This is a genomic window from Ruegeria sediminis, from assembly GCF_005938215.1.
Taxonomy (GTDB): domain Bacteria; phylum Pseudomonadota; class Alphaproteobacteria; order Rhodobacterales; family Rhodobacteraceae; genus Ruegeria; species Ruegeria sediminis.
In genome coordinates this window covers 1-110757 of the sequence record NZ_VCPD01000004.1, presented here as the reverse complement: position 1 = coordinate 110757, position 110757 = coordinate 1, and the positions used below count along the sequence as shown (strand labels likewise).

Genomic DNA, 110757 nt, shown 5'->3' with positions numbered 1-110757 from the left:
CAGATGGTCACAGGGGCCACGCTTTCGGTGATCTCGACCTGGCTGCCGTAGACGCCCGACGGGTAGGCTGTGGCGGACAGGCCGTCGGCATGGGGTCGCGCGCCGGTGCCGCCATTGTGCACCGGCTCGATGGCGAAGGCGCGCCCGCCCCGCGCCGCCACCTCGGGCGCGTGGCGCATCGGCAGGTCGAACATGCAGGACGCGCCCTCGGCTGGAACCTTGTCGGGCAGCGCCTGATGCAGGCAGCCCAGCACCAGGTCCGGCGTCACCTGTCCCAGCGTATGCCGCATCGCCACCGGCACCGGGCGCTGCGCGTTCAGGATGCAGCCCGGCGGGCCGTCCACGGTGAACGGCTCCAGCGACCCGGCATTGTTGGGAATGTCGGGCCCGACGATGCAGCGCAGGGCAAAGACGGTGTAGGCGGTGGCATAGTTGAGCGGCACGTTGATGCCCTTGCGCGAACAGCCCGAAGTGCCGGTGAAATCGACATGCATGCCGGTGCCGGTCACGGTCAGCGCCGCATGAAGCTCAAGCTCGGCCTCGTAGCCGTCCATCCTCAGCATGTTCCGGTAGGTGCCGGGCGGCACCTCGGCGATGGCCGCCAGCGTACCCCGGCGCGACGTGTCGATGATGTAGCGGCCCAGCTCGTCCAGATCGTCGAGACCGAACTCCTCCATCATGCCGGTCAGGCGTTTCACCCCGGCCTCGCAGCAGGCGATCAGGGCGTAGATGTCGCCCTCGTTGGCGATCGGCTCGCGCGAATTGGCGCGGACGATGTCCATCAGCAGCCCGTTCAGCTCGCCCCGATCGACCAGCTTGCAGGGCGGAATCAGCAGCCCTTCGTCATAGATGTCCGATCCCTCGGGGCCCATTCCCAGACCGCCCAGATCGACCAGATGCGAGGTGCAGGCGGTGAAGCCCACCACCTTGCCGCGGTGAAAGGCCGGCATCATCAGCAGGAAATCGTTCAGATGCCCCGAGGCCAGCCAGGGATCGTTGGTCATGTAGATGTCGCCCGGCTTCATGTCCTGTACAGGAAAGCGTTCCCGCAGGTGCATGACCGCCGCGGCCATCGTGTTGATATGGCCCGGCGTGCCGGTCACCGCCTGCGCCAGCATCCGGCCTTCGGCGTCGAAGATGCCGGCCGAGATGTCGCCGCATTCCCGCACGATCGGCGAGAAGGCGGCGCGGATCAGGGTCTGGCCCTGCTCCTCGACAACGGCCAAAAGGCGGTTCCACATCACTTGCAGGCGGGCAGGGGAAAGACTGGTCATTGCACCGCTCCCATCGCTGTGCGGGTCAGGATCAGGTTGCCGATGCCGTCGACCTCGGCGCTGAAATCCGCCGAAATCAGCGTCGTCGTCTGCGGTTCGGTGATCAGGGCCGGCCCGTCGATCCGGTCTCCGGGCGACAGGTTCTCGCGCAGGTAGAGACCGGCCTGCACCGTGCGCCCGTCCAGATCGCAGATGATCGGCCGGTGTTCCGCCGGAGTTGCGGGCCTGCCCTGCGCGGTGTCCGGCAGCCTTGGCGCCGGCAGGTCAGGCGTCGCGACGCGCACCGCCCAGTTCAGGATCTCGATCTGCATCCCCGGCACGGGGCGCGAGAACTGGCGGCGGTATTCCTCCTCGAACGCCGTTCGCAGCGGTTCGATGTCGTCCACGGTCAGCGGCCTGTCGGGCAGGCCGATTTCGATCTCGTGCCCCTGCCCGTGATAGCGCATGAAGGCGCTGCGCCGGGTCAGGGTTGCCGCGCCGCCCGACCCCTGGGCCACGACCGCCGCCGCCTCTTCGATCATGGCGGCGAACACCGCGTTCACCGCGTCCAGGTCGAGCCGGTCGAGCAGGCTGTAGCGGCTGCGGATGACCTCGAAACTCACCGGCGCGAACAGGAAGCCGACGGCCGAGCCGACGCCCGGGTTCGGCGGGATAACGATCCGGTTCACCCCGGCGGCCCGCGCCACCCGGGTCGCGTGCAAGGGGCCGTTGCCGCCAAAGGCGATCATCGTCCGCGCGCCCAGATCCTTGCCCGATTCCACCGCGTGCATCCGGCCCGCGCTGGCCATGTTCTCGTCCACGATCCGGCTGACGCCATCGGCGGCCTCGGTCCCGCATATCGCAAGCCCGCCGCCGATTGCCTTTGTTAGAGCCTTTTCCGCCGCATCGCGGGCGATGCGGATAAAACCTTCGGCGAACCGGTCGGGCTGAATGTAGCCCAGCGCGATGTCGCTGTCGGTGACCGTCGGCTCGCTCCCGCCGCGGCCAAAGGCGACCGGCCCGGGTTCCGAGCCCGCGCTTCTGGGCCCCACCGTCAGGCGCCCCAGCCGGTCCACCGCGGCGATCGATCCTCCGCCCGCGCCGATCTCGATCATCTCGATCACCGGGATCCGCACCGGCATCCCCGACCCCTTGATGAAGCGCGCCGCCCGCGCGATCTCGAACTGCCGGGCGGTCTGCGGGCGCGCCCTGTCGATCAGGCAGAGCTTGGCGGTGGTGCCGCCCATGTCGAAGGATACGACCTGTTCCAGCCCGGCCTGCGCGGCGATCCGGGCCGCCAGGATGGCGCCGCCTGCGGGACCGGATTCCACCAGCCGGACGGGGAACCGCTTGGCGCTGTCGATGGAACACATGCCGCCGCCCGCGGTCATCATCAGGATCGGGCAGGCGACGCCCGCGTCGCGAAAGCTCTGGGCGAAGCGAGTCAGGTACCCTTGCATCAGCGGCTGGATATAGGCGTTGGCAACCGTCGTGCAAAGCCGGTCGAACTCGCGCGCTTCGGGGCTGACCTCGCTGGAAATCGACAGTTTCAGCCCCGGACACCGGTCCGACAGGGCGTCGCGCAGCCGCCTTTCATGCGCCGGGTTCGCATAGGCGTGTAGCAGGCAGATCGCGACGGCCTCGGCGCGGCTGGTCTCGATCTCCGCCGCCAGCCGGTCGATGGCCGCGTCATCGAGGGGGATCAGAACCTCGCCCTCGGACGACATCCTTTCGCGGATGGTCAGGGCCCTTTCGCGCGGCACCAGCAGGTCGGGCTTTTCCAGGTTGATGTCGTATTGCGCGTATCGCCGTTCATAGGCGATTTCCAGGATGTCGCGGAAACCTTCGGTCGTGACCGTGACGACGTGCGCGCCGCGCCGCTCGATCAGGGCATTCGTCGCCAGGGTGGTGCCGTGGATGAAGCCCGCCACCTGCTCCGCCCGGCGACCCGATTGCGCCAGAACCCGCTGGACGCCCTCCATCGCGCCCTCGGCCGGATTGCCGTGGGTCGTGAGCGTCTTGGTCGAGGCCAGAATGTTCGCGGTTCCCTCCACCAGAACCGTATCGGTGAATGTGCCGCCGATATCGACGGCCAGGCGCAGCGCAGGTGTTGGTGTCATGTGAGGTTCCGAAGGTTGCGTTTTGGGAAGGCAGCGGGTCAGTCACCCGCTTGCAACGCAACCAGATCGGCGCCGGTCGCCCGGCGGAGCAGCGATTTCGGAACGATCCCTCTCATGGCGCAAGCGTCGCACCGCGCCGGGCCGCCATCTGTCCCGGGGGCGACATTTCGGCACGAAACCGACGCGTTGATCCCGCCGCAGACGCGGTTTTCCGCATCCGGCGGCGTCATGACCCGTCAGCCGGCGGCGTTTCCTGCGCCAAGGCCCCCAGCAGTTCGGCGATGGTTTCGCGTACCCGGCCGCTGTCGGCCAGCAGGTTCCCGGCATCCGCCAGGGGCGTCGCCGGGCTGCGCTCGGGCTCCGCCGCCAGGTCGCGGCTGAGGCGTGAAACCGTGCCGTATCGGCCACTCGCGATTTCGGCTGCCTCCTCCCACGCCTCCGCCAGCCACAGATGCCGCGCGGCCGCCTCCGGCTCGCCCGCCTCGAGCAGCAATTCCGCCGCCGCCCGATGCTCGCCGGTCGCGGATGTGGCCTCGGCGCGCAGGCGAAGCGCCTCGGCGCCGTCCTCGGCTTCGAGTTCGAGCAGCGCCAGATGCGGCCGCCCCGCCGCCAGCGCCGCCCGGGCGCGGGCCAGCATTGCCGCCTGCCGCGGGTATCGGCCGCTGGAGCGATCGACAAGGGACAACGCGGATGACGGAAACCCGAGCGCGATCATCCGTTCGGAGATTGTGACCGCGGTTTTCGGGGACAGCGCCGCCACCTGTTCCGCATCGAACCCCGTGGCATGGCTCAGGAAGGTGACGTCGTCGGCCCGTTCCGCCAGCAGCATCGCCACGCGGTCCTGGGTTTTCGCCCATTCTCCATCGGGCTCGCCCGCTTTGTGGCGCGCCAGCAAGTCCCGCGCCCGGTCGAACTCCAGGTTCAGCGCCAGCGCCAGCGCATGAGCCAGCGCCAGCATCGGGCCGATTTCCGAGCGGCGGTATTCCAGGGCGAAACCAGCAGCCAGTTCCATCTCGGCCTCGGTCATCGTGCCGCGTTCGGACCAGCGCCGGCCGATCAGCCGGGCCAGGGCAAGGGGCGCCTTGGCCGAGGCGTCCTGCGACGTCACCACCTCCGTCAGCCGGTTTTCGTCCGCTTCGGCGTCGTCTGCCGCCGCGGCCAGGCCCGCCTCGGCCAGGGCAACGTCGGCGCGCGTTTCGAACCCGCTGCGCGCGACCGAGCGCAGGATCCGACGCGCCGCTTCAAGGTGGCCGGCCTCGGTCATCCGTTCCGACAAGGTCGGACCGAAATGCCCCCTCAGATGATCGGGCAGCCGGGCGAAGGCTTGTTCGATGGGACCGGTTTCGGCAACGCCGTCCAGCCTGGCTTCCGCCAGCACGGCCCAGAGCGCGGCATCGCCGTCGCAGGTCTGCATGCCGGCAAAGGCCGTTCCGTCCTGTCGGCCCTCGCCTTCCATCGCCGCCGCGATCGCCTTGACCACAGGCGCTTCGCCGGGCGGCGGATCGATGAAGGCCAGAACCTGCATCGCTTCGGCGCCAAAACCGAAATAGGCATAGGTTTTGGCCAGTTTCAGAGCCTGATTCCGGTCGAGGCGGTCGAATTCCAGGAACATGCCCCGCCGCGCGGTTGCAACCTGTTCGGCAAAAGGGGCGCCGTCGGACCAGGCCGCGAAACCCAGCGCCGCGTCCGTGATGCAGGGCGGCGGCCCCTGCAGGGGCGTGTTCGCGGCACCCGCATCGAGGGCCCGGTCAAGAACGGTTCCCACGGCGATGTCCACCACGATCATGGTGCGGTCATGCAGGAACCCGGTCGCGGCGCAGTCGCAGGAAAACGCCATCTCCAGCGCGGCGCCGGGGCTTTCCTGCCGCAGAGACCCCAGGCGGCCGCGCGACAGACGGTCATGCACGCCATCGGTGACGAAAACCGTGTTCTCCAGCCCGACGGCCAGCCGTGCGCCACGCGGGCGGGGCGTCAATTGCCATTCCGTCCCGGCCGGAACCCGGAACACCAGCCGGGTGAAACCGGCATGTTCGCCCGACCGCACCCGGATCTCCTGCGCGGTTGCCGGACCGGCCAGCAGAAGCAGAACGGATGCCGCCAGCCTGCCGATCATGCCGCCGCCTGCCTGAGTTCCTTGAGGGCGCTTTCCAGTTCCGTGAATCCGGGGCGGTTGTGCGCAGGCGTGTTCTGCCGGCCGACCTCGATGCACATGGCGGCGTTGTGGTTGTGCAGGTTGGCGACCAGAACCTCCTTGATGAGCTGGTAGAAATGGTCGTCCTCCTCGACCACGGCCTTCAGCTTGCCGGCGAAGGGTCCGACCAGGCCATAGGCGAGAAACACGCCGAGAAACGTTCCGACCAGCGCCCCGCCGATGAGTTTTCCTAGGATTTCAGGCGGCTGATCGATCGACCCCATGGTCTTGATCACGCCCAGCACGGCGGCGACGATCCCCAGCGCCGGCAGCCCGTCGGCTGCCGTCTGGAGCGCGTGACTCGAATGCATCGCCCGCCGGAAATGCGCTTCCATCCGTTTTTCCAGCACCACCTCGACCTGGTGCGGATCGTCGTAATTCATCGCGGCGGCGCGCATGGTGTCGCAGATCAGTTCGACCGCCTCGCGGTCGGCCTGGATCCGCGGGTAGCGCGAGAAAAGCGGCGAATTCGCCGGATCCTCGATATGTGGTTCGACCTCGACCGGGTTGGCGCGGGCGATGCGGATCAGCGAGAACAGCAGGCACAACAGGTCCCGGTAGTCCTCGGGTTTCCATTTCGGCCCCTTGAAGACCTTGCCGATATCCTTGAGCGTATGCTTGACGCTGCCCATGTCGTTGCTGATCAGAAACGCGCCCAGCGCCGCGCCGCCGATCATCATCAACTCGAAAGGCAGCGAATTCAGGATGATCGCCATCTTGCCGCCTGCCGCCAGATAGCCGCCGAAGACCATTGCGAAAATGACGACGATTCCGATGATCCCGATCATGTCCGTTCTCCGGCAAAGCTGACTGCTGGCATCGCCAAGACCCTACTCTTTTGGCGCCGAAGCGTTGCGGCCGGCCAGCACAACGCTGATCGTATAGGCCGCCTGCGGGCTCAGCCCGGCCATGACGCCCGCCGCCGCTTCGGGCGGCATGCGGGCCAGGAACCCGGCGGCGAAACTGGGATCCATTTCCTCGAACAGGGCCGCGGCCTCTTTCGGCTTCATGGTCTCGTAGACATCCGTCAGGCGCGCGAGGTCGTTCTCGGCCGCGACATCGGCCAGGGCCAACGTGGACCTCAGCGCCTCTTCCGCCGCCACCAGCGCCGACAGCCGGCCTTCGATGGCCCGGTCGGCGATCTGAAGCGCCTTCATACGTTCCTCCAGGTCCGTCTCCTGGCGTTTGACGGCGACTTCGCGCCGCAAAAGGTCCTGCAGCAAACGGTTCAGATCCGCGTTCTGCGACGCGGGGGGCGCGCTTGCGCCGGCGCCCTCATCCGTGCCGGGTTCCGACGCGTCGCGGGCAAAGGCGGGTCCGGCCTGCACCCCGACACGGATGAGGGCCGAACCGATCATGAGCGCGGCGATCACAAGCAGCGCCCCGCCGCGCGTCCGCGGCGACGGGTCGGATTTGCCGGAAACTTCCATCACCCTGCCTCGCCCTGTCCGTGGTCGTGCCGGAAGAACAGCGGGCCGCCGGCGGTTGCCGTTTCCTGATCCTCCGGGGGTTGCCCGGGCGCTTCCTGCGGGCCGTTCGGCAGCACGTCGTGCATCGAGGCCATGATCAGCTCCAGCCGGTGGGCGACGGTTTCGGCGCGTCCGGTCAGGCTTTCCAGGGCCGAGGTCGACTGGTCGGAAACCTGCCGCGCCGTGGCCAGCGACTTGTCGAGCTCGTCCACCTGCGACGACAGCACCGCCACCGCCCCGCCAACCCCCTTTTCCAGATCGGTGAACCGCCTCAGCCGCCGCGCCAGCACGAAACAGTAAAGCCCCGCCCCCGAAGCGCCCGCGACCAGAAGAATATCCGCGATGAGTTCCAAGCCCGTCTCCTAGTTCAGCACGAATTCCATCACCAGAACGTCGCGGACCCTGCCTTCGCCCAGAACGATGCCGATCCGGCGCAGCATGTGCCCGCGCAGCCGGGTCAGGGCGAGCGGGTCCCGCAGATCGGCCGGTTCGATCGCTCTGAGATAGCCGTTCAGCACGTCCATGATCCGGGGGCGCATCCTTTCCACCTCCGCCGCATGGTGTTCGTCGACTTCGAGCTGGGCATGAAATCTCAGGTGCCGGTCCTCGCCGCCCGAGTTCACGGTGACGATGATGGGCGCCAGGTCCACGAAAGCCACGGCGGGAAGGGTCGCGCCCGGCGGCGCATCGGGCGACGCGGCCCGGTCGCCGAAGGGAATCATGCCCGAGGTCGCCAGGACATAGCCGCCCGCCGCCCCGGCCAGCGCCAGCACCAGCCCCACGATCAGTCCCGCCTTGCCGGATTTGCTTCCGGGTTCGTCCGCCTGGGCGGTCGCGTCGGTCATGTCACCCTCCTTGTCTGTTCGGCCGATTCATAACCCCGCAGGAGCTAACCGATTGTTAAGCGCCATCGTTCAAACAGGGGGCAGGCCGCGCAGAATGCCGGCGGGACGGAGGTGCAGGTGCAGCAGATCAGGACTGTCTGGGCGGGTTTGGACAGGCGCAAGCGGATCACGGCGGCAGGCACTGCGCTGGCGGTGTTCCTGGGCATCCTGGCGATGTCGCGCCTGGCGACGGCGCCTTCGATGACGCTGCTCTATGCCGGGCTGGAAAACGGCGCGGCCGGCGACATCGTGAGCGCGCTGGACCAGCGCGGCGTGCCCTACGAGGTGCGCGGCGGCTCGATCTACGTGCCGGGGGCCAAACGGGACGAGTTGCGCATGACCCTGGCGAGCGAGGGCCTGCCGGCGAACGGCACGAAAGGGTACGAACTTCTCGATTCGCTCAGCGGATTCGGCACCACGTCGCAGATGTTCGACGCCGCCTATTGGCGCGCCAAGGAAGGGGAACTTGCGCGCACGATCGTCGGCAGCCCGCATGTCAGCCAGGCGCGGGTGCATATCGCGAACGGCACCGCCCATGCGTTCCAGCGCGCCGGGACCCCGACCGCCTCGGTCTATGTCGTGCCGGCGGGCGGGCAGATCACGCCGGCGCAGGCCAACGCGATCCGCTACCTGGTCGCCTCGGCGGTCAGCGGCCTGAAACCGGACAACGTCACGGTGATCGATTCGAACGGCGCCGTCATCGGCGCCCAGGATCCGGCGGCGGGCGGCACCGACGACCAGGCGCAGCGGATCCGGGAGCGGGTTCTGCGCCTGGTGGAGGCGCGGGTAGGGCCCGGCAACGCGGTGGTCGAGGTCAGCGTCGATACGGTCACCGAAACCGAATCGATCCGCGAGCGGCGCATCGACCCCGACACCCGCGTCGCCATCAGCACGGATGTCGAGGAGCGGTCGGACAGTTCCCGCAACCAATCCTCCGAAGTCACCGTGGCGTCAAACCTTCCGGACGGCGACGCGGCAGGCGGCGACCAGTCCAATTCCACCGCCAGCCAGACCCGTGAACGCGTGAACTACGAGGTCTCGGAAACCGAGCTTGAGGTGCACCGGGCGCCGGGGGCGATCCGGCGCCTGACCGTCGCGGTGCTGGTAAATGGCATCCGGAAACCAAATGAGGCCGGGGCGGATGTGTTCGAGCCCCTGCCGCAGGCGGAACTCGACGCGCTGGGCGAACTGGTGGCCTCGGCGGTCGGTTTCGACGCCGAGCGCGGGGATGTCATCACCCTGAAGTCGCTCAAACTGCCGGCACACCAGCCGCAGGGCACCCTGGCGGCGGCGTCGATCTGGCACAAGCTGCCCCTCGACATGATGTCGCTCATCCAGATGGCGACGCTGGCAATTGTGACTCTGTTTCTGGGGATTTTCGTGATTCGGCCGATCCTGACCAATCCGGGGGCCGCGCGCGCCCTGCCGCCGCCCGCGGGACGCAAAGGCGCCGAGGCGCGGGCCGGATCCCCGGTCCTGATCGGGGAGATCGCGCCGGAAGACGCGCAGGGTCAAGTGGCGGCGTCCGACGGGCCGGGGCGGACCGCCGGGCAACGCGCGCTGCCGGCCCTTGCGGCGACCGGGTCCGGCAATGCCGTGGACAGGCTGCGGGCGATGATCGGCGACAGGCAGGAAGAGACCGTCGAGATCCTGCGCAGCTGGCTGGAAGAGAGCGAGGAGAAGGCCCGATGACAATCGCGCATCTCCTTGAGCGGTTCGACGCCGACCCGCCCGCAGGCGGCACGATGCACCTGATGCGCGAGGACGCCCTTGAGGAGGAGCGGCTGGCCGCGTTCGAAAAGGGATATGCCGCCGGGTGGGAGGACGCCCTGAGCGCGCAGGAAGAAAACCGGGGCCAGTTCGTGGCGGCCCTTTCCAGGAACCTCGCGGATCTCTCCTTCACCTATCACGAGGCTCTGGCCCGGATGACGCTGTCGCTTGAGCCGATGTTCCAAAGCCTCGTCCGGACGGTGCTGCCGCAAACGATGGCGCAGGGCTTCGGCCGGCATGTCGTCGAACAGCTGCAGGCCATGGCCGAGGACCAGATGGCCCAGCCCATCGAACTGGCCGTGCCGCCGGGGGCGAGCGCGGAACTCGGGCCGCTGCTGGAGCGGGAGTTTCCGGCGCCGCTGCGGCTGGCGGAGGACCGGGCGCTGCTGCCAGGCCAGGCCCGCCTGCGGGTGGGCGCCGCCGAGCGCGAGCTGGACTGCAGGGCTTTGCTGGCCTCGATCGAACAGGCGATGGAGGCGTTCATCTATCAGGCAAGACAGGGATCGTCGCATGAGTGAAACCGGGAAACCCAATGGCGAAAGGCCGAACCCCTTCGACGCGGTTCCGATCGAGGTCACGGTCTGCGTGGGCCGCGCCCGCCCGCTGATCCGCGACCTTTTGAGCCTGGGCGAAAATGCGGTGCTGACGCTCGACAGGCGGATCGAGGATCCGGTCGATCTCTATGTCGGGGACCAGCTGGTGGCGCGCGGGCAGCTGGAGGAGCTTGGCGGCGACCAACCCGGGCAGCTGGCCGTGCGCCTGACCGAAATCACCGATCTCAAGGGCGGCATCGGCTGATGCGCGCCTTCGCCTGGGCCCTCGCCGCGGCGCTTGCCGCCGGCCTGTTGCCGTCGGGCGCCGGCGCGCAGGAGCTTTCGCTGTCGCTGGGCGAGGGCGGATCGCTGTCGGCGCGGTCGATCCAGCTGATCCTGCTGATCACGGTCCTGAGCCTTGCGCCCGGGATCGCCATCATGATCACCTGTTTCCCGTTCCTGGTCACCGTGCTGGCGATCCTGCGGCAGGGCATCGGCCTGCAGCAGTCGCCGCCGAACATGCTGATCGTGAGCCTTGCCCTGTTCCTCACCTATTTCATCATGGAGCCGGTCTTTGCCGAGGCCTGGGCAACCGGCATCCGCCCGATGCTGGATGAAACGCTGGCGGTGGAGCCGGCGATGGACCTTGCGATGCGCCCGTTCCGCGCCTTCATGGCGGCCCGGGTCGATCCCGACACCTTTCTTGCGATGGCCGATCTGCGCCCGGATGCGGGCATCGCCGGCCTGTCGCCCGACGCCCCGCTGTCGGTGCTGGTGCCCTCGTTCATGCTGTCGGAAATCGCGCGCGCCTTCCAGATCGGCTTTCTGATCTTCCTGCCGTTCCTGATCATCGACCTCGTGGTGGCGGCGATCCTGATGTCGATGGGCATGATGATGGTGCCGCCCGCAACGGTGGCCTTGCCGTTCAAGCTGGCCTTCTTCGTCCTCGCCGACGGGTGGTCGCTGATCGCGGGCGCGCTGGTGCGCAGCTATGCCGGCTGAATTTCCGGCGGCCCGCCGGTCGCGGCGCCGAAAACCCGCCGCCGATCGCCGCCCGCACCTCGCCGCCGCCCGGCGCCCGCGCCTTGCCTTCCCCGAGGGCAGGGTGTCCTATGCCCGGGCGGGCAAGCGAGGGGATGAATCAGGATGCGGCTGGTCGCGGATCTCGGCGGCACGAACCTGCGGTTCGGCGTGGTTCCCGGGGGGCAGGTACTCCCCGACAGGGTTGCGACGTTCCGGAATGACGACTTCACCGGCTTCATGCCCGCGCTGGAACATTATTGGACCGGAATCGGTCACCCCGATGTATCCGAGGCCGTCATCGCCGTTGCGGGCCCGGTGTCCGGCAGCCGCGCCCGCCTGACCAACCGCGACTGGCAGGTTGACGCCGCCGGGATCGCAAAAACGCTGGGCGGCGCGACCGTCATGCTGATGAACGACCTCGGCGCGCTGGGCCATGCCGTGCCGCATCTGGGGGCAGGCGACGTCGCGACGATCGCTGCCCACGCGGTCGCGCCCGCCGGGTCGCGTCAGGCGCTGGTGATCGGCATCGGAACCGGGTTCAACGTGAGCCCCGTGCTGATGGCCGGCGACACCGTCCTCACGCCGGCGGCCGAATACGGCCACACCCCGCTTCCGGCCCTGATCGCCGACCGCCTGCGCGCCGACTTTCCCAAACTCGCCGCGATGGCGACGGTCGAGGACTGTTTCTCGGGCCGAGGTTTCGCGCGGATGCAGGACGCCTGGCACCGCCGCCGCGCAAGCGACGGCGACCCCTCCGGCTTTCGCGGCCACATTGCCGAATTGCTGGGACACCTTGCCCGCGACCTGTTCCTGACCTTCCTGCCGAACTCCGGCATCTACTTCGCCGGCAGCGTCGCGCGCGCGATCCTGCAGCCCCCAGCGCAGCCGCGTTTCGCGAAGGTCTTCACCCAGCCCTTTCCCCTGTCGGACGACCTCGGCGCGCCGGTTCACCTGATCCTGAACGACGACGCGGCCCTGCGCGGTTGCGCGGCCGTGCCGCCGGCAGGCTGACCGGTCAGCCGGTCCTGTTCAGATCCTGGATCAGCTGGTTCAGGTTGCCCTTGCGCGCGTCCAGCATGGCGCCGATCTCGGTGCGCTCGGTCAGCAGCATGTTCACGCCCTCGATGAACATGTTGTAGAACTTGTCCTTGCCGGACTTGTCCGACACCAGGAACGTCACTTCGAACGGCGCCTCGCCGCGCAGCTTGACGGTGCTGCGCACCTCGTAGCCGGCCTTGATCTTGCGGGCGCTCTTGACCGTGACCTGACCGCCGATGAACTCGCGGAACCGGCGGCCGTACTTGCGCGAGATATAGTGCTGGAAGGCGTTGGTGAACTGGCGCATCTGCGCCGGGCTGGCGCTGCGGGCATCCGCGCCCAGCGCATAGCGCGCCATGATCGGCACGTCGCCGTAGCGCACGAAGATCTGCTCGAAATCCTTCAGCATGGCGTTCTCGGACTTGCCCGAGTCGATCACCCGGTTGATGTCCGCCACCACGCTGTTGACCAGCTGCATCGCGGCCGCCTCGGTCAGCGCCAGGGCCGGCAGCGGTGCGGCGGCCAGGCTCATCCCCGCCAGGGCAGAGGTGACAAAGACGCGGCGGTTCATCGCATTACTCGGCATAGGGGTCCTCATACGGGTCTATATACGGGTCCGTCGTCGGGTCGGACCCGGTTTCGGCATAGGGATCGGTGTAGAGTTCTAGATAGGCCGCCTCGTCGTCTCCTGCCAGTTCAAAGCGGCGATTCTGCAGATAGATCAGACGCGCCTGCGCGTAACTGTCGGCGCTTTCGTAGAGAATCGAGTCGACCGTATCCGAATACCGGCCCCGGTCGCTCATCCTGCGGACGATCTCGGTGTAAAGCCCAAGGTTGTCGACGGGCCGGGTCGGCGCAAAATCGATCGGGTTGGTGAACAGGTTCACCACGACCCCGATCGCGTCGCGCGTGGTCGACGGCCCGTAGAGCGGCAGTTCGACATAGGCGCCCTCGCCGAAGCCCCAGACATGCAGGGTTTCGCCGAAATCGGTATCGACCGGCGGCACCCGGAAATCGCTGGCCGGGTCGGCAAGTCCGGCGAATCCGACCGTGGAATTGATGACGAAGCGGGCAAGCGCGTAACCCATTTCGCGCGGCTTGCCTTGCAGCAGATAGTCCACCGCCTGCCCGGGCAGCGAGATGTTCTCGGCGAAATGGTTGAAACTGGTCACCATCGGTTCCGGAATGACGCTGACATAACCCTTGGCCGCCGGGCGGAACAGCACCCTGTCCACACCCAGGTTGAACCGGTGAATCGACCGGTTGGTGCGCTCGTAGGGGTCGAAGATCTCGCCGCGAGCCGCGGTTTCCGGCGGTTGCGTCGCGCAGGCGGAAAGGGCCGCGAACGCGGCCAGTGCCAGGGATCTGACGAAGGACGAACTGGTCAACACTGGTCTCGATACTCCGTGGCAGCCGGGATTGGCGGCGCGGGCAGGTCAAACTGGAAAACCGTCGCGTACTCAATGCGAAGGGCGGATGGTTGCGGACACATACCCATTCCGTGGCGGAAATGAAACAGCCATGCGTGTAAACCGCGTTTCCGCCACAGGTAAAGGCACCGGCCCCGCGGACCGGCGGATGAGAGGGGAACCGCGCATTTCCCGGCCCGCCAACGGAAATGCGCCGGGAAATGCCGGTTTCCGTCTTTCCGGCACTCGCTTTCCCCGCTAGCGTCCGCGCGAACCCGAATTCTGGAGGACCAAGATCATGAGCATCACCGCAAAACTCGAAAGCCTCGGCGTGGCCCTGCCGGACGCACCGGCCCCGGCGGCCAATTACGTGCCCTTCGTGCGCGTGGGCGACATCGTCTACGTCTCGGGGCAGATCTCCAAGGACGACGGCGGCCTGATCACCGGCAAGCTGGGCGCCGACATGCAGGTCGAGGCCGGCGCGGCTGCGGCAAAGGTCTGCGCGATCAACCTGCTGGCGCAGGTCAAGGCGGCCTGCGACGGCGATATCGAACGGCTGGTGCGCGTCATCAAGCTGACCGGTTTCGTCAATTCGACCGCCGACTTCACCCAGCAGCCGCAGGTGATCAACGGCGCCTCCGATTTCCTGGTCGAGGCGCTGGGCGAGGCCGGCCGCCACGCGCGCTCGGCGGTCAGCGCCGCCGCCTTGCCGCTGGGCGTGGCGGTCGAGATCGAAGGCATCTTCGAGATCCGATGACCTCGCGCCTGCCGCCCGTCTTTTGCGAGCGCCCGATCGCGCATCGGGCGCTGCACGATGCCGCGCAGGGGCGGCCCGAGAACAGCCGCGCGGCGATCCGCGCCGCCATCGCGGGCGGCTACGGCATCGAGATCGACCTGCAACTGACCAGCGACGGGCAGGCCGTCGTCTTTCACGACTACGATCTTGGCCGCCTGACCGGCCGGTCCGGGCCGATCCGCCGGATCACCGCCGCCGAGGCGGCCGGGATCACCCTGCTGCACTCCGAAGCCGAGGGCATCCCGACCCTGTCCGAGGTGCTGGACCTGGTGGCCGGGCGGGCGCCGCTGCTGATCGAGGTCAAGGACCAGGACGGGGCGATGGGCCCCGATGTCGGCCCGCTGGAACAGGCCGCGACCCGCGCGCTCGACGGCTATGCGGGTCCGGTCGCGCTGATGTCCTTCAATCCCCACAGCGTCGCGGCGATCGCGCGCCTCGCCCCGGATCTGCCCCGCGGCCTGGTGACAAGCGCGTACAACCCCTTCGACTGGGCCTTGCCCGCCGCCGTCTGCGACCGGCTGCGCGAGATCCCCGATTTCGACCGGCTCGGCGCCGATTTCATCAGCCACGAGGCCGCCGACCTCGGCCGCCCGCGCGTGGCCGAGCTGAAGGCGCGCGGCGTGCCCATCCTGTGCTGGACGGTCCGCTCCGCCGCGCAGGAGGCCGAGGTCCGCAAGGTCGCCGACAACGTGACCTTCGAAAAGTATCTGGCCGCCCTTCCGGCTTGATCCCGGCGGGCGCGACCACAGATAGTGGTGAGGCGCGGAGGGCATATGGATCAGGCACAGATCGAAGTACGGGTTCTGGGATCGCTGTCCCAGATCGACGCGGACGACTGGGACGAATGCGCCTGCCCGGAAGCCGCCGATGGTGGCCGCCCGCTCGACCCGTTCACCACGCATCGCTTCCTGTCGGCGCTCGAGGACAGCGGCTCGGTCGGTCCCGGCACCGGCTGGCAGCCGCAATACCTGACCGCCTATCTGGACGGCATGCTGATCGCAGCCGCGCCGATGTACGCCAAGTCGCACAGCCAGGGCGAATACATCTTCGACCACAACTGGGCCCATGCCTATGAGCGCGCGGGCGGGCGTTACTATCCCAAGCTGCAGATTGCCGTGCCCTTCACCCCGGCCACCGGCCGCCGGTTCCTGGTCCGGCCCGGCTACGACGGCATCGGCATGTCGGCGCTGGTCCAGGGCGCGGTGCAGCTGGCGGCGGACAACCGCGTCTCGTCGCTGCACGCGACCTTCTGCACCGGGGCCGAGGCGGAGGCGGGCGAAAAGATGGGGCTGTTGTCCCGGACCTCGCAGCAGTTCCACTGGCTGAACGACCGATATGCGGATTTCGACGCCTTCCTCGCCGCCCTGTCGTCGCGCAAGCGCAAGAACATCCGCCGCGAGCGCGCCCAGGCCAACGCCTTCGGCGGCCAGATCCGCACGCTGACCGGCGCCGAGCTGCGCCCGGAACACTGGGACGCGTTCTGGACCTTCTACCAGGACACCGGCGCGCGCAAATGGGGCTCGCCCTACCTGACGCGCGGCTTTTTCGACATCGTGCACCAGACGATGGCCGATGACGTGGCGCTGGTGCTGGCCGGGCGCAACGGATACCCGGTGGCCGGCGCCCTGAACTTCATCGGCCGCGAGACGCTTTTCGGGCGCTATTGGGGCTGCGTCGAACATCACCCCTGCCTGCATTTCGAACTGTGCTATTATAGGGCGATCGACCTTGCCATCGCCCTGGGTCTGAAACGTGTCGAGGCCGGCGCGCAGGGCGAACACAAGCTGGCGCGCGGCTATCTGCCGACACGGACCCACAGCCTGCATTGGATCGGCGATCCGGGATTTTCGGATGCGGTAGCAAGATATCTTGAAGCGGAACGCGAAGCCGTGGGAGAAGAGATCGAGATACTGACCGAATATGGCCCGTTCAGAAAGTCGAATCCGGAGGAACAGCAATGACCGAACTTTTGTCCACCGAGGCCCGGGGACCGCTGCTGGACCCGTTGTTCAAGAACGGCTGGACCATGGTCGAGGACCGCGACGCGATCACCAAGACCTTCATCTTCGACAATTTCGTCGAGGCGTTCGGCTGGATGACCCGCGTCGCGATCTGGGCCGAGAAATGGGACCACCACCCGGAATGGTCCAACGTCTACCGCACCGTCGAGGTGGTGCTCTCCACCCATGACGTCGGCGGGCTGTCGGCGCTGGACGCCAAGCTGGCGCGCAAGATGGACGCCATGCTCTGACCCGGCCGCGCGCACCGGCTTCCGGTCAGTCGAGCTGGCCGTCGCCGTCCTGGTCCGCCGTCGCGAAATCCGCCGACATCTGGGCGCCGAACTCGTCGGGGGACAGCAGGCTGTCGCCGTTCCGGTCCATCGCCGAGAAATGCTTGATCTCGAAATAGGGCCGGGTTTCCGCCGCGGTCAGGGTGCCGTTCTTGTCCTCGTCCATGGCCTGGAACGCATAGTCCGAGAAGGCGTTGAACTCTTCCTTCGACAGGAACCCGTCGTTGTTCCTGTCGATGGCGTTCAGTTCGGCCTCGGTCATGCTGGCTTCGTCGGCCAGCGCCGCGGCGCCGGTCAGGCCCAGGATAACGCCAAGTGCTAGATTGGTTTTCATGACGACGACTCCCTAACAGGAATACCGGTTTCCGCCCGCGGCGCCCAATCCGGCGCCCACGGCGGTCAAGGCGGCGCGGCCCGAGCCGCCGCCGAACTGGTTACCGATGACCCCGCCGATGAGCGCGCCGCCGACGGTGCCGCTGAGGCAGGCGATCTCGTGCTGCCGCGCCGCCTGCGCCTGCGGCGTCGGTGCGGGCTCGCAGGCGGCAAGCAGCCCGGCTGCGGCGATGGTTGTCAAAATGAGCTTGGAATTCATGTCACCAACTCCTCACTGATCCCGTCAGTGTACCCGGGGATGGCGAACATGTCACAGCAGCTTGTGAAAAACCGCGAAATTGGCGGCGATTGGCCCCGGACCGGCCGGGGCCAGCAGGAGTCACATCGCTTCCAGCAGGGCTTCACCCGCGGATGTTTCGCAGGTTCCCGGGCTGTCTTCGACGTTCAGCGCGACGACCTTGCCGTCATCGACCAGCATCGCATAGCGTTTCGACCGCGCGATCAGCCCCGCAGGCGGCGCATCGAACTGCATCCCGATCGCGCCGGAAAAGGCGGACTGGGCGTCCGACAGCATGGTCAGGCCCGCCGATGCCGCGCCGGTGGCCTCGCCCCAGGCTTTCATCACGAAGGGGTCGTTGACCGACACACAGATGATTTCATCCACGCCCTTGGCGGCGAACTGGTCCTTGGTGCGAATGAAACTGGGCACATGCGCCGAATGGCAGGTCGGCGTGAACGCGCCGGGCACCGCAAAGATCACCACCTTGCGGCCGGACAGCTTCTTGGACAGTTCCACCTCTTCCGGGCCGTTCTCGGTCATCCGCAGCAGTTTTGCGTCCGGCAGCCTGTCTCCAACTGAAATCATCTTGTAGTTTCCTCTCTGTTCCATTTACGGATTGTCCCACACAAGGCATATAGCTGTGCCGGTGAAGGAAACCACGGTTTTTCGACGAGGCGGGAGGAACATGAGCCATATTGTCGTGATCGGTGCCGGGCAGGCGGGGTCGTCCCTGGTCGCCAGGCTTCGCAAGGACGGGTTCGAGGGCGACATCACCCTGATCGGGGCCGAGCCGGTACCGCCCTATCAGCGTCCGCCCTTGTCCAAGGCCTACCTGCTGGGCGAGATGGAGGTCGAGCGTCTGTACCTGCGGCCCGAAAGCTTCTACGCCGACCAGAACATCACCCTGCGCCTCGGAGAGCGGGTGACCGCCATCGACCCTGCCGCCAGGACCGTGGCGCTGGGCGACGAGGTGATTTCCTACGACCAGCTGGCTCTGACCACCGGATCGGACCCGCGCCGCCTGCCCGCCGCCATCGGCGGCGACCTGGCCGGCGTCCACGTGGTGCGCGATCTGGCGGACGTGGACGCGATGGCGCCCGGCGTGGCGCAGGGCGCGCGGGCGCTGATCGTCGGCGGCGGCTATATCGGGCTCGAGGCGGCGGCCGTCTGCGCCAAGCGCGGGGTCAAGGTGACGCTGGTGGAAATGGCCGACCGCATCCTGCAGCGCGTCGCCGCGCCCGAGACCAGCGACTATTTCCGCGCGCTGCACGCCAGCCACGGCGTCGACATCCGCGAGGGCGTGGGCCTCGACCGGCTCACCGGCGCGGGCGGCAAGGTCACCGGCGCGGTCCTCGGCGACGGCACCGGGCTTGACGTCGATTTCGTCGTGGTCGGCGTCGGCATCACCCCCTCCACGCGGCTGGCCGAAATGGCCGGGCTCGAGATCGAGAACGGCATCAGGACCGACGCGCAGGGCCGCACCTCGGACCCGGCGATCTGGGCCGCGGGCGATTGCGCCTCGTTCCCCTATCGCGGGCGGCGCATCCGGCTGGAAAGCGTGCCCAACGCCATCGACCAGGCGGAACTGGTGGCGCAGAACATGCTGGGAGCGGGCAAGGACTATGTCGCGCAACCGTGGTTCTGGTCGGATCAGTACGACGTCAAGCTGCAGATCGCCGGGCTGAACGCGGGCTATGACCGCGTGGTGACGCGCCGGGGCGAGGGGCAGACCATCTCGTTCTGGTACTACCGCGGCGACGAGTTGCTGGCCGTCGACGCGATGAACGATCCGCGCGCCTACATGGTCGGCAAACGCCTGATCGAAGCGGGCAAAACCGCCGACCCGGTGCTGGTGGCCGACCCGGACGCGGATCTGAAACCGCTGCTCAAGGCGTGAGGATCATCGCCGGAGAGTTCCGCGGCCGCGCCCTGGCCTCGGTCGGCAAGGGCGATGCGGGCGCGCATCTGCGCCCCACCACCGACCGGGTGCGCGAAAGCCTGTTCAACGTGCTGACCCACCAGATCGACTTCGACGGGCTGCGCGTGCTGGATCTCTTCGCCGGCACCGGCGCGCTGGGGCTCGAGGCGCTGTCGCGCGGCGCGGCGCATGTCACCTTCGTCGATGACGGCCGCGTGGCGCAGGGCCTGATCCGCAAGAACATCGACCTGACCCGCAGCGCCGGCCGCACCAGCCTGATCCGCCGCGACGCGACCCGGCTGGGCGAAAACCCCGGTGCGCCCTGCGACCTGATCTTCCTCGATCCGCCCTACGGCAAGGGGCTGGGCCAAAAGGCGCTGGCCGCCGCCCTTGCCGGGGGCTGGTTGGCCGACCACGCGCTGCTGGTCTGGGAGGAAAACGCGCCGATGGCCGCGCCCGAGGAGTTCGCGTTGCACGACTCGCGGAAATACGGCGACACCCATGTCTCGCTGATGCGGCGCAGCTGACCCGGCGGCCATCGAAAAGCCGTTTTGGACCGGCCGCGCCGGCGTGCTATCTTGCCGCCCATGGACCGAGCATGGACCGCCCCGCCCTGGGGCCTTGCGCAGGACGCCGAAACCGCGACCGGGCCGCCGCCCGAGCCGCTGCGCGCGCCGGTATTCATCCAGGACGCGGTCACGCCCTGGGGGCCGGACACCCTGCTGCTGGCGCTGTGGCGGGCGCAGCAGGACCGCGGCAAAGGCGGGGATCAGGACTCGTAGGTCGGGTGGAACTTGCCGCCGGGCGACAGGGTGAAGATCTCGACCCCGTTCGCCGTCACGCCCACTGAATGCTCGAACTGCGCCGACAGCGACTTGTCGCGGGTCACGGCGGTCCAGTCGTCGGCCAGCGTCTTGGTCTCGGGGCGGCCCAGGTTCACCATAGGTTCGATGGTGAAGAACATGCCCTCTTCCAGCTTCGCGCCGGTGCCCGGACGCCCGTAATGCAGCACGTTCGGCGGCGCGTGGAACACGCGGCCCAGCCCGTGGCCGCAGAAATCGCGCACGACGCTCATCCGGTGCGACTCGACGTAGGACTGGATGGCGTGGCCGATGTCGCCAAAGGTGTTACCCGGCCTGACCATCTCGATGCCCTTGAACAGCGCGTCATGGGTCACCTGGATCAGCCGCTCGGCCTTGCGCGGCAGCTTGCCCGCCACGTACATGCGGGACGAATCTCCGAACCAGCCATCGACGATCACGGTCACGTCGATGTTCAGGATGTCGCCGTCCTTCAGCCGCTTGTCGCCGGGAATGCCGTGGCAGACCACGTGATTGACCGAGATGCAGCTGGCGTGCTCGTAGCCCTTGTAGCCGATGGTGGCCGACTGGGCGCCCGCCTCCTCGACCATCCGGGTGATGATCTGGTCGATTTCGCCCGTGGTCTGACCGGGAAAGACATGCGCCGCGATGTCGTCGAGTATCCGCGCCGCGACGGCCCCTGCCGCGTGCATACCGGCAAAGTCGGCCTTTTCGTGGATGCGGATGCCGTCCTTGGTCAGGCGGCCACGATGTTCTTTCATCAACAATGGGCTCCAATTGTTGCGCGCGGCACCCTTCTTACGCTGCTTGTGCAGAAAGTGCCAGAGGGCGCGAGGATCAGAGGGTAGGTCCGATCCCAATCTCTTCAAGCGTGATTTGGGCCGAAAAGACCAAAGGTTCAACCCCTTTTGCTGCCGCCGCGTCAAATGCCGCCGCATAGGCCGGGTCGATATCGGCGGCCAGCGCGAAGCGGTCGCAATCGGTGCGCTGCACCAGGTACAGCAGGATCGCCCGGTGTCCCTGTTCCGCCATCGCCGCCAGTTCGCCCAGGTGCTTGGCGCCGCGCGCCGTCACGCTGTCGGGAAATTCGGCCAGGCCGGGCCGGCGCGACAGCGTCACGCTTTTCACCTCGACATAGGCATCCGGCAGGCCCGGCTGCGTCAGCAGGAAATCGATGCGGCTGTTCGCCCCGTATTTCACTTCCGCGCGCACCGTCCGGTACGCGGCCAGTTCCGCGATCTCGCCCCTCTCCAGCGCCGCCTTCAGCGCCTTGTTGGGAACCGAGGTGTCGACGCCGGTGAAGTGCCCGTTCTCGTGATCGACCAGCCGCCAGCCGAACTTCAGCTTCTTCTTCGGGTCGTCGTTCGGCTCCAGCCAGATTTTCATGTCCGGCTCGGCCAGCCCCATCATGCTGCCGGGATTGGCGCAATGGGCCGTCACCTCACGCCCGTCCTCCAGCCTGCAATCGGCGAGAAAGCGTTTGTAGCGGCGGATCAGGCGGGCCGGGACAAGAGGGGTTTGAAAGCGCATGGGTCCGGGCCTATACCTGCACCGTGGGTGGTTCAAGAGAAGAGGGCGCCATGGCCAATCCAACTGCGGCGATGCTGGTGATCGGGGACGAGATCCTGTCCGGCCGAACCCGCGACGCCAACATGCATTTCCTGGCCGGGGAACTGACCAAGCACGGCATCGACCTCAACGAGGCGCGCTTCGTCCGCGACGACGCCGCGGCGATCGAGGCGGCGGTCAAGGCGCTGTCACAGGCGTACGACCACGTCTTCACCAGCGGCGGCATCGGTCCCACCCATGACGACATCACCGCCGACGCCATCGCCCATGCCTTCGGCGTCGGCATCGGCGTCCGCGACGACGCCCGCGCCCTGCTCGAAGCGCATTACGAAAAGACCGGGCACGACCTCAACGCCGCCCGGCTGCGCATGGCGCGGATCCCGGACGTGGCGACGCTGATCGAAAACCCGGTCTCGGCGGCGCCCGGTTTCACGCTGGGCAACGTCCACGTGATGGCCGGCGTTCCCGCGATCTTCCAGGCGATGGTGGCCAGCGTGCTGCCGACGCTGACCGGCGGCGCGCCGCTGCTGTCGCAGACCCTGCGGGTCGAGCGCGGCGAGGGCGACATCGCCGAGACGCTGTCGCTGCTGGCCGAGGCCTTCGACGACCTGTCCATCGGCTGCTATCCGTTCCAGGTGAACGGCGTCTTCGGCGCCAATGTCGTGGTCCGCGGCGCGGACGGCGCCCGCGTGGACGCCGCGATCACCCGCCTCGCGAAGGAACTGGAGCTTTGAGCATCGACTGGGCGAAGGTGGTCGACGGCACCTGGCCCGCCGCGAGCTACCGGCGGCTGGGGCCGTTCCTGCTGCGCGAGGGGCGGGGCGGCGGCTCGCGCGTGTCCGCGGCCAGCCGGATGGGCGAGGTTTCGGGGGCCGACATCGACGCCGCCGAGACGGCGATGCTGGCGATGGGGCAAAAGCGGATCTTCTGCCTGCGCCCCGGCGACGAGGCGCTGGACGCGCAACTGGCCGAACGCGGCTACGACATCCTCGATCCCGTCAACATCTATGCCTGCCCGGCGGCGCAGCTGACCGACATCCCGATCCCGCGCGTCACCGTCTTCACCCTGTGGGAGCCGCTGGCGATCATGCGCGAGATCTGGGCGCAGGCCGGCATCGGGCCCGAGCGTCTGGCGGTGATGGACCGCGCCGCGGGGCCCAAGACCGGCCTCTTGCTGCGGCACCGGGACAAGCCCGGCGGCACCGGCTTCGCCGCCATCCACGACGGCGTCGCGATGGTGCACGCGCTGGAAATCCTGCCGCATCAGCAGCGCCAGGGCCTGGGCAAGTGGGCCATGCGCGGCGCGGCCTTTTGGGCGCTGGACAACGGGGCCCAGACCCTTAGCGTGATCTGCACCAAGGCGAATGACGGGGCCAACGCGCTCTACCGCTCGCTCGGCATGGAGATCGCCGGAGAGTATCACTATCGCCAGCTTGTCTGAGGAAGAGAGACGCACGTGACCGAACAGAACCGCCCCACCGCACTGGACCTGCCGATGGTGGACCCGCTGCCGCCCGAGACGCAGAAATATTTCGACATCTGCGTGGAAAAGCTCGGCATGGTGCCGAACGTGCTCAAGGCCAACGCCTTCGACATCGACAAGCTGAACGCCTTCACCGCCATGTACAACGACCTGATGCTGGCCCCCAGCGGCCTCAGCAAGCTGGAACGCGAGATGATCGCGGTGGTGGTGTCGTCGATCAACCGTTGCTTCTACTGCCTGGTGGCGCATGGCGCGGCGGTGCGGCAGCTGTCGGGCGATCCCAGGCTGGGCGAGATGCTGGTGATGAACTACCGCGTCGCGCCGCTGGACGCGCGCCAGCGCGCCATGCTGGACTTCGCCGCCAAGATGACCACCGCCAGCGCCGAGATCGAGGAACCCGATCGCCAGCGCCTGCGCGACGTGGGCTTCTCGGACCGCGACATCTGGGACATCGCCAACGTGGCCGGGTTCTTCAACATGTCGAACCGCGTGGCCAGCGCCACCGCCATGGTGCCCAACGACGAATACCACGCGCAGCACAGATGATCCGCGCACTTGCCTTCTGCGCCACGCTGGCGGCGGCCCCCCTCGCGGCGCAGGAGCTGGTGCTGCCCGAGGGCGCGCGGCAGCTGACCGAACGGATCAGCCCGCTGGACAGCTACGACCTGCCGACCGGCGTGTTCGCGGATGGCGCGGTGCCCTCGCGCACCCTCGAAGGCAAGGTCGAACGGTTCACCTGGCGGTTCCACGCCGGGGCGCGCACCACCCTGCAGATCCTGTCGCCGCTGCGCAAGCAGATCAAGGCGCAGGGCTACGACATCCTCCTCGATTGCGAGGCGCGCACATGCGGCGGCTTCGATTTCCGCTTTGGAACCGAGGTGGTGCCCAATCCGGACATGTATGTCGCGATCCACGACTACCGGTTCCTGTCTGCCGTGCGCGGCGACGAGGCGCTGAGCCTGCTGGTCAGCCGCAATCCCCCGGACGGCTACGTGCAGCTGATCCGGGTCTCTCCGCCCGGCAAGGAGCCCGAGCCGCCGCTGGTGGTGGCCAAGCCCGAGGTCAAGGTCGAAACCGAAGGGCTGCTCGAGGTGCTGCAGCGCGACGGCCGCGTCATTCTCGACGATCTCACCTTTGAAACCGGCGCCGACGCGCTGGGCGCGGGCCCCTTCGCGTCGCTGGCCAACCTGGCCCGGTTCCTCAAGGCCAACGCGCGGGTGCGGCTGGCGCTAGTCGGCCATACCGACGATGTCGGAACGCTCGAGGGCAACATCGCCCTCAGCCAGCGCCGCGCCGAGTCGGTGCGCGACCGGCTGATCGAGGTCCACGGCATCGACGGCGAACGGCTCGAAGCCGAGGGCGTGGGCTACCTCGCGCCGCTGACCTCGAACCTCAACCCCGAGGGGCGCGAACTGAACCGCAGGGTCGAGGCGGTGATGCTGGGCGGCTGACGCCCCGGCGCGGCGGGGCCTTGCGCCCGAACCCAATCCGTCTATGAGTGTGACGCAAGTCGTCCAACGGAGAAGCTCGCGATGCGAATGCGCGATACGTTCATCAAGCCGATGCATCGTGAAGGCATCAAGTTCGTCGCGGCCTTCGCCGCGATCACCCTCCTGCTGTTCCTGCTGTGGGAGCCGTTGGGCTGGATCGGCCTCGGCCTGACGGTCTGGTGCTACTATTTCTTCCGCGACCCGGAACGCGTCACGCCCGCGCGCAAGGGCGTGATCGTCAGCCCGGCGGACGGGATCGTGTCGCTGATCGAACCGGCGGTTCCCCCGAAAGAGCTGGGGATGCCGGACGAGCCGCTGACCCGCGTCAGCGTCTTCATGAGCGTGTTCAACTGCCACGTGAACCGCGCGCCGATCGCGGGCGAGATCACGGCCGTCGCCTACCGGCCCGGCAAGTTCTTCAACGCCTCGCTCGACAAGGCCAGCGCCGACAACGAGCGCAACAGCCTGCGCATCCAGATGGCGGACGGGCGCGACCTCGCCGTGGTGCAGATCGCGGGGCTGGTGGCCAGGCGCATCGTCTGTTTCGTGAAACCCGGCGCCATGATGCGCACCGGCGAGCGGTTCGGCCTGATCCGGTTCGGCTCGCGCCTCGACGTCTACCTGCCCGACGGCGTGAATCCGCTGGTCAGCGTCGGGCAGACGATGGTCGCCGGTGAAACCGTGATCGCCCAGCTCGACGCGACCGCCGGAGGCCAGGAGCCCGACTGATGGCGGACCCCGCAGACAAGCCCCAGGCCGAGTTCTCGCTGATCCAGCTGCTGCCGAACATGCTGACCATCACCGCCATCTGCGCGGGCATGTCGGCCATCCGGTTCGGGGTGCAGGGCAACTACACGCTGGCGGTGCAGCTCATCGTGGCGGCCTGCGTGCTGGACGGGCTGGACGGGCGCATCGCGCGGCTGCTCAAGAGCTCCAGCAAGATGGGGGCCGAGCTGGATTCGCTGGCCGATTTCCTGAATTTCGGGGTGGCGCCGCCGCTCATCGTCTATTTCTGGGCGCTGCAGGACATCCGCAGCCTGGCCTGGCTGTCGGTCCTGATCTACGCGGTCTGCTGCGTCATGCGGCTGGCCCGGTTCAACGTGACCAGCAAATCCGAGGAGCCGGGCAAGGACAGCGCCTATTTCGCCGGTGTGCCGTCGCCGGCGGGGGCGCTGCTGGTGATGCTGCCGATGTACCTGTCCTTCGCCTTCTCGGACTGGCCGCAGGTGCCCGGCATCGCCATCTGCGTCTACATGGTGCTGATCGGCCTGCTGATGATCAGCACGATTCCGACCTGGTCCTTCAAGACCACCAGGATCTCGCGCGCGAACGTCAAATATTTCCTGATCGGGGTCGCCTTCGCCGGTGCCGCGGTGCTGACATTTGCATGGACCACCCTGATCGCGCTATGCCTCGGCTACGCCGTCATGGTGATCTGGGCCTGGTTTCACAAAAAGTTTTCTTCGACGCATTAAGGGAAAGACATGGACATCAACGCCGTTCAATCCTCTTACGCCCGCTGGGCGCCCGTCTACGACAAGACCTTCGGGGTGATCACCGACGCCGGCAGGCGGCGGGCGGTCGACTACATCAACACCCGTACGGGATCGGTTCTCGAGGTCGGCGTCGGCACCGGCCTGTCGCTCGAGCATTACCATCCCGAACTGAGCGTGACCGGGATCGATTTCAGCGAGGACATGCTGGGCAAGGCCCGCAAACGGGTGCGGGAACGGAACCTGCGCCACGTCACCGAGTTGCGGCAGATGGATGCCCGCAGCCTCGATTTCCCCGACAACCACTTCGACACGATCGCGGCGATGCACGTCCTCTCGGTGGTGCCCGAGCCGGAAACGGTGATGGCCGAGATCGCGCGGGTCTGCAAACCCGGCGGCAAGGTGGTGATCACCAACCATTTCGTCCGCTCGCAGGGCCTGCTGGCGGCGCTGGGCAAGGGCTTCGCCCCGCTGGCCAACTTCATCGGCTGGCACTCGGATTTCGAGATCGAAACCGTCCTGCGGGAAAAGCAGCTGGTCGTGGAAGAACGCGAGCTGCTGCCGCCGATCCGGATGATGACCTTCCTGGTGCTGGCCAAGAAACCGGCGCAGTAACGCCCCGGCCGGCGGCAAAAAAAACCCGCGCCGGGCGCGGGTTTCAAGAGTTGCCGGAGGGAAAAATCACCAGTCCATCGGGCCTTTCTCGTTGAAGGCCTCGACAAGGAAATCGATGAACGCCCGCACTTTCGGCTGCGTGAACCGGCCCGGCGGGTAGACCGCGTAGATGCCCTGCACCTCGTCGGGCAGCGACGGCATCGCATCCTCGACCAGCCCGCGTTTCATCGCATCCGCATAGAGGTAGCTGGGCAGATACGCGATCCCCAGCCCCGAAATCGCCGCGTTCAGCAGCGACTGGCCGTCATTGACGCTCAGCCAGCCCGCCGTGCGCACCTGCCGCTTTTCGCCCGACGGCGCGGTCAGTTTCCACACGTTGCCCGAGGACTGGCTGGAATAATGCAGCAGCTTGTGTTCGTTCAGCTCGTCGATCTTCTGCGGCCGCCCGAACTTCTCGATGTATTTCGGGGACGCCACCATCCGCTTGACGGTCTCGGTCAGCTTGCGCGCGCGCAGGGTGCTGTCCTCAAGCTCGCCGATCCGCACCGCCACGTCGAAGCCTTCCGAGATCAGTTCGACATAGCGGTTGTTCAGCACCATGTTCACGGTGATGTCCGGGTAGTTGGACAGGAAATTCGACAGGACCGGCGACAGGTGGTTGACGCCGAAATCGGTGGCGACGCTGATCCGCAGCAGCCCCGAGGGGGCGGATTGCATCGACGTGACCAGCGCGTCCGCCTCGCCGGCGTCGTTCAGCACCCGGCGGGCGCGGTCGTAATAGGCCAGCCCGATCTCGGTCGGCGACACCCGGCGCGTCGTCCGGTTCAGCAGCCGCGCGCCCAGCCGCGCCTCCAGGCTGGAGACGTGCTTCGAGACCGCCGACTTGGAAATGCCCATCTTCTTGGCAGCATCCGTGAAGCCGCCCTGATCCACCACGTTGGCGAAGGCTTCCATTTCGGTGAGTCGGTCCATAGTGCGGTCCTCGGTATTCGCTGCGTTGCTTATACATGTCGCTTTGAATCTGGGCGAGATCGGGGCGCGGATGGGATAATATCAGGGATTCAGCGGGGATCGTTTGCGCATGGGAAACGTGGAAACAATGGTCCCGGCAGGCGCACATAGCTGATTTTGCCGGGATTGATCGGCTTTGTCGTGGCTTTGAGTTATGCTGAGAATGGCAATTCTGTGTCAAGGGAGGACATGATGAGACTGCTTGCTGCTTTTTTCGCCTTCTGCCTGGTGGCCGCGCCGGTCCTGGCGGGCGGCGAGACTCCGGCCAGCGCCGACGCCAAGGTCTATTTCGTCAACCTCGCGGACGGCGACACCGTGTCATCGCCGGTGACCGTCGTCTTCGGGCTGTCCGGCATGGGCGTCGCCCCGGCCGGCACCGAAAAAGAGAAAACCGGCCACCACCATCTGCTGATCGACCGCCCGCCTTTCGGCGAGGGCAATCCCGAGGAACTGTCCACCGGGTTGCCGTCGGACGAGAACCACATGCATTTCGGCGGCGGTCAGACCGAGGTGACGCTGGAACTCGCGCCGGGGCCGCACACGCTGCAACTGGTGCTGGGCGACATGGGCCATGTTCCCCATGCCACGCCCGTCGTCTCCGAGGTGATCACGATCAACGTCGAATAGGCATCCCCGGCGGCTGCGCCCGGGATGCCGCATGGCGCGGTCACAGCGCCGCCGCCAGCCGCGTTCCCTGGTTGATCGCGCGTTTCGCGTCCAGTTCGGCGGCCACGTCCGCGCCGCCGATCACGTGCGGCGCGCGGCCCATTTCGATCAGCGCATCGGCCAGCGAGCGTTCCGGTTCCTGCCCGGCGCAGAGCACGATCGTCTCGGCGGCGATCACGCCGGGGTTGGCGCGCTCGTCCCCATACGAGATGTGCAGGCCCTCGTCGTCGATGCGCTCATAGTTCACGCCGCCGACGAAATTCACCCCCTTCATCTTCAGCGTCGCCCGGTGGATCCAGCCTGTGGTCTTGCCCAGCCCCTTGCCATGCGCCTGTTTCTTGCGCTGCAGCAGCGTGACCTCGCGCGCCGGCGCCTCGGGCTGCGGGCCTTCGGGCGCGAGGCCCGAACGGTGCTCCGCCGGATCCGCGACGCCCCATTCCTTCATCCACAGCGGCAGGTCCTCGGTCGGGCTCTCGCCCGCGTGCAGCAGGTATTCTGACACGTCAAAGCCGATGCCGCCGGCGCCGACCACCGCCACCGACTTGCCCACCGGCGCCTTGCCGCGCAGCACGTCGATGTAGTTCAGGACGTTGCCGCGCTGCTGCCCCGGGATACCCGGATCACGGGCGCTGACGCCGGTCGCGATCACCACCTCGTCGAACCCGGACAGGTCCCCGGCGCCGACCTCGCGGCCCAGTTCCACCTTGACCCCCAGATCGGCGATCATGGCGCGGTACCAGTCCACCAGCCCCCAGAACTCCTCCTTGCCGGGGATCTGCTTGGCCATGTTGAGCTGCCCGCCGATCTCGTCGGCCTTGTCGAACAGCGTCACCGAATGGCCGCGCTGGGCCGCGGTCATCGCGGTCGCCAGCCCCGCCGGACCCGCGCCGACGACGGCGACGGTCTTGGGCGCTTCGGTCCTTTCGATCACCAGTTCCGTCTCGTGGCAGGCGCGCGGGTTGACCAGGCACGAGGTCAGCTTGCCGCCGAAGGTGTGATCCAGGCAGGCCTGGTTGCAGGCGATGCAGGGCGCGATCTGCGCCGCCTTGCCCGCGATGGCCTTGGCGACGAAATCCGCATCGGCCAGCATCGGCCGGGCCAGCGACACCATGTCGGCGCAACCCTCGGCCAGCACCTGCTCGGCCACCTCGGGCGTGTTGATCCGGTTCGAGGTGATCACCGGGATGCCGACCTTGCCCATCAGCTTCTTCGTCACCCAGGCGAAGGCCGCCCGCGGCACGGAGGTGGCGATCGTCGGGATCCGCGCCTCGTGCCAGCCGATGCCGGTGTTCAGGATCGTGGCCCCCGCCTTTTCGATCTCACGCGCCAGCTGCACCACCTCGTCATGGGTCGAGCCATTGGGCACCAGGTCGATCATGCTGAGCCTGTAGATGATGATGAACTCGCGCCCCACCGCCTCGCGGGTGCGGCGCACCACCTCGATCGGCAGCCGCATCCGGTTCTCATAGGATCCGCCCCAGCGGTCGGTGCGCTTGTTGGTGTGGGTCACCAGGAACTGGTTCAGGAAATACCCCTCGCTCCCCATGATCTCGACGCCGTCATACCCGGCCTCCTGCGCCAGCACCGCGGCGCGCACGATGTCGCTGATCTGCTTTTCGATCCCGTCCTCGTCCAGCTCGGTCGGCGGAAACGGCGAGATCGGCGACTTGACCGGGCTCGGTGCCACGCATTTCGGCCCGTAGGCATAGCGCCCCGCATGCAGGATCTGCATCGCGATCTTGCCGCCCGCCTCGTGCACCCTTTGCGTCACCACCGCATGGTTGGCCACGTCCCTTTCGTTGGTCATCATCGCCGCGCCCGGCAGCACCGATCCCTCCAAGTTCGGCCCGATGCCGCCCGTCACCATCAGCGCCACGCCGCCGCGCGCGCGGGCTGCGTAGAACTCGGCCACCCGGTTCCAGTCGCCGGTTTCCTCCAGCCCCGTGTGCATCGAGCCCATCAGGACGCGGTTCTTGAGTGTGGTGAAGCCCAGGTCGAGCGGGGCCAGCATATGCGGGTAGGCGGTCATGCAATTCTCCCTCCGGATTTGCGCCGCAAGATTGCCGCCGCACCCCGCCCTGTCACGCGAAACCCCGCGTCATGCCTTTTCTGCCGTTACGTCGCTTGCTACCAAGGGCCGAACCAGACAGGAGCCCGCGATGACGCCGGACGAGATCGCCAAACTGCCCTACCGCCCCTGCGTCGGGCTGATGCTGATGAACGACCGGGGCCAGATCTTCGTCGGCCAGCGCAACGACCGGTTCGAGGACGCCTGGCAGATGCCCCAGGGCGGGGTGGACAAGGGCGAAGACCCCCGCACCGCCGCCCTGCGCGAGCTGCAGGAAGAGATCGGGGTGACCCCCGACCTGGTCCGGATCGTGGCCGAGACCGAGGGCTGGCTGCCCTACGACCTGCCGCACGACATCGTCCCCCACATCTGGAAGGGCCGGTTCCGCGGCCAGCAGCAGAAATGGTATCTGATGCGCTTCCTGGGCCGCGACGACCAGATCGACATTGAGACCGCCCACCCCGAATTCACCCGCTGGAAATGGCAGGACCCCGACCGCCTGATATCCGAGATCGTGCCGTTCAAGCGGGAGGTCTACGAGCAGGTGATGCAGGCCTTCGAGGGGTATTTGGGGGGCTAACTAACATCCAGCAAATCGCTGCAGGCGAACCCTTCTGGCTTGAAGCGAACCATTGCTTCGGGCCCTTTCGGATCGAGATCAAAAAGCGCAGGGCGCGCGAGTAAATATGCACGCCAAGTGCCTTCGGGGAGCGTACTGATACGAATGCCGAACTGCTGATGCATTTTGGGGGCAAGAGAGGCAATTTTCATGCCCGCGCCATTTTTGCTGTGAATGGCGATTACGGATCGGATCTGACGGTCCAGCTTCGAACAATTGGGCCGAGGAACTGCCTTCGGCTTGACCGGCTCGTTTTCACCAAGCTCGACAAACTCCGCGCAATTCGCCCGGATCGAGTGGGGGGCCTTGGCCTCGCCGATTCCGATCGTCATCCGTCCCAATTCGCGCAAACGCTGAACGAGGTGGGAAAAGTCACCATCCGAACTGGCGACCACGAATACGTCGAACGCGCGCGTGAACGCGATCTCCATCGCGTCAATGGCCAGCAGCAGATCGGCAGCATTTTTTCCGGTGCCGGCGTGAACGGTTCGGTAACCAACTACCTTGTGCCACCCGTTGCCTTTTTGAGCGTCAAAATAGATTCGCGCCGTGTCTATTCGCCCGTATCGCTCAGATATCTCTAGGATTCTGTTTCCGTGATCCGCGCTAACGTTGTCACCATCAACCAGCACCGCCACCCTAGATGTCATGCGTACTCCAATCACCAATCTGCAATTCAAACTGGGTATTGTTGCAATCGGGCGAAAATTTGACGCTACATAGAGAAGCGCTTGGTGCGGTTCCTCAAACCAACCCTTCCTCCCTCAACACCTCCAACATATTGACCTCCGGCCGCGGCCCAAGGTGCCCGATCACCTCCCGCGCGCAGGCGTTGCCGATGCGGGCGCAGGTTTCCAGGTCGCGGCCCGTGGCCATGCCGAACAGGAAGCCGGCGGCGAACTGGTCGCCGGCGCCGGTGGCGTCCACCGGCACCACCTTTTCCACCGGCACGTCGACGCGGCCTTCGCCGTTCAGCACCGTCACCCCGTCGCCCGAGCGGGTGCAGACCACCAGCGGGCAGATCGCCGCCGTGCGCCGCAGCGCCTCCTCCAGGTCTTCTGTCTGGAACAGCGAGCGGATCTCGGCCTCGTTGCCGATCACGAAATCCAGCTCGTTCTCGATCAGCGACAGGAAATCGGCCCGGTGCCGTTCCACGCAGAACGGGTCGGAAATGGCGATGCCGGTCTTGCCGCCGCCCTCGCGGCAGTCGCGCGCCGCCTCCAGGAAGGCCGATTTGCCCTTGTCCTTGTCGAACAGGTAGCCTTCCAGGAACATGATCTGGCTGTTGCCCGCCACCTCTTTCGGCACGTCCACCGAACTCAGTTCCGACGAGATGCCCAGGTAGGTGTTCATCGACCGCTCGCCGTCCGGCGACACGAAGATCATCGAGCGCGAGGTCGGCAGCTCGCCCCCCGCCACCGGCGGGTTGACGAAATCCACCCCGTCCTCGTTCATCGCGTCGGCGTAGAAATGCCCCAGCCGGTCGTCATGCACCCGCCCGATGAAGGCCGCGTCCAGCCCCAGCGCGCCCGCGCCTGCGATGGTGTTGGCCACCGACCCGCCCGGCGTCTGCACCCGGTTGCGCATCGAGCCGTAAAGCAGTTCGGCGCGCTCGCGCTCGATCAGCTGCATGATGCCCTTCTCGATGTCCATCATCTCGAGGAAATCGTCGTCGCAGGTGCTGATGACATCGACGACGGCATTGCCGATGCCGACAAGCTGGTAGGTCTTCATAGGTTCTTGTCCTCGTATTGGCACAGGTCGCGGATGATGCAGGTGCCGCACATGGGCTTGCGCGCCTTGCAGTGATAGCGGCCGTGCAGGATCAGCCAGTGATGGGCGTGCAGGTGGAACTCGACGGGCACGTTGTCCTCGATGGCGCGCTCGACCGCGTCCACGTCCTTGCCGGGGCAGATGCCGGTGCGGTTGCCGACGCGGAAGATGTGGGTATCCACCGCCTGCGCCGGATGCCGCCACCACATGTTCAGCACCACGTTGGCGGTCTTGCGCCCGACCCCCGGCAGCGATTGCAGCGCCGCGCGGGAATTGGGCACCTCGCCGCCGTAATCCTCGACCAGGATGCGGCTCAGCTTGATCACGTTCTTGGCCTTCTGGCGGAACAGGCCGATGGTCTTGATGTGCTCGGTCAACGCCTCTTCGCCGAGATCCAGCATCTTCTGCGGCGTGTCCGCGATCCGGAACAGCGCGCGGGTGGCCTTGTTGACGCCGGCATCGGTCGCCTGCGCCGACAGCGCCACGGCGACGACCAGCGTATAGGCGTTCACATGCTCCAGCTCGCCCTTGGGTTCGGGGTCATGGGCCTGGAAGCGGGTGAAGATCTCGCGGATCGTGTGATAGTCGAGTTGCTTTGCCATCCGCGCCTTAATGCCGACCGGCACGGCCCCGCACAAGCCCAAAGAACGGGTTCCGGCAGGCTGTACAAAACGGAAGACGGGGGTCCGGCGACACGTACAATTCAGCAGGTTCCGGGTCGCGAGGGGCTCGAAACGGGTTTAGTGTGGATGTCGGAAAAGAGGTGAGCCATGAACGTCCAGACCACGGATAACAGCTATCACTACGGCGTCATGCGCCGCGCCATCGACCTGATCGACCAGGGCGGCGAGGCCCTGCCGCTCGAGGAACTGGCCCGCCGCATGGACATGAGCCCCGCGCATTTCCAGCGCCTGTTCTCGCGCTGGACCGGCGTTTCCCCCAAGAAATACCAGCAATATCTGACGCTTGGTCACGCCAAGGCGCTGCTGCACGAGCGTTTCACCACGCTCGAGACGGCGCATGGCGTCGGCCTGTCCGGCAGCGGCCGCCTGCACGATCTGTTTCTTCGCTGGGAGGCGATGAGCCCCGGCGAATACGCCCGCAGGGGCGACGGCCTGCGGATCTACTGGGGCTGGTTCGAAAGCCCCTTCGGCCCGGCCCTCGTGATGGGAACCGACAAGGGAATCTGCGGCATCGGCTTCGCCTCGGAAACCGGCGAAGCGGCCGCGATGGAGGACTTGGTGTCGCGCTGGCCCAAGGCGGATTACATCGAAGACCCGATGCGCCTGCGCCCCTGGGTTCTCAGTGCCTTTGGCGCCTCGAGCGATCGGTTGGAGCCGACGCCGCTCTACCTCATCGGCGCGCCCCTGCAGATCAAGGTCTGGGAGGCATTGCTGCGCATCCCCACGGGCCATGTCACGACCTATTCCGAGATCGCCCAGACGGTCGGCGCGCCGCAGGCGGTGCGGGCCGTCGGCACGGCGGTCGGGCGCAACCCGATAAGCTGGCTGATCCCCTGCCACCGCGCGCTGCGCAAGTCGGGCGGCTTGGGCGGATATCACTGGGGCCTGCCGGTCAAGCGCGCCATGCTTGCCTTCGAGGCCGCGCAGTCGGATGCTCTTTCAGGCAAGTGACACGCTGAAAAACCGTTTGGCTTGGCGGGGAATCGCCGATCTCACCGCTTTGTTGCTTGAGCCCGATCTTGCCTGCCGTGTTATACTGTGGTGAACGACACAAAACCCGAGAACGGGTAACTGAGCAGAAGGTGATTCAATGAAGATGACGAAATTCGCCCTGGCGGCGGGACTGTGCTCGGCCGTGGCCCTGAGTGCCTGTACCGATCCGGGAACGTTGGGTGTGCAGACCGACCCGAACCAGAAAACCAAGCAGGGCGCGCTGATCGGCGGGCTTGTCGGCGCCGGTGTCGGCGCGCTTGCCAACAATTCGGATCCGGGTCTCGGCGCGCTGGCTGGGGCTGCGATCGGCGCGGCCGCGGGCGGCGCGATCGGAAACCAGCTGGACAAGCAGGCGGCCGAACTGCGCCAGCAACTGGCCAATGACGGCATCACCATCACCAACACCGGTGACCGGCTGATCGTTTCGGTGCCAAACGACATCACGTTCGACACCGACAGCTATTCCGTCCGTCCGGCGCTGCGGTCCGATCTGCAGAAGGTCGCGCAGAACCTGGTGCGCTATCCCAATTCGAACGTGCAGATCATCGGCCATACCGACAGCGACGGCGACGCCGCCTACAACCAGGGCCTGTCCGAGCGCCGCGCCAATGCGGTGGCCGACATCCTGCAGGCGGGCGGCGTGAGCTATGCCCGGATCACCACGATTGGCCAGGGCGAGAACAACCCGGTCGCCTCGAACCTGACGCCCGCCGGCAAGCAGCAGAACCGCCGGGTCGAGATCGTCGTGGTCCCCAGCGGCAACGCCTGATCGCAGGCCAATCCATTATGACCTCGGGGCCGCCTCTGGCGGCCTCATTTCGTTTCGCACAGTAACTGCGCGCTGACGGCGTTTGGGTTGCAGCCCGTCGGGGGCTATGTCAAGCAGGGACCAAATCTCGGAGGTTTCACGTCATGTCCGACCCGATCCTTGTGGGCTTGTCCGGTTCGCTGCGCCGCGATGCGACCAACCGCAAACTCCTGCGCGAGGCGGCGCGGCTGTTCGGGCCCTGCGAGTACGTCGAGGCCGATCTGAACCTGCCGCTCTACGACCGCGACGACGAGGACGCGGACGGCATTCCCGCCTCGGTCCAGAAACTGGCCGACCAGATCGACGGGGCCGATGCGGTGATCATCTCGACTCCGGAATACAACAAGGGACCGCCGGGCGTTCTGAAGAACGCGCTGGACTGGGTCAGCCGCACCGAAGGCAAGCCCTGGACGGACAAGCCGGTGGCCGTGATGTCCGCCGCCGCGGGCCGCGCCGGCGGGGAAAGGGCGCAGATGATCCTGCGCGCCTTCATGGTGCCGTTCCGGACGCGCATCCTGCAGGGGCCGGAAGTCCACCTGGCCGACAGTTCGAACGAATTCGACGAACAGGGCAGGCTGACCAGCGAACAGTACGAGAAAACCGTCCGGATCCTGATGCAGAAGCTTCGCGCCGAGGCGGGATTCTGATCTGAAGCTGCGGCTTGTTCCGGCGCGAGGGGATGCGTACAGTCGCCGCCATGAACGACGAAACGACCCGCGAGATCCAGAGCGACGTGATGGACCCGGCCCGCGCCGCGGCCTTCCAGGTGGCCATGGGGCAGGAGGCGACGATCGCCGACGGTTCGGTTCTGCCGCCCTTCTTCCATCAGCTCTACTTCTGGTGGCCGCGCCCGCCGCAGGGGCTGGGACGGGACGGTCATCCCAAGGTGGGTGGCGGCCTGATCCCCGATCTCGGACTGCCGCGCCGGATGTGGGCCGGCGGGCGACTGCGCTTTGCCGATGCCCTGCGGGCCGGCGCGCCGGCCGAGAAACGCTCGGAACTGGAAAGCGCCGCCTCCAAGGCCGGGCGCACCGGCCCGCTGGGGTTCGTCACCCTCAGGCATGAGATCTGGCAGGATGGCCGGCTGTGCCTGACCGAGTGGCAGGACCTCGTCTATCGCGAGGATCCGTCTGCCGACGCACCACGCCCGCAGCCGCCGAAAGCGCGCACGGACGAGACCGAGCGGCGCGAGGTCGCGTTCGATTCGACGTTTCTGTTCCGCTATTCGGCGCTGACCTTCAACGGCCACCGGATCCATTACGATCTGGACTATGCCCGCGACGTCGAAGGCTATGCGGGGCTGGTCGTGCACGGCCCGCTCCTGGCCCAGCACCTGATGCTGCTGGCGGAAGAGTTGATGGGCCCCTTGTCCGAGTTTTCCTTTCGCGCCTCGTCGCCGCTGATGCATTTCGAAACCGCGACCCTGTGCCGGAAGGACGGCGATCTGTGGGTGCGCGGGCCGGACGGGCGCGAGTGCATGCGCGCCGCCGCCCTGCCGCGATCAGAGTGACGCTTCGGGGCGGAAATCCGCGGGGATGTTGTCGCGGCCGTCCAGCACCAGATCGGCCATCACCTCGGCCACTTTCGGCGCCATGCCGAAGCCGATCTTGAAGCCGCCATTGGCGATGAACTGCCCGGGGTGCAGCGGGTGCTCGCCAAGCATCGGCGCGCGGCTTTTCGCCCGCGGGCGCAGCCCGGCCCAGCGTTCGATCACCTCGGCTCCGTGCAGCACCGGCAGCGCGCGCATCGCCGTATCGATCACGTCGTCCAGGGCGGCATCGGTGCTCTTGGGGTCGTCATAGTCCCGTTCCGAGGTCGAACCGATGGCCAGCGTGCCGTCCGCGTGCGGGACGATGTGGACCGCATCCGCAAAGATCTGCGGCGCCGTCCCGGCATCGAAGCGCAGCAGGGCGGCCTGTCCTTTTACGCCGCCGCCCACGTTCCGGTCCAGGACGCGGCTCAGCTCCAACAGCCCCGCGACGCCGGTGGCGTGGATCACATGGCCGGCGTCGTCGGCCTCGGGCACCACCTCGACGCCCATCACCGCCAGGGCGGCCACCAGCGCCGCACAGGCCCGGCGCGGGTGCATCCGGGCGCTCAGGGTGTCACGAACGACGAACCCCGTCTGGCTGGGGGGGCACCAGGCGCCGATCTCGGCCAGAGGCACGACGCGCCATTCTGCCCGGCCCTGCCACAGGTCGCGCGCCGCAACCTCTCGCTGGCGCGCCAGATCCAGCATGCGCGCGTCCGCGATCGGCTGCAGACGGCCAAGGCGGCCGTAGCCCGAAGAAACGCCGCCTGTCGCCTCGACTTGGGTCCAGAAAGGTTCGGCCATGATCAGGCTCTCGAACTGGAAGGCCTTCTTGGCGTTCCAGTTTTCGGGCACATGCGGCGCCAGCGCGCCGACCAGCCCGCCGCTGGATCCCGCGCCGGGACCGAAGGGGTCGATCACGCGCACCTTTGCGCCGCGCCGGGCGCAGATCCAGGCGATCGACAGGCCGAAAATGCCTGCGCCGCGCACCGTCACATCGGCCATTGCCATTCCCCTGTTCCTTGTTCAGTGTCGCGCCGCCTAGCTACAGGAATTCCCGATGCCAGACCAGCGCGCCAAACTCTCTTGGACCGAAGGCGCGGTTCCCGTGTCCGCGCAGTTCGACGATCCTTATTTCTCGCTCCAGAGCGGGCTGGAAGAGACCCGGCACGTGTTTCTGGCGGGCAATGATCTGCCGGCGCGCTTTGCCCCGGGCTTTCGTATCGCCGAGCTGGGATTCGGCACCGGTCTGAACATGCTGACCGCCTGGTCCGAATGGGAGAAATCCGGGCAGGACGGGCCGCTTGGCTTCACCAGTTTCGAAGCATTCTCGATGTCGCCGGACGAGATGGCGCGCGCGCTTGCGGCCTTTCCGGAACTGATGCCTTGGACCGAAAGGTTCCTTGCGGTCTGGCGGGGCGGGCAATGCGACCTTGGCTCCTTGCGGCTGCAGGTGATCGGGGGCGACGCACGCGACACGCTGCCGGACTGGCCGGGGCAGGCCGATGCCTGGTTTCTCGACGGGTTTTCACCGGCCAAGAACCCCGAGCTTTGGGAGCCGGGCCTGATGCGCGAGGTCGCAAACCACACCAGCTCGGGCGGAACCGCGGCCACCTATACTGCGGCGGGGTTCGTCCGCAGGGGGTTGGAAGAGGCGGGCTTTACCGTCACCCGCACTCCCGGCTATGGCCGCAAAAGACACATGACACGGGCCATCAAAGCGTGACGCAAAAGAACAACATCCCGGCCGGCATCGCCCTGATGATCGGCGCGACCATCGTCTTCGCCCTGCAGGACGGCATCTCGCGCCATCTGGCGGGCACCTACAACACCTACATGGTGGTGATGATCCGCTATTGGTTCTTCGCCGCATTCGTCATCGTGCTGGCGGCGCGGTCCACTGGCGGGTTGGCGGTCGCCGCGCGCACGAGCCAGCCGGGGCTGCAGATCTTCCGCGGTCTGCTGCTGGCGGCCGAGATCTGCGTCGCCGTCTTCGGCTTCACCGTGCTGGGCCTGATCGAAAGCCAGGCGGTCTTCATCTGCTATCCGCTGATGGTGGCGGCGCTGAGCGGCCCGGTCCTGGGCGAAAGCGTCGGCTGGCGGCGTTGGTCCGCGATCGGGGTCGGCTGTATCGGCGTTCTCATCATCCTCCAGCCGGGCATGGGCGTGTTCAACCCTTGGGCCATCATCCCGCTGATTTCGGCCTTCATGTTCGCGCTCTACGCACTGCTTACGCGCTATGCGGCGCGGCGCGACAGCACGACGACCAGCTTTTTCTGGACCGGAGTGGCCGGAGCGGTCGGCATGACCGCGGTCGGCATCTGGTTCTGGGAGCCGATGGCCAGCCGCGACTGGGGCTGGATGGCGCTGCTTTGCGTGACCGGCGCCGGCGGGCATTGGCTGCTGATCAAATGTTATGAAATGGCCGATGCCAGCGCGGTACAGCCCTTCGCCTATTTCCACCTGATGTGGGCCGCGATCCTGGCCATCACGGTCTTTGACGAGGAACTGCGGACCGCGGTGGTGGTAGGCACCGCGCTGATCGTCTCGGCCGGCCTGTTCACCCTATGGCGCGAACGAAAGCAGCGTTGAGCCGATCAGTTCCTGCGAAAACGGAATCGGCAGTGCCGGCCTGCCCAGCCGTGCGCGGTAGACCGGCAGGCTTTCGGCAACCCGCATGACGTAATTCTGGGTCTCGTTGAACGGGATGTGCTCGATCCAGTCGATCACGTCCACCTCTCCGGTCCGGGGATCGCCGAAACGTTTCATCCACGAGATCGGCCGCCCCGGCCCGGCGTTGTACCCGGCGGCCATCATGACGACGTTGCCGTCGAGATCGGCGGCGAGCCCGGCAAGGTAGTGCGCGCCCAGCGTGGCGTTGTACTTCCAGTCCGAAGTCAGCCGCGTGGTCTTGTGCTTGCTGAGGATGCCCATGTCCTTGGCCACGTATTTGGCCGTCGCCGGCATGACCTGCATCAAACCCAGCGCCCCGGCGCCGCTGACCACGATCGGGTCGAACTCGCTTTCGCGGCGGGCGATGGCCAGCGTCATCTCCTGGGCCATCGGCAGTCCCAGATCGGCCACAGGGTGCAGCGGGTAATAGGCGGCCGGCAACACGACACCCGCCTCCGCCGCCCGCTTGGCGATCATCACCGCCAGATGCGGTTCGTCCATGTCCAGCGCCATGTCTCCCAGTTGCAGCGCCTGTTTCTGGTCAAGCCCCTCGACCAGGTGAGTCAGAAAACGCTCGGCCAGATCCCGTTCCCCGGCCTTCAGCAGCAGCAGCCCGGCTTCGAGAACGCTTGAATCGGCGAACGGGGCCTCGCGCCAGCCCGGTGCGGGAGTGGGGCTGGCAAGCTCGGGATCGAACGGGCGGCCGATCCGTTCGGCGGCCAGAAGACCGTAGAACGAGGTCTGATGCTCGGCCCCCATCGCATAGGCTTCGTGCGCCTTTTCCGCATCGCCAAGCTCGGCATAGGCGCGGCCCAGCCAGTAACCGGCGCGTCCCTTCGATATCGGCGACTGCACCGCCTCCGAGAACCGTTCGAAATGACGGGCGGCCGTCGCCGGATCATTCAGTTTCCGCAGCGCGAGGAACCCAGCGAGCCATTCCAGATCGGCATAGGAATAGCCTGCGTCGGACGTCATGAAGTGCTGGGCCGCGATCTTGTAAGCAGTGGCCGGTTCGCCTTCGCGCATTTTCAGTCGCGCCAGCCTGCGGCGGCCTTCGGCCCATTTCGAGGGTTCGCCCAAGGCTTCCGGCCCGGTGGAACGCTGCAGCATCAGTTCGATGGCGCTGTCGTCCAGTTCCTTGCGGTCGCGCCACATGAACCTTTCGAACGCAAGGCCCGGAGAATCGATCAGGGATTTCGGCACCGCCGCGATGCGCGCATCCACGCCCGGGGCCATGTCACGCAGATCGATCCGCGCCTGCGCCAGCTTGCGCTGATCCTCGCCCACCAGCGGCAGCATCTGTTTCGCGCTGACCAGGTGCCCGTCCCACAACATGCGGTCCAGCCGCGCCTCGTGATGGGGCTTCAGCAATTTCGAGAAATTCTCAAGATAGTTCTTCTGCAACCCTTTGCCCATCGGCATGGTGCGCCAGGCCATGACCAGGTTGGCCTCGGCATCGCCGCGCATCCCCTTGGCCATCAGCGCAACGGCGTGGTTCAGGGCGCCTTCGGCGGTCTGGGGCGGGTTTTCCCGGTAGAATTGCAGCACGCGGTCGGGATCGGCATTGGTGAAGGCGGGCTCGCCTTTCCTGCGCAAATACTCCAGCCCGGGCCAGTCCGGGCGCCGGGCCAGGAACACGAGCACGTCGCCGGAACTTCCGAATCCCTGCCGCAGCCAGTGCCAGACGATGATGTCGCGCGCCACCGAGCCGCGCTGGCCGGCCGCGTCCAGCGCCTCGTTCCAGTTGCCGTCCCGCATTTCCGCCATGGCGAGGCGCAGATCGTCGACCGTATCGGCGCGCGCAGGCACGGACAGGGCCAGGCAACACAGAATCAGGGCCAGAAGAGGGTTCAGAACGCGCGTCATCCCTTGCAATTCCCAACAAACCGAGGATACAGCCATTCACGATATACGGTGCGCCGCCGGGATCAACTCACAATCCAGGCCGCGTGCGAAATCGGCGGGTATTTCCCGTCACGTCGACATCAAGGGAGCGTTTTCCATGTTCAAAGGCTCTATGCCAGCCCTCGTCACCCCGTTCCGCAACGGCGAGCTGGACCTGGAAACCCTGAAACAACTGGTGGAATGGCAGATCGGCGAAGGCTCCACCGGGCTGGTCCCGGTCGGGACCACCGGCGAAAGCCCGACGCTCACCCATGAAGAGCACGAAACCGTCGTGGCCGAGGTGGTCAAGGCCGCCGCGGGCCGCGTACCGGTCATCGCCGGGGCCGGGTCGAACAACACGATCGAGGCGATTCGCTTCGTGCAATTCGCGGAGAAGGTCGGCGCCGACGCGGCGCTGGTCGTGACGCCCTATTACAACAAGCCGACCCAGCGCGGCATGGTGGCGCATTTCACGGCGCTGCACGACTGCGCCGACATTCCGATCATCATCTACAACATCCCGGGCCGTTCCGTGGTGGACATGACCCCCGAAACCATGGGCGAACTTGCGAGACTGCCCCGCATCGTCGGCGTCAAGGACGCCACCGGCGACGTCACCCGCGTCAGCGAGCAGCGCGCCACCTGCGGACCCGAGTTCTGCCAGCTGTCGGGCGAAGACGCCTCGGCGCTGGGCTTCAACGCGCATGGCGGCGTCGGCTGCATCTCGGTCACCGCCAACGTCGCGCCGAAACTCTGCGCCGAGTTCCAGCAGGCGACGCTCGACGGAAACTACGCCAAGGCGCTCGAATACCAGGACCGCCTGATGCCGCTGCACGAGGCGATCTTCATCGAGCCGGGCCTGGTCGGCGCGAAATATGCGCTCAGCAAGCTGGGCCTCTGCACCGAAGAGGTGCGCTCGCCGCTGACCGGCCTCGAGAACGGCACCAAGGCCGCCATCGACGCCGCTATGAAGCACGCGGGCATCCTGTGATCCGAAGCCGCTGAGCAAAGCCCGAACACTTCATCTTTTCACAAGTACTCTGGGGGTCCGGGGGCAACGCCCCCGGCGATCTCCGCCTGCTTCAGCGCTTGCCGTAATACAGCCCCACGACATGTTCGGCCTGCGCAAAGAACAGCCAGCGCGACGTGGCCACGCCCGCCAGGTGCGACAGGACCGCGAGCAGGCCAAAGACGTGGTTGAAGGGCAGCAGCAGCAAGACGATCGGCAGGACAAAGGCCAGCGCAAAGGCGATCACACGCAGTTTTTGCGCGTGCTTGCGTCCCACCACATGCACGAATTCGCGCAACAGGTAGTTGGTTCCCGTGTGCGGCGGCTCGAAGGCGCGGACTGCGCCGCGTGATCCCAGGCCGGTGGCGGTTCCCAGATCGGTTCCCGAAGCGGCCAATGCTCCGTCCCCCTGTTTCCAATAGGCCAGCTGCACCAGCGCCGCGACAAGCAGCAGTACCAGCGCGATCCTGACCTGACCGCCCAAAAGCGCGCCGCCTGCCAGGCTGAAGGACAGGAACAGGGCGGGGGTCAGCTTCATGTTCCAGCGCGGGACGGTCCTGAGCTGGGTATAGATCATCGACGTGGTGAAGACGGTGGCAAGCGAGAACAGCGCCCCGAACACGCCCACGACCCGCCAATGCTGGCCGAGAAACACAGCCCCGACGGCGTAAAGCCCCATGACGATCAGCGCGATGACCGCGCACCAGCCTTCGCGCGACAGCCAGCTGGATCGCCACTGCGTGAAGGCTTTCCATGCCCGCTCGGGATGGCCAAGGTGAAAGGTCGAGGCCACAAGCCCCGCGACCGACAGGCCGAACGCGATTGCGAAGAACACAAAGGCGACCAGGCCAGATACCGCCGGAAAACCGAGGCCCAGGAAGAACAGCAGGCCAAATCCCAGACCCGACAGGGTCGTGAAGATGATGACGGAAGGTGCGGGATGCATCAGATCTTCTCCAACATCTTGTCGAGCCAGCCCATGAAGCCCTTTGCATCTTCAGCCACCGGCGCCAGCAGCGGCGCAAGAACGTCCACCTGCTCCTCCATCTTGTCCCTGGGGCGAGGCGGCAGGTACTTGTTGACGGGCCTGGTGCCCATTTCGGGCATCAGGTCCACGCCGCCGCGTTCCGAGACCAGTTTCGAAACGTCGCTGTCCGGGTCGCCCAGATCGCCGAAATGCCGCGCCCCGGCCGGGCAGGTGCGCACGCAGGACGGTATGCGGTCCACCTCGGGCAGGTTCTCGTTGTAGATGCGGTCGATGCAGAGGGTGCACTTTTTCATCACGCGCTCGGCCATGTCCATCTCGCGCGCGCCGTAGGGGCAGGCCCAGGCGCAGAGGCCGCAGCCGATGCAGTCGCTTTCATTGACCAGCACGATCCCGTCCTCGACCCGCTTGTAGCTGGCCCCGGTCGGACAAACCGTGACGCAGGGCGCGTCTTCGCAATGCAGGCAGGATTTGGGAAAGTGGACCAGCTGGGCGTGACCCTGTTCGGGCTGTACCTCGTAGGAATGCACCCGGTTCAGGAAGGTGCCCGCCGGGTCGGCGCCATAGGCGTCCTGATCGGAAAGCGGCGCGCCGTAATTCTCGGTGTTCCAGCCCTTGCACGAGATCACGCAGGCATGACAGCCGACGCAGGTGTCCAGGTCGATCACCAGCCCCAGCTTGCGTTCGGTGGATTGGGGGAGCTGGGTCATTTGCCTACCTTCCAGACCAGGTTTTTGGGGCCGGTTCCGACCGGCGACTTGATCGGGCCGAAGGCAGGCTGGCTTTCGGTCACTTCCTCGGGGTTCGCGGCCTTTTCGATCTTCACCTTCAGATCGAACCAGGCCGCCTGGCCGGTGATCGGGTCGGAATTGGCCCATCGCAACCCGTCGCCCCTGGGCGGCAGCAGCTCGTGGATCAGGTGGTTCAGCAGAAATCCCTTGGTCGCCTCGGGTGCATCGTCGGTCAGGGCCCAGGCTCCCTTGCGCTTGCCGATGGCGTTCCAGGTCCAGACGGTATTGTCGTTCAGCGCCGCCATCTCCATCACCGGCACGGTGATTGACCCGTGCGGCGAGCTGACCTTGGCCCAGTCGCCTTCCTCGAGCCCATGCTCGCGCATCAGCCTGGTAGGCACGTAAAGCGGGTTGCGCCCGTGCAGCTGGCGCAGCCAGGCGTTCTGGGTGCCCCAGGAATGATACATCGCCATCGGGCGCTGGGTCAGCGCATTGACGGTAAAGCCTTCGTTGCCGGTCTGATCGGTCTCGTACCAGATCGGCAGCGGATTCATCTTGTCGCGGATGCGGGCGCGCAGGTGGTCGGGCGGCTGCCGGTCGCCATGCCCCTCGGCGGCCAGTTGGAACCTGCGCATCGGTTCGACGTAAAGCTGGAACAGGTAGGGTTGCGGGCTGTCATAGAGCCCCATGCCCACGGCCCAGTCCTGATAGGCGCTGTTCCAGGGTTTGTAATAGTCGGCGCCTTCGGGGATATGCGCGACGTAGAAGCCGCCATTCTCGATATAGCGGTCCAGCTGGTCGGGATTCACCGGACCGCGCCCCTCGAGATCGCCATTCTCGCCGCGGAATCCCGCCAGCGGCCCGATGCCCGGCCTGCGCTCGTGGTTGACGATGTAGTCGGCATAGTCCTTCCACTTCGGGCTGCCGTCCGAGCGGGTGAAGCCCGGAAGTTGCATCCGGTTGGCCAGTTCGATCAGCACCGACTGGAAGCCGCGCACGTCCCGATCGGGCTCGATCACCGGCCAGCGGATCGCATCCGCCGCCGCATCCGCCTCGCAGATCGGGCGGTCGAGCAGGCTGATGCAGTCGTGCCGCTCCAGATAGGTGGTGTCGGGCAGGATCAGGTCGGCATAGGCCACCATCTCGGACGAATAGGCGTCGGAATAGATGATGCGCGGAATGACGTACCGGCCGTCGTCGTTGCGCGCGGTCAGCATCTCCATCACGCCGCTGGTGTTCATCGTGGAGTTCCACGACATGTTGGCCATGTACATGAACAGCGTGTCGATCCGGTAGGGATCGCCGGCATGGGCGTTCGAGATGACCATGTGCATCAGCCCATGCACCGACATCGGGTTTTCCCAGGTAAAGGCCTTGTCGATGCGCTTGGCGCGGCCTTCGTCATCGATCTGCAGGTCCTGCGGCCCGCGCGGAAAGCCCAGATGCGGCCCTTCGAGCGGCCGGCCCGGACGGCCGTGCCCATGCGGAGTGGGATGGGCGCTGACCGGTTTGGGATAAGGCGGCTTGAAGCGGAAGCCGCCCGGAACCTCGACCGTGCCCAGCAGGATCTGCAGCACGTGGATGGCGCGGCAGGTCTGGAAGCCGTTGGCATGGGCCGAAATGCCGCGCATGGCGTGAAAGCTGACCGGGCGGCCCGTCATGGTCTTGTGGGTTTCGCCACGGAAATCGGTCCATTCCCGGTCGAGCGTGAAGGCCTCGTCGAAGGCGACGCGGGCCAGTTCGGCGGCGATGGCGCGGATTCGTTTGGCGGGGATGCCACAGCGCCCGGCCACCGCCTCGGGCGCGTATTCGTCCGATAGATACCGCTCGGCCATGTGGTGAAAGACGGGGCGGTGGACGACGCCGTCGCGCTTATAGGTCGCCGAAAGGTCGGGGCGCACGCCGGGCTGATCGAATGGTGCCGGCTTGCCGGTTGCGCGGTCGATCACCAGCTCCTTGCCGTTCTCGTCGCGCAAGAGCAGACCCTGATCCGGGCCTTCGGCGGCGTTCACCAGCACCGGCGCGTTGGTGTAGCGGCTGAGATAGTCGAGGTCGATCCGGCCCGCCTTCATCAGCAGGTGGATCAGCGACAGCACGAACAGCCCGTCGGTGCCCGGAGTGATGCCGACCCAGTCGTCGGCCACGGCGTTGTAACCCGAGCGCACCGGATTGACCCCGATCACCCGCGCGCCGCGAGCCTTGAGCTTGCCGATGCCGATCTTGATCGGGTTGCTGTCGTGGTCCTCGGCCACGCCGAACAGCATGAACAGCCTGGTGCGGTCCCAGTCAGGCTGGCCGAATTCCCAGAACGCTCCTCCCATGGTGTAGATGCCTGCCGCCGCCATGTTGACTGAGCAGAAACCGCCATGCGCGGCATAGTTCGGGGTGCCGAAATTCTGCGCCCAGAAGCTGGTGAAGCTCTGGCTCTGGTCGCGGCCGGTGAAAAAGGCCAGCTTGTGCGGCGCGGTTTCGTGCAACTCGTTCAGCCAGCCGACCGCCGTGCTGATCGCCTCGTCCCAGCTGATTTCGCGGAATTCGCCCGATCCGCGCGGCCCGACCCGCTTCAGAGGCGCCCGCAGCCGCGAGGGCGCGTTGACCTGCATGATCCCCGCCGAACCCTTGGCGCAAAGCACGCCCTTGTTCACCGGATGATCGCGGTTGCCTTCGATGTAGGCGACCTTGCCGTCCTTCATGTGGACGTTGATGCCGCAGCGGCAGGCGCACATGTAGCAGGTGGTGCGCCGGATCTCGTCCGAGACCTTGGGCGACAGGTCCAACTTCGGCTGGTGCGTCACGTGCTTCCTCCCAGGCGGTTCCAATACAGCCTCGTCAAAACGGACCGTCAATCAAGTGTTTCATGCGGCGACGGTTGTTCCCGTTCCAGCAGGCGCAGGGTGTCGCGGGCGATCTGGCGCTCTTCGTCCGCCGGCACGACATGCACCGGAACCGGGCCAAGGAAGGCCAGGTGCTCCATGATCCTGTCGCGGATGGGCACCGCGTTCTCGCCGATGCCGCCGGTGAAGGCGACGGCGTCGAGCCCGCCCATCGCCACCGCGGCGCTGCCGGCATGGCGCGCGGCCCAGTAGCAGAAATGCTCGGCCGCAAACCGTGCCTCATCGTCGTCGCGCGCCAGGATCGCGGCCATGTCGTTGGTCCCGGCAAGCCCGGTCAGACCGCTGTGCCGGTTGAGCAGCCGGTCGGTTTCCGAGATCCCGCGCTCGCCCGCAAGCCGCAGCACGACCATGCCGTCGATCGCACCGCAGCGGGTGCCCATGGTGAGACCGTCGAGCGGGGAATAGCCCATGCTGGACGCCACGCTGCGACCGCCGATCATGGCGCACAGGCTGGCCCCGTTGCCCAGGTGCAGCCCCAGCAGGCGGTGCGGCAGGGCGTCGCCGAAATGCTCGACCATCGAGGCGTAGCTGAGGCCGTGGAAACCATAGCGGCGCAGACCCAGCGCGCGAAGATCCGCGGGCAGGGCATATTCGGTCGCGACCCGCGGGTTCGTTGCATGGAAGGCGGTATCGAAGGACCCGAACTGGGGCAGATCGGGCAGCCTTTCCGCCAGGGCGCGGATGGCGGTCAGGTTGTGCGGGTTGTGCAGCGGCGCCAGCGGCGTGCAGGCGTCGATCCTTTGCAGAATATCGGGCGTCAACCTGACCGGCGCGGTCAGGTCCGCGCCGCCATGCACGATCCGGTGACCGGCCGCCGTGAAAGAAGACAGGCGGTGCCCGCGCGCATCCAGCCCCTTTAACAGGGCGTCCAGCGCGGCAGCGTGATCCGGGGCTTCGACCGGGCCTTTCCCGTCACCCAGCTTGAGCCGGGCGTCACCGCCGATTTCGCTGACGGAACCGGACAGGACCGGCGTCAGATCGCGGCCGAACAGTTCGATCTTGATCGAGGACGACCCGGCATTGACCACGAGGATCATGAGGTTTCCCCGCTGGCGGCAATCGCCCCGAGCGCGGCGGAGGCCAGCCGCGCCGCCGATCCCTGCGAGCGCGAGGTCAGCAGGATCGGCACCTTCGCGCCCAGGACCAGTCCGCCGGCGCAACAGCCCATGCCCAGAACCATGAGCTTGACCACGGCGTTGCCGGTGGTGATGTTCGGGGTCAGGATGATGTCCGCATCGCCCGCGACAGGCGTTTCGACGCCCTTGATGGCCGCCGCCTCCTTGGAAAAGATCAGGTCCAGCGCCAAGGGGCCCGCGACCTCGGCGTCGGGAATGGCGGATTTGGCCCATTCCGAGATTTCGGCCGCGTCCATCGTGTTCTGGATCGACGGCGTCGGGTCTTCGCTGGGCGACAGGATGGCGGCGTTGGGGCGTGGAATGCCCAGCTTCTGCGCCAGCCGGATCGCGTGGATCAGACTGGCTTTTCTGGTCTCGATGCTCGGGTCCACGTTCAGCGCCGCGTCCGTCACGAACAGCGGACGGTCCGAACCGGTGGCCGTGACGTGGAAGACATGGGCGCAGCGCGTATCCGGATCGCGCAGACCGGCGGCGGCGGGCAGCAATCCCTTGAGGAAGGTCGAAGAGTGGATCTGCCCCTTCATGATCGCGTCGACCTCGCCGGCGCGCGCCAGACGCGCAGCCTCGTGCGCGGCGGCGGCATGAGGCGCATCGACCAGACGGATGCCGCCGATATCGAAGCCGATGCTTTCGGCCGTGGCGCGGATCTTGTCGGGGTCGCCGATCAGGACCGGGTCGGCCAGACCCGATGCCGCGGCTTCCTGAATGCCCATCAGGGCAGTGGGCGATCCCGCGTTGACCAGCGCCACGCGGGGCGTCGGCAGGGCGCGCGCCTGTTGCAGCAGGGCCTCGGAAACCGTCGGAACAGTCGGGGAGAGAAAGGGAAAGGCTGGCCGGGTCATGTCAACGTCTCGGTTTGAGAAAAGGGATGACACAGGCATAGCTGTTCCTGTCCATTGCGGCGACCGGGACGGGCGCGGCGCAGTGACACGCGCCGCGCCAAGTCCGCATCACACCGTCTGCGGTTTCATGTCGGCCTTGTCGATGCCGGCCACATGGACGGGCTTTTTCATGGCGTCGCGGCGGAAGGGCTCGCCAAGCTCCTGATTGATCATGGCCTCGATCAGCGTCGTGATGCCGTTCCTCTGATCCTCGATCGCCTGTGCGAGCGCCGCAGTCAGTTCCTCCATCGTGCGGGCGACGACGCCTTTCAGGCCGCAGGCCTTGGCGATGCCCGCGTATGAGACCTGGGTGTCCAGTTCGGTGCCGACGAAGTTGTCGTCGAACCACAGGGTCGAGTTCCGCTTCTCGGCGCCCCACTGGTAGTTGCGGAACACGATCTGCGTCACCGCGGGCCATTCCTCGCGGCCGATCGCCGTCAGTTCGTTCACCGCGATGCCGAAGGCGCCATCACCGGCAAAACCGACTACCGGTGTGTCGGGACATCCGATCTTGGCGCCGACGATGGCGGGCAGGCCGTAGCCGCAAGGACCGAACAGGCCCGGGGCCAGGTATTTGCGGCCCGCCTCGAACGACGGATAGGCGTTGCCGATGGCGCAGTTATTGCCGATGTCGGACGAAATGATCGCCTCTTTCGGCAGCGCCGCCTGGATCGCGCGCCAGGCCATGCGGGGGCTCATCCAGTCCGGCTTGTCGGCGCGGGCGCGCTGGTTCCAGGTGGTGCCCGGATCGTCGTCCTCGTGATCCATCGAACTCAGCTGCTGCGCCCAGGCGGATTTTTTCTGCGCGATAAGCGCCTTGCGTTCGGCGCGGCCCGCGTCGCCGGCGCTGTCGCCGAGCTGGTTCAGGATGCCTTGGGCCACCTTGGCCGCGTCGCCGACGATGCCCACCGTGACCTTCTTGGTCAGGCCGATCCGGTCGGGGTTGATGTCGACCTGGATGATCTTCGCCTCTGCTGGCCAGTATTCCATGCCATATCCGGGCAGGGTCGAGAACGGGTTCAGACGGGTGCCGAGGCAGAGCACCACGTCGGCTTCCTTGATAAGCTCCATCGCCGCCTTCGAGCCGTTGTAGCCGAGCGGGCCGGCAAATAGCGGGTGCGAGCCGGGGAAGGCGTCGTTGTGCTGGTAGCCCACGCAGACCGGCGCATCCAGCCGTTCGGCCAGCGCCTTCGACGCCTCGATGCCGCCCTTGGACAGAACGACGCCGGCGCCGTTCAGGATCACCGGGTTCTTGGCGTTCGACAGCAGTTCGGCCGCTTGCGCAACGGCGGTTTCGCCGCCCGAGGGACGCTCGAACTCGACGATGGCGGGCAGTTCGACGTCGATCACCTGGGTCCACATGTCCCGCGGAATGTTGATCTGCGCCGGGGCGCTGGCGCGCTTGGCGTTCATGATCACCCGGTTCAGCACTTCGGCCACGCGCGAAGGATCGCGAACCTCTTCCTGATAGGCGACCATGTCCTCGAACAGTTTCATCTGCTCGACTTCCTGAAACCCGCCCTGGCCGATGGTCTTGTTGGCGGCCTGAGGCGTGACCAGCAAAAGCGGCGTGTGGTTCCAGTAGGCGGTCTTGACCGCGGTGACGAAGTTGGTGATGCCGGGACCGTTCTGGGCGATCATCATCGACATCTTTCCGGTGGCGCGGGTGTAGCCGTCGGCCATCATCCCGGCGCTGCCCTCATGCGCGCAGTCCCAGAACATGATCCCCGCCTTGGGAAACAGGTCCGAGATCGGCATCATCGCCGAGCCGATGATCCCGAAGGCATGTTCGATTCCGTGCATTTGCAGCGTTTTTACAAAGGCTTCTTCCGTCGTCATCTTCATGAGGGGGCACTCCAGGCAGAATGAGGGAAACCGGATCCGCGGTTCCGGGGGTTTGCATCAGGTTTAGGCGGAAGGGCGCCTCGCGCGTTAGGGCCAGACCCGACAGCGGAATATGTCCAGAATCCGGGTCATGCGGCATCGATCGCCGTCGCGACGATTTCGAGGCCGGCGGCGATGCGGTCGGTGGGGATCGAGGAATAGCCCAGCCGGTAGTAGTTTCTCGGGCGGCCGGCGCCGAAAAAGAACGGCTCGCCCGGTTCGACATGAACACTCTGGCCGCGCAGGGTGCCGGCCAGTTGCGTCGTGTTCACGTGCTCGGGGGCTTTCATCCAGTAAGACGATCCGCCATAGACCCCCCGGCCCGCGATGGTCAGCCCGTTCCTGGCGATGGCCGCCTCCATCGCCTTGCGGCGTTCCAGCAGGGCCTTGGACATGCGGCGGATCTGGGCGTCGTAGTGGCCCAGCGACAGGAAATAGGCGGCAGTGCGCTGGATGTGGCCCGGCGGGTGTCGCAGCACCAGCGACCGCAGCGCTCGCGCTTCGCGGATGAAGGGCTCGGACCCGACCATGTAGCCAAGCCGCAGCCCCGGAAACAGCGACTTGGAAAAACTGCCGACATAGATGACCCGGCCGTCGCGATCGAGCGACTTGAGCGCAGGCGAAGGCGCGCCGAGAAAGGCCATCTCGAACTCGTAATCGTCCTCGACGATCATCGCGTCGATGTCCCGCGCCCGCCGCAGCAGTTCATGGCGGCGATTCACCGGCATGGTCGCGGTCGTGGGGCATTGATGGCTGGGCGTCGTGAAGATCACGTCGGTATCGTCGGGAATGGCGTCCGGCGGCAGGCCGTCCATGTCGACTCTCAAGGGCGCCAACCGGCATTGCGACCGCACCAGCAGTTCCCGAAGGGCATAGTAGCAGGGATCCTCGATGGCGGCCTTCCGGCTGCGGTTGAGCAGGACACGAGCCGCCAGCCACAGGGCGTTCTGCGCGCCCAGGGTGATCAGGATTTCCTCGGGCCGTGCGGTGATGCCGCGCCGGGGCAGGGTATGGCGCGCGATGAACTCGACCAGCAACGGGTCGTCCTCGTCGACATAATCCGCCGTCAGCGAGGCAAAGTCCTTCTGCCCCAGCGCCCGCACCGCGCAGAGCCGCCAGTTGGCGTGATCGAACAGTGTCGGATCGGCTTGGCCGTAGATGAAGGGATAGCGGAAATCGCGCCAGTTTCGCGGCTTGGGCAGGGTGTCTCCACCGCAGAAACGGCGCGCGATGGCGCGGTCCCAATCGACGGTCTCCTCGCCGCGCTGCATGGGCGAATAGGTGGGCGGAACCGGCGCGTTTTCAGAGACATAGTAGCCGGAACGCCCTTTCGCAGTGAGGTAATCGTTGGCCAGAAGCTCGGTGTAGGCCAGCGTCACGGTGATCCGGCTGACCCCGAGATGCGCGGCAAGCTTGCGGGACGAGGGCAGCTTTTCACCGACATGGAAGCGGCCCGAGAGGATCCCCTCGGCGATCATCTGCTGGATCTGCGCCTGCAGCGTGCCCGGACCGTCGGGCTTGAGAAAGAAGGTGTCGACTGAAATCCCCATTGCGGCAGCATAGGGTGGACTCAAGCTGGTTACAATCTGGACCTATGAGGCGACAAGGGGCCGGATCGCGGATTCCCGGTTGACCGTCATGGATTAATAAACCATAAAACTAGAAATGTAGTTATTTAAGGTGTCGGACATGTGGGAAACAGCAGCGGCCGGGTTCTCGGCCATGGGGTCCGAAGCGCGGCTCAGGGTCCTCAAGACGCTGGTGCGCGCCGGGGACTCCGGACTGACCGTCGGTGAGATCCGGGATAGGACGGGCATCGCGCCGTCGACCCTGGCGCATCACCTCAAGTTCCTCGCGGCCGGAGGGCTCGTCGAGCAGGAAAAGGTCGGACGCAGCACCATCAACCGGGCGCGTTTCGATGAACTCAGGAACCTTGCGCAGTTCATTCTGAGCGAATGCTGCGCCGATGCGGTGAAAAAGGCGGCGAACGATGGCTGAACTGACGCAGAGCCCGAACCGGCCCCGCAGGCTCATGGCGGATTATCTGAAAACGCCTTGGGCGGCGATTGCCGCGCTGCTGATCGCCGTAGCGATCCTCGATCCGGGCAACTGGACGGCGGTCGTGATCTTCGCCGGGAAGGCACTGGCGCATACCGGCCAGTACATCCTGTTCGCCGTGCTCCTGCTGTCCTATCTCAAGGCCACCGGGGCCGAAGTGATGGTCGCCAGGGCCTTCGAGGGGCGCGAAACCCGGATGATCGTCCTGGCCGCGCTGTTCGGAGGGCTGGCGCCGTTCTGCTCGTGCGAGGTGATCCCCTTCATCGCCGGGTTGCTGGCGCTGGGCGCCCCGTTGTCGGCGGTCATGGCCTTCTGGCTCAGTTCTCCGCTGATCGACCCGCCGACCCTGCTGATCACCGCGGGCGCGCTGGGCTGGCCGTTCGCGATCGGCAAGGCGGTGGCTGCGGTGGCGCTGGGCCTTTTCGGCGGCTTCATCGTCAAGGCGCTGATGGGGCACGGGGCCTTCGCCCAGCCGCTGCGGGAATACAAGCCCGCCGGCTGCTGCGGCTGCGGGCCGACGAAACAGGAAAAGCCGCGTTGGCGGTTCTGGGCCGATCCGGAACGCCGCGCGCGGTTCCGCGCGGAATTCCTGTACAACGGCGTCTTCCTGTTGAAATGGCTGGCGCTGGCCTATGTGCTCGAGGCGCTGCTGGTCAGCTATGTCCCGGCGGACCTGATCGCGGGTGTCGTCGGCGGCGAAGGCGTGCTTCCGATCGCTACCGCGGCCTTGGTCGGAATGCCCGCCTATCTGAACTCCTACGTCGCGCCGCCGCTGCTGGCCGGTCTGATGGAGCAGGGGATGACCGCGGGCGCGGCGATGGCCTTCATGGTCGCCGGCGCCGTCAGTTCGATCCCCGCCATGGCGGCGGTCTGGTCGCTGGTGAAACCGCGCGTTTTTGCGGTGTATCTGGGCCTTGGCCTCAGCGGCGCCGTGATCGCGGGCGTGGTGTTCCAGATGCTCTGAACGCGAAACCCGTCCGGCATGTCGCCGGGCGGGTTCGATCCGGGTCGGATGGGCGCAACCCTCGTTCTCAGGCCTGGCCGCAATTCTTCGGCAGTTTCAGCCTGTAGCGTGGTTCGCCGCTGTCGACATAGACGCGTTTCTCGACGCAGGCGGTGGTGCCGACCGTGGTGGCGACCGGACCTTCGGTAGAAGTGATCGAGGTCGCCGACCCGTCCGGCAGGCGGACCGAAATGATCACGCCGTTGGACAGGTCGCCGTTGATCGCCGTCGCGGACAGCACGGGAACGGTCAGAAAGGCTGCGTGCTCGTGCTTGTCGTCGCCGCCCATGAGCAGCAATCCGGCAAGGATCGCCACCATGACCAGGACGCCCAGCACGGCGAGGCCTTTGGTCCTCAAGAAAACATAGACGGAAACGGCCCGGTGCGGGCCGATCAGTTTCGACAGAATGTCCAGCATGTTGCCCTGCAGTTGTCGGATGGCCCCGGGCCGGTCGGACCGGGGCCGCGTGTCAATCAGTAGCGGCGGTCTTCGTCTTCGTCCTCTTCCTCGTCGCCGCCCTTGGGCAGGTTGAAGAAGCTGTCCGCGTCGTACTTGTCGCTCTTGTCGTCCTCGTCTTCATCGCTGCCAGACAGCGAGAAGGTTTCCAGCCCTTCGATCGCGGTCGGGATCTTGGGCGCGGCCTCCATTTCCAGCGACTGTTCGGTCGAGACCAGCTTGCGCCGCTCGTCGTCGCTCATCACGCCGCCTTCGGCGGCCTTCTTGGCGGCGGCCTTCTGCACGGCGGCATCCAGTTCGGATTGCTTGCACAGCCCCAGCGCGACCGGGTCGATCGGCTGCATGTTGGAAATGTTCCAATGCGTGCGCTCGCGGATCGACTGGATGGTCGGCTTGGTGGTGCCCACCAGCTTGGCGATCTGGCCGTCGGTCAGTTCGGGGTGGAACTTGACCAGCCACAGGATCGAGTTCGGGCGGTCCTGACGCTTGCTGAGCGGCGTGTAACGCGGGCCGCGGCGTTTTTCCTCGCCGGCCGCAGCGGGGTTGAACTTGAGCTTCAGCTTGTGCAGCGGATTGTTTTCCGCCTTGTCGATTTCTTCCTGGGTCAGCTGGTTGTTGGCGATCGGGTCGAAACCCTTGACGCCGGTCGCCACGTCGCCGTCGGCGATGCCCTGCACTTCCAGCTCGTGCATGCCCACGAAATCCGCGATCTGCTTGAAGCTGATCGTGGTGTTGTCCACCAGCCACACGGCGGTCGCCTTGGCCATGAGGGGTTTTGCCATGAGCCCGTCTCCTTTGAATACATCTTTCCCGTCGCCGGAATTCGGCTGCCCCGGGGGATCGGGGCGGGTTTCCGTTGTCGGGGAACTCGGGCTGTATATAGTCGCGCAAGGCAAAGAAGGAAAGAGGCGAATGCGCTGGGCTGTCTTGTGGCTTCTGACTGCGGTTCCGGGCCTTGCCGGCGGCGGCAAGGCGGGCGAGTTCGACTACTTCGTGCTGTCGCTCAGCTGGTCGCCGACCTGGTGCGCGATCGAAGGCGACGCGCGCCAGGCGGATCAATGCGACGCGCGTCACGACCACGGCTGGATCCTGCACGGGCTGTGGCCGCAGCATCATCGCGGCTGGCCGTCCTATTGCCCCACGCCCGAGGCGCCGCCCAGCCGCGGCATGACACGGGAAATGGAGGACATTCAGGCCAGTTCCGGCCTGGCCTGGCATCAGTGGAAAAAGCACGGAACCTGCTCGGGGCTGAGCGCGCAGGACTATTTCGCGCTGTCCCGGCGGGCCTATGACGCCGTGCAACGACCGGACGTGTTCCGCAGGCTCGAAACCGCGGTTACGCTGCCCGCCGCCGTGGTGGAGGAAGCGTTTCTGCAGGCCAACCCGGGGCTGGAACCCGACATGATCACCGTCACCTGCCGAGACGGCTATATCGAGGAGGTCCGCCTGTGCCTGTCGCGCGATCTGCAACCGGTGCCCTGCGGAGCGGACGTGATCCGCGATTGCCGCGCCACCGATGCGCGGCTGGATCCGATTCGCTAGACGCGGTCAGCCCTGCCGCTTCTGGCAGTCGCGGGCATAGTCCAGCGCCTTGGCGGTTCCCTTGAGGTCGATCGCCATGACGGGGTCTCCGGCCGGGTTGTAGACGGTCATCGTCCTGTTCTGCGCGATGGCGTTGACGAAGCTGCGGTCGCTGAAGAACACCGTCGCGCCCGGCACCCGGTCCTGCCGGAAGCCGGTGGCGGTCGCATCAAAGCTCTTGCCGTCCAGGTCGAACCGGATCGGATAGGTCTTGCCCGGCTCGATATCGCCCCAGGCCTTGTTGAAGACGGTGAAATACCCCCGGTCGTCCAGCGCGTCATAGCCCAGACGCACCACCGACAGATCCTGATAGACCGTCTGGATCAGGCAGCCATTGCCCAGTGACGGATCCATCATGATGTTCCAGCCTTCGACAAAGCCCTTGTCGATCAGTTCCTGCGACCAGGCAGAGGTCGCGGAGATGGCGGCAAAGGCGAAGGCCAGAAGGCGGGGCATGGCAAGAACTCCGTAAGGATGCAAGTTCACTTGCCTTCTTCCTAGCTGCAAAGCGCTGCGGGGCCAAAGAATTTCTGGGAAAACCGCCCTTGCCGAACGCGTTCCATGGGATGCGGTCAGCATGCGAAGCGGCGGATGAGGCTTGAGCCAGGTCTGTTTTTCGACCAACATTCGGATTGCTCTGCCGCAGATGAAATTGAACAATCGGTCCGAGGTGACCACTTGTCAGTCTCCGAAAACAAGCGATTGATCCGAGAGGCGTTCCGGCCTTGGGAAAGCGGCGACAGCAAGCCATTTTTCGATCTGATCGCCGATGATGTGGATTGGACGGTCATCGGAACGACGCAAGTGTCCGGCGTGTACCGCTCGAAACAGGATCTGATAGACCGGGCTTTCGGCCTTTTGCTGGATCGTCTGGATGGCGGCCTCAGGACCAGGTTCGTCGATCTTGCGATGGAAGGCGACAAGGCGTTTCTGCGGTTCGAAAGCAGCGGCGTGTCGAAGACAGGGGTCAGGTACGAACAGGCCTATTGCTGGGCCATGGTGATGCGGAACCGCCGGATCGTGGAAATCACCGCCTATCTGGACACCGACCTGCTGCGACGCGTCTTCGATTAGCGCCGCCGGACGGCCGCCAAAGCGTTTTGACGCGTCTGCGCGGCTAGAGTTCCTTCCGCGCCCTCAGCGCTGCGGTGATGGTTCCGTCGTCCAGATAGTCCAGTTCGCCGCCGATCGGCACGCCTTGCGCCAGCGAGGTCAGGCGCACCTGGGCCTCCAGCTGATCGGCGATGTAATGCGCGGTGGTCTGGCCGTCGACGGTGGCGTTCAAGGCCAGGATCACCTCGGTGATGCCCTCGGCGGTAATCCGGTCCTTCAGACGCGGAATGCGCAGCTCATCCGGACCGACCCCGTCCAGCGCCGAAAGCGTGCCGCCCAGAACGTGATAACGCCCCTTGAAGACCCCGGCGCGTTCCATCGCCCAAAGGTCGGCCACGTCCTCGACCACGCAAAGCTCGCCGGTGGCGCGCTCTTCGCTTTCGCAGATGTCGCAGATGTCGGACGTGCCGACATTACCGCAATTCAGGCATTCGCGGGCGGTTTCCGCGACCCGCAGCATGGCATCCGCAAGCGGCGTCAGCAGCAGGGCGCGTTTCCGGATCAGGTGCAGGACCGCCCGCCGCGCCGAACGCGGGCCAAGCCCCGGCAGCTTGGCCATCAACTCGATCAGGTTGTCGATGTCACGGTTTGAACTCACCTGCGGCCTTCCGTGATGGGACCGGGCCGCAGACGCGCCCGGCCAATGATTGGGCAGGCGCCCGGATCAGAAGGGCAGCTTGATGTCCTTCGGCAGACCCATGCTTTCGGTCAGCTTGGTCATTTCCGCCTGCGCCCGCTCGGCCGCCTTGGCCTGGGCGTCCTTGATCGCCGCCAGGATCAGATCCTCGACCACTTCCTTGTCGTCGCCGTTGAAGATCGAGGGGTCGATGTCGAGGCCCTTGAGTTCGCCCTTGGCCGAGGCGGTGGCCTTGACCAGTCCGGCGCCGGATTCTCCTGTGACCATGATGGTGTGCAGTTCTTCCTGCACCTGGGCCATTCTGGTCTGCAGTTCCTGGGCGGATTTCATCATCTTGGCCATGTCGCCGAGACCGCCGAGTCCTTTGAGCATTGGTTTTCTCCTGTATGTCGGTCTGACGCCTAGATACGGGGGGCGCCGATCTGGCACAAGGGGGCAGGGGCGATCGGCCGCCGGTCGCGGCTCAATCCTCCTCGAACGGGTCCCATTCGTCCTCGACCTCGGGCAGGGCTTCGGTCTCGACCTGCGACGCGCGTTGTTCGGGCGTCTCGATCCGGATGATCCGCGCCTTGGGAAACTGCGCCAGAACCGCCTGCACCAGCGGGTGCGACTCGGCCTCGGCCCTGAGCGCCGTGTCGGCGGCGTCGCGGATCTCGGCGATCGTGGGGGCGTCGCCGTTCGACACGACGGATACGGCCCAACGGTTGCCGGTCCAGCGTTGCAGGGACGTTCCCAGGCGCTGCGCCAGGTCCGAAGGCGCCTGTTCGGACGGGGTGAACTCGATCCGGCCGGGTTGGTACGAGACCAGCCGCACGCCGGTCTCGACCTCGACCAGCAGCTTCACGTCGCGATTGGCGCGGATCAGCTCGACCACGTGCTCGAAGGTCGGATAGCGGGCCAGCGCGGCCTGCAGATCCTGCGCCAGCGCCGCGGTCGGCGCGCCGCCATTCCCGCGCGGGGCCGAGGCATAGGCGGGCGCGCCCACGTTTTCCGCCCGCGCCACCGGCGCCGCAGAGCCGGGCAAGGCCATGCCGCCGCCCGGCCCGTTCGGCGGCGGCGGAGCATCCTGCAGACGGCGCAGCAATTCCTCGGGGCTGGGCAGATCGGCCACATGGGTCAGGCGGATCACCGCCATCTCGGCGGCCATCATCGCGTTCGGGGCGGCGGCCACTTCTTCCAGCGCCTTTAGCAGCATCTGCCACATCCGGGTCAGAACCCGCATCGGCAGGGCTTCGGCCATCTGCTGCCCGCGCGCGCGCTCGTCCGGCGAGACGGTCGGGTCCTCGGCCGCGTTCGGCGTGATCTTGACGACGGATACCCAATGGGTGATCTCGGCCAAGTCGCGCAGCACCGCCAGCGGGTCGGCGCCTTCGGCATATTGCGCGCCCAGTTCGGTCAGCGCGCCCGCCGCGTCGCCGCGCAGGATCATGTCCATCAGGTCCAGCACCCGGCCCCGGTCGGCCAGCCCCAGCATCGCGCGGACCTGGTCGGCGGTCGTCTCGCCCGCCCCGTGGGAAATCGCCTGGTCCAGCAGCGAGGTCGCGTCCCGCGCCGAGCCTTCGGCGGCGCGGGTGATCAGCGCCAGCGCATCGTCGGCGATCTGGGCGCCTTCGGCGGTCGCGATCCTGCGCAAGAGCGCGATCATGTCCTCGGGCTCGATCCGGCGCAGGTCGAAACGCTGGCAGCGGGACAGCACCGTGACGGGCACCTTGCGGATCTCGGTCGTGGCGAAGATGAACTTCACATGCGCCGGCGGTTCCTCGAGCGTCTTGAGCAGCGCGTTGAAGGCGCTGGTCGAGAGCATGTGAACCTCGTCGATGATGTAGATCTTGTAGCGCGCGCTGGCGGCGCGGTAGCGCACCGACTCGATGATCTCGCGGATGTCGCCGACGCCCGTGCGGCTGGCCGCGTCCATCTCCATCACGTCCACGTGTCGGCCTTCCATGATCGCCACGCAATGCTCGCACTTGCCGCAGGGGTCGGTCGTCGGGCCGCCCGCGCCATCCGGGCCGATGCAGTTCATGCCCTTGGCGATGATCCGCGCGGTGGTGGTTTTGCCGGTCCCGCGGATGCCGGTCATGATGAAGGCCTGCGCGATCCGGTCCGCCGCGAACGCGTTTTTCAGCGTCCGCACCATCGCGTCCTGACCGACCAGGTCGGCGAAGGTTTCGGGGCGGTATTTGCGGGCAAGGACCTGATAGGGGGCGGGTGCGGTGTCGGTCATCTCTGCTCTGCCGGATTCGTCTTGGATCCGCAGCGTAGTGTCCCGCGTTGCCCGCGTCCACAGCGGGCGGGCGCGTTTTTCGTTGGGATTGCGCGGCGGGCGGGATAAAACACTTTGGTCCGTGTTGGAGGGTCGGTTCTTGTCGGTTCAGTTTTCAGGAGTGTTCGGGTCATGGCGCAACTGGTGATCTATGCCTTGCAGGTCGGAGGCGGGACGCTGGCCATCAGCGCGATGCCGGGGCGCAATGGCGACTATTCCGCCGACCTGAAGACGATCGCCGACTGGAAGCCGGGGCTGGTGATCTCGATGACGACCGAGGTCGAGATGATCCAGGACGGCGCCCGCCATTTCGGCACCGACATCCAGGGCCGGGCCAGCAGGTGGGCGCATCTGCCGATCGAGGACTTCAACGCCCCCCAGCGCGAGGTTCAGGCCAAGTGGCCCGCCGTCAGCGCCTCGGCCCGGCAGGCCCTGTCCGGCGGCGGCCGCGTGCTGATCCATTGCCGGGGCGGCTGCGGCCGTTCGGGCATGGCCGCGCTGCGCCTGATGGTGGAAAGCGGCGAAAACCCCGCCGAAGCCCTGGCGAGGCTGCGGGTCCTGCGCCCCTGCGCGGTCGAGACCGATGCGCAGAAGGAATGGGCGATGCAGGCAAAACCCGCTCCGGGCCAGCAATAGGGCCGCGCGGCGTCAGAGCGCCGCGTGATGTGCCGCCGTTCTGGCCGGCTGCTCGATCGGGATTCCTTCCAGCAAGGCGCAGGGCATTCTGGTCAACCAGCCCGAGGGCAGGAAGCCGGCCTCCGGATGCAGCAGCATGTCGGCGAATTGGTTCAGCCGATCCCCGTCGGCATCTGCATCGACCCCGCAGAACACCCGGATGCGCCCATGCCCGGCCTCAAAGCGGGCTGCGCAGCCGGATGGGCAGTGTTCCAGCGTGCAAGTGCCTTCGACCTTGAAATCCTCGGCGGTCATCGGGGCAGCGGTGGTCATCGCCCCGGCCAGTTTCTCCGCCATGCGGGCAAGGGCCGGGCAGGGCTCTCCGGTCTGCTGGCACAGGGTTGCCGAGAAAAGATGGGTGTCGGTCTTCCAGATCATGATGCGCCCTCCGCGCTTGGTGCGGCGGGGGAAGGTCGGGAAGGACGGCTGGCCGCCGCCGCGCCCCGCCCGGACACCCCGCCCGAGTACGAGTTTCAGTTCCGATGGCAGGTCTCCTGACTTGCGGGTCGCTGCTTTGCCGACCTTCCCGGCCTTTCGACCAGTGGCATTCCGGCATCGCTCTCCGCCTACAGTTGCGGGGGCAGTCGCGGCCTTGGTCCCGAAGGACCGCACCGTGTTCCCTTTTCATCCAAGCCGCTGGCGCGGCAGGAACCATCACCCAATGGCTATCCGGGGGTCCTGGACCGGTCAAGCCGATTCCGGTTGCGGGCGGGCGGTTTTGGTCTGCTCTGATCTGATGGTATCATTGGCAGGGTCGGGTGGTTTCAGTCAGGAGGCCAGAGATGAGATTGCGTGGAGTCCGCGGCAGCCGAAACGTCGAAGACCGGCGGGGCAGGCGGCGCGTGGCGGCCGGGGCGGGCGGCATCGGTGTGGGCGGGCTTTTGCTGCTGCTGATCATCGGCGCGGTGTTCGGCGTCGACATGTCCCAGCTGCTGGAAGACCCCGGCGGCGGGGTCGAATCGTCCGCGCAGATCTCCGAGGCGGACCAGCAGGCGGCCGAGTTCTCGTCCCGCGTTCTGGCGACGACCGAAGACGTCTGGTCCGCCATCTTCGAAGACCAGTTGGGGCGGAGCTACACGCCCCCGACGCTGGTGCTGTTTTCCCGCGTCACCCAAAGCCCTTGCGGCGGGGCATCCGGCGCAACCGGCCCGTTCTACTGCCCGGTCGACAGAAAAGCCTACCTGGACACGGATTTCTTCGCGACCTTGTCGCGCCGGCTTGGGGCCGGCGGCGACTTCGCGGCGGCCTATGTGATCGCGCACGAGGTCGCGCATCATGTCCAGAACGAACTGGGCATACTCGGTCAGGTGAATGATCTGCGGCAGCGCGTGTCGCAGGTTCAGGCCAACGCCCTGACCGTCCGCCTGGAGTTGCAGGCGGATTGCCTGTCCGGTGTCTGGGCCCGATCGGTGCAGGGGCTGATGGAGCGCGGCGATCTGGAAGAGGCGCTGAATGCGGCCCGGATGATCGGGGACGACCGGCTGCAGCGGCAGGCAGGGCAGATCCCGCGCCCGCACACCTTCACCCACGGCACTTCGGCGCAGCGGTCGGCCTGGTTCGAGCGCGGCTACGACAGCGGCAGCCTTGCGGACTGCGACACGTTCAGCGCCGAGCGGCTTTGACGCTAAGGCGCGCCGGAAATCCGCATTCGACCCGGAAGCGATCGCAGCACGTCCGAATCTTGCCTGGCCCGCGCCAGGTGCCAGCCGCCCTGCAGCAGGATGAACAGGGTGTCGGCCGCCTCGGCGGGGTCGGTGACGCCAAGACGTCTTGCATGATGCGCAACTTCCGAGATCCAGCCTTCGTAAAGGTGATAGGCATGGCTACGGAAGCTCAGGTTGTCCGGCCCTTCGAACAGGGTCGCGGAGATCGGGCAGGTGTCCCATCGTCCGGACTTGTCGAAAAGCTTGGCGATCTTGCGGCACAGGGTCTCGACCCCTTCCGCAAAGCTGCCCGCCGGTTCGAACGAGGCGGCGATGAGCCTCAGCATCCCGTCCGAGGCCCAGGTCGCGGCGGCGAGCGCCAGATCGGATTTGCCGTTCGGAAAGTGATGGTACAGCGACCCTTTCGGCGCGTCCGCCGCCGCCAGCAACTGGGACAGGCCCACGCCGTGATAGCCCGAGCGTTGAAACAGCTCGGCGGCGGTTCGGATCAGGCGATCTTTGGTCGGAAGCGGACGTTCGGTCATTTGCGGCGAGTATTGACAGGTCTGGACCAGTTGGTCCAGTGAAAGAGAGTGGACCGATTGGTCTAGCTATGTGGGAGAGCGCGATGTTGGATGGAACCGGCGCAGCGATGGTCGAGGATTTCCGGTTCCGGGCCGGACCGGCGGAACTGTCCGCGCGCCTCTACCGCCCGCAAGGCGAACCTTCGGTGGCCGTCGTCCTAAACAGCGCGACCGGAGTGCCGCGGGACTATTACGCGCATTTCGCCCGCTGGCTGGCCGAAAACCGCGGCATGGCCTGCCTGACCTATGACTATCGGGATTTCGGCCATTCTCTGTCCGGTCGCCTGAAGGATTCGCCCGTCACGATGGCGGATTGGGCGTTGATCGACATGCCGGCGGCGCGGGCGGAAATGCGGCGCCGCTTTCCGGGCGCGCCGCTCTGGGTCATCGGCCATTCGGTCGGCGGCATGCTGGGCCCCGTGCAGCCGGGTATCGAGGAGATCGACCGGATGATCTGCGTCTGCGCCGGGCTGGTGCATCACGGCGATCATCCCTGGCCTTATCAGGCGCTCGCGCGGATGTTCTGGTTCGGACATGTGCCGCTGCTTGTCCGGGTCATGGGGTTCCTGCCGGGGCGGATGGTGGGTTTCGGCGCCGACCTGCCGCCGCAGGTCTACTGGCAATGGCGCAAATGGTGCACCTCGCGCGACAGCTATCTGCCCGAGGCCGGGATCAACCTGCCGGAGCCGGATTGGGGCAGGTCCGCCGCGCCGGTGGACATGATCGCCTTTGCCGACGACCAGGTGATCCCGCCCAAATGCGTCTGGCGACTGGCCGACGTCTATGGCGCGGACGCAAGCAGGCGCCAGATCGATCCGACCGCATACGGGCTGCGGCAGGTGGGCCACTTGGGAGCCTTTACGCGGCGGAACGCGGCTGTCTGGCCTGCGCTGATCGGAGAATAGTTCGGCGCCCGGCCAAGGGGCCGCGCCGGTCACGCCGCGATTTCGGGGATTGAAAGTGAGAGGTTGGACATCGACCCAAGCGGGACTCGTTGTGGCTGCTTCCTTCCGGACCTGACCAGGTTGGCGAGGCGCTCGCCCGCGCCAACCTCTCGACCGCCGATATAAGCAACGTCCGAGCGAATGACAACCCGTCTGAGCGTCAGCCGGACCCGCAGGACTCCGCCCTTGTCCGCGCCCGGCGGCATCGCGCGCCCGTAAAGGGTTTCGGGGCACCGCGTCACTTGGGCATTGCGCAGCGCCGCCAGCCGTGGCAGCCCTGTGACCGGGCGGGACAAGGGACAGGCATGAAACGCGCGGAACAGGTCACTTTCGGCGGATCCGGGATGGATCGTGCGGCGCATGTCCGCGGCGATGCCGCGCTGTTGGCCGAGGCCACGGCGCACCCGAACGCCGCCTGCGTGCTCTTGTGGCGCGGCAAGATCCTGGTGCAGGGCGACAGGCTCGACCGGTTGTCCTTGGTGCGGATGGATCATTCCCTGGTGCGGAACGGCCCGGGCGGCGTGATACTTGAGCCGATCTTTCTGGGCGTCGATGCCGAAAACGCGCCGCGCTTTGCCTTCGATGTTTCGTCCTGGGATGCCGAAGGGCTCGATCTGTCTGGCGTCGGCGCCTTCGTGGACCGGACCGAACAACAGCATCCCGACCTGCCCGAAGGCCATGTCTTTGCCGAACTTCGACGCGTCATGACGCGTCTCGGCGCCCGCGACGCCGAGCTTGCGGCCACGGCCAAGGCGATCATCGGCTGGCACGAAACGCACAAGTTCTGCGCCCGATGCGGCGAACGGAGCGTGATCTCCCAAGCCGGCTGGCAGCGCAGTTGTCCGGTCTGCGGCGGTCATCACTTCCCGCGCACCGATCCCGTCGTCATCATGCTGATCACCCACGGCGACCAGGTGCTGATGGGACGGTCGCCCGGCTGGCCCGACGGGATGTACTCGCTGCTGGCCGGTTTCGTCGAACCGGGCGAAACGCTCGAGGCCGCGGTGCGCCGCGAGGTGATGGAAGAGGCCGGCGTGCCGGTGGGGCGGGTCCGCTATCTGTCCAGTCAGCCCTGGCCCTTCCCGGCATCGCTGATGTTCGGTTGCGAAGGCGAGGCGTTGTCGCAGGACATCAGGATCGATCCGACCGAGATCGAGGATGCGATCTGGGTCGGAAAAAGCGAGATGATGCAGGCCTTTGCCGGCGAGCACCCGACGCTCATGCCGGCCCGCAAGGGAGCGATCGCGCATTTCCTGCTGCGCAACTGGCTTGCGGATACGCTGGACTGACACGAAACTGAGGCAACGGCGCAAACCCCCGGGGGAAGAATGCAGCTATCGGGAAAACAGGACATCGAAGTGCCGATCGACGCGGTGTTCGGCATGTTGTCGGAATACGACCGGTTCGAGCGCTTTGCGATCCGGCGCGGGGTCGAGGTGCGCCGGACCGGCCCGGTCGCGCCGGTGAGCGAAGGGTTGATCTGGGACACGGTCTTTGTCGTGCGCGGCAAGCCGCGCCCGGTTCAGGTCGTTCTGCGGCAGTTCGAGCCGCCGCACATGATGCGGTTCGAAGCGACCGGCAAGGGCGTGAACGGCGAGACGATCGTCGAGCTTCTGGCGCTGTCGCCGCGGCGGACGCGGCTGATCGTCGAGATGTCCCTTTCGGCAAGAACCTTGCCGGCGCGGCTGCTGCTGCAGTCGCTGAAGCTTGGCAAGGCGCGGTTGCGTCGCCAGTTCCACAACAAGCTCGAGAAGTTCTCCGGCACGCTCGAAGCGCGCTATGCCGGCCTGGTCTGAAGCGTCAGCCGCGCGGGCGGGCCGCCGGGTAGACGCCGAGGATCTCCACGTTGGTCGTGAAATGCTCCAGCTCGTCCATCGCCAACTGCACGTTCTCGTCCTCGGGATGGCCGACGATGTCGGCATAGAACTGGGTCGCGGTGAACGACCCGTCGAGCATGTAGCTTTCGAGCTTGGTCATGTTGACGCCATTGGTCGCGAAACCGCCCATCGCCTTGTAGAGCGCGGCCGGAATGTTTCGGACCTGGAAGACGAAACTGGTGATCATGCCGTGTTCGCCCCGGCGTGATTCGTCGAATTCGCGGGACATGACCAGAAAACGGGTGGTGTTGTCCCCCCTGTCTTCGATGTGCCGCGCCAGCACGTTCAACCCGTAGATCTCGCCCGCAAGCTCGCTGGCCAGGGCGGCGTGGCTCTTTTCTCCGCGCTCGGAAACCTCGCGCGCGGCGCGGGCGTTGTCCGGGCTGACCCGCCCGCGAATGCCGTGCTTGCGCAGGAAGCCTTCGCACTGGGGCAGAAGAACCAGGTGCGAATGCGCCTCGGAGATGTCCTCCAGCCTGGCGCCGGGCACCGCCAGAAGGTTGATGTGAACGCGCACGAACGCTTCTTCGACGATGTGCAGCCCGCTGTGCGGCAGCAACCGGTGGATGTCCGCCACCCGGCCATAGGTGGAGTTCTCGACCGGCAGCATCGCCAGGTCGGCTTCGTGCGAACGCACCGCCTCGATCACGTCCTCGAAAGTGCGGCAGGGCAGGGCCTCCATGTCCGGCCTTGCGTTGCGGCAGGCTTCGTGACTGTAGGCGCCGGGCTCTCCCTGAAAGGCGATGCGGTTTGTCATGGGGTCGTATCCGTGCAACAAGTTCTCGATTTGGGCGTTTCGTCGCGGTGTCTATACCTTGCCTCTTGCAAGGGGAAGCCTTAGACACCCGCGCAGACAGCTGAAATGGACTCGCGATCAATGTTCGACACGATGACAGTTACCAAGGCCGCTGCCGGCCTGTTTGGCGCCTTCCTGGCATTCCTTCTGGCCAAGTGGGCGGCCGACGTACTTTTCCATGTGGGCGCGCATGGCGAAGCCTCGTACATCGTCGAGGTTGAAGAATCGGACCGCGAAGCTTCGGACGAGCCCGAGGTGAGCTTTGAAGAGATGATGGCGCAGGCCGACGTCGACAAGGGCGCCAACGTCTTCAAGAAATGCGCCGCCTGCCACAAGCTGGAAGACGGCGCGAACGGCACCGGCCCGTATCTGTACGGCGTGGTTGGCCGTCCGATCGCTTCGGCGTCCGGTTTCGGCTACTCGGCCGCGATGCAGGAAAAGGGCGGCGATTGGACGCCCGAGGCGCTGGACGCCTTCCTCGAAAAGCCGAGCGCGGACGTGCCTGGCACTTCGATGAGCTTTGCCGGCCTCAAGAAGGCCTCCGACCGGGTCAACCTGATCGCCTATCTGGACAGCCTCGACAACTGAGCCTGTCCAGAGCCGAAACCTTGCGAAAGCCGCTGCGCCATGCAGCGGCTTTCCTGATTCCGGGCGCGAGGAACGCGGCGCTCAGGGATTGAAGATCAGTATGACGTAGACCAGGAACAGCACCAGGTGGACCGCGCCCTGCAGCACGCTGGTCCGGGTGCCGCCAAAGGTCATCGCGCTGGTGAACAGCGTCAGGAACAACATCACGATCGACGCATCGTCCAGCCCCAGCGGAACCGGTTCGTCGATGATCAGACCGATGGCCAGAACCGCCGGCACGGTCATGCCTATGGAAGCCAGAGCGGAGCCGAGCAGAAGGTTCACCGACCTTTGCAGCCTATTCGCTCGGGCGGCTTTTACGGCGGCCATGCTTTCGGGCGTCAGGATCAAGAGCGCGATCAGCACACCGCCGAGCGCCGCCGGAGCGCCGATGCCGACAATGCCGAAATTGACCAGTTTCGCCACGCGTTTGGACAGCAGGATGATCGGCAGCAGGGTCAGGATCAGCAGGATCGCGTGATACGGGCCCGATCGGATCGGCCGGTGGGAGCCGTGGTCGACCGAGTGCTCCGCGACGCGGCCCGGGTTGTCGTCCGGACGCGCCGGCTGCTCGAAGAACGCCCGATGCCGGATCGTCTGAATGCCAAGGAAGACCAGGTACATCAGGGTGGTGGAAATGGCAAAAAAGGCGGCCTGCAGAGGTGCATAGGTTGGATCGGGCGTCGATACCGTGAAGCGCGGCAGGACGAGTGCGAGCGTGGCCAGAGGAAACAGGACGGCCAGGAACGCCCGCGCGCCTTCAAGGTTGTAGTCCTGCGTCGAATGCCGCAAGCCGCCGAACAGCAGCGCCGCGCCGACGAGCCCGTTCAGCACGATCATGAGCACCGCGAACATCGTGTCGCGGGCCAGGGTCGGCGCGGAATCTCCCGAAAGCATCACCGCCACGATCAGCGACACTTCGATGCCGATCACCGAGACCGTCAGGATGAGAGTTCCGTACGGTTCCCCGAGAAGTTCGGCCAGGGTGTCGGCATGGCGCACGACGCCGAAAGAGGCCCAGAGAACGGCCCCGAACAGCCAGAGGAACAAAAGCGCACCGACGATCGGATCGGCAAGATCGACCAGCCAGGCGTCGCCGCCGAACTGAAATGCGGCAACGGTTGCCAGGCCGATCAGCAACGCGGACTCCTCGCGCAGGAAACCCGCCGGAGTGATCCGGGCCTCGGAAACATCGCTTTTCATGCACAGGCCTCGACTTTGAAAGTCCCGGAACAATATAGCATATTGCGCTGCCCAGATCGTTTGCAGGGACCCGTTCACGGCGCGTTCACATAATCTAAACTTGCACTTGCTGCGGCTGGACCTTTAGCTAGCGGCAGCAAGATCAATAACGATACCGACCCGGAGGAAGAGCATATGAGACCGCCCCGCGCCCGAACCCGCGCCCGCGCACTGGATCCGAGGCCATGGGCGGCGACCTTGTTCTGGGGCGCAATCTTGGTTCTGGCGCTGGCCGCAACGCAGCTTCGCGCCGAAGAGAAGATCATCAAGAGCCATGGTTTTTCGGAATTCGGCGAATTGAAATATCCCGAGGGTTTCGCGCATTTCGACTATGTGAACCCGGACGCCCCGCGCGGCGGCGAACTATCCTATGCGGCGCAGGGGACGTTCGACAGTTTCAACCCCTTCACGCGGCAGGGCCGGGCGGGGGCGCGGTCGTCGGACCATTACGAAAGCCTGCTCTACCCGTCCTATGACGAGCCGGCATCCTATTACGGCCTTCTGGCCGAAAGCCTGGAATATCCCGAAAGCCAGGATTGGGTGATCTTCAACCTGCGCCCCGAGGCGCGGTTTTCCGACGGCACGCCGTTGACCGCCGAGGACGTCGTATTCTCGCACGAGATCCTGCTGGATCAGGGCCTGAAATCCTATGCCGAGGCGGTGCGCAAACGCATTCCCAAGGCCGAGGTGCTGGATACCCACCGGGTCAAGTTCCATTTCGCGCCCGACATCCCGCGGCGGGCCCTGATCACGCAGGTGGGCGGAACCCCGGTATTCTCGAAGAAATGGTTCGAGGCGGACCCCGAGAACCGGCGCATCGACAAGCCGCGGCTGGACCCCGGCATCGGATCGGGGCCTTACGTTCTGGACAGCTACGACATCAACCGGCGGATCGTCTACAAGCGCAACCCGGACTATTGGGGCGACCATGTGAACGTCAACGCGGGCCGCAACAACTACGACACCATCCGCATCGAGTATTTCAGCGACTCGATCGCCGCGATGGAGGGGTTCAAGGCCGGAACTTTCACCCTGCGGCAGGAGAACAACTCGAAAAGCTGGGCCACGGCCTATGATTTCCCGGCGATCGCCAAGGGCCATATCGTCAAGGCCGAACTGATCGACGGCGACGTGCCGCCCGCCAGCGGCTTCGTGATGAACCTCGACCGCCCGCAGTTCCAGGACATCCGCGTGCGGCAGGCAGTGCAACTGGCCTTCAACTTCGAATGGACCAACGAAAGCCTGCAATACGGCCTGTTCCAGCAGCGCCATTCCTTCTGGGAAGGCACCCCCCTCGAAGCGACCGGCCTGCCCGAAGGGCGCGAGCTTGAGGTGCTGCAAGGCCTCGGCGAGGCGCTGGACCCGGCGGTGCTGACCGAAGAGCCGGTCAGGGCCCACGAATCCGGCGCCGGCCGCCAGAACGACAGGGGCAATCTGCGCAAGGCGATGAAGCTTCTGGACGAGGCGGGCTGGACCGTCGGCGACGACGGCATCCGCCGCAACGCCGAGGGCGAGGTCCTGCGGATCGAGTTCCTGTCCGACCAGCCGACCCTGGACCGGATCATCCAGCCCTTCGTGGACAACCTGCGCGCCATGGGGATCGACGCGATCTACAACCGCGTGGACGACGCTCAATTCACCCTGCGCCGCCGCGACCGCGATTTCGACATGATGGTGGCCGGCTACAACATGTCGCTGCAGCCTTCGACCGGTCTCTACCAGCAGTTCGGATCCGAAGCCGCGTCCTATTCGGTGTTCAACCCCGCGGGCGTGCACGGTCCGGACATCGAGCCGCTGATCGACAACATCGTGGCGGCGAAGGAAGGCGAGGAACTGCAGGCCAACGTGCGTGCGCTGGACCGGGTTCTGCGGGCCAAGCGGTTCATGGTTCCGACCTGGTATCTGGGCAAGTACTGGGTCGCCTATTGGGACATGTACGAATACCCCGAGAACCTGCCGCCCTATGCGCTGGGCGTCGAGGACCTGTGGTGGATCAACGCCGACAAGGAAGCGGCATTGAAAGCCTCGGGCGCGTTGAGGTAAGCCGCCCACATGGGAGCCTATATTCTACGACGCCTGCTGCTGGTGATCCCCACGCTCTTGGGGATCATGATCATCAATTTCACGCTGGTGCAGTTCGTACCCGGCGGTCCGGTCGAGCAGATCATCGCCCAGATGGAAGGCGGCGGTGACGTGTTCGAGGGCATCGCCGGCGGCGGTGGCGACATCGAACGCCAGACCGGCGGCGCGAACGAGCGCTACGTCGGCGCGCGTGGCCTGCCGCCCGAGTTCATCGAGGAGCTCGAGCGCGAGTTCGGTTTCGACAAGCCGCCGCTGGAACGGTTCCTGACCATGATGGGCAACTACCTGACGCTGGATTTCGGGCAGAGCTATTTCCGCTCGATCAGCGTGATCGACCTGGTGCTCGAAAAGATGCCGGTGTCGATCTCGCTCGGGCTCTGGTCCACCCTGATCGCCTATTTGGTCTCGATTCCGCTGGGCATCCGCAAGGCGGTCAAGGACGGCTCGACCTTCGACACCTGGACCAGCGGCACGATCATCGTGGCCTACGCGATCCCCGGCTTCCTGTTCGCGATCCTGCTGCTGGTGCTGTTCGCGGGCGGCTCCTACTGGCAGATCTTTCCGTTGCGCGGCCTGACTTCGGACAACTGGGATCAACTCAGCCTGGTGGGCAAGGTGCTGGACTATTTCTGGCACATCACCCTGCCGGTCGTCGCCTCGACCATTTCCGCCTTCGCGACGCTGACGCTGCTGACCAAGAACTCGTTCCTGGACGAGATCAAGAAACACTACGTGATGACGGCCCGCGCCAAGGGGCTGAGCGAAAGCAGGGTGCTGTACGGCCATGTGTTCCGCAACGCGATGCTGATCGTGATCGCCGGCTTCCCGGCGGTGTTCATCGGCGTGTTCTTTTCGGGCTCGATCATCATCGAGACGATATTTTCGCTGGACGGCCTGGGGCGGCTGGGCTTCGAGGCCGCCGTGGCGCGCGATTACCCGGTGATTTTCGGCACCCTCTTCATCTTCGGCCTGATGAGCCTGGTCGTCGGCATCCTCAGCGACCTGATGTACGTGCTGGTCGACCCGCGCATCGATTTCGAAAGCCGGGAGGGGTAAATGGCGCTGTCACCGCTCAACCAGCGCCGCTGGCGCAACTTCCGCCGCAACGGCCGCGCCTTCTGGTCGCTGATCATCTTTTCGGTGCTGTTCGGCGCCTCGCTCTTTGCCGAGTTCATCGCCAACGACAAACCGATCCTCGTCAACTACAGGGGCGAATATTTCACCCCGATCTTCAACTTCTACCCCGAAACGGCCTTCGGCGGCGATTTCCAGACCGAGGCCATCTATCGAGACCCCGAAGTGCAATGCCTGATCGCCTCGGGCGGGCTGGAAGAGTGCTTCGACGATCCCGAAGGTATCATCGACCAGATCGACACCGGCACCTTCGAGGCGGAGGGATATGAAAAGGGCTGGGCGCTCTGGCCGCTGATCCCCTATTCCTTCAACACCACCGTCGATCGTCCGGGCGCTGCGCCGCTGCCGCCCAACGCCCAGAACCTGCTGGGCACCGACGACACCAAGCGCGACGTGCTGGCGCGGGTGATCTACGGCTTCCGCCTGTCGATCCTGTTCACGCTGATCGTCACCGGCATCGCCAGCCTGATCGGCATTTTCGCAGGCGCCATCCAGGGGTTCTTTGGCGGCTGGCTTGATCTGGTGTTTCAGCGGATCATCGAGATCTGGTCGGCGACCCCGTCGCTTTACGTCATCATCATCATGTTCGCCATCCTGGGGCGAAGTTTCTGGCTCTTGGTGGCGCTGATGATCCTGTTCTCATGGACCGGCCTCGTCGGAGTGGTCCGGGCAGAGTTCCTGCGGGCGCGGAACCTCGAATACGTGCGCGCGGCCAAGGCGCTGGGCGTCGGCAACATGACCATCATGTTCCGCCACATGCTGCCCAACGCGATGGTGGCGACGCTGACCTTTCTGCCCTTCATCGTCACCGGAACCATCGGCGGGCTGGCTTCGCTGGACTTCCTCGGCTTCGGCCTGCCGTCCTCGGCCCCGTCGCTGGGCGAGTTGACCCTGCAGGCGAAGCAGAACCTGCAGGCGCCGTGGCTGGCGTTCACCGCCTTCTTCACCTTCGCAATCATGTTGTCGCTGCTGGTCTTCATCTTCGAAGGCGTCCGCGACGCGTTCGACCCGAGAAAGACTTTCTCATGAGCCTGCTCGACGTGAAAAACCTGAAGGTGTCGTTCCGCCAGGACGGGCAGGTGACGCAGGCGGTCCGGGGCGTGTCCTTTTCCGTGGACCGGGGCGAGACAGTGGCGCTAGTAGGCGAATCCGGGTCGGGCAAGTCGGTCACGGCGTTGTCCACCGTATCGCTGCTGGGCGAAAGCGCCACCGTCGAAGGCTCGGTCGTCTATGACGGGCAGGAGATGATCGGCGCGACCGAGCAGCGGCTGATGGATGTGCGCGGCAACGACATCAGCTTCATCTTCCAGGAGCCGATGACCTCGCTCAACCCGCTGCACACGATCCAGAAGCAGATGGCCGAGTCGCTGGCGCTGCACCAGGGACTGACCGGCGACGCGGCGCGGGCCCGCATTCTGGAGCTGCTGAACAAGGTTGGGCTCCGCGATCCCGAAGAACGGCTGGACAGCTACCCGCACCAGCTGTCCGGCGGGCAGCGGCAGCGGGTGATGATCGCGATGGCGCTGGCGAACAAGCCCGACATCCTGATCGCGGACGAGCCGACGACCGCGCTGGACGTGACCATTCAGGCGCAGATCCTCGAACTGCTGGTCGAGCTGCAGAAGTCCGAGAACATGGGGATGCTGTTCATCACCCACGATCTGGGCATCGTGCGCCGGATCGCAGACCGGGTCTGCGTGATGAAGGATGGCGAGATCGTCGAGACCGGCGCCACCGCCGAGATCTTCGGCAACCCGCAGCATCCCTACACCAAGAAGCTGCTGGCGGCCGAACCATCCGGCTCGCCCGATCCGGTGGCGAAAGGCGCCGAAGAGATCGCGCGGACCGATCATCTGAAGGTCTGGTTTCCGATCCAGCGCGGTTTTCTCAAGCGGACCGTCGGTCACGTCAAGGCGGTGAACGACGCCACGATCTCGGTGCGCGCGGGCGAGACGCTGGGCATCGTCGGCGAAAGCGGATCGGGCAAGACCACGCTGGCACTGGCGTTGATGCGGCTGATCTCGTCCGAAGGCGGCATCACCTTCCGCGGGCAGAACGTGCGGCGCTGGTCCACGCGCGAATTGCGGCGGCTTCGCAAGGACATGCAGATCGTGTTCCAGGATCCGTTCGGATCGCTCAGCCCGCGGATGACCTGCCAGCAGATCATCGCCGAGGGCCTGGCGATCCACAAGGTGGACCCGCACCGCGCCCCGCGGGAACTGGTGGCCGAGGTGATGACCGAGGTGGGCCTAGATCCGGCGGCGATGGACCGCTATCCGCACGAATTCTCGGGCGGTCAGCGCCAGCGGATCGCCATTGCCCGCGCCATGGTCCTGCGCCCGAAACTGCTGGTGCTGGACGAGCCGACCAGCGCGCTGGACATGACGGTGCAGGTGCAGATCGTCGAGCTATTGCGCAATCTCCAGCGCAAGTACGGGCTGGCCTACCTGTTCATCTCGCATGACCTGAAGGTGGTGCGCGCCATGTCGCATCAGGTGCTGGTCATGCGCAACGGTGACGTGATCGAGATGGGAAGCGCCCGCGACCTGTTCGAGAACGCGCAGACGGATTACACGCGCGAACTGATCGCGGCGGCGGGCTAGGGTCGTCAAGGCGTCGTCGGACGCCTTGACCCCGCGACACCCTCAGGCGTTCGCCGCCTGTTCCCGCAATACCCTGGGCGACTGCCCCCGAAGCTCTTCGTAATGGTCGAAGGTCAGCTTGACCCAGCCGGTCCCGCGGCTGGCGCTGGCGAGGGTGCGGTGCAACTCGTCCTCGGCCACCGCCGGCAGCATCGCATTGAAGATCTCCCAACCCGAGGCATTGGGGTTGCCCTCGAACCCCAGCACCTGGCCCTGCAGCGAGCTGATGGTCGGCACCAGGTCGCCCACGTAGATTGACGGCAGATGGATCTCGGCGTGCAGGATCGGCTGCAGCACCACCGGCTTCGCCTGCGGCAGGGCTTCGCGCACGGCGTTCTTGCCCGCGGTGCGGAAGGCATAGTCGGAACTGTCGACGCTGTGGTGCTTGCCGTCCTTCAGCGTGACCTTGACGTCGACCACGGGGAAACCTTCGGGCCCCTGCACCAGGGCGTCCTTGGCCCCCTGTTCGACCGAGGGGATGTAGTTCTTGGGCACCGCGCCGCCCTTGACCACCTCGTCGAACTGGAAACCGGCGCCCCGCGGCATCGGTTCGACCGAAATCTGCACGTCGGCGAACTGCCCGGCGCCGCCCGACTGCTTGCGGTGGCGGTGGTGGTGTTCGACGGGTTTCTGGATCGTCTCGCGATAGGCGGTTTCAACCGGTTCCGTCACGATCTCGATGCCGAAATCCTCGTCCAGCTTGGACTTGATCCGCCGCATGTGCTGCGGCCCCTGGCATCCGAGGATGGCGTGACCGCTGCTTTCGTCCTGGCTGAGGTGCAGCCCGGGATCGATCTCGGCCAGCCGGGCCAGGGCGTTGGACAGGCGCACGTCGTCGCGCTCGTGCGCCGGGGCCACGAGCTGCCGATGCGCCGGCGGCCGGGAGCTGGCCCATTCCGGCAAGGGCGTCGCCTTGTCGCTGTCGTAGAGGTTGCCGGGGTTGAGGTGATCCGACTTCACCGCCAGCCCGATCTGCCCGGCCTCCAGGGCCTGAATCTGCGTCTTGGCGTCAAGCCCGGTCAGGTTGCCGACCGTCTCGCCGCCCAGGGTGTCGTGGGCCTTCACCCCCTGTCCCAGGCCGCGCAGAACGACGATCTTGCCGATATGTTTCTTCACGTCCGCGAAGCCGGCGATGGCGCGGGCGTCCTCCTCGGCCTCGTCCCGGCCCGCGGCGATGTCGAATTCGGGGGCTTCATGACGCAGCGCCTTCATCAGCCGCGTCAGCCCGTTGCCGTGGCTGGCCGCGCCGAGGCAGGCGGGGATGAGCTGGTGGTTCTGCAGCACCTGCGCGGCCAGGTGGTAGATCTCGTCGCTGGGCGGCTGCTTGTCTTCGATCAGCTGTTCCAGAAGGTGATCGTCGAAGTCCGAGAGGGTTTCGAGCAGTTCGGCCCGCGCCTCCTTTTCACGGTCCTGCACCGATTGCGGCAACTCGATCAGGGCCGAGGGCTGCCCCTCCTGGTATTTCCACGCGCGCTCCGAGATCAGGTCCACCGCGCCGATCACCTGGTCGCCGTCGCGGATCGGCACCTGCCGCAGGGCTATGTGATGGGTGCAATAGGTCTGCAGGGCCGCGACGATGTCGCGGATCCGGCCGTTCGGGTTGTCCATCCGGTTGATGAAGAGGAAACAGGGAATGCCCGCCTCTTCGACCAGCCGCAGGTAGGGCGCGCACAGCACCGCCGCGTCAGGATCGGGTGGGACCACGACCACCGCAGCGTCCGAAATGGCCATTGCGGGTCCGGCATAGGCCAGCGCATCGCCGCCCCCGTCCACGTCGACCGCGCACCACGGCTCGCCCAAGTAAGAAAAACCGTGCAGATGCACGGTTCCGGATACGTCGAATTTGGTTGGGCGGTCGTCGAGGCGGCTGATGGCCTCGACCAGTGTAGACTTGCCCGATTGAGTCGGGCCGAGGACGGTGAAGACGCGCATGAGTGCAGTCCCTCTCTCTGGTTGCAGTTCCGCTGCACGAAAAGGGTATGCCGGACGCGGAGGCGCCGACGATCACTGCCTGCTGTTTGCCCTGCCTCAAGCGCCGGGCGCGGCGTCGCCCCGGCCCTTCGAGTGTGGGAAATCCCGGTGGCGGGCGTCAAGCCCCCGCGTAAGAAAGGGCGGATCTTCTTTTCTGATCCGCCCTTCTTTTTCTTGCCGCGCCCGCTCTAGATGGCCGAGCTGTGTCCAGCCTTGCTCAGGTCATAGGCGTCGAAGCTTCGGGCGATCATCCGGGTCAGCGGACGCGCCTCGGGCGGGATGAACAGCCCCTCGTCGGTGATGCGCAGCAGGCCCGCGAAAGCCCGGTTCGCGTCCTCGAACATCCCGGTCAGTTCGGCGCGGGAAACGTCATGGTCGCGCAGGATTTCCGCGGAATTAATGCGGAAGTCGCACATCAGGGCTTCGATCAGCCGTGCCCGCAGGATGTCCTGTCCCTTGAACCGGTGTCCTCGCGAGGTCGAGAAGCGCCCGTCGCGGATGGCCGCCGTGTGGGCGCCCGTCGCCGGGGCGTTCTGCGCGTAGCCCTGCGGGAAACGCGAGATCGAGCTTGCTCCGACGCCGATCAGAACGTCGGCCTGGTCGTCGGTATAGCCCTGGAAATTCCGCTTCAGCTGGCCGGCCTTGAGCGCGCGGGTCAGGCCGTCGTCCTGCGTCGCGAAGTGGTCGATGCCGATCTCGGCGTAGTTGTCCCACATGAACAGCCGCCGCGCCGTATCGAAAAGGTCCAGCCGCTGTTCCGGCGTGGGCAGGGCGTCGGACGGAATCAGCTGCTGCCGCTTGGCCATCCACGGAACATGCGCGTAGCCGTAAAGCGCCACGCGATCGGGGCTGAGCGACAGCAGTTTCTGCACGCTCTCGGTCATCCGCGCCTTGGTCTGGTGCGGCAGCCCGTAAAGGATGTCGGCGTTCAGGCTGGCGATGCCGCGGGCGCGGATCATGTCCACCGCTTCGCGGGTGGTGTCGTAGCTCTGGATGCGGCCGATGGTCTTCTGAATCTCGTCGTCGAAATCCTGGACCCCGATCGACGCCCGGTTCATACCGGCCTCGGCCAGCGCGTCCAGACGACCCTCGTCGATCTCGTTCGGATCGATCTCGACCGAGAACTCGGCGTCGGGGCCAAGCGGGACGATGTCCAGGATCCGCCCCGCGAGATCGCGCATCAGATCCGGATTCAGCAGCGTCGGCGTGCCGCCGCCCCAGTGCAGCCGCGACAGAATGACGCCATCGGGCAGCCGCGCCGCCAGCAGGTCCAGCTCGGCCTTCAGCGTATCGACATAGGCGATCACCGGGTTGTCGGTCTGGGTGCCCTGCGTCCGGCAGGCGCAGAACCAGCACAGCCTTCGGCAGAACGGCACGTGGATATAAAGGGAAATGGCGCTGCCGGGCTTGATGCCCGAGATCCAGTCGCCAAATACATCGGGTCCCACGTCGTTGTTGAAGTGGGGTGCGGTCGGGTAGCTTGTGTAGCGCGGTACTTTCGCGTCAAAAAGTCCGAGCCGAGCCAATTGAGATTTCGCTATCATAAAGAACCCGCTATATGATGGCTTGCTCAGATACCTTGACCGAGATCAAGTGGGTGAACGGATGACTCTTCAAATACCACTGGAACATTCCAATTGCAGCGACTGCCCGATACGCCATCGGGCGGTCTGCGCGCATTGCGATGGGGATGAACTCGCAGAGCTGGAAGAGATCAAGTATTACCGCACTTTCGAGGCGGGTCAGACGATCATCTGGTCGGGGGACCAGATGAATTTCGTGGGCTCGGTCGTTTCGGGAATCGCCTCGCTGACCCAGACGATGGAGGACGGGCGCACGCAGATGGTGGGCCTGTTGCTGCCCAGCGATTTCGTCGGGCGCCCCGGCCGCGAATCGGCGGCCTATGACGTGCTGGCCACGACCGACGTGGTGATGTGCTGTTTCCGCAAGAAACCGTTCGAAGAGCTGATGGCCCGCACGCCGCACATCGCCCATCGCCTGCTGCAGATGACGCTGGACGAGCTGGACGCGGCCCGCGAATGGATGCTGGTGCTCGGCCGCAAGACCGCGCGCGAAAAGATCGCCAGCCTGCTGTCGATCATCGCCCGCCGCGATGCCTCGATCAGCAAGGACCGCCGGGCCGAGCCGATCGTGTTCGACTTGCCGCTGACGCGCGAGGCGATGGCGGATTACTTGGGCCTGACGCTGGAAACCGTAAGCCGGCAGATGTCCGCGCTGAAGAAGGACGGCGTGATCCTGCTGGAAGGCAAGCGTCACGTGACCATCCCCGACATGGGTCGCCTGATGGAAGAGGCGGGCGATGACACCGACGGCGGTTTCCTGGTCTAGGCCATCTCACGCAGCCATTTCGCCACCTTCCCGACTGCTGAGTTCGGCTGCAGGGGCTTCGGGCTCCACAGCCTGAGCGCGTTCGGCAGCTCCACCCGGGTTTCGAACGGCGCGACCAGCTGCCCCCGGCGCAGGTGCCGCGCGACAAGGGCTTCGTGCCCCATCAGCACGCCTGCGCCGTTCACCGTTTCCTCCACCGCCAGCGCATAGAGCGAAAACTCCGGGCCGCGCGGCGCGAAATCGGCGCCCGGCATCGCCGCCTCGGCCCACAGCCTCCAGTCGCCGGACCAGGCGGTATCGGACAGGCAGGGAACGTGCAGCAGGTCTGCCGGCGATTTCAGGCGCTTGGCCATCGCCGGGGCGCAAACCGGAAAGATCACGTCCCGGGCCAGCGTTTCCCCCCGCTCGGCTCCGAAGAACAGGTAGAGGTCGTAGGGCGCGCGTTTCTGGTTCGGCGGCGCTTCCATCGCGGTCAGCGAGATCTCGATCTCGGGCGCGGCGGCGCGCAGTTCGGGCAATCGCGGCGACAGCCACAGCTGCGCCACCGACGGCAGCGCCACGATGTGCACGACATGCGGGGCCGCCTCGGCGCGCAGGGTCTGTGCCGCCTTGCCCATCGCGTCGAAGGCAAGGGTCAGATCCGGCAGAACCCGGCGGGCCAGGGCCGTCGGCGCCACGCCGCGGGCGTTCCGGTCGAAGAGCGGCGCGCCCAGCTCGTCTTCCAGGGCCTTCACATGGGCTGACACCGCTCCGGGACTGACGCCCAACTCGTCGGCCGCAGCGGCGAAACCGCCCAGACGCGCAGCCGCTTCGAAGGCGCGCAGCGCGTTCAGAGGAAAGGGCTTGGGGCGGGGCGGCGCGACGGGCATCAGTGGAGCCTTAGTTTTTCTGACCCTAATTTTTCAGAAATCTGGTTTGCGCGCAACAGAACCTGAGCGCATCCTGCCCGCCAGAACAAGGAGGTTTCAATGCCGCAACTCGCCCACCGTCCCTGGGTTCCGCCTCATTGCGAGAACCGCGTTCAGGAAATCGCCGCCCGCGCCGCCCAGGCGGATGCCGCTTCGGTCGCCGAGCGGATCGACACGCTGATCGCGCGCAACCAGGACATCTACGATCGCGAGTGTTTCAACCTGAACCCGGCCACCAACGTCATGAACCCGCGAGCCGAGGCCGCGCTTTCGGCGGGGCTGGGAAGCCGCCCGTCGCTGGGCTATCCCGGCGACAAGTACGAGATGGGGCTGGAGGCCATCGAGGAGATCGAGGTGATCGCGGCGGAACTGGCGGCGCGCGTGTTCGACGCGCGCTATGCCGAGATCCGCGTGGGTTCCGGCGCTCTGGCCAATCTCTACGGATTCATGGCGCTGACCCGTCCCGGCGACACCATCATCGCGCCGCCCGCCAGCATCGGCGGACACGTGACCCATCACGCGGACGGGTGCGCGGGACTTTACGGGCTCACTACGCTGAACGCGCCGGTGGACGCGGACGGCTACAGCCTCGATCTGGACGGGCTGCGCGAAATGGCGCGGGAACACCGGCCCAGGCTGATCACCGTCGGGGGCTCTCTGAACCTGTTCCCGCATCCGGTGGAGGCGGTCCGCGACATCGCGGACGAGGTCGGCGCAAAGGTTCTCTTCGACGCCGCGCATCAATGCGGGATCATCGCGAGCGGGGTCTGGGCCAATCCCCTGGACGAGGGCGCGCACCTGATGACCATGAGCACCTACAAGAGCCTCGGCGGACCTGCCGGCGGGTTGATCGTGACCAATGACGCCGGGATCGCCGAGCGGTTGGACGCCATCGCCTTTCCCGGCATGACCGCGAATTTCGACGCCGCCAAATCGGCGGCGCTGGCCATCTCGCTGCTGGACTGGGTCGAATTCGGCGCCGCCTACGGTCGGGCGATGGTCGATCTGGCGCAGGCCCTGGCCGCCGAGATCGAAACGCTGGGACTGCCGGTCTTCAAGGGAACGGGCGGCGCGACCGCGTCGCACCAGTTCGCGGTCGAGGCCGCGGCGTTCGGCGGCGGGCAGGCCGCCTCGAAAACGCTGCGCCGGGCCGGGTTCCTGGCCTGCGGCATCGGCCTGCCGATCGCCCCGGTCGACGGCGACATGAACGGGCTTCGCATCGGCACGCCCGAGCTGGTGCGCCGGGGCGTGACCCCCGCGCATGCGGCGGACCTGGCCGCTCTGATCGTTCGGGGCCTGACCGGCAACGACCCGGAACAGGTGGCGGCCAGCACGCGGGCGCTGCGGGCACAATTCCAGGACATGCATTATGTAAGGGCGTGACCTCTGCCCGGTCTCATGCTCTAGTCGTTTCAGCGCAAGACAGAGGAGACGACAGGGATGCAGTTTGGCAGCCTTCTGAGCATGCTGATCATCGGGGCCATCGCGGGATGGCTGTCCGGCAAGATCATGGTGGGGCGGGGTTTCGGCCTGATCGGCAACATCATAGTCGGGATCGTCGGCGCCTTTCTGGCCGGGTTGATGTTCCCGGTGCTGGGGTTTTCCGCGGGTGGGGGGGTCTTTGCCACGATACTCCACGCCACCATCGGTGCCGTGATCCTGCTGTTCCTGATCAGCCTGATCCGCAAGGTGAACTAGGCGCAATTCCCGCCTTCGATCCGGCGCGCTTTCGCCGCGCGCGACTTCAGCAACGGTTCATGCTCCCGGAACAGCTGTATCCGCAAGAGTGGTAATGTGTTACCTTGGTCTGATTGATTTTCTCGGAATCGGAGGGTGACATGGTTGTGTCTTCGAGGCGGAAATTCTTCAGTTCAGCGATGGCGGCAGGGCTCGGCGGCGCCGCGGCAACTCAGGTTTCGGCGTCGGAATATCCGTCCGGGCCCTTCTGGAACAACGTGCCGGACCCGGACCTGTCCCAGAAGGATCTTCCAACTTTCAAGTTCGAGCTGGAGAAATCCGCAGGCCGGGTGGACGGCGGCAGTTTCGGCAAGGAGGCAACCGTCAAGCAATTGCCCATCTCGACAGGCATCGCGGGCGTGTCGATGCGGCTGGAGCCAGGCGTGGCGCGCGAATTGCACTGGCACGCCACCGCGGCTGAATGGGCCTTCGTCATGGAGGGCCGATGCAGGACCACGGTCATAAATCCCGACGGCCAATCCGAAACGAACGATTTCGAGCCTGGCGACGTGTGGTATTTCCCGCGTGGATATGGCCATTCGATCCAGTGCCTGGGCGATCAGCCCTGCCATTTCATCCTGATCTTCGACAACGGCTATTTTTCCGAGTTCGGCACCTTCAGCGTCACCGATTGGCTGGGGCACGCCCCCAAGGAACTGCTATCCAAGAACCTGGGCCTTCCGGCGGCGGCTTTTGACAGCTTCCCGAAAAGCGAGGTGTACTTCGTTCACGGGGATCCGCCGCCCGAAAAGCCCGCGCTGCCACATCGGGGCAAACTGGATTCGCCGCCGAACACCCATCGCTACAGGCTTTTGGATCAGGCGCCGACATCGAGCTACACCGGAGGTCGTGAATGGCTTGTCAGCGCACACGAATTTCCGATCGCCACGACCATCACCGGCGTCGTTCTCGAGCTTGAGCCCGGCGCGTTGCGGGAACTGCATTGGCATCCGAATGCGGATGAATGGCAGTACGTCATGGAGGGCAGCGTCAGCATCACGATGTTCGGCGCGAATGGTCGTTTCGCCATTGAGAACCTGAACAAGGGCGACGTGGGTTACATTCCGCAGGGTTACGGCCATTCGATCGAAAACACCGGAGACGCCAAGGCCCGGATTCTGATTGCGTTCAACACGGGCGAATATCAAGCCATCGACCTGTCGGAATGGCTGGCAGGTAATCCCGACTACCTGCTCGCCGCGCATTTCGATCAAAAACCGGACGTTGTCGAGAAATTCCCCAGACAGGACGTCTTTATTTCGCCCAGTTGAACTAGGCGCCCCGCTCGGGCGCCTTTTCCAGTAGGTCAGGCCGTCAGTGCGCCATGAAGACCGGCACGGTCGCCTGCTCCAGCATGTTGCGCGTCGCGCCGCCCAGGATGGCCTCGCGGAACCGGGAATGGCCATAGGCCCCCATGACGATCAGGTTGGCGTCGGTGTCCGCAGCATGGCGGTTCAGGATGTCCGAGACACGCGGCATCGTCTTGCTCAGCACGTCGATCTCGCATTTGACGCCGTGGCGCGACAGCATCTGCGACAGCATCCCGCCGGGGTCCGAGCGGTCGGGCCCGTGGCTGGGCGGATCGATCACCACGATGCGCACCAGGTCGGCCTGTTTCAGGAAGGGCAGGGCCTGACGGATCGCGCGCATCGCCTCGACGCTTTCGTTCCAGCCGATCAGCACCGTTCCCGGCTTCGAGAACGGCTTCATCTTGTCCGGTACCATCAGCACCGGCGCGTGGCCTTCGAACATCGCGGATTCGACGATGGGCTCGGCCTCGGCGCCCCGGCCCTCGCCATAGGGGCGCGGCAGGACGACCAGATCCGAGAACCGGGCCCGGTGGGCGACGTGGCGCCCCAGATCGGCGATCTGCGCCACGCCGTTCTCGGCCGACCAGCGCACGCCGGACTTGCCCAGGAAATTTTCGGCGAAGGCCAGCACCTCGTCGGCTTCAGCCTTGGCGCGGCTCAGCGTCTCCTGAAGGATCAGCGCGTTCGCGCCGGCGTAATAATAGCCAGTCTGGCTGCGGTCCACGCCGAGGCAGAGCGCCTCGGCATGCGCATCCTGCGCCTGGGCCAGCGCGACCATTTGCGCCAGGGCCGGCTCTGCCAGCTTGGTCTCGGTCATCACGGTCAGCAGGGATTTGTAAGACATTTCAACCTCATGGTTCGGGCGCGTCGGCACATGCGACCAGTTTACCCATTCATCGGAATATGCGTGTCACAGAAAACGGGCTACCGTCTTGATGCAGATCAAAGCAACTTCGGCTGCCATTCTACATTACGGCAGCCAGTCAAAGAAGTCTGGCGCGACGGAAGAAACGCGCGGGGCATGGCAAAGGGACGCAATATGTCGAATGTTATCAAGCTTATCGCGCTTGGTCTGATTGCGCTGTTCGGCGCGATCGCGGCCAACTATGCGCGAGACTTGGCGTACCAGGTTCACTCCATCCTGGTCATGCTGATCGCCGGCGGGCTGTTCATCTGGACGCTCCGCAACGCCGAAGAACCGGACATCCTGACCGATCGTTCGGCCGAATACATGGATGACGTGGTGCGCTACGGCGTGATCGCGACCGCCTTCTGGGGCGTCGTAGGGTTTCTGGTGGGCACCTTCATCGCATTTCAGCTGGCCTTTCCGGCCCTGAACTTCGAATGGGCGCAAGGCTATGCCAACTTCGGGCGCCTGCGTCCGCTGCACACCTCGGCGGTGATCTTCGCCTTCGGCGGCAACGCCCTGATCGCGACCTCGTTCTACGTGGTTCAGCGCACCAGCGCCGCGCGCCTTTGGGGCGGCAACCTGGGATGGTTCGTGTTCTGGGGCTACCAGCTCTTCATCGTGCTGGCGGCGACCGGATACCTTCTGGGCGGCACCCAATCCAAGGAATACGCCGAGCCCGAGTGGTATGTCGACCTGTGGCTGACCATCGTCTGGGTGGCCTATCTGGCCGTGTTCCTGGGCACGATCGTCAAGCGGAAAGAACCGCACATCTACGTCGCCAACTGGTTCTACCTGGCCTTCATCGTGACGGTCGCGATGCTGCACCTGGTCAACAACATGACCATCCCGGTCAGCATCTGGGGCTCGAAATCGGTGATCGTCTGGTCGGGCGTTCAGGACGCCATGATCCAGTGGTGGTACGGCCACAACGCCGTGGGCTTCTTCCTGACCGCCGGCTTCCTGGGCATGATGTACTATTTCATCCCGAAACAGGCCGAACGTCCCGTGTTCAGCTACAAGCTGTCGATCATCCACTTCTGGGCGCTGATCTTCCTGTACATCTGGGCCGGTCCGCACCACCTGCACTATACCGCGCTGCCCGACTGGGCCTCGACGCTGGGCATGGTGTTCTCGGTCGTGCTGTGGATGCCCTCGTGGGGCGGCATGATCAACGGTCTGATGACGCTGTCGGGCGCCTGGGACAAGCTGCGCACCGACCCGGTCATCCGGATGATGGTGATCTCGGTCGGCTTCTACGGCATGTCCACCTTCGAAGGCCCGATGATGTCGATCCGCGCCGTGAACTCGCTGTCGCACTACACCGACTGGACCATCGGCCACGTGCATTCCGGCGCTCTGGGCTGGAACGGCATGATCACCTTCGGGGCCCTGTACTTCCTGGTTCCGGTCCTGTGGAAGCGTGAGCGTCTCTATTCGCTGCAACTGGTCAGCTGGCACTTCTGGCTCGCCACCATCGGCATCGTGCTCTACGCCGCTTCGATGTGGGTGACCGGCATCATGGAGGGCCTGATGTGGCGCGAAGTGGATGCCAACGGCTTCCTGGTGAACTCGTTCGCTGACACCGTGGCCGCGAAGTTCCCGATGTACGTGGTGCGCGCGCTGGGCGGGGTTCTGTTCCTGACCGGTTCGCTGATCATGTGCTACAACCTGTGGATGACCGTCCGCAAGGCACCGGCCAAAGAGGCCAGCCTTTCGGTCGCGGTCCCGGCTGAATAAGGAGGGCCGGAGCAATGGCAATTCTCGACAAACACAAGATCCTCGAGACCAACGCGACCCTCCTGCTGATCTTCAGCTTCCTGGTCGTGACCATCGGCGGCATCGTGCAGATCACCCCGCTGTTCTACCTTGAGAACACCATCGAGAAGGTGGAGGGGATGCGCCCCTACACCCCCCTCGAGATGGCGGGACGTGAAATCTACATCCGCGAAGGCTGCTATGTCTGCCACAGCCAGATGATCCGCCCGATGCGGGACGAGGTCGAGCGCTATGGCCACTACTCGCTGGCGGCCGAGTCGATGTACGACCACCCGTTCCAGTGGGGGTCCAAGCGGACCGGGCCGGACCTGGCCCGCGTCGGCGGCCGCTACTCGGACGAATGGCACGTCGATCACCTGCGCGACCCGCAGGCGGTGGTGCCGGAATCGGTGATGCCGAAATACGGCTATCTCGAGAACAAGAAGATCGACGGCAAGTACATCGGCGACATCATGGCCACCAACGCGCTGGTCGGCACTCCCTACACCGAGGAGATGATCGAGAACGCGCAGGCGGACTTCCGGGCGCAGGCCGATCCGGACAGCGACTATGACGGGCTGCTGGAGCGGTATGGCGACAAGGTCAACGTGCGCAACTTCGATGGCCAGCCTGGCGTGTCCGAAGCCGACGCGATGATCGCCTACCTGCAGATGCTGGGCACGCTGGTCGATTTCTCGACCTTCACCCCGGTCGCGAGCCGCTGAGGAGGGACGTCATGGAAGAATACACGATCCTTCGTCAATTCGCGGACAGCTGGATGCTGCTGGTCCTGTTCGCCTTCTTCATCGGGGTGGTCCTTTGGGTCTTCCGCCCCGGTGCCGGCAAGGCGCACCGCGACACCGCCAACATCCCGTTCCGGCATCAAGACAAACCCGCCACATCCGAGGAGGCGCGGAAATGAGCAAGACACCTGAAAAGCAACCGGGTGATCCGAAAACGACCGGCCACGTCTGGGACGGGCTGGAGGAGTTCGACAACCCGATGCCGCGCTGGTGGCTGTGGACCTTCTACGTAACCATCATCTGGGGCGTGATCTACACCATCCTCTACCCGGCCTGGCCGCTGGTGAACCACGCGACCGCCGGCGTTCTGGGATGGTCGACCCGCGCCAACGTCGCCACCGAGATCGCGGCGGTCGATGAATCCAACGCAGCGATCAACGACAAGCTGGCCTCGGTCGAACTGGCGTCGATCCAGGATGATGCCGAACTCAATGGCTACGCGGTCTCCGCGGGCAGCGCCGTGTTCAAGACCTGGTGCGCGCAGTGCCACGGCTCGGGTGCCGCCGGCGCCAAGGGCTATCCGAACCTGCTGGACGACGACTGGCTCTGGGGTGGAGACATCGAAAGCATCCACCACACCATCACCCACGGCATCCGCAACGAGGAAAGCGACGAAGCGCGCTATTCCGAGATGCCCGCCTTCGGCCGCGACGAGCTGCTGACCGACGAGGAAATCGACCAGGTCGTCAACTATGTCATGTCGCTGTCGACCGAGCCGCAGGACGCCGGCGCGGTCGAGGCCGGGTCGGTCGTCTTCGCGGACAACTGCGCGGCCTGTCACGGCGAGGATGCGAAGGGCGACCGCGAGCAGGGCGCGCCGAACCTGGCGGATGCGATCTGGCTCTTTGGCGGCGACTACGACTCTCTGGTCGACACCGTGGCCAACAGCCGCTTCGGCGTCATGCCCGCGTGGAACTCCCGCCTAAGCGAAGCGCAGATCCGCGCCGTCTCGGCCTATGTCCATCAGCTTGGCGGTGGCGAGTAACCTCTGAGGATACTTTCGGGCGGCTTGCCGCCCGAAAGGTGCGGTGCCGGCTGTTCCATCTGTTCGCGCGTTTCCAGAACAGCCGGCGCCAATTTTCCCGACAGCACTCCCGAGACGCGGGTTCCGAGCCGGCCTTCCGTTTTTCGCACGGAATCCCGGTTTCGCAAAACGTAAGTTGCAGATGCGCTTTTTGACCCATGTCAATGTTGAACCATCTATGTTCTGGGACAAGACGCGTCGTAGGCCCCCAAGACCTGGAGCATATCCGTGAGCGATTCCAACCCCGCCCCCAGCCTGTACGCGCCCCGGGAACCGATCTTTCCGCGGCGCGTCTCCGGAAAGTTCCGCAACCTCAAGTGGGTCATCATGGCGGTGACGCTGGGCATCTACTACCTGACGCCGTGGATCCGCTGGGACCGTGGGCCAAGCCTGCCGGACCAGGCGGTGCTGCTCGACATGGCGAACCGGCGTTTCTACTTCTTCTGGATCGAGATCTGGCCGCATGAGTTCTACTTCGTCGCCGGGCTTCTCATCATGGCCGGCCTGGGGCTTTTCCTGTTCACCTCGGCGCTGGGGCGGGTCTGGTGCGGCTATGCCTGTCCGCAGACGGTCTGGACCGACCTCTTCATTCTGGTGGAACGCTGGATCGAGGGCGACCGCAACGCCCGCCTGCGCCTGCACCGCCAGAAAAAGCTCGATCTCCGCAAGGCCCGGCTGCGCCTGACGAAATGGACGGTGTGGCTGCTGATCGGTCTCGCCACGGGCGGCGCCTGGGTGTTCTATTTCGCCGACGCGCCGACCCTGGCGCGGGACCTGGTCACCGGAGACGCCCATCCGATCGCCTACACGACCATGCTGCTGCTGACCGGCACCACCTTCCTGTTCGGCGGCTTTGCGCGCGAACAGATCTGCATCTACGCCTGTCCGTGGCCGCGGATCCAGGCAGCGATGATGGACGAGGACACGCTGGTCGTCGGCTACCGCGAATGGCGGGGCGAACCGCGCGGCAAGCTCAAGAAAGGGTTGCTGGACCCGTCGCAGGGCGACTGCATCGACTGCATGGCCTGCGTCAACGTCTGCCCGGTGGGCATCGACATCCGCGACGGCCAGCAGCTGGAATGCATCACCTGCGCGCTCTGCATCGACGCCTGCGACGAGGTGATGGAAAAGATCGGCAAGCCGCGCGGCCTGATCGACTACATGGCGCTCAGCGACGAGCTGCGCGAACGCGAGGGCCAGTCGCCCAAGGATGTCTGGAAGCACATCCTGCGCCCCCGCACGATCCTCTACACCGCCTTGTGGTCGCTGGTCGGGTTCGGGCTGCTGTTTGCGCTGTTCATCCGCCCCGAGATCGACCTGACCGTCGCACCGGTGCGCAACCCGACCTTCGTGACCCTTTCCGACGGCTCTATCCGCAACACCTACGATGTGCGCCTGCGCAACAAGCACGGCGAGGAGCGGCCCTTCCAACTGTCGGTCAAGGGCGATCCGTCCATGAGCATCCAGATCGAGGGCACGCCGCAGGATACCGTCGCCGTTCCGGCTGACACGGCGCTGCTCACTCGGGTATATATCGTGACGCCCAAGGATGCGGCGCCCTCCAATGCGGCCAATACGCCGGTGCGGATCTGGGTCGAGGACCTGACCAGCGGCGAGCGCGCCTTCAAGGACACGACCTTCAACGGACGGGGGAACTGATCGATGGCGGACCGTCAATTCACCGGCAAGCACGCGCTGGCCGTTTTCATCGCCGCTTTCGGCGTGATCGTCACCGTGAACCTGGTGCTGGCCTACAGCGCCGTCAAAACCTTCCCGGGGCTCGAGGTCAAGAACTCCTACGTCGCCAGCCAGCAGTTCGACGAACGGCGCGACGCGCAGAACGCGCTCGGCTGGACGATCCGGGCCAAGGCCGCCGGCGGGCTGGTCATCCTGTCGATCACCGACCGGGCGGGCAACCCGGTCGAGGTGGCCGAACTCGATGCCGTTCTGGGCCGGGCGACGCATGTCAAGGAGGACACGCGGCCCGACTTTGCCTTCGACGGCACCGCCTATGTCGCCAAGGCCGAACTGGGCAAGGGAAACTGGAACATCCGCATGGTGGCCAAGGCCGAAGACGGGACCGAATTCACCCAGCGCATTCCCCTTTACGTGAAGGGCTGACCGGATGACGGCCCAGATGCGTCCAGGCACAGCGGCCTGTCCCGGCTGCATCGCCGCCCCGGCAGAGCCGGTGCGGCCGGTGCCTCAGGACGTGCAGATCGCGCTGTCGCTGCCCGGCATTCACTGCTCGGCCTGCATCGCCACGGTCGAGCGGGAACTGAACGCCTGTCCGGGGGTCGACTCGGCCCGGGTGAACTTGACGCTGAAACGGGCGATGGTTCAGGCGGGACCGGAGGTGCGCGCCGCGGACCTGATCCCGGTGCTGGAACGCGCCGGGTTCGAGGCGCACGAGCTTGACCCCGGCGCGCTGTCCGCCACGCAATCCGACAAGGCGGGGCGCGATCTGCTGATGCGGCTGGCGGTCGCCGGTTTCGCTTCGATGAACGTGATGCTCTTGTCGGTCTCGGTCTGGTCCGGGGCCTCGGACGCGACGCGGGACATGTTCCACTGGATCTCCGCCGCGATCGCGTTCCCGGCGATCGCCTTCTCGGCCCAGCCCTTCTTCGTCAACGCCTGGAGCGCGCTGCGCGTCCGGCGGCTGAACATGGATGTGCCGATCGTGCTGGCCATCCTGCTGGCGCTGGTGACATCGCTTTGGGAAACCACGCTGAGCGGCGAACACGCCTATTTCGACGCGGCGCTGACACTCACGTTCTTTCTGCTGGCGGGCCGCTACCTGGACTACCGCACCCGCGCCGTCGCCCGATCCGCCGCCGAGGAGCTGGCCGCCCTGGAAGTGCCGCGCGCCATGCGCCTGGTCGACGGCCGCGAGGAAGAAGTGGCGGTTGCCGCTCTGGTGGTCGGTGATCTCATCCGCGTGCGCCCGGGCGGGCGGATGCCGGTCGATGGCGAGATCGTGATGGGCCGGTCGGAACTGGACCGGTCGCTGCTGACCGGCGAGACCCTGCCGGTCTTTGCCGAACCGGGCCTGGCCGTCAGCGCCGGCGAGGTCAACCTGACCGGCCCGCTGACCATACGCGCGACCGCCGTGGGGCAGGACACCTCCTTGCACCGCATGGCCGATCTGGTGGCGATCGCTGAATCCGGGCGGTCGCGTTACACCTCGCTGGCGGACAGCGCCGCCAAGCTCTACGCTCCGGGCGTTCACATCCTGTCGGCCCTGAGCTTTCTGGGCTGGCTCCTCTATTCCGGCGACATTCGCACCGCGCTGAACATCGCTGCCGCGGTTCTCATCATCACTTGCCCCTGCGCGCTCGGGCTGGCCGTGCCGGCGGTGACGACGGCGGCATCGGGCCGGCTGTTCCGCAAGGGCATGCTGATCAAGCACGCCACCGCGCTGGAGCGGCTGGCCGAGGTCGACACCGTCGTTTTCGACAAGACCGGCACCCTGACGGCGGGAACGCCCGAACTGACCAACCTGGGCGATCATCCCCGCGCCGATCTTGAGATCGCGCTGGCGCTGGCCGAAGCTTCCTCGCACCCGCTGTCGGTGTCGCTGACCAACGCGGCGCGCGAGGCGGGGATCAGGCCGGCCAAGGTGACCGACGTGGTCGAAGTGCCGGGTTTCGGTGCCGAAGGCCAGTACCGCGGCCAGCGCGTCCGGCTTGGCCGGGCCGCCTGGACCGGCGCCGAGCAGGGGCGCCAAACCGCTGCCTGGCTGGCCATCGGCGATCGCGCTCCCGCCGCCTTCCTGTTCTCGGATGCCCTGCGCCCGGGTGCAGCCGAAGCCGTGACGGCACTGCGGCAGGCCGGCAAGCAGGTGCTGCTGATTTCCGGCGATACCCAGGCGGCCGTCGCCGAACTGGCCGCGCGGCTCGGCATCGAGGACTGGGTGGCCGAGGCGCTGCCGCAGGACAAGGCGGCCCGCGTGCAGGCGCTGACCGACGCGGGGCGCAAGGTGCTGATGGTGGGCGACGGCCTGAACGACACCGCGGCGCTGGCGGCGGCGCATGTCTCCATCTCGCCCGCCTCGGCGCTGGACGCGGCGCGGGTGGCGTCGGATATCGTGCTTCTCGGCACCGACCTGTCGCCGATCGCGGACGCCTGCGACACCGCCGCGAAGGCGACCCGGCGGATCCGCGAGAATTTCCAGATCGCCACGGTCTACAACGTGATTGCCGTGCCGCTGGCGGTGGCCGGGCTCTGCTCGCCGCTGATTGCCGCATTGGCGATGTCGACCTCGTCGATTACTGTATCCCTGAACGCCCTGCGGCTGAGGTGACCCGATGGAAGTGCTGGCCTACCTGATTCCGATTTCCCTGCTGCTGGGCGGGATCGGCCTTGCCGCCTTCATCTACACGGTCCGGTCGAACCAGTACGACGACCCCGAGGGCGACGCGCGGCGCATTCTCAGCAATCAGTGGGACGACAAGCCCAAGCCGTGATCCGGCCCCGCGACCGGCAGGCCGCCATTGGAACGGAGGAAACCGCATGGAAGTTCATCTGGCCGACAGCCGGCCAAGCCGCAAGGGTCCGCCAGAGTGGTTTACGGGAACGGTCTGGATAAACCCGGTCGTCGAAGCCCCCGAACCCTGCCGGGTGATGGCGGTCCACGTCACCTTCGAACCCGGGGCGCGGACGGCCTGGCATACGCATCCGCTGGGCCAGACGTTGCATGTTCTCTCGGGAACCGGGCTTGTCGCCAAACGGGGCGAGCGGCCGCAGGTGATCCGGCCGGGCGACACGGTCTGGATCGCGCCGGGCGAAGAACACTGGCACGGCGCGGGTCCGGACGCCGCGATGGTGCATCTGGCCGTCCAGGAGCGTCTGGATGGGCGTGTCGCCGACTGGCTGGAGCTGGTCAACGACGAAGACTACCGGCAAACGCCGCTCTAGGCGCGGATCCGCGTTGGGGCGGCGGTGCAGGCCGCCCTTGAAATTGCCACGATGCCCGGCTATGTCCGGCCCATCGCAAGCAGAGAGACATCGCCAAATGGCCACCACCAATCCGATCCAGTTCATCCAGCAGGTCCGCGCCGAAGTTTCCAAGGTCGTCTGGCCCACCCGCCGCGAAGTGCTGCTGACGACGGTGATGGTGTTCATCATGGCCGCCCTGACCGCCGTGTTCTTCGCGCTGGTCGATCTGGGCATCCGCGGCGGGCTGCAGCTGATCCTGGGCGCGTTCAACTGATCGCTCCCGGTGGCCCCCGGAATCGGGGTCGCGGTCCGGCGTCAAACGGCAAGGCACCCCTTGCACCGCGCGCCATGTCGGAGTAGGTGACGCGATACCTTTCGGGATGGGCGTGCGGCGATTCGGGCTGCGCGCCGCTTTTTATTCCGGGCAGCGCGGCGACGCCGCAATGGGATTTCAATGACGGCGCGTCCGGGAGAGGGGCGGGCCAAAGGCAGAACAAGGACGACAGGTTCATGGCGAAACGGTGGTACTCGGTCAGCGTTCTTTCGAATTTCGAGAAGAAGATCGCAGAACAGATCCGCACCTCGGTTGCCGAACAGGGCCTTGAGGACGAGATCGACGAGGTTCTGGTGCCCACCGAAGAGGTGATCGAAGTGCGCCGGGGCAAGAAGGTCACGACCGAACGCCGTTTCATGCCCGGCTACGTGCTGGTGCACATGGAAATGTCCGATCAGGGCTATCACCTGATCAACTCGATCAACCGAGTCACCGGTTTCCTTGGCCCGCAGGGCCGCCCGATGCCGATGCGCGACGCCGAGGTGAACCAGATCCTCAACCGCGTGCAGGAAGGCGAAGAGGCGCCGCGGACGCTCATCACCTTCGAGGTGGGCGAGAAGGTCAAGGTCAACGACGGCCCGTTCGAGGATTTCGACGGCATGGTCGAGGGCGTCGACGACGAGAACCAGAAGCTCAAGGTCTCGGTCTCGATCTTCGGCCGCGAGACGCCGGTCGAACTGGATTTCACGCAGGTCACCAAACAGTCCTGACGTGAACGGCGGGGACGCACCCCGCCAGACGGCATTCCGGTGCCGTTTCATCGTGGGAGGCGAGCGCGTCGCGACGCGCGGACCAGACCACACAACAAGAAGACCCGAAGGGCGCGCCCCGAGGGTGTTGGAAAAGGAGAAGGCCAATGGCCAAGAAACTGATGGGCACGCTCAAGCTGCAAGTGCCCGCCGGTCAGGCGAACCCGTCGCCGCCGGTCGGTCCGGCGCTGGGTCAGCGCGGCATCAACATCATGGAATTCTGCAAGGCGTTCAACGCCAAGACCGCAGACATGGAGCCCGGCGCTCCGTGCCCGACCGTGATCACCTACTATCAGGACAAGTCCTTCACCATGGACATCAAGACGCCGCCGGCGTCCTACTACCTGAAGAAGGCTGCGGGCCTGAAGCCGGTCGGCAAGCGCAACCGCCCGAGAGGCGCGGAAAACCCGGGCCGCGAAACCATCGCGACCGTGACCCGCGCGCAGGTGCGTGAAATCGCCGAAGCCAAAATGAAGGATCTGAACGCCAACGACGTCGAAGGCGCAATGCAGATCATCCTGGGCTCGGCCCGTTCCATGGGCATCGAGGTGAAGTAAGATGGCAAAACTCGGTAAACGGACCCGCGCCGCACGCGAAGCTTTTGCTGGCAAGGAAAACCTGTCGGTGGAAGAGGCCGTCGCCCTGGTGAAATCCAGCGCCTCGGCCAAGTTTGACGAAACCGTCGAAATCGCCATGAACCTGGGCGTCGATCCGCGCCACGCCGACCAGATGGTCCGCGGCGTCGTCGGTCTGCCGAACGGCACCGGCAAGGACGTGCGCGTCGCCGTCTTCGCTCGCGGCGCCAAGGCGGACGAAGCCAAGGAAGCCGGTGCGGACATCGTCGGTGCGGAAGACCTGATGGAGACCATCCAGGGTGGCACCATCGATTTCGACCGCTGCATCGCCACCCCGGACATGATGCCGATCGTCGGCCGTCTGGGCAAGGTTCTGGGCCCCCGCAACCTGATGCCGAACCCCAAGGTCGGCACCGTGACCATGGAAGTCGGTCAGGCGGTCAAGAACGCCAAGGGCGGTGAAGTCCAGTTCAAGGCCGAAAAGGCCGGCGTGATCCACGCAGGCGTCGGCAAGGTGTCGTTCGACGAAGCCAAGCTGGCCGAGAACATCCGCGCCTTCGTCTCGGCTGTCGCCAAGGCCAAGCCGACGGGCGCCAAGGGCACCTACCTGAAGAAGATCGCGCTGAGCTCGACCATGGGCCCGGGCGTGTCGGTGGACGTGTCCAGCGCCGCAGGCGAATAAGACAAGCGGTCAAACGCCGCGCAAGAACGGATCGGGCAGCTCATCGGGCTGCCCGTTTTGCTTTGCGGGGTTCAGAACGGCAGCGCCTGCGTTGTGGCGGCACCGCCCGCCAGGGTGAAAAAGCTGCGGTCCGCGATCGGCTCCCAGGTGCCGGTCCCGCGGTCCAGTGGCTCCGAGGCGATGACCTTGCCGCCATGATCCAGACCCTGGCCGAAATACAGCGACGGGCTGTGGCGGTCGCTGGAATACCGGAACGCATAGAGCACCTGGCCGTCGCAGAACGAGGCGGTCAGCCGGTTGGGCTGCGAGATCTCGCCCTGAATCTCCTCGATCTGGCGGATCGTGCGGACCACCGCCTCGTAAGGCGAATGATCAAGCCCGTTGGTCAGCAGCAGCAGGAACAGCAGCTCGGAATCGGTGCTGCCCCGCCGGCTGGCATAGTGTTCGTCGTTCAGCGACGCCTCCAGCCGCCTGCGCACCCGGGCGAAATCGCCGATCTGCCCGTTATGCATGAATGACCACCTGCCGCAGGCGAAGGGGTGGCAGTTGCTGCGCGAGGTCTCGCCGAAGGTGGATGCGCGCACATGCGCCAGAAACAGGCGCGAATTGATCATGCGGCACAGATCGACGAGGTTCCTGTCCGACCAGGCCGGCAGGACGTCGCGGTAAAGCCCGGGCCGCTCCTGATCCGAATACCAGGCCATGCCGAACCCGTCGCCGTTCACCGCCAGCTTGGCCTCGGCGGCGTGCTGGCTCTGGTTGAGCAGCGAATGCTGCGGCAGGATGACGATGTTCTCGAGCGGAATGTCCGGCCCGCTATAGGCGACGAATCTGCACATGTGTTTTGCGCTTTCCCTGGATGGAAGTTGACGCATCAGATACCCTTTCGGGTGGCCCGAATTCCAGCGGGATTGTTGCCGGCAGGTGCGAAAGGGCCGAAGTTGCGCGCCATTGGCGATTGCCGCAATTTACCCCTTGGAAACCCCGGCTCACTGGCCTAAGAAGACCTGCGAAGTAAAGCGTGCGATTCGTCGTGCGCTTTATTTCGTTTCGTCCAAGACGGTGGGTGACCTTGCGAAAGGTCTTAATACCCTGCCTGAGACGGGAAAGACCAAAGAATTCGAGGGTCCCAACCCTCGGGCGAATATTTGGCTCAACCCCGTAACACGGACCTGAACGCCGGGCGAGAGCCCGGCAAATATGAGCCGGGATGAACCATCATCCCAAACTTGGAGAGAACTGTGGATAGAGCCCAGAAAGAGAAAGTGGTCGAGGAACTCGGCCAGATCTTCGAAAGCTCTGGCGTCGTGGTGGTTGCTCACTACGCCGGTCTGACAGTTGCCGAGATGCAGGACCTGCGCGCACGTGCTCGCGCGGCGGGCGGGTCTGTGCGTGTTGCCAAGAACAGGCTCGCCAAAATCGCCCTTGAGGGTAAGCCGTGTGCAAGCATGGCCGACCTGCTGACGGGTATGACCGTTCTGACCTATTCCGAGGATCCCGTGGCAGCTGCCAAGGTGGCCGAGGACTTCGCCAAGGAGAACAAGAAGTTCGAAATCCTTGGCGGTGCAATGGGCGAGAACGCTCTGGACCGTGCTGGCATCGAAGCTGTTTCGAAAATGCCGTCCCGCGAGGAACTCATCGCCTCGATCGTGGGCTGCATCGGCGCACCTGCTTCGAACATCGCCGGCGCGATTGGCGCACCTGCAAGCAACATCGCAAGCATCCTTTCCACCATCGAAGAGAAGGCGGAAGCTGCGTAAGCGGTTGGCACTGAATGATCTGCGTGGGGCATGTGCCCCGGCGTTGGAACACACACTGTAAACGGAAAGAGCTGATACAATGGCTGATCTGAAGAAACTGGCAGAAGAGATCGTTGGTCTGACCCTGCTGGAAGCACAAGAACTGAAAACCATCCTCAAGGACGAGTACGGCATCGAGCCCGCAGCGGGCGGCGCCGTCATGGTCGCAGCGGCTGGCGGCGACGCCGGTGGCGCAGCCGAGGAAGAGAAGACCGAATTCGACGTCGTTCTGAAGAACGCCGGCGCCTCCAAGATCAACGTGATCAAGGAAGTCCGCGGCATCACCGGCCTGGGCCTGAAAGAAGCCAAGGAACTGGTCGAAGCCGGCGGCAAGATCAAGGAAGCCGTGTCGAAGGACGAAGCCGAAGAGATCAAGGGCAAGCTGGAAGCAGCTGGCGCCGAAGTCGAGCTGGCCTAAGTCAGGTTTCGGGTGCATCGCTGATGCATCGCCAATTTGGCTGGGTCCGGAATTTCCGGGCCCAGCCGAACCTGTCTTAGAAAGGGCCTCTGGAAGGGGCGTTTTCTAAGACGCGGTTCACGGATCGGGAGGCCGCCACTCGGGACGGTGGCCATGAATTGATCCGGACGTGTCGTCTCGTATGGGCAAGGCGCCGGGGCCCGACGGCGTCGTTGTCCGCTGAGAACATCGAAAGGTGACATCTGACATGGCTCAATCGTTCCTTGGCCAGAAACGTCTTCGGAAATATTACGGCAAAATCCGCGAAGTGCTGGAAATGCCGAACCTCATCGAGGTACAAAAATCTTCTTATGATCTTTTCCTGCGCTCCGGCGATGCCGACAAGCCGACCGACGGCGAAGGCATCATGGGCGTGTTCCAGTCGGTTTTCCCGATCAAGGATTTCAACGAAACCTCGGTTCTGGAATTCGTGAAATACGATCTGGAAAAGCCGAAATACGATGTCGAAGAGTGCATGCAGCGCGACATGACCTACAGCGCCCCGCTCAAGGTCACGCTGCGGCTGATCGTCTTCGACGTGGACGAGGACACCGGCGCCCGCTCGGTCAAGGACATCAAGGAACAGGATGTCTTCATGGGCGACATGCCCCTGATGACGCCGAACGGCACCTTCATCGTCAACGGCACCGAGCGCGTGATCGTCAGCCAGATGCACCGCAGCCCCGGCGTGTTCTTCGACCACGACAAGGGCAAGACGCATTCCTCGGGCAAGCTGCTGTTCGCCTGCCGCATCATTCCCTATCGCGGGTCGTGGCTGGATTTCGAATTCGACGCCAAGGACATCGTCTTTGCCCGTATCGACCGTCGCCGCAAGCTGCCGGTGACGACCCTGCTCTATGCCCTCGGCATGGATCAGGAAAGCATCATGGACGCCTATTACAACACCGTGTCCTACAAGCTCGAGAAGAAGAAGGGTTGGGTCACCCCGTTCTTCCCCGAGCGCGTGCGCGGCACCCGTCCGACCAATGACCTGATCGACGCGGCCTCGGGCGAGGTGATCGCCGAAGCCGGCAAGAAGGTCACTCCGCGCGCCGTCAAGCAGCTGATCGAAGAGGGCAAGGTCACGCACCTGCTGGTCCCGTTCGACCACATCAACGGCAAGTTCGTCGCCAAGGACCTCATCGACGAGGAAACCGGCGCGATCCATGTCGAGGCCGGCGACGAGCTGACGCTGGAATACGACAAGGACGGCGATCTGGTCGGCGGCACCGTCAAGGACCTGATCGATGCGGGCATCACCGACATCCCGGTCCTGGACATCGACAACATCAATGTCGGCCCCTACATCCGCAACACCATGGCGCAGGACAAGAACATGAACCGCGAAACCGCGCTCATGGACATCTACCGCGTCATGCGCCCGGGCGAGCCGCCCACCGTCGAAGCCGCATCGGCCCTGTTCGACACCCTGTTCTTCGACAGCGAACGCTATGACCTTTCCGCCGTCGGCCGGGTGAAGATGAACATGCGCCTGGCGCTGGACGCACCCGACACCATGCGCACCCTGCGCCGCGAGGACATCGTGGCCTGCATCAAGGCGCTGGTGGAACTGCGCGACGGCAAAGGCGACGTGGACGACATCGACCACCTCGGCAACCGCCGCGTCCGCTCGGTCGGCGAACTGATGGAAAACCAGTACCGCGTCGGCCTGCTGCGCATGGAGCGCGCGATCAAGGAGCGCATGTCGTCGGTCGAGATCGACACCGTCATGCCGCAGGACCTGATCAACGCGAAACCGGCCGCCGCCGCCGTGCGCGAATTCTTCGGCTCGTCGCAGCTGTCGCAGTTCATGGACCAGACCAACCCGCTGTCCGAGGTCACCCACAAACGCCGCCTGTCGGCGCTTGGCCCTGGCGGCCTGACCCGCGAGCGCGCGGGCTTCGAGGTCCGCGACGTGCACCCGACCCACTATGGCCGGATGTGCCCGATCGAGACGCCCGAAGGCCCGAACATCGGCCTGATCAACTCGCTGGCCACCTTCGCCCGCGTGAACAAGTACGGCTTCATCGAAACGCCCTATCGCGTCGTCAAGGACGCGACGGTGACCGATGAGGTGCATTACATGTCCGCGACCGAGGAAATGCGCCACACCGTGGCGCAGGCCAACGCGACGCTGGACGGCGAGGGCAGGTTCGTCAACGATCTGGTCTCGACCCGTCAGGCTGGCGACTACACGCTGGCGCCGCGCGAGAACGTGGACCTGATCGACGTGTCGCCGAAACAGCTGGTTTCGGTCGCGGCCTCGCTGATCCCGTTCCTTGAAAACGACGACGCCAACCGGGCCCTGATGGGCTCGAACATGCAGCGTCAGGCGGTTCCTCTGCTGCGGGCCGAAGCGCCGCTGGTCGGCACCGGAATCGAGGAAAAGGTCGCCATCGACTCGGGCGCGGCCATTCAGGCCAAACGCGCCGGCGTCATCGACCAGGTCGATGCGCAGCGTATCGTGATCCGGGCCACCGAGGATCTGGAACTGGGCGATGCGGGCGTCGACATCTACCGCCTGCGCAAGTTCCAGCGGTCGAACCAGAACACCTGCATCAACCAGCGTCCGCTGGTCAAGGTGGGCGACACCGTGATGAAGGGCGAGGTCATCGCCGACGGTCCCTCGACCGACATGGGTGAACTGGCGCTCGGCAAGAACGTGGTCGTCGCGTTCATGCCGTGGAACGGCTACAACTACGAGGACTCGATCCTGATCTCCGAGCGCATCGCGCGCGACGACGTCTTCACCTCGGTCCATATCGAGGAATTCGAGGTCGCCGCCCGCGACACCAAGCTGGGTCCGGAAGAGATCACCCGCGACATCCCGAACGTCGGTGAAGAGGCGCTGCGCAACCTCGACGAGGCCGGCATCGTCTACATCGGCGCCGATGTGGAGCCAGGCGACATCCTGGTCGGCAAGATCACTCCCAAGGGCGAAAGCCCGATGACCCCGGAAGAAAAGCTGCTGCGCGCCATCTTCGGCGAGAAAGCTTCGGACGTGCGCGACACCTCGCTGCGCGTCAAGCCGGGCGATTACGGCACCGTGGTCGAGGTCCGCGTGTTCAACCGCCACGGCGTCGAAAAAGACGAGCGTGCGCTGCAGATCGAACGCGAGGAAGTCGAGCGTCTGGCCCGCGACCGGGACGACGAGCTGGCGATCCTCGACCGCAACATCTACGCGCGCCTCAAGTCGATGATCCTCGGCAAGACCGCCGTCAAGGGGCCGAAAGGCGTCAAGGCGGGCTCGGAAATCACCGAGGACCTGCTGGAAACCCTGACCCGCGGCCAGTGGTGGCAGCTGGCGCTGGAAGACGAGAAGGACGCCCAGGTCGTCGAGGCCCTGAACGAGCAGTACGAGGTGCAGAAGCGCGCCCTGGATGCCCGGTTCGAGGACAAGGTCGAGAAGGTCCGCCGCGGCGACGACCTGCCGCCGGGCGTGATGAAGATGGTCAAGGTCTTCATCGCCGTGAAGCGCAAGCTGCAGCCGGGCGACAAGATGGCCGGCCGTCACGGCAACAAGGGCGTGATCTCGAAAGTGGTGCCGATGGAGGACATGCCGTTCCTCGCCGACGGTACCCCGGTCGATTTCTGTCTCAACCCGCTGGGCGTGCCGTCGCGGATGAACGTCGGGCAGATCCTCGAAACCCACATGGGCTGGGCCGCGCGCGGTCTCGGCATCCAGGTGGACGAGGCGCTGCAGGAATACCGCCGTTCGGGCGACCTGACGCCGGTGCGCGATGCGATGAAGCACGCCTATGGCGAGGACGTCTATGCCGAGGGCATCTCGAACCTGGGCGAGGACGAGCTGATCGAGGCGGCCGGCAACGTCACCCGTGGCGTGCCGATCGCGACGCCGGTCTTCGACGGCGCGAAAGAGGCCGATGTCAACGACGCGCTGGTGCGCGCCGGATTCGACACCAGCGGTCAGAGCATCCTGTTCGACGGCCGTACCGGCGAGCAGTTCGCGCGCCCCGTGACCGTCGGTATCAAGTACCTGCTGAAACTGCACCACCTGGTGGACGACAAGATCCACGCGCGTTCGACCGGCCCGTACAGCCTCGTCACCCAGCAGCCGCTGGGCGGCAAGGCGCAGTTCGGCGGCCAGCGCTTCGGTGAGATGGAGGTCTGGGCCCTCGAAGCCTATGGCGCCGCCTACACCCTGCAGGAAATGCTGACCGTCAAGTCGGACGACGTCGCAGGCCGGACCAAGGTCTATGAATCGATCGTCAAGGGCGAGGACAACTTTGAAGCGGGCGTACCGGAATCGTTCAACGTTCTGGTGAAAGAAGTCCGCGGCCTCGGCCTGAACATGGAACTCCTGGATGCGGAGGTTGAGGAGTAAGGGCCGCGCGCCCTTGCCCCCGTCCCCCCTTCCGCAAGATTTGAGGTAACAAATGAACCAGGAAATCACCAACAACCCGTTCAATCCGCTGACCCCGCCGAAGGTCTTCGACGAGATCAAGGTCTCGCTGGCGTCGCCGGAGCGGATCCTGTCTTGGTCCTATGGCGAGATCAAGAAGCCCGAAACCATCAACTACCGCACGTTCAAGCCCGAGCGTGACGGCCTGTTCTGCGCGCGCATCTTCGGCCCGATCAAGGATTACGAATGCCTGTGCGGCAAGTACAAGCGCATGAAATACCGCGGCGTCGTCTGTGAAAAGTGCGGCGTCGAGGTTACCCTGCAGAAGGTCCGCCGCGAGCGCATGGGCCATATCGAACTGGCCGCGCCGGTCGCGCATATCTGGTTCCTCAAGTCGCTGCCCTCGCGCATCGGCCTGATGCTGGACATGACCCTGCGTGATCTCGAGCGTGTGCTGTACTTCGAGAACTATGTCGTCATCGAGCCCGGCCTGACCGACCTGACCTACGGCCAGATGCTGACCGAAGAAGAGTTCATGGACGCGCAGGACCAGTTCGGCATGGACGCCTTCACCGCCAATATCGGCGCCGAGGCGATCCGCGAGATGCTGGCCCAGATCGACCTCGAGGCCGAAGCCGAGCAGCTGCGTGCCGAACTGGCCGAGGCCACCGGTGAACTGAAGCCCAAGAAGATCATCAAGCGCCTGAAGGTCGTCGAAAGCTTCCTCGAGTCGGGCAACCGGCCCGAGTGGATGGTGATGACCGTGATCCCGGTCATTCCGCCGGAACTGCGCCCGCTGGTGCCGCTGGACGGCGGCCGCTTCGCGACCTCGGACCTGAACGACCTCTACCGCCGGGTGATCAACCGGAACAACCGCCTCAAGCGGCTGATCGAACTGCGCGCGCCGGACATCATCGTCCGCAACGAAAAGCGGATGCTGCAGGAATCGGTGGACGCCCTCTTTGACAACGGCCGCCGCGGCCGCGTCATCACCGGCGCCAACAAGCGCCCGCTGAAATCGCTCAGCGACATGCTGAAGGGCAAGCAGGGCCGCTTCCGTCAGAACCTGCTTGGCAAGCGCGTCGACTTCTCGGGCCGTTCGGTCATCGTGACCGGCCCGGAACTCAAGCTGCACCAGTGCGGCCTGCCCAAGAAGATGGCGCTGGAGCTGTTCAAGCCGTTCATCTACTCGCGACTCGAGGCCAAGGGCCTGTCTTCGACCGTGAAACAGGCGAAGAAACTGGTCGAGAAGGAACGTCCCGAGGTCTGGGACATCCTCGACGAGGTGATCCGCGAGCATCCCGTGATGCTGAACCGCGCGCCGACGCTGCACCGCCTGGGCATCCAGGCGTTCGAGCCGGTGCTGATCGAAGGCAAGGCGATCCAGCTGCACCCGCTGGTCTGCTCGGCCTTCAACGCCGACTTCGACGGCGACCAGATGGCCGTGCACGTTCCGCTGAGCCTCGAGGCCCAGCTGGAAGCGCGCGTCCTGATGATGTCGACCAACAACGTGCTGTCGCCCGCCAACGGCGCGCCGATCATCGTTCCGTCGCAGGACATGATCCTGGGTCTCTACTACCTGACCCTGGAACGCGACGGCATGGCCGGCGAAGGCAAGATCTTCGGCTCGATCGAAGAGGTGCAGCACGCCCTCGACGCCGGCGAGGTGCATCTGCACTCGAAGATCATCGCCCGGATCACCCAGATCGACGACGAGGGCAACGAGGTCCAGAAGCGGTACGAGACCACCCCGGGCCGCGTGCGCCTGGGCGCTCTGCTGCCCAAGAACAACAAGGCCCCGTTCGAACTGGTCAACCGTCTGCTGCGCAAGAAAGAGGTGCAGCAGGTCATCGACACCGTCTACCGCTACTGCGGCCAGAAGGAATCGGTCATCTTCTGCGACCAGATCATGGTCATGGGCTTCCGCGAGGCGTTCAAGGCCGGCATCTCCTTCGGCAAGGACGACATGGTGATCCCCGAGGACAAGTGGGGCATCGTGGACGACACCCGCGACCAGGTGAAGGACTTTGAACAGCAGTACATGGACGGCCTGATCACCCAGGGCGAAAAGTACAACAAGGTCGTCGACGCCTGGTCCAAGTGCAACGACCGCGTCACCGAAGCGATGATGAAGACCATCTCGGCGGTGCAGAAGGACGAGAACGGCGCCGACAGGGAACCGAACTCGGTCTACATGATGGCCCATTCGGGCGCGCGGGGCTCGGTCACGCAGATGAAGCAGCTGGGCGGCATGCGCGGCCTGATGGCCAAGCCGAACGGCGACATCATCGAGACGCCGATCATCTCGAACTTCAAGGAAGGTCTGACCGTGCTCGAGTACTTCAACTCGACCCACGGCGCCCGCAAGGGTCTGTCGGACACCGCCCTGAAGACGGCGAACTCGGGCTACCTGACCCGCCGCCTGGTGGACGTGGCGCAGGACTGCATCGTGCGCGAGCATGACTGCGGCACCGACCGCGCCATCACCGCCGAAGCGGCCGTCAACGACGGCGAGGTCGTGGCGTCGCTGGCCGAGCGTGTGCTGGGCCGCGTCGCGGCCGAGGACATCCTGCGTCCCGGCAGCGAAGAGATCATCGTGGCCGCCGGCCAGCTGATCGACGAGCGCATGTCCGACACCATCGACGAGGCCGGCGTGCAGTCGGCGCGCATCCGCTCGCCGCTGACCTGCGAATCCGAGGAAGGCGTCTGCGCCATGTGCTACGGCCGCGACCTGGCGCGCGGTACAATGGTCAACACCGGCGAGGCGGTCGGCATCATCGCCGCCCAGTCGATCGGTGAACCCGGCACGCAGCTGACGATGCGGACCTTCCACATCGGCGGCGTGGCCCAGGGTGGCCAGCAGTCGTTCCAGGAAGCCAACCAGGACGGCACCGTCGCCTTCGAGAACCCGCAGATCCTGGCCAATGCCGCCGGCGAAAGCCTGGTCATGGGCCGGAACATGAAGCTGGTGATCAAGGACGACCAGGGCGAAGAGCGCGCCAGCTTCAAGCTGGGCTACGGCTCCAAGCTGTTCGTCAAGGAAGGCACCAAGGTCAAGCGCGGCTCCAAGCTGTTCGAGTGGGATCCCTACACCCTGCCGATCATCGCCGAAAAGGCCGGTACCGCGAAATATGTCGACCTGGTTTCGGGTATCGCCGTGCGCGACGAGACCGACGAGGCCACCGGCATGACCCAGAAGATCGTGATCGACTGGCGTGCCGCGCCGAAAGGCAGCGACCTCAAGCCCGAGATCATCCTGGTGGGCGAGGATGGCGAGCCGGTCCGCAACGACGCGGGCAACCCGGTTCACTATCCGATGTCGGTGGACGCGATCCTGTCGGTCGAGGACGGGCAGGAGATCCAGGCCGGTGACGTCGTCGCGCGGATCCCGCGCGAAGGCGCCAAGACCAAGGACATCACCGGCGGTCTGCCGCGAGTTGCGGAACTGTTCGAAGCGCGCCGTCCGAAGGATCACGCGATCATCGCCGAGGCAGATGGTTACGTGCGCTTCGGCCGCGACTACAAGAACAAGCGCCGCATCACCATCGAGCCTTCGGACGAGTCGCTCGAGCCGATCGAGTACATGGTGCCCAAGGGCAAGCACATCCCGGTGCAGGAAGGCGACTTCGTGCAGAAGGGCGACTACATCATGGACGGCAACCCGGCCCCGCACGACATCCTGTCGATCATGGGCGTCGAGGCCCTGGCCGATTACATGATCGACGAGGTGCAGGACGTCTACCGTCTGCAGGGCGTGAAGATCAACGACAAGCACATCGAGGTCATCGTGCGCCAGATGCTGCAGAAGTGGGAGATCCTCGACAGCGGTGACACCACCCTGCTGAAGGGCGAACATGTGGACAAGCAGGAGTTCGACCAGGCCAACGCCAAGACCATCGCCCGCGGCGGTCGTCCGGCGCAGGGCGAGCCGATCCTGCTCGGCATCACCAAGGCTTCGCTGCAGACCCGGTCGTTCATCTCGGCGGCGTCGTTCCAGGAAACCACCCGCGTGCTGACCGAGGCTTCGGTTCAGGGCAAGGTGGACAAGCTGGTCGGCCTCAAGGAGAACGTCATCGTCGGCCGCCTGATCCCGGCCGGTACCGGCGGCGCCACCCAGCGCGTCCGCCACATCGCGCAGCAGCGCGACAACGTGGTGATCGAAGCCCGCCGGGAAGAGGCCGAAGCGGCCGCGGCCCTGGCTGCTCCGATCATGGAGGACGACATCATCGGGGACGAGTTCGAGACCCTGGTCGAGACCCCCGAAAGCCGCGAGTGACCGGCAACGAACGTACAGGAAAGGCCCCGCGATTTCGCGGGGCCTTTTGTTTTCCGGGCCCGCCCGCGCGCCGGTCCTTTCCCTGGGCCGCTCCGGCAAATTCCCGGATTGCCTTGCCGCGAAGTTGCGACCAATCTGCGCCGGCCGGCCCCAAGTCAGGCCGATGAGTCCAAAGTGAGAATTGCATGGCCCCCAACATGACCGGCGCCCTGCTGATGATGGGCAGCATGGCGGCATTCACCGTGAACGACACGCTGGTCAAGTCGGCGGGGGGCCAGTTGCCGCTCTTCCAGATCGTGACGCTGCGCGGAATTCTGGCGACGGTGCTGGTCTTCTTTCTCGCGCGCCATCTGGGCGCCCTGCATCTGAACTTTCCGCGGCGGGACAAGATCACGGTCCTGTTCCGCTGCGTCAGCGAAGTGGCGGCCACGTTCTTTTTCCTGACCGCCCTGATGCACATGCCGCTGGCCAATGTCACGGCGGTCCTGCAGGCGCTGCCGCTGACGGTGACGCTCGGGGCGGCTCTGTTCTTCAAGGAGCCAGTCGGCTGGCGGCGGCTGACCGCGATCGGCATCGGATTTGCCGGCATGCTGCTGATCGTCCGGCCGGGGCCGGACGGGTTCAGCATCCACGCCATCTACGCCCTGATCGCGGTGGTCTGCGTGACGGCGCGGGATCTGCTGACGCGCCGCATGTCCGCCGAAGTGCCTTCGATGGTCGTGACCCTGGCGACGTCGATCTCGGTGACGCTGACGGCGGCGCTGGCCTCGACCGCCACCGATTGGGTGCCGATGACACAGGCCACCGGCCTCACGGTCGCCGCCGCCGCCGTCTTCGTCCTGATGGGCTACGTGTTCAGCGTCATGGTCATGCGCGTGGGCGAGGTGGGTTTCGTGGCCCCGTTCCGGTATTCCAGCCTGATCTGGGCCCTGCTGCTGGGTCTGGCCGTGTTCGGCGACTGGCCCGACCCGCTGACCCTGCTGGGCGCGGGGCTGGTGGCGGCGGCGGGGCTGTTCACCCTGTTCCGCGAAAGGGCGCGTCAGGAAGAGGCGAACGCCTGACGCACCTGATCCGCGTCTATCGCGAAACGGGCGCGGAACTCGTCCTCCTGCTCGGCGGTCAAGGGCGAAACGGCAACCGGACTTGCATTCGCACCGCGCGAATCGTTGAACCGGTTGTGCGTGCGCACCCACATCGGGGCGTCGGAAAAGCTGACGACCGGCATGAAACGCCCAAGCTTGTGGTGGGCGAAATTCATGATGCTCGCAGGGCAGCCTCCCCTCACATACATGCCAAGCGCCGCAGTGATCAGGTTGCGGACCTGTTCGCTGGCCGAGATCCCGTCCGCGCCCATTTCGGCGATGAATCCCCGGGGATAGTCGATGGCGACGGTCCTGTTCCGGCGCAGCAAGCCGGCGCAGTCCCGGGCCGCGGTGCGGAGGCGCTCGACGAAGTCCACCGAAACGGCGTCGTCGTCATCTTGACGGAATTGCAGGCAGGGTTCGCTCGGATTGCGCCGTGCCGCGTTCAGGATCGCCTTCATCGCCTCGCGGTGCGGCTTCGGCGGTTGCGCGATGATGCGAACCTGGGGCATTCCCGCCGTCAGGTCCTGCAACCGGTCGCGATCCGCGGCGGGCAGGCTGTTCCCGATCACGACCAGAAAGTCGAAATCCGGCTCGGTCTGCGCCCGCAAGCCCGGCAGCGTGACCGTTTCGAACAAACGGAACCGCTCCTCCATCCGGTCGCGGGTATAGAGAAATCGCTCCCGCTCTTCGGTGGTTTCGTGCTCCACCTGGAAGCCGCCGATGGCCGGATAGGAAAAGCGGCACAGGCCGATCACTTGCATGGCTTTCTCCGGAAGGCGGTCTTCAGGCCGCGACTATGCCCGCGGTGCGCCTCGGCCGCAACACTCGCAAACGGGCTTGCGCGCGGGGAAAATCGGGAATATTGCCGCCCGATCCGGCCTTGTCCGGGCCGGGGCGGGCAGGGCTGTTGACACTTGGCGCGACTCCCCCTATTACGCCCGCTATCTCGGCACCGGGGGTCGCCCCAACGCCGACTTCAAATTGGAAGTGGTCAAGACCCGGACAATTTTGCAGTCCCGGTCCTCTGATAACCAACCGCGACGTTCACCTCGGAATGGGAACGATCGCGGGTTTTGCGCTTGCGGACGCGTGGGTGCAGTGAATTGAAACCGCACGCAACGCGCGTGCATGACACAAGTGTTGCGAAACGGGGAAAGAACCGGAATGCCAACGATCCAACAGCTGATCCGCAAGCCGCGGCAGCCGAAAGTAAAACGCTCGAAGTCCATGCACCTGGAGCAGTGCCCGCAGAAACGCGGCGTCTGCACTCGTGTTTACACCACCACGCCGAAGAAGCCGAACTCGGCCATGCGGAAGGTCGCCAAGGTGCGCCTGACCAACGGCTACGAAGTCATCAGCTACATCCCGGGCGAAAGCCACAACCTGCAGGAGCACTCGGTGGTCCTGATCCGTGGCGGCCGGGTGAAAGACCTTCCCGGTGTGCGTTACCACATCCTGCGCGGTGTTCTGGATACCCAGGGCGTCAAAGACCGTAAGCAACGCCGTTCGAAATACGGCGCGAAGCGTCCCAAGTAAGAAGGAGAGGCCGAGATGTCCCGTCGTCACGCCGCAGAAAAACGCGAAGTCCTGCCCGACGCCAAATTTGGCGACAAGGTTCTGACCAAGTTCATGAACAACCTGATGATCGACGGCAAGAAGTCGGTCGCAGAGCGCATCGTCTACAACGCCTTCGACCGCGTCGAGACCAAGATCAAGCGCGCCCCTGTCGAAGTGTTCCACGAAGCCCTCGACAACATCAAGCCGTCGGTCGAGGTCCGCTCGCGCCGTGTGGGTGGTGCCACCTACCAGGTTCCGGTCGAAGTGCGCCCTGAGCGCCGCGAGGCCCTGGCCATCCGCTGGCTGATCGCCGCCGCGCGCAACCGCAACGAAAACACCATGGAAGAACGCCTCGCCGGCGAGCTGCTGGACGCCGTTCAGTCCCGCGGAACCGCCGTCAAGAAGCGCGAAGACACCCACAAGATGGCCGAGGCGAACAAAGCCTTCAGCCATTATCGCTGGTAACCCAAGGGGCTCAGACCTATGGCACGCGAATATCCGCTCGAACTGTACCGCAACTTCGGTATCATGGCGCACATCGACGCAGGCAAGACCACCTGCTCGGAGCGTATCCTGTACTACACCGGCAAATCCCACAACATCGGTGAGGTGCACGATGGTGCGGCCACCATGGACTGGATGGAGCAGGAACAGGAACGCGGCATCACCATCACTTCGGCTGCGACCACCACTTTCTGGGAGCGCACCGAGGACGGCAAGACCGCCGACACTCCGAAGCACCGCCTGAACATCATCGACACTCCCGGCCACGTCGACTTCACCATCGAGGTCGAGCGTTCGCTGGCCGTGCTCGACGGCGCCGTCTGCGTTCTCGATGCGAACGCCGGTGTCGAACCCCAGACCGAAACCGTGTGGCGTCAGGCTGACCGCTACAAGGTTCCGCGCATGGTGTTCGTAAACAAGATGGACAAGATCGGCGCCGACTTCTTCAACTGCGTCCGCATGATCGAAGACCGCACCGGCGCCCGCGCGGTTCCGGTCGGCATCCCGATCGGCGCCGAGAACGAACTCGAAGGCCTGATCGACCTCGTCACCATGAAGGAATGGCTGTGGAAGGGCGAAGACCTCGGCGCAAGCTGGGAACAGGTCGACATCCGCGACAGCCTGAAGGATCTGGCCGAGGAATGGCGCGGCAAGATGATCGAAGCGGCCGTCGAAGAAGACGACGACGCGATGATGGCCTACCTCGAAGGCGAGGAACCCGACGTTCCGACCCTGCGCAAACTGCTGCGCAAGGGCACCCTGGCGCTGCACTTCGTGCCGGTTCTGGGCGGTTCGGCCTTCAAGAACAAGGGCGTCCAGCCGCTGCTCAACGCCGTGATCGACTATCTGCCCAGCCCGCTGGACGTGGTCGACTACATGGGCTTCAAGCCCGGCGACGAGGAAGAGGTTCGCAACATCGCCCGCCGCGCGGACGACAACATGCCGTTCGCCGGCCTGGCGTTCAAGATCATGAACGACCCGTTCGTCGGTTCGCTGACCTTCACCCGGATCTACTCGGGCGTCATGAAGAAGGGCGACCAGATCCTGAACTCGACCAAGGGCAAGAAAGAGCGCATCGGCCGCATGATGATGATGCACTCGAACAACCGCGAGGAAATCGAGGAAGCGTTCGCGGGCGACATCATCGCGCTGGCGGGTCTGAAGGATACCACCACCGGCGACACCCTCTGCGACGCCAAGGATCCGGTGGTTCTGGAAACCATGACCTTCCCGGAGCCGGTGATCGAGATCGCGGTCGAGCCCAAGACCAAGGGCGACCAGGAAAAGATGTCCCAGGGTCTGGCCCGTCTGGCCGCCGAAGACCCGTCCTTCCGCGTGGAAACCGACCTGGAATCGGGTCAAACCATCATGAAGGGCATGGGCGAACTTCACCTGGACATCCTGGTTGACCGCCTGAGACGCGAGTTCAAGGTCGAGGCGAACATCGGTGCGCCGCAGGTGGCCTATCGCGAGACCATCTCGATGCCGATCGAACACACCTACACCCACAAGAAACAGTCGGGTGGTTCGGGTCAGTTCGCCGAGGTCAAGCTGGAGATCCAGCCGACCCAGCCGGGCGAAGGCTATTCCTTCGAAAGCCGCATCGTCGGCGGTACGGTTCCCAAGGAATACATCCCGGGCGTCGAGAAAGGCATCAACTCGGTCATGGATTCGGGCCCGCTGGCCGGCTTCCCGGTGATCGACTTCAAGGTGGCCCTGATCGACGGCAAGTACCACGACGTCGACTCGAGCGTTCTGGCCTTCGAGATCGCCTCGCGCATGTGCATGCGCGAAGGTCTCAAGAAGGCTGGCGCGAAGCTGCTGGAACCGATCATGAAGGTCGAAGTGATCACCCCGGAGGAATATACCGGCGGGATCATCGGCGACCTGACCTCGCGTCGGGGCCAGGTGTCGGGCCAGGAGAACCGCGGCAACGCGATCGCGATCAACGCCTTCGTGCCGCTGGCCAACATGTTCGGCTACATCAACACCCTGCGTTCGATGTCGTCGGGCCGCGCCCAGTTCACCATGCAGTTCGACCACTACGATCCGGTTCCGCAGAACATCTCGGACGAGATCCAGGCGAAATACGCGTAACCCGGGTGGCGGGGTGAACCCCGCCCTACCCACCAACCGTAGGGCGGGGTCGACCCCGCCGTCCGACAGAGAAAAAGGAGCTTTGCAATGGCAAAGGAAAAGTTTGAGCGTACGAAACCGCACGTCAACATCGGCACGATCGGCCACGTTGACCACGGCAAGACCACGCTGACCGCAGCGATCACCAAGTATTTCGGCGAGTTCCGCGC

At 65.6% G+C, this 110757-nt stretch carries 112 protein-coding genes, 1 other RNA gene and 1 riboswitch (1 of these 114 only partly in view); of the genes, 68 read left to right on the top strand and 45 right to left on the bottom strand.

Annotated elements, in window-relative coordinates; genetic code table 11:
• From FGK63_RS12090 to FGK63_RS12060, 7 genes are all read right to left on the bottom strand, one after another.
• On the bottom strand, window positions 1-1274 hold the 5' portion of the coding sequence (locus FGK63_RS12090) for a hydantoinase B/oxoprolinase family protein (RefSeq protein ID WP_138842554.1). Its footprint begins 376 nt before the window's first position; 1274 of the gene's 1650 nt are visible here — the first part of the coding sequence; the start codon lies at window positions 1272-1274; its stop codon lies off the left edge, out of view.
• Window positions 1271-3373 carry a hydantoinase/oxoprolinase family protein gene (locus FGK63_RS12085; protein ID WP_138842552.1) on the bottom strand — a complete coding sequence of 701 codons (2103 nt, stop codon included), beginning with the start codon at window positions 3371-3373 and terminating at the stop codon, window positions 1271-1273. Before FGK63_RS12085 ends, FGK63_RS12090 begins: the two co-directional genes overlap by 4 nt.
• Before the next feature lie 226 nt (window positions 3374-3599).
• On the bottom strand, window positions 3600-5486 hold the full coding sequence (locus FGK63_RS12080) for a hypothetical protein (protein WP_138842550.1): 1887 nt from the start codon (window positions 5484-5486) through the stop codon (window positions 3600-3602).
• Window positions 5483-6352 carry a flagellar motor stator protein MotA gene (gene motA, locus FGK63_RS12075; RefSeq protein ID WP_138842548.1) on the bottom strand — a complete coding sequence of 290 codons (870 nt, stop codon included), beginning with the start codon at window positions 6350-6352 and terminating at the stop codon, window positions 5483-5485. Before motA ends, FGK63_RS12080 begins: the two co-directional genes overlap by 4 nt.
• 42 nt (window positions 6353-6394) lie before the next feature.
• The gene (locus FGK63_RS12070) at window positions 6395-6994 is read right to left on the bottom strand and encodes a MotE family protein (protein WP_246044020.1); all 600 of its coding nucleotides are present in this window, start codon (window positions 6992-6994) and stop codon (window positions 6395-6397) included.
• Window positions 6994-7386 carry a hypothetical protein gene (locus FGK63_RS12065; protein WP_138842546.1) on the bottom strand — a complete coding sequence of 131 codons (393 nt, stop codon included), beginning with the start codon at window positions 7384-7386 and terminating at the stop codon, window positions 6994-6996. The genes FGK63_RS12070 and FGK63_RS12065 overlap by 1 nt, the downstream gene beginning before the upstream one ends.
• 9 nt (window positions 7387-7395) lie before the next feature.
• On the bottom strand, window positions 7396-7878 hold the full coding sequence (locus tag FGK63_RS12060; RefSeq protein WP_138842543.1) for a flagellar basal body-associated FliL family protein: 483 nt from the start codon (window positions 7876-7878) through the stop codon (window positions 7396-7398).
• Window positions 7879-7995: 117 nt separating this feature from the next.
• On the opposite strand from FGK63_RS12060, the gene fliF reads away from it, so the two are divergent.
• The 5 genes from fliF (at window position 7996) to FGK63_RS12035 (ending at window position 12254) form a co-directional block, all read left to right on the top strand.
• Window positions 7996-9609 carry a flagellar basal-body MS-ring/collar protein FliF gene (gene fliF / locus FGK63_RS12055; RefSeq protein ID WP_138842541.1) on the top strand — a complete coding sequence of 538 codons (1614 nt, stop codon included), beginning with the start codon at window positions 7996-7998 and terminating at the stop codon, window positions 9607-9609.
• A complete protein-coding gene (locus FGK63_RS12050; RefSeq protein ID WP_138842539.1) occupies window positions 9606-10205 on the top strand; it encodes a FliH/SctL family protein in 600 nt (199 codons plus the stop codon). Before fliF ends, FGK63_RS12050 begins: the two co-directional genes overlap by 4 nt.
• Window positions 10198-10485, top strand: coding sequence for a FliM/FliN family flagellar motor switch protein (locus tag FGK63_RS12045; protein WP_138842537.1), 288 nt, complete (start codon window positions 10198-10200; stop codon window positions 10483-10485). The genes FGK63_RS12050 and FGK63_RS12045 overlap by 8 nt, the downstream gene beginning before the upstream one ends.
• On the top strand, window positions 10485-11222 hold the full coding sequence (fliP, locus tag FGK63_RS12040) for a flagellar type III secretion system pore protein FliP (protein WP_138842535.1): 738 nt from the start codon (window positions 10485-10487) through the stop codon (window positions 11220-11222). The genes FGK63_RS12045 and fliP overlap by 1 nt, the downstream gene beginning before the upstream one ends.
• A gap of 144 nt (window positions 11223-11366) precedes the next feature.
• Entirely contained in the window at window positions 11367-12254 is an 888-nt protein-coding gene (locus FGK63_RS12035; protein WP_138842533.1) for a glucokinase, read from the top strand.
• 4 nt (window positions 12255-12258) lie between these two features.
• Here FGK63_RS12035 and FGK63_RS12030 read toward each other — a convergent pair whose 3' ends face one another.
• Window positions 12259-12867, bottom strand: coding sequence for an MlaC/ttg2D family ABC transporter substrate-binding protein (locus FGK63_RS12030; RefSeq protein ID WP_138842531.1), 609 nt, complete (start codon window positions 12865-12867; stop codon window positions 12259-12261).
• The gene (locus FGK63_RS12025; RefSeq protein WP_138842529.1) at window positions 12857-13672 is read right to left on the bottom strand and encodes an MlaA family lipoprotein; all 816 of its coding nucleotides are present in this window, start codon (window positions 13670-13672) and stop codon (window positions 12857-12859) included. The genes FGK63_RS12030 and FGK63_RS12025 overlap by 11 nt, the downstream gene beginning before the upstream one ends.
• A gap of 316 nt (window positions 13673-13988) precedes the next feature.
• Here FGK63_RS12025 and FGK63_RS12020 point away from each other — a divergent pair, with 316 nt between their 5' ends.
• Genes FGK63_RS12020 through FGK63_RS12005 form a run of 4 tightly spaced genes read left to right on the top strand, consistent with a single transcriptional unit; the run spans window position 13989 to window position 16737 of the window.
• Window positions 13989-14447, top strand: a complete 459-nt coding sequence (locus FGK63_RS12020; RefSeq protein WP_138842527.1) for a RidA family protein — start codon at window positions 13989-13991, stop codon at window positions 14445-14447.
• The gene (locus tag FGK63_RS12015; protein WP_138842525.1) at window positions 14444-15214 is read left to right on the top strand and encodes a glycerophosphodiester phosphodiesterase family protein; all 771 of its coding nucleotides are present in this window, start codon (window positions 14444-14446) and stop codon (window positions 15212-15214) included. The genes FGK63_RS12020 and FGK63_RS12015 overlap by 4 nt, the downstream gene beginning before the upstream one ends.
• Before the next feature lie 45 nt (window positions 15215-15259).
• Window positions 15260-16447 (top strand): GNAT family N-acetyltransferase, encoded by a 1188-nt coding sequence (locus FGK63_RS12010; protein ID WP_138842523.1) that lies wholly within the window; start codon window positions 15260-15262, stop codon window positions 16445-16447.
• Complete coding sequence (locus FGK63_RS12005; RefSeq protein ID WP_138842521.1) at window positions 16444-16737, top strand: 4a-hydroxytetrahydrobiopterin dehydratase; 294 nt, start codon at window positions 16444-16446, stop codon at window positions 16735-16737. The genes FGK63_RS12010 and FGK63_RS12005 overlap by 4 nt, the downstream gene beginning before the upstream one ends.
• Before the next feature lie 25 nt (window positions 16738-16762).
• On the opposite strand, the gene FGK63_RS12000 is transcribed toward FGK63_RS12005, so the two are convergent.
• The 3 genes from FGK63_RS12000 to FGK63_RS11990 all read right to left on the bottom strand — a co-directional run bounded on the left by FGK63_RS12000 (window position 16763) and on the right by FGK63_RS11990 (window position 17974).
• Window positions 16763-17110 carry an EF-hand domain-containing protein gene (locus FGK63_RS12000; RefSeq protein ID WP_138842519.1) on the bottom strand — a complete coding sequence of 116 codons (348 nt, stop codon included), beginning with the start codon at window positions 17108-17110 and terminating at the stop codon, window positions 16763-16765.
• 12 nt (window positions 17111-17122) lie between these two features.
• Entirely contained in the window at window positions 17123-17368 is a 246-nt protein-coding gene (locus FGK63_RS11995) for a glycine zipper 2TM domain-containing protein (RefSeq protein ID WP_138842517.1), read from the bottom strand.
• A gap of 120 nt (window positions 17369-17488) precedes the next feature.
• Window positions 17489-17974 (bottom strand): peroxiredoxin, encoded by a 486-nt coding sequence (locus tag FGK63_RS11990; RefSeq protein ID WP_138843339.1) that lies wholly within the window; start codon window positions 17972-17974, stop codon window positions 17489-17491.
• A gap of 100 nt (window positions 17975-18074) precedes the next feature.
• Between FGK63_RS11990 and FGK63_RS11985 the strand changes: the two genes are divergently transcribed.
• The 3 genes from FGK63_RS11985 to FGK63_RS11975 are packed head-to-tail and all read left to right on the top strand — an operon-like array spanning window position 18075 to window position 20089.
• Window positions 18075-19286 carry an NAD(P)/FAD-dependent oxidoreductase gene (locus tag FGK63_RS11985; RefSeq protein WP_138842515.1) on the top strand — a complete coding sequence of 404 codons (1212 nt, stop codon included), beginning with the start codon at window positions 18075-18077 and terminating at the stop codon, window positions 19284-19286.
• Window positions 19283-19834 carry a 16S rRNA (guanine(966)-N(2))-methyltransferase RsmD gene (gene rsmD, locus FGK63_RS11980; protein WP_138842513.1) on the top strand — a complete coding sequence of 184 codons (552 nt, stop codon included), beginning with the start codon at window positions 19283-19285 and terminating at the stop codon, window positions 19832-19834. The genes FGK63_RS11985 and rsmD overlap by 4 nt, the downstream gene beginning before the upstream one ends.
• A gap of 60 nt (window positions 19835-19894) precedes the next feature.
• Window positions 19895-20089 carry a hypothetical protein gene (locus FGK63_RS11975; protein WP_138842511.1) on the top strand — a complete coding sequence of 65 codons (195 nt, stop codon included), beginning with the start codon at window positions 19895-19897 and terminating at the stop codon, window positions 20087-20089.
• Here the strand turns inward: FGK63_RS11975 and map are convergent.
• Both map and sfsA read right to left on the bottom strand, forming a co-directional pair.
• A complete protein-coding gene (map, locus tag FGK63_RS11970; RefSeq protein ID WP_138842509.1) occupies window positions 20077-20889 on the bottom strand; it encodes a type I methionyl aminopeptidase in 813 nt (270 codons plus the stop codon). The two genes, FGK63_RS11975 and map, sit on opposite strands and share 13 nt — an antisense overlap.
• A 76-nt stretch (window positions 20890-20965) precedes the next feature.
• Complete coding sequence (gene sfsA, locus FGK63_RS11965) at window positions 20966-21658, bottom strand: DNA/RNA nuclease SfsA (RefSeq protein ID WP_138842507.1); 693 nt, start codon at window positions 21656-21658, stop codon at window positions 20966-20968.
• A 50-nt stretch (window positions 21659-21708) separates the two neighbouring features.
• Between sfsA and FGK63_RS11960 the strand changes: the two genes are divergently transcribed.
• From FGK63_RS11960 to FGK63_RS11930, 7 genes are all read left to right on the top strand, one after another.
• Entirely contained in the window at window positions 21709-22431 is a 723-nt protein-coding gene (locus FGK63_RS11960; RefSeq protein ID WP_138842505.1) for a competence/damage-inducible protein A, read from the top strand.
• The gene (locus FGK63_RS11955; protein ID WP_138842503.1) at window positions 22428-23138 is read left to right on the top strand and encodes a GNAT family N-acetyltransferase; all 711 of its coding nucleotides are present in this window, start codon (window positions 22428-22430) and stop codon (window positions 23136-23138) included. The genes FGK63_RS11960 and FGK63_RS11955 overlap by 4 nt, the downstream gene beginning before the upstream one ends.
• A gap of 15 nt (window positions 23139-23153) precedes the next feature.
• The gene (locus tag FGK63_RS11950; RefSeq protein WP_171052633.1) at window positions 23154-23726 is read left to right on the top strand and encodes a peroxidase-related enzyme; all 573 of its coding nucleotides are present in this window, start codon (window positions 23154-23156) and stop codon (window positions 23724-23726) included.
• On the top strand, window positions 23723-24631 hold the full coding sequence (locus tag FGK63_RS11945; RefSeq protein WP_138842501.1) for an OmpA family protein: 909 nt from the start codon (window positions 23723-23725) through the stop codon (window positions 24629-24631). The genes FGK63_RS11950 and FGK63_RS11945 overlap by 4 nt, the downstream gene beginning before the upstream one ends.
• A gap of 81 nt (window positions 24632-24712) precedes the next feature.
• Window positions 24713-25399 (top strand): phosphatidylserine decarboxylase, encoded by a 687-nt coding sequence (locus FGK63_RS11940; RefSeq protein WP_138842499.1) that lies wholly within the window; start codon window positions 24713-24715, stop codon window positions 25397-25399.
• The gene (gene pssA / locus FGK63_RS11935; RefSeq protein ID WP_138842497.1) at window positions 25399-26145 is read left to right on the top strand and encodes a CDP-diacylglycerol--serine O-phosphatidyltransferase; all 747 of its coding nucleotides are present in this window, start codon (window positions 25399-25401) and stop codon (window positions 26143-26145) included. The genes FGK63_RS11940 and pssA overlap by 1 nt, the downstream gene beginning before the upstream one ends.
• A gap of 9 nt (window positions 26146-26154) precedes the next feature.
• Complete coding sequence (locus FGK63_RS11930; RefSeq protein WP_138842495.1) at window positions 26155-26778, top strand: class I SAM-dependent methyltransferase; 624 nt, start codon at window positions 26155-26157, stop codon at window positions 26776-26778.
• Between the two features lie 66 nt (window positions 26779-26844).
• Here the strand turns inward: FGK63_RS11930 and FGK63_RS11925 are convergent, their stop codons facing one another.
• Window positions 26845-27750 carry a LysR family transcriptional regulator gene (locus tag FGK63_RS11925; protein WP_138842493.1) on the bottom strand — a complete coding sequence of 302 codons (906 nt, stop codon included), beginning with the start codon at window positions 27748-27750 and terminating at the stop codon, window positions 26845-26847.
• 228 nt (window positions 27751-27978) lie between these two features.
• Between FGK63_RS11925 and FGK63_RS11920 the strand changes: the two genes are divergently transcribed.
• Window positions 27979-28416 (top strand): DUF4399 domain-containing protein, encoded by a 438-nt coding sequence (locus FGK63_RS11920; protein ID WP_138842491.1) that lies wholly within the window; start codon window positions 27979-27981, stop codon window positions 28414-28416.
• A gap of 40 nt (window positions 28417-28456) precedes the next feature.
• Here FGK63_RS11920 and FGK63_RS11915 read toward each other — a convergent pair whose 3' ends face one another.
• Window positions 28457-30484 (bottom strand): NADPH-dependent 2,4-dienoyl-CoA reductase, encoded by a 2028-nt coding sequence (locus FGK63_RS11915; protein ID WP_138842489.1) that lies wholly within the window; start codon window positions 30482-30484, stop codon window positions 28457-28459.
• A 130-nt stretch (window positions 30485-30614) separates the two neighbouring features.
• On the opposite strand from FGK63_RS11915, the gene FGK63_RS11910 reads away from it, so the two are divergent.
• Window positions 30615-31103 (top strand): RNA pyrophosphohydrolase, encoded by a 489-nt coding sequence (locus FGK63_RS11910; protein WP_138842487.1) that lies wholly within the window; start codon window positions 30615-30617, stop codon window positions 31101-31103.
• Here the strand turns inward: FGK63_RS11910 and FGK63_RS11905 are convergent.
• From FGK63_RS11905 to nth, 3 genes are all read right to left on the bottom strand, one after another.
• Window positions 31100-31780, bottom strand: coding sequence for an NYN domain-containing protein (locus tag FGK63_RS11905; RefSeq protein WP_246044018.1), 681 nt, complete (start codon window positions 31778-31780; stop codon window positions 31100-31102). The two genes, FGK63_RS11910 and FGK63_RS11905, sit on opposite strands and share 4 nt — an antisense overlap.
• Before the next feature lie 106 nt (window positions 31781-31886).
• The gene (locus FGK63_RS11900; RefSeq protein ID WP_138842483.1) at window positions 31887-32876 is read right to left on the bottom strand and encodes an adenosine kinase; all 990 of its coding nucleotides are present in this window, start codon (window positions 32874-32876) and stop codon (window positions 31887-31889) included.
• On the bottom strand, window positions 32873-33517 hold the full coding sequence (nth, locus tag FGK63_RS11895) for an endonuclease III (RefSeq protein WP_138842481.1): 645 nt from the start codon (window positions 33515-33517) through the stop codon (window positions 32873-32875). Before nth ends, FGK63_RS11900 begins: the two co-directional genes overlap by 4 nt.
• A gap of 168 nt (window positions 33518-33685) precedes the next feature.
• Between nth and FGK63_RS11890 the strand changes: the two genes are divergently transcribed.
• The 4 genes from FGK63_RS11890 (at window position 33686) to FGK63_RS11875 (ending at window position 36909) form a co-directional block, all read left to right on the top strand.
• Complete coding sequence (locus FGK63_RS11890) at window positions 33686-34549, top strand: methylated-DNA--[protein]-cysteine S-methyltransferase (protein ID WP_138842479.1); 864 nt, start codon at window positions 33686-33688, stop codon at window positions 34547-34549.
• 139 nt (window positions 34550-34688) lie between these two features.
• Complete coding sequence (locus FGK63_RS11885) at window positions 34689-35360, top strand: YiaD family glycine zipper/OmpA-like lipoprotein (protein WP_138842478.1); 672 nt, start codon at window positions 34689-34691, stop codon at window positions 35358-35360.
• Between the two features lie 143 nt (window positions 35361-35503).
• Window positions 35504-36046 (top strand): NADPH-dependent FMN reductase, encoded by a 543-nt coding sequence (locus FGK63_RS11880; RefSeq protein WP_138842476.1) that lies wholly within the window; start codon window positions 35504-35506, stop codon window positions 36044-36046.
• A gap of 32 nt (window positions 36047-36078) precedes the next feature.
• Window positions 36079-36909 (top strand): HTD2 family dehydratase, encoded by an 831-nt coding sequence (locus FGK63_RS11875; RefSeq protein WP_246044017.1) that lies wholly within the window; start codon window positions 36079-36081, stop codon window positions 36907-36909.
• Here the strand turns inward: FGK63_RS11875 and FGK63_RS11870 are convergent.
• Window positions 36901-37941, bottom strand: coding sequence for an NAD(P)/FAD-dependent oxidoreductase (locus FGK63_RS11870; protein ID WP_138842474.1), 1041 nt, complete (start codon window positions 37939-37941; stop codon window positions 36901-36903). The two genes, FGK63_RS11875 and FGK63_RS11870, sit on opposite strands and share 9 nt — an antisense overlap.
• A gap of 49 nt (window positions 37942-37990) precedes the next feature.
• On the opposite strand from FGK63_RS11870, the gene mnmC2 reads away from it, so the two are divergent.
• Complete coding sequence (mnmC2, locus tag FGK63_RS11865; RefSeq protein ID WP_138842472.1) at window positions 37991-38656, top strand: tRNA (5-methylaminomethyl-2-thiouridine)(34)-methyltransferase MnmC2; 666 nt, start codon at window positions 37991-37993, stop codon at window positions 38654-38656.
• A 35-nt stretch (window positions 38657-38691) separates the two neighbouring features.
• On the top strand, window positions 38692-39522 hold the full coding sequence (locus FGK63_RS11860) for a DMT family transporter (RefSeq protein ID WP_138843333.1): 831 nt from the start codon (window positions 38692-38694) through the stop codon (window positions 39520-39522).
• Here FGK63_RS11860 and FGK63_RS11855 read toward each other — a convergent pair.
• Window positions 39496-41469: a lytic transglycosylase domain-containing protein gene (locus FGK63_RS11855; protein WP_138842470.1), complete on the bottom strand. Its 1974-nt coding sequence runs from the start codon at window positions 41467-41469 to the stop codon at window positions 39496-39498. The two genes, FGK63_RS11860 and FGK63_RS11855, sit on opposite strands and share 27 nt — an antisense overlap.
• Before the next feature lie 136 nt (window positions 41470-41605).
• Between FGK63_RS11855 and dapA the strand changes: the two genes are divergently transcribed.
• The gene (gene dapA / locus FGK63_RS11850; RefSeq protein ID WP_138842467.1) at window positions 41606-42478 is read left to right on the top strand and encodes a 4-hydroxy-tetrahydrodipicolinate synthase; all 873 of its coding nucleotides are present in this window, start codon (window positions 41606-41608) and stop codon (window positions 42476-42478) included.
• A gap of 91 nt (window positions 42479-42569) precedes the next feature.
• Here dapA and FGK63_RS11845 read toward each other — a convergent pair whose 3' ends face one another.
• The 7 genes from FGK63_RS11845 to pdxR form a co-directional block, all read right to left on the bottom strand.
• A complete protein-coding gene (locus FGK63_RS11845; protein WP_138842465.1) occupies window positions 42570-43442 on the bottom strand; it encodes a dimethyl sulfoxide reductase anchor subunit family protein in 873 nt (290 codons plus the stop codon).
• Window positions 43442-44191 (bottom strand): 4Fe-4S dicluster domain-containing protein, encoded by a 750-nt coding sequence (locus FGK63_RS11840; protein WP_138842463.1) that lies wholly within the window; start codon window positions 44189-44191, stop codon window positions 43442-43444. The genes FGK63_RS11845 and FGK63_RS11840 overlap by 1 nt, the downstream gene beginning before the upstream one ends.
• On the bottom strand, window positions 44188-47007 hold the full coding sequence (locus tag FGK63_RS11835) for a molybdopterin oxidoreductase family protein (protein WP_138842461.1): 2820 nt from the start codon (window positions 47005-47007) through the stop codon (window positions 44188-44190). Before FGK63_RS11835 ends, FGK63_RS11840 begins: the two co-directional genes overlap by 4 nt.
• Before the next feature lie 47 nt (window positions 47008-47054).
• Window positions 47055-48143, bottom strand: coding sequence for an acetate/propionate family kinase (locus FGK63_RS11830; RefSeq protein WP_138842459.1), 1089 nt, complete (start codon window positions 48141-48143; stop codon window positions 47055-47057).
• A complete protein-coding gene (locus FGK63_RS11825; protein WP_138842457.1) occupies window positions 48140-49084 on the bottom strand; it encodes a phosphate acyltransferase in 945 nt (314 codons plus the stop codon). The genes FGK63_RS11830 and FGK63_RS11825 overlap by 4 nt, the downstream gene beginning before the upstream one ends.
• A gap of 108 nt (window positions 49085-49192) precedes the next feature.
• Window positions 49193-50968 (bottom strand): sulfoacetaldehyde acetyltransferase, encoded by a 1776-nt coding sequence (xsc, locus tag FGK63_RS11820; protein ID WP_138842455.1) that lies wholly within the window; start codon window positions 50966-50968, stop codon window positions 49193-49195.
• Window positions 50969-51096: 128 nt separating this feature from the next.
• Window positions 51097-52557, bottom strand: coding sequence for a MocR-like pyridoxine biosynthesis transcription factor PdxR (gene pdxR, locus FGK63_RS11815; protein ID WP_138842453.1), 1461 nt, complete (start codon window positions 52555-52557; stop codon window positions 51097-51099).
• Window positions 52558-52696: 139 nt separating this feature from the next.
• Here pdxR and FGK63_RS11810 point away from each other — a divergent pair, with 139 nt between their 5' ends.
• Window positions 52697-53005, top strand: a complete 309-nt coding sequence (locus FGK63_RS11810) for an ArsR/SmtB family transcription factor (RefSeq protein ID WP_138842451.1) — start codon at window positions 52697-52699, stop codon at window positions 53003-53005.
• Complete coding sequence (locus FGK63_RS11805) at window positions 52998-54029, top strand: permease (RefSeq protein ID WP_138842449.1); 1032 nt, start codon at window positions 52998-53000, stop codon at window positions 54027-54029. Before FGK63_RS11810 ends, FGK63_RS11805 begins: the two co-directional genes overlap by 8 nt.
• 67 nt (window positions 54030-54096) lie before the next feature.
• Here the strand turns inward: FGK63_RS11805 and FGK63_RS11800 are convergent, their stop codons facing one another.
• Window positions 54097-54486, bottom strand: a complete 390-nt coding sequence (locus FGK63_RS11800; protein ID WP_138842447.1) for a hypothetical protein — start codon at window positions 54484-54486, stop codon at window positions 54097-54099.
• A 56-nt stretch (window positions 54487-54542) separates the two neighbouring features.
• Window positions 54543-55307, bottom strand: coding sequence for a DUF1013 domain-containing protein (locus FGK63_RS11795; protein ID WP_138842445.1), 765 nt, complete (start codon window positions 55305-55307; stop codon window positions 54543-54545).
• Between the two features lie 130 nt (window positions 55308-55437).
• On the opposite strand from FGK63_RS11795, the gene FGK63_RS11790 reads away from it, so the two are divergent.
• On the top strand, window positions 55438-56067 hold the full coding sequence (locus FGK63_RS11790; RefSeq protein WP_138842443.1) for a ribonuclease T2 family protein: 630 nt from the start codon (window positions 55438-55440) through the stop codon (window positions 56065-56067).
• A 6-nt stretch (window positions 56068-56073) separates the two neighbouring features.
• Here FGK63_RS11790 and FGK63_RS11785 read toward each other — a convergent pair whose 3' ends face one another.
• Window positions 56074-56562, bottom strand: a complete 489-nt coding sequence (locus FGK63_RS11785; RefSeq protein WP_138842441.1) for a hypothetical protein — start codon at window positions 56560-56562, stop codon at window positions 56074-56076.
• A 222-nt stretch (window positions 56563-56784) separates the two neighbouring features.
• On the opposite strand from FGK63_RS11785, the gene FGK63_RS11780 reads away from it, so the two are divergent.
• Window positions 56785-57180, top strand: a complete 396-nt coding sequence (locus tag FGK63_RS11780; protein WP_171052632.1) for a nuclear transport factor 2 family protein — start codon at window positions 56785-56787, stop codon at window positions 57178-57180.
• Between the two features lie 43 nt (window positions 57181-57223).
• On the opposite strand, the gene recR is transcribed toward FGK63_RS11780, so the two are convergent.
• The 3 genes from recR to FGK63_RS11765 all read right to left on the bottom strand — a co-directional run bounded on the left by recR (window position 57224) and on the right by FGK63_RS11765 (window position 60080).
• The gene (gene recR / locus FGK63_RS11775; protein ID WP_138842438.1) at window positions 57224-57817 is read right to left on the bottom strand and encodes a recombination mediator RecR; all 594 of its coding nucleotides are present in this window, start codon (window positions 57815-57817) and stop codon (window positions 57224-57226) included.
• A 66-nt stretch (window positions 57818-57883) separates the two neighbouring features.
• Window positions 57884-58228 (bottom strand): YbaB/EbfC family nucleoid-associated protein, encoded by a 345-nt coding sequence (locus FGK63_RS11770; RefSeq protein ID WP_138842436.1) that lies wholly within the window; start codon window positions 58226-58228, stop codon window positions 57884-57886.
• Window positions 58229-58319: 91 nt separating this feature from the next.
• Complete coding sequence (locus tag FGK63_RS11765; protein ID WP_138842434.1) at window positions 58320-60080, bottom strand: DNA polymerase III subunit gamma/tau; 1761 nt, start codon at window positions 60078-60080, stop codon at window positions 58320-58322.
• Window positions 60081-60251: 171 nt separating this feature from the next.
• Between FGK63_RS11765 and FGK63_RS11760 the strand changes: the two genes are divergently transcribed.
• Window positions 60252-60755 carry a protein-tyrosine phosphatase family protein gene (locus FGK63_RS11760; protein ID WP_138842432.1) on the top strand — a complete coding sequence of 168 codons (504 nt, stop codon included), beginning with the start codon at window positions 60252-60254 and terminating at the stop codon, window positions 60753-60755.
• A gap of 12 nt (window positions 60756-60767) precedes the next feature.
• Here the strand turns inward: FGK63_RS11760 and FGK63_RS11755 are convergent, their stop codons facing one another.
• Window positions 60768-61172 (bottom strand): hypothetical protein, encoded by a 405-nt coding sequence (locus FGK63_RS11755; RefSeq protein WP_138842430.1) that lies wholly within the window; start codon window positions 61170-61172, stop codon window positions 60768-60770.
• 89 nt (window positions 61173-61261) lie between these two features.
• A riboswitch (cobalamin riboswitch) is annotated at window positions 61262-61465 on the bottom strand.
• A gap of 111 nt (window positions 61466-61576) precedes the next feature.
• Here FGK63_RS11755 and ypfJ point away from each other — a divergent pair.
• Window positions 61577-62416, top strand: a complete 840-nt coding sequence (gene ypfJ / locus FGK63_RS11750) for a KPN_02809 family neutral zinc metallopeptidase (protein WP_138842428.1) — start codon at window positions 61577-61579, stop codon at window positions 62414-62416.
• A gap of 2 nt (window positions 62417-62418) precedes the next feature.
• Here the strand turns inward: ypfJ and FGK63_RS11745 are convergent, their stop codons facing one another.
• Complete coding sequence (locus tag FGK63_RS11745; RefSeq protein ID WP_138842426.1) at window positions 62419-62982, bottom strand: TetR/AcrR family transcriptional regulator; 564 nt, start codon at window positions 62980-62982, stop codon at window positions 62419-62421.
• Window positions 62983-63065: 83 nt separating this feature from the next.
• Between FGK63_RS11745 and FGK63_RS11740 the strand changes: the two genes are divergently transcribed.
• Window positions 63066-63926 carry an alpha/beta hydrolase family protein gene (locus FGK63_RS11740; RefSeq protein ID WP_138842424.1) on the top strand — a complete coding sequence of 287 codons (861 nt, stop codon included), beginning with the start codon at window positions 63066-63068 and terminating at the stop codon, window positions 63924-63926.
• A 53-nt stretch (window positions 63927-63979) separates the two neighbouring features.
• Here the strand turns inward: FGK63_RS11740 and ffs are convergent.
• Window positions 63980-64078, bottom strand: an RNA gene (gene ffs / locus FGK63_RS11735) — signal recognition particle sRNA small type.
• A 192-nt stretch (window positions 64079-64270) separates the two neighbouring features.
• Here ffs and nudC point away from each other — a divergent pair.
• Window positions 64271-65254, top strand: coding sequence for an NAD(+) diphosphatase (gene nudC, locus FGK63_RS11730; RefSeq protein WP_138842422.1), 984 nt, complete (start codon window positions 64271-64273; stop codon window positions 65252-65254).
• A 39-nt stretch (window positions 65255-65293) separates the two neighbouring features.
• On the top strand, window positions 65294-65761 hold the full coding sequence (locus FGK63_RS11725; RefSeq protein ID WP_138842420.1) for an SRPBCC family protein: 468 nt from the start codon (window positions 65294-65296) through the stop codon (window positions 65759-65761).
• A 4-nt stretch (window positions 65762-65765) separates the two neighbouring features.
• Here FGK63_RS11725 and FGK63_RS11720 read toward each other — a convergent pair whose 3' ends face one another.
• On the bottom strand, window positions 65766-66599 hold the full coding sequence (locus tag FGK63_RS11720) for a prephenate dehydratase (RefSeq protein ID WP_138842418.1): 834 nt from the start codon (window positions 66597-66599) through the stop codon (window positions 65766-65768).
• Between the two features lie 120 nt (window positions 66600-66719).
• Here FGK63_RS11720 and FGK63_RS11715 point away from each other — a divergent pair, with 120 nt between their 5' ends.
• A complete protein-coding gene (locus tag FGK63_RS11715; protein ID WP_138843331.1) occupies window positions 66720-67226 on the top strand; it encodes a c-type cytochrome in 507 nt (168 codons plus the stop codon).
• A gap of 81 nt (window positions 67227-67307) precedes the next feature.
• Here FGK63_RS11715 and FGK63_RS11710 read toward each other — a convergent pair whose 3' ends face one another.
• Complete coding sequence (locus FGK63_RS11710) at window positions 67308-68468, bottom strand: calcium:cation antiporter (protein ID WP_138842416.1); 1161 nt, start codon at window positions 68466-68468, stop codon at window positions 67308-67310.
• A gap of 174 nt (window positions 68469-68642) precedes the next feature.
• Here FGK63_RS11710 and FGK63_RS11705 point away from each other — a divergent pair, with 174 nt between their 5' ends.
• The 4 genes from FGK63_RS11705 to FGK63_RS11690 are packed head-to-tail and all read left to right on the top strand — an operon-like array spanning window position 68643 to window position 74326.
• On the top strand, window positions 68643-70550 hold the full coding sequence (locus FGK63_RS11705) for an extracellular solute-binding protein (protein ID WP_138842414.1): 1908 nt from the start codon (window positions 68643-68645) through the stop codon (window positions 70548-70550).
• A 9-nt stretch (window positions 70551-70559) separates the two neighbouring features.
• Window positions 70560-71645 (top strand): microcin C ABC transporter permease YejB, encoded by a 1086-nt coding sequence (locus FGK63_RS11700; protein WP_138842412.1) that lies wholly within the window; start codon window positions 70560-70562, stop codon window positions 71643-71645.
• On the top strand, window positions 71646-72752 hold the full coding sequence (locus tag FGK63_RS11695) for an ABC transporter permease (protein WP_138842410.1): 1107 nt from the start codon (window positions 71646-71648) through the stop codon (window positions 72750-72752).
• On the top strand, window positions 72749-74326 hold the full coding sequence (locus FGK63_RS11690; protein ID WP_138842408.1) for an ABC transporter ATP-binding protein: 1578 nt from the start codon (window positions 72749-72751) through the stop codon (window positions 74324-74326). Before FGK63_RS11695 ends, FGK63_RS11690 begins: the two co-directional genes overlap by 4 nt.
• A gap of 42 nt (window positions 74327-74368) precedes the next feature.
• Here the strand turns inward: FGK63_RS11690 and FGK63_RS11685 are convergent, their stop codons facing one another.
• A complete protein-coding gene (locus FGK63_RS11685) occupies window positions 74369-76297 on the bottom strand; it encodes an elongation factor G (RefSeq protein WP_138842406.1) in 1929 nt (642 codons plus the stop codon).
• Window positions 76298-76524: 227 nt separating this feature from the next.
• Window positions 76525-77880 (bottom strand): oxygen-independent coproporphyrinogen III oxidase, encoded by a 1356-nt coding sequence (hemN, locus tag FGK63_RS11680; RefSeq protein ID WP_138842404.1) that lies wholly within the window; start codon window positions 77878-77880, stop codon window positions 76525-76527.
• A gap of 61 nt (window positions 77881-77941) precedes the next feature.
• Between hemN and fnrL the strand changes: the two genes are divergently transcribed.
• Complete coding sequence (gene fnrL, locus FGK63_RS11675) at window positions 77942-78685, top strand: transcriptional regulator FnrL (protein ID WP_138842402.1); 744 nt, start codon at window positions 77942-77944, stop codon at window positions 78683-78685.
• Here fnrL and FGK63_RS11670 read toward each other — a convergent pair.
• Complete coding sequence (locus tag FGK63_RS11670; protein ID WP_138842400.1) at window positions 78682-79554, bottom strand: LysR family transcriptional regulator; 873 nt, start codon at window positions 79552-79554, stop codon at window positions 78682-78684. The two genes, fnrL and FGK63_RS11670, sit on opposite strands and share 4 nt — an antisense overlap.
• 99 nt (window positions 79555-79653) lie before the next feature.
• Between FGK63_RS11670 and FGK63_RS11665 the strand changes: the two genes are divergently transcribed.
• The 3 genes from FGK63_RS11665 to FGK63_RS11655 all read left to right on the top strand — a co-directional run bounded on the left by FGK63_RS11665 (window position 79654) and on the right by FGK63_RS11655 (window position 82601).
• Entirely contained in the window at window positions 79654-80976 is a 1323-nt protein-coding gene (locus FGK63_RS11665; RefSeq protein ID WP_138842398.1) for a serine hydroxymethyltransferase, read from the top strand.
• A gap of 57 nt (window positions 80977-81033) precedes the next feature.
• Entirely contained in the window at window positions 81034-81291 is a 258-nt protein-coding gene (locus tag FGK63_RS11660) for a GlsB/YeaQ/YmgE family stress response membrane protein (RefSeq protein WP_138842396.1), read from the top strand.
• Window positions 81292-81431: 140 nt separating this feature from the next.
• A complete protein-coding gene (locus FGK63_RS11655; RefSeq protein ID WP_218961133.1) occupies window positions 81432-82601 on the top strand; it encodes a cupin domain-containing protein in 1170 nt (389 codons plus the stop codon).
• A 43-nt stretch (window positions 82602-82644) separates the two neighbouring features.
• Here the strand turns inward: FGK63_RS11655 and FGK63_RS11650 are convergent, their stop codons facing one another.
• Complete coding sequence (locus FGK63_RS11650; RefSeq protein ID WP_138842394.1) at window positions 82645-83484, bottom strand: universal stress protein; 840 nt, start codon at window positions 83482-83484, stop codon at window positions 82645-82647.
• A 195-nt stretch (window positions 83485-83679) separates the two neighbouring features.
• Between FGK63_RS11650 and ccoN the strand changes: the two genes are divergently transcribed.
• The 13 genes from ccoN (at window position 83680) to rplA (ending at window position 94410) form a co-directional block, all read left to right on the top strand.
• Entirely contained in the window at window positions 83680-85287 is a 1608-nt protein-coding gene (gene ccoN / locus FGK63_RS11645; RefSeq protein ID WP_138842392.1) for a cytochrome-c oxidase, cbb3-type subunit I, read from the top strand.
• 14 nt (window positions 85288-85301) lie between these two features.
• On the top strand, window positions 85302-86030 hold the full coding sequence (ccoO, locus tag FGK63_RS11640) for a cytochrome-c oxidase, cbb3-type subunit II (protein WP_138842390.1): 729 nt from the start codon (window positions 85302-85304) through the stop codon (window positions 86028-86030).
• A gap of 11 nt (window positions 86031-86041) precedes the next feature.
• Window positions 86042-86227, top strand: a complete 186-nt coding sequence (locus FGK63_RS11635; RefSeq protein WP_138842388.1) for a cbb3-type cytochrome oxidase subunit 3 — start codon at window positions 86042-86044, stop codon at window positions 86225-86227.
• Complete coding sequence (gene ccoP / locus FGK63_RS11630) at window positions 86224-87093, top strand: cytochrome-c oxidase, cbb3-type subunit III (protein ID WP_138842386.1); 870 nt, start codon at window positions 86224-86226, stop codon at window positions 87091-87093. The genes FGK63_RS11635 and ccoP overlap by 4 nt, the downstream gene beginning before the upstream one ends.
• Before the next feature lie 267 nt (window positions 87094-87360).
• Complete coding sequence (gene ccoG / locus FGK63_RS11625; RefSeq protein ID WP_138842384.1) at window positions 87361-88791, top strand: cytochrome c oxidase accessory protein CcoG; 1431 nt, start codon at window positions 87361-87363, stop codon at window positions 88789-88791.
• A gap of 3 nt (window positions 88792-88794) precedes the next feature.
• Window positions 88795-89253, top strand: a complete 459-nt coding sequence (locus tag FGK63_RS11620; protein ID WP_138842382.1) for a FixH family protein — start codon at window positions 88795-88797, stop codon at window positions 89251-89253.
• A gap of 4 nt (window positions 89254-89257) precedes the next feature.
• Window positions 89258-91435, top strand: coding sequence for a heavy metal translocating P-type ATPase (locus FGK63_RS11615; RefSeq protein ID WP_138842380.1), 2178 nt, complete (start codon window positions 89258-89260; stop codon window positions 91433-91435).
• A gap of 4 nt (window positions 91436-91439) precedes the next feature.
• A complete protein-coding gene (gene ccoS / locus FGK63_RS11610) occupies window positions 91440-91598 on the top strand; it encodes a cbb3-type cytochrome oxidase assembly protein CcoS (RefSeq protein ID WP_138842378.1) in 159 nt (52 codons plus the stop codon).
• A gap of 46 nt (window positions 91599-91644) precedes the next feature.
• Window positions 91645-92049 (top strand): (R)-mandelonitrile lyase, encoded by a 405-nt coding sequence (locus FGK63_RS11605; RefSeq protein ID WP_138842376.1) that lies wholly within the window; start codon window positions 91645-91647, stop codon window positions 92047-92049.
• 97 nt (window positions 92050-92146) lie between these two features.
• Window positions 92147-92344, top strand: coding sequence for a preprotein translocase subunit SecE (secE, locus tag FGK63_RS11600; protein ID WP_138842374.1), 198 nt, complete (start codon window positions 92147-92149; stop codon window positions 92342-92344).
• 236 nt (window positions 92345-92580) lie between these two features.
• Complete coding sequence (gene nusG, locus FGK63_RS11595) at window positions 92581-93114, top strand: transcription termination/antitermination protein NusG (protein ID WP_138842372.1); 534 nt, start codon at window positions 92581-92583, stop codon at window positions 93112-93114.
• 146 nt (window positions 93115-93260) lie between these two features.
• Complete coding sequence (gene rplK, locus FGK63_RS11590; protein ID WP_138842370.1) at window positions 93261-93710, top strand: 50S ribosomal protein L11; 450 nt, start codon at window positions 93261-93263, stop codon at window positions 93708-93710.
• Window position 93711: 1 nt separating this feature from the next.
• On the top strand, window positions 93712-94410 hold the full coding sequence (gene rplA / locus FGK63_RS11585) for a 50S ribosomal protein L1 (RefSeq protein WP_138842368.1): 699 nt from the start codon (window positions 93712-93714) through the stop codon (window positions 94408-94410).
• 71 nt (window positions 94411-94481) lie between these two features.
• Here the strand turns inward: rplA and FGK63_RS11580 are convergent, their stop codons facing one another.
• Complete coding sequence (locus FGK63_RS11580; protein WP_138842366.1) at window positions 94482-95249, bottom strand: class II glutamine amidotransferase; 768 nt, start codon at window positions 95247-95249, stop codon at window positions 94482-94484.
• A gap of 402 nt (window positions 95250-95651) precedes the next feature.
• Here FGK63_RS11580 and rplJ point away from each other — a divergent pair, with 402 nt between their 5' ends.
• From rplJ to FGK63_RS11555, 5 genes are all read left to right on the top strand, one after another.
• Window positions 95652-96170, top strand: a complete 519-nt coding sequence (gene rplJ / locus FGK63_RS11575) for a 50S ribosomal protein L10 (RefSeq protein ID WP_138842364.1) — start codon at window positions 95652-95654, stop codon at window positions 96168-96170.
• Window positions 96171-96249: 79 nt separating this feature from the next.
• Complete coding sequence (gene rplL, locus FGK63_RS11570) at window positions 96250-96627, top strand: 50S ribosomal protein L7/L12 (RefSeq protein WP_138842362.1); 378 nt, start codon at window positions 96250-96252, stop codon at window positions 96625-96627.
• A gap of 247 nt (window positions 96628-96874) precedes the next feature.
• Window positions 96875-101011: a DNA-directed RNA polymerase subunit beta gene (rpoB, locus tag FGK63_RS11565; RefSeq protein ID WP_138842360.1), complete on the top strand. Its 4137-nt coding sequence runs from the start codon at window positions 96875-96877 to the stop codon at window positions 101009-101011.
• 52 nt (window positions 101012-101063) lie between these two features.
• Window positions 101064-105305 carry a DNA-directed RNA polymerase subunit beta' gene (gene rpoC / locus FGK63_RS11560; RefSeq protein WP_138842358.1) on the top strand — a complete coding sequence of 1414 codons (4242 nt, stop codon included), beginning with the start codon at window positions 101064-101066 and terminating at the stop codon, window positions 105303-105305.
• 185 nt (window positions 105306-105490) lie between these two features.
• Entirely contained in the window at window positions 105491-106366 is an 876-nt protein-coding gene (locus tag FGK63_RS11555) for a DMT family transporter (protein ID WP_138842356.1), read from the top strand.
• Here FGK63_RS11555 and FGK63_RS11550 read toward each other — a convergent pair.
• A complete protein-coding gene (locus FGK63_RS11550; protein ID WP_138842354.1) occupies window positions 106345-107151 on the bottom strand; it encodes a putative rhamnosyl transferase in 807 nt (268 codons plus the stop codon). The genes FGK63_RS11555 and FGK63_RS11550 overlap by 22 nt on opposite strands.
• 403 nt (window positions 107152-107554) lie before the next feature.
• On the opposite strand from FGK63_RS11550, the gene rpsL reads away from it, so the two are divergent.
• From rpsL to FGK63_RS11530, 4 genes are all read left to right on the top strand, one after another.
• Entirely contained in the window at window positions 107555-107926 is a 372-nt protein-coding gene (gene rpsL, locus FGK63_RS11545) for a 30S ribosomal protein S12 (protein WP_005980675.1), read from the top strand.
• Between the two features lie 15 nt (window positions 107927-107941).
• Complete coding sequence (gene rpsG / locus FGK63_RS11540) at window positions 107942-108412, top strand: 30S ribosomal protein S7 (RefSeq protein ID WP_138842352.1); 471 nt, start codon at window positions 107942-107944, stop codon at window positions 108410-108412.
• Window positions 108413-108430: 18 nt separating this feature from the next.
• A complete protein-coding gene (gene fusA / locus FGK63_RS11535) occupies window positions 108431-110548 on the top strand; it encodes an elongation factor G (protein ID WP_138842350.1) in 2118 nt (705 codons plus the stop codon).
• Window positions 110549-110635: 87 nt separating this feature from the next.
• On the top strand, window positions 110636-110757 hold a 122-nt coding region (locus FGK63_RS11530; RefSeq protein ID WP_246044033.1), incomplete at its 3' end, for a GTP-binding protein.

Coding starts and splice junctions, on each gene's coding strand:
- ccoO (WP_138842390.1), top strand. CDS start 85,302: ATGGCAATTCTCGACAAACACAAGATCCTCGAGACCAACGCGACCCTC.
- pdxR (WP_138842453.1), bottom strand. CDS start 52,557: ATGGGGATTTCAGTCGACACCTTCTTTCTCAAGCCCGACGGTCCGGGC.
- FGK63_RS11975 (WP_138842511.1), top strand. CDS start 19,895: ATGGACCGAGCATGGACCGCCCCGCCCTGGGGCCTTGCGCAGGACGCC.
- FGK63_RS11885 (WP_138842478.1), top strand. CDS start 34,689: ATGAAGATGACGAAATTCGCCCTGGCGGCGGGACTGTGCTCGGCCGTG.
- rplK (WP_138842370.1), top strand. CDS start 93,261: ATGGCCAAGAAACTGATGGGCACGCTCAAGCTGCAAGTGCCCGCCGGT.
- FGK63_RS11825 (WP_138842457.1), bottom strand. CDS start 49,084: ATGACCCGGCCAGCCTTTCCCTTTCTCTCCCCGACTGTTCCGACGGTT.
- FGK63_RS12070 (WP_246044020.1), bottom strand. CDS start 6,994: ATGGAAGTTTCCGGCAAATCCGACCCGTCGCCGCGGACGCGCGGCGGG.
- FGK63_RS11685 (WP_138842406.1), bottom strand. CDS start 76,297: ATGCGCGTCTTCACCGTCCTCGGCCCGACTCAATCGGGCAAGTCTACA.
- FGK63_RS11890 (WP_138842479.1), top strand. CDS start 33,686: ATGAACGTCCAGACCACGGATAACAGCTATCACTACGGCGTCATGCGC.
- FGK63_RS11995 (WP_138842517.1), bottom strand. CDS start 17,368: ATGAATTCCAAGCTCATTTTGACAACCATCGCCGCAGCCGGGCTGCTT.
- FGK63_RS11985 (WP_138842515.1), top strand. CDS start 18,075: ATGAGCCATATTGTCGTGATCGGTGCCGGGCAGGCGGGGTCGTCCCTG.
- secE (WP_138842374.1), top strand. CDS start 92,147: ATGGCCACCACCAATCCGATCCAGTTCATCCAGCAGGTCCGCGCCGAA.
- xsc (WP_138842455.1), bottom strand. CDS start 50,968: ATGAAGATGACGACGGAAGAAGCCTTTGTAAAAACGCTGCAAATGCAC.
- FGK63_RS12080 (WP_138842550.1), bottom strand. CDS start 5,486: ATGATCGGCAGGCTGGCGGCATCCGTTCTGCTTCTGCTGGCCGGTCCG.
- FGK63_RS11705 (WP_138842414.1), top strand. CDS start 68,643: ATGAGACCGCCCCGCGCCCGAACCCGCGCCCGCGCACTGGATCCGAGG.
- FGK63_RS11620 (WP_138842382.1), top strand. CDS start 88,795: ATGGCGGACCGTCAATTCACCGGCAAGCACGCGCTGGCCGTTTTCATC.
- FGK63_RS11920 (WP_138842491.1), top strand. CDS start 27,979: ATGATGAGACTGCTTGCTGCTTTTTTCGCCTTCTGCCTGGTGGCCGCG.
- FGK63_RS11795 (WP_138842445.1), bottom strand. CDS start 55,307: ATGGCAAAACCCCTCATGGCCAAGGCGACCGCCGTGTGGCTGGTGGAC.
- FGK63_RS11580 (WP_138842366.1), bottom strand. CDS start 95,249: ATGTGCAGATTCGTCGCCTATAGCGGGCCGGACATTCCGCTCGAGAAC.
- FGK63_RS11880 (WP_138842476.1), top strand. CDS start 35,504: ATGTCCGACCCGATCCTTGTGGGCTTGTCCGGTTCGCTGCGCCGCGAT.
- FGK63_RS11830 (WP_138842459.1), bottom strand. CDS start 48,143: ATGATCCTCGTGGTCAATGCCGGGTCGTCCTCGATCAAGATCGAACTG.
- nth (WP_138842481.1), bottom strand. CDS start 33,517: ATGGCAAAGCAACTCGACTATCACACGATCCGCGAGATCTTCACCCGC.
- FGK63_RS11635 (WP_138842388.1), top strand. CDS start 86,042: ATGGAAGAATACACGATCCTTCGTCAATTCGCGGACAGCTGGATGCTG.
- rplA (WP_138842368.1), top strand. CDS start 93,712: ATGGCAAAACTCGGTAAACGGACCCGCGCCGCACGCGAAGCTTTTGCT.
- mnmC2 (WP_138842472.1), top strand. CDS start 37,991: ATGCCAGACCAGCGCGCCAAACTCTCTTGGACCGAAGGCGCGGTTCCC.
- rplL (WP_138842362.1), top strand. CDS start 96,250: ATGGCTGATCTGAAGAAACTGGCAGAAGAGATCGTTGGTCTGACCCTG.
- nusG (WP_138842372.1), top strand. CDS start 92,581: ATGGCGAAACGGTGGTACTCGGTCAGCGTTCTTTCGAATTTCGAGAAG.
- FGK63_RS11655 (WP_218961133.1), top strand. CDS start 81,432: ATGGTTGTGTCTTCGAGGCGGAAATTCTTCAGTTCAGCGATGGCGGCA.
- FGK63_RS11840 (WP_138842463.1), bottom strand. CDS start 44,191: ATGACCCAGCTCCCCCAATCCACCGAACGCAAGCTGGGGCTGGTGATC.
- FGK63_RS11710 (WP_138842416.1), bottom strand. CDS start 68,468: ATGAAAAGCGATGTTTCCGAGGCCCGGATCACTCCGGCGGGTTTCCTG.
- FGK63_RS11615 (WP_138842380.1), top strand. CDS start 89,258: ATGACGGCCCAGATGCGTCCAGGCACAGCGGCCTGTCCCGGCTGCATC.
- FGK63_RS11740 (WP_138842424.1), top strand. CDS start 63,066: ATGTTGGATGGAACCGGCGCAGCGATGGTCGAGGATTTCCGGTTCCGG.
- FGK63_RS11695 (WP_138842410.1), top strand. CDS start 71,646: ATGGCGCTGTCACCGCTCAACCAGCGCCGCTGGCGCAACTTCCGCCGC.
- FGK63_RS12020 (WP_138842527.1), top strand. CDS start 13,989: ATGAGCATCACCGCAAAACTCGAAAGCCTCGGCGTGGCCCTGCCGGAC.
- ypfJ (WP_138842428.1), top strand. CDS start 61,577: ATGAGATTGCGTGGAGTCCGCGGCAGCCGAAACGTCGAAGACCGGCGG.
- FGK63_RS11875 (WP_246044017.1), top strand. CDS start 36,079: ATGCGTACAGTCGCCGCCATGAACGACGAAACGACCCGCGAGATCCAG.
- FGK63_RS11770 (WP_138842436.1), bottom strand. CDS start 58,228: ATGCTCAAAGGACTCGGCGGTCTCGGCGACATGGCCAAGATGATGAAA.
- dapA (WP_138842467.1), top strand. CDS start 41,606: ATGTTCAAAGGCTCTATGCCAGCCCTCGTCACCCCGTTCCGCAACGGC.
- FGK63_RS11925 (WP_138842493.1), bottom strand. CDS start 27,750: ATGGACCGACTCACCGAAATGGAAGCCTTCGCCAACGTGGTGGATCAG.
- FGK63_RS12045 (WP_138842537.1), top strand. CDS start 10,198: ATGAGTGAAACCGGGAAACCCAATGGCGAAAGGCCGAACCCCTTCGAC.
- ccoN (WP_138842392.1), top strand. CDS start 83,680: ATGTCGAATGTTATCAAGCTTATCGCGCTTGGTCTGATTGCGCTGTTC.
- nudC (WP_138842422.1), top strand. CDS start 64,271: ATGAAACGCGCGGAACAGGTCACTTTCGGCGGATCCGGGATGGATCGT.
- FGK63_RS11945 (WP_138842501.1), top strand. CDS start 23,723: ATGATCCGCGCACTTGCCTTCTGCGCCACGCTGGCGGCGGCCCCCCTC.
- ccoS (WP_138842378.1), top strand. CDS start 91,440: ATGGAAGTGCTGGCCTACCTGATTCCGATTTCCCTGCTGCTGGGCGGG.
- hemN (WP_138842404.1), bottom strand. CDS start 77,880: ATGATAGCGAAATCTCAATTGGCTCGGCTCGGACTTTTTGACGCGAAA.
- FGK63_RS12000 (WP_138842519.1), bottom strand. CDS start 17,110: ATGAAAACCAATCTAGCACTTGGCGTTATCCTGGGCCTGACCGGCGCC.
- FGK63_RS11860 (WP_138843333.1), top strand. CDS start 38,692: ATGATCGGCGCGACCATCGTCTTCGCCCTGCAGGACGGCATCTCGCGC.
- FGK63_RS11670 (WP_138842400.1), bottom strand. CDS start 79,554: ATGCCCGTCGCGCCGCCCCGCCCCAAGCCCTTTCCTCTGAACGCGCTG.
- rpsG (WP_138842352.1), top strand. CDS start 107,942: ATGTCCCGTCGTCACGCCGCAGAAAAACGCGAAGTCCTGCCCGACGCC.
- rpoC (WP_138842358.1), top strand. CDS start 101,064: ATGAACCAGGAAATCACCAACAACCCGTTCAATCCGCTGACCCCGCCG.
- FGK63_RS11715 (WP_138843331.1), top strand. CDS start 66,720: ATGTTCGACACGATGACAGTTACCAAGGCCGCTGCCGGCCTGTTTGGC.
- FGK63_RS11930 (WP_138842495.1), top strand. CDS start 26,155: ATGGACATCAACGCCGTTCAATCCTCTTACGCCCGCTGGGCGCCCGTC.
- FGK63_RS11555 (WP_138842356.1), top strand. CDS start 105,491: ATGGCCCCCAACATGACCGGCGCCCTGCTGATGATGGGCAGCATGGCG.
- map (WP_138842509.1), bottom strand. CDS start 20,889: ATGAAAGAACATCGTGGCCGCCTGACCAAGGACGGCATCCGCATCCAC.
- FGK63_RS12050 (WP_138842539.1), top strand. CDS start 9,606: ATGACAATCGCGCATCTCCTTGAGCGGTTCGACGCCGACCCGCCCGCA.
- FGK63_RS11725 (WP_138842420.1), top strand. CDS start 65,294: ATGCAGCTATCGGGAAAACAGGACATCGAAGTGCCGATCGACGCGGTG.
- FGK63_RS11855 (WP_138842470.1), bottom strand. CDS start 41,469: ATGACGCGCGTTCTGAACCCTCTTCTGGCCCTGATTCTGTGTTGCCTG.
- FGK63_RS11550 (WP_138842354.1), bottom strand. CDS start 107,151: ATGCAAGTGATCGGCCTGTGCCGCTTTTCCTATCCGGCCATCGGCGGC.
- FGK63_RS11700 (WP_138842412.1), top strand. CDS start 70,560: ATGGGAGCCTATATTCTACGACGCCTGCTGCTGGTGATCCCCACGCTC.
- FGK63_RS11910 (WP_138842487.1), top strand. CDS start 30,615: ATGACGCCGGACGAGATCGCCAAACTGCCCTACCGCCCCTGCGTCGGG.
- FGK63_RS11760 (WP_138842432.1), top strand. CDS start 60,252: ATGGCGCAACTGGTGATCTATGCCTTGCAGGTCGGAGGCGGGACGCTG.
- FGK63_RS12015 (WP_138842525.1), top strand. CDS start 14,444: ATGACCTCGCGCCTGCCGCCCGTCTTTTGCGAGCGCCCGATCGCGCAT.
- ccoP (WP_138842386.1), top strand. CDS start 86,224: ATGAGCAAGACACCTGAAAAGCAACCGGGTGATCCGAAAACGACCGGC.
- motA (WP_138842548.1), bottom strand. CDS start 6,352: ATGATCGGGATCATCGGAATCGTCGTCATTTTCGCAATGGTCTTCGGC.
- FGK63_RS11755 (WP_138842430.1), bottom strand. CDS start 61,172: ATGATCTGGAAGACCGACACCCATCTTTTCTCGGCAACCCTGTGCCAG.
- FGK63_RS11805 (WP_138842449.1), top strand. CDS start 52,998: ATGGCTGAACTGACGCAGAGCCCGAACCGGCCCCGCAGGCTCATGGCG.
- rpsL (WP_005980675.1), top strand. CDS start 107,555: ATGCCAACGATCCAACAGCTGATCCGCAAGCCGCGGCAGCCGAAAGTA.
- FGK63_RS11900 (WP_138842483.1), bottom strand. CDS start 32,876: ATGAAGACCTACCAGCTTGTCGGCATCGGCAATGCCGTCGTCGATGTC.
- FGK63_RS11915 (WP_138842489.1), bottom strand. CDS start 30,484: ATGACCGCCTACCCGCATATGCTGGCCCCGCTCGACCTGGGCTTCACC.
- fusA (WP_138842350.1), top strand. CDS start 108,431: ATGGCACGCGAATATCCGCTCGAACTGTACCGCAACTTCGGTATCATG.
- FGK63_RS11810 (WP_138842451.1), top strand. CDS start 52,697: ATGTGGGAAACAGCAGCGGCCGGGTTCTCGGCCATGGGGTCCGAAGCG.
- FGK63_RS11650 (WP_138842394.1), bottom strand. CDS start 83,484: ATGTCTTACAAATCCCTGCTGACCGTGATGACCGAGACCAAGCTGGCA.
- FGK63_RS12035 (WP_138842533.1), top strand. CDS start 11,367: ATGCGGCTGGTCGCGGATCTCGGCGGCACGAACCTGCGGTTCGGCGTG.
- FGK63_RS11845 (WP_138842465.1), bottom strand. CDS start 43,442: ATGCATCCCGCACCTTCCGTCATCATCTTCACGACCCTGTCGGGTCTG.
- FGK63_RS11665 (WP_138842398.1), top strand. CDS start 79,654: ATGCCGCAACTCGCCCACCGTCCCTGGGTTCCGCCTCATTGCGAGAAC.
- FGK63_RS12010 (WP_138842523.1), top strand. CDS start 15,260: ATGGATCAGGCACAGATCGAAGTACGGGTTCTGGGATCGCTGTCCCAG.
- fnrL (WP_138842402.1), top strand. CDS start 77,942: ATGACTCTTCAAATACCACTGGAACATTCCAATTGCAGCGACTGCCCG.
- FGK63_RS11870 (WP_138842474.1), bottom strand. CDS start 37,941: ATGGCAATGGCCGATGTGACGGTGCGCGGCGCAGGCATTTTCGGCCTG.
- rpoB (WP_138842360.1), top strand. CDS start 96,875: ATGGCTCAATCGTTCCTTGGCCAGAAACGTCTTCGGAAATATTACGGC.
- FGK63_RS12005 (WP_138842521.1), top strand. CDS start 16,444: ATGACCGAACTTTTGTCCACCGAGGCCCGGGGACCGCTGCTGGACCCG.
- FGK63_RS11605 (WP_138842376.1), top strand. CDS start 91,645: ATGGAAGTTCATCTGGCCGACAGCCGGCCAAGCCGCAAGGGTCCGCCA.
- FGK63_RS12060 (WP_138842543.1), bottom strand. CDS start 7,878: ATGACCGACGCGACCGCCCAGGCGGACGAACCCGGAAGCAAATCCGGC.
- FGK63_RS11720 (WP_138842418.1), bottom strand. CDS start 66,599: ATGACAAACCGCATCGCCTTTCAGGGAGAGCCCGGCGCCTACAGTCAC.
- FGK63_RS11785 (WP_138842441.1), bottom strand. CDS start 56,562: ATGCCCCGCCTTCTGGCCTTCGCCTTTGCCGCCATCTCCGCGACCTCT.
- FGK63_RS11800 (WP_138842447.1), bottom strand. CDS start 54,486: ATGCTGGACATTCTGTCGAAACTGATCGGCCCGCACCGGGCCGTTTCC.
- FGK63_RS11690 (WP_138842408.1), top strand. CDS start 72,749: ATGAGCCTGCTCGACGTGAAAAACCTGAAGGTGTCGTTCCGCCAGGAC.
- pssA (WP_138842497.1), top strand. CDS start 25,399: ATGGCGGACCCCGCAGACAAGCCCCAGGCCGAGTTCTCGCTGATCCAG.
- sfsA (WP_138842507.1), bottom strand. CDS start 21,658: ATGCGCTTTCAAACCCCTCTTGTCCCGGCCCGCCTGATCCGCCGCTAC.
- FGK63_RS12085 (WP_138842552.1), bottom strand. CDS start 3,373: ATGACACCAACACCTGCGCTGCGCCTGGCCGTCGATATCGGCGGCACA.
- FGK63_RS11745 (WP_138842426.1), bottom strand. CDS start 62,982: ATGACCGAACGTCCGCTTCCGACCAAAGATCGCCTGATCCGAACCGCC.
- FGK63_RS11960 (WP_138842505.1), top strand. CDS start 21,709: ATGGCCAATCCAACTGCGGCGATGCTGGTGATCGGGGACGAGATCCTG.
- FGK63_RS11790 (WP_138842443.1), top strand. CDS start 55,438: ATGCGCTGGGCTGTCTTGTGGCTTCTGACTGCGGTTCCGGGCCTTGCC.
- FGK63_RS12030 (WP_138842531.1), bottom strand. CDS start 12,867: ATGCCGAGTAATGCGATGAACCGCCGCGTCTTTGTCACCTCTGCCCTG.
- FGK63_RS11765 (WP_138842434.1), bottom strand. CDS start 60,080: ATGACCGACACCGCACCCGCCCCCTATCAGGTCCTTGCCCGCAAATAC.
- FGK63_RS11940 (WP_138842499.1), top strand. CDS start 24,713: ATGCGAATGCGCGATACGTTCATCAAGCCGATGCATCGTGAAGGCATC.
- fliP (WP_138842535.1), top strand. CDS start 10,485: ATGCGCGCCTTCGCCTGGGCCCTCGCCGCGGCGCTTGCCGCCGGCCTG.
- FGK63_RS11660 (WP_138842396.1), top strand. CDS start 81,034: ATGCAGTTTGGCAGCCTTCTGAGCATGCTGATCATCGGGGCCATCGCG.
- FGK63_RS11990 (WP_138843339.1), bottom strand. CDS start 17,974: ATGATTTCAGTTGGAGACAGGCTGCCGGACGCAAAACTGCTGCGGATG.